The sequence below is a fragment of the Enterococcus pallens ATCC BAA-351 genome, from assembly GCF_000407485.1.
In the GTDB taxonomy this organism is placed as follows: domain Bacteria; phylum Bacillota; class Bacilli; order Lactobacillales; family Enterococcaceae; genus Enterococcus_A; species Enterococcus_A pallens.
Window position 1 is genome coordinate 519,043 of record NZ_ASWD01000002.1, and the last position, 115,343, is coordinate 634,385.

Genomic DNA, 115,343 nt, shown 5'->3' on the forward strand with positions numbered 1-115,343 from the left:
ACAGCGCGTTTGTCTATTCGTCTAATACTTCTTGAATCATAGTCCTATGCTTGAAAAGCATGGGTAAAGCGGTGAACCAGCTCTTCGACTACTGGTGTATGAATCCGTCGCTTCCAAACCAACACGCCATGAGTCTTCAGTTCCGGCTCCAAGGGCACAAAGCGAAACTGCTGAATATCCCGGTGAGCCGTTGCCCCTTCGATTGCTAAAGCAGAACCCACCCGATTTTCTACTAAAGAAAAAATATTAAAAATTAAATTGTAGGTGCCTACCACATTCAGTTCTTCAAAGGGTGCGCCTAACCATTGAGCAATCAAATCCTGAACCTCTTTACGAGAAGAAGTTAAAAGTGGAATTCCTTTTAAATCCACCGGGGTAATCGTCTCCTTTTGAGCCAAAAAGGTTTCCTTCGAGACTAGAAGTCCCCATTTTTCTTCTCGCGGAAGAATGAGCGATTCATAATTGTTCATATCAATTGGTTCTAACAGCAGGGCCAAGTCTAAAAGACCTTTATCCAACCGATCAGAAATATCTTCACTGGTACCAGTTACCAAATTGAAGCGAACCTGAGGATAATCGTTAATGAATTCTTCAAGCATCATGGACAAGGTATCAGAATTATCTGCTTCAACACAGCCGATTGAAAAGCTTCCGCTTAGCTGTTTGTTCTTTTGATCGAGAAAGGCCTGATCCAGCTTGTCATTCAACAGCAGGATTTCCTCCGCTCGTTCCTTTAAAAAAATCCCCTCTTCAGTTAAGGAGAGTTGGTTGTTCGTTCGGTGGAGCAAAGCCACACCAAGTGATTCCTCCAGCTCTTTTATCTGACGACTCAAGGTAGGCTGAGTAATATTCAACAACTTAGCCGCCTTTGAAATGTTTTTTTCCTCGGCGACGGTCCAAAAATAGCGCAACAAACGGATTTCCATCCTCAGCCTCCTTCCATTTTCTTCTATTATAACAGTCTTTTACAGTGAACCAAATTGCGGCAGCTGCCATAGGGGAATGGACTCTTTCTAAATCTGTTCCTGCGCTGCGATTTGGGAATAACTGAAAATATGCCGCTGCTTCACTCGCATATGCTCTGTAGTTGGTACCTACTAAGAGAATAGAAAAAGCAGCGAAATTTCCGCTGCTTTCATCTTAATTATTCTTATTGCTACTCTTTGACAATTTGAATCTTCAAATCAATGGAATCGTTCATTTTGTAGCCTTTCCCATGAACACTATAAAAGAAATCCTTGATCTTCAAGCTCTCTTCAATCTTCTTTCTCATGCGAAATAGATAATATCGAATTTTTTGAGAATCGCGTTTCCCACGAAACTGATCTTCTTTCCAGATCTCTTCATTTAACGTAACAGGTGATACAAAAGCCTTCGTGTCCTTAGTAGTGAACAGCTTAATTAAGATCATTAATTCCTTGGCACACAACTCAACAGAATACTGATCGGCAGCCAAGGTACAGTCTTCAATAGTCAACAGCAGCTTCTCTTGTTCCATTCTCTTCTCTCCCTTTAAAATAACTCTTGTTATATAATAATTATATTCAATAGAAAGAAAGGAACTGTATATTGAAAAGTACTGTAAAAAAAAAGCTGTATTTTTAGTTTTTTGCCCATTCGTTTTCAAGTGTTAGAAAATTCAAAAATATTTGTTGCGTATATTAGGCTAAACTACGCGGTCCAAAATAAGTGGTAGATATTTCAGTGGCTGTTTTGCCCCATTTCGCAGCCATTTTGTATTGATTTTTATCCTCAAAATGCTGAATCATCAGCTTGCAAACATCCATCGCTTGAAAGGGATTCGCAGCAACACAACCTTCTTCTTGAAAATACTTTTCTCCCAAGGACTCCACAACTTCACCCTTTTTTTCCTTCGTATTTAATAAAATCAAATAGAATTGCCGATTCAACAAGTCCTCATTCGTTAACGGATAATTCTCAGCTAAAGCTGCAACCTGTTTAGCCTCCTCTATTTTGTCAAAATTGAGAAAAGCCGAGGCCATTGTATAGATATAGGGGACTACTGCCAGCATGAAGCAATGGTTCTCAGAATGTCTTTTAATCGTTGCGATAATGGAATTTTTTTCTGGAATAATTCGATCCGTGTAAGTAAAAAGCAGGATCTTACTTACTAGGTTAATTATTGTTTTTCCCAATTTCTCAGGCTTTGGCTGCTGAATATTTTTTTCTAAAAAATAAGCGCCTTCATCAATAAAGCCATAATAAATTAGACACTTGGCATATAAATAGTTCCAGTGAGCGATCAGATCGTCTGGATTTGCTGATGTCTCTATTTCTTCTTTTATCTCTGGAAGCAGCCGTAATAAATCAGCTCTGGCCCCCTGATTCCATTGAATCATGCTGCGCTTTAGCAGCATACAGGCCTTCTCCTGCTGCTCATCAGATGGGATCAAGTTTATGTAGTCATTCACAAATCTGTAGGCTTCGTCATACCTTTTTTGATTTAACGAATCCATCAGTAAGTAATACAAGGATGCTTTCCTTAATTCATCATCTAGACTTTCATTCAAGTAAATCGTACTAAGAAATTCAGTGATTTCTTTTCGCTTTTTTTTATGTGTAAAGGTTGTTAGTGAATGAGCAAAAATGTCACTAATTAAATATTGCTGCACGGTCAGTTTCTGTTCCTTTTGGATCCTTTGTATTACAGCGATATTTTCAAATCTTTCAGCTGACACGAGCTGTGTTAGGTAGCTGTAAAATTTTTTATTGTCTATTGCTTCATGAGTTAAGAAATGGACTGGTGTTCCAAAAATTTCTGAAGTCCAAATTTCAACTTCAATCGAGGGCTTTCTACGTCCCTTTTCAATATTGGATAAATGAGAAATCGTTATATGCATTCGTTTCGCCAAATCATTCATCGACCAATCTGCCATCAGACGCTTCCATCGAATCAATCTTCCAATCATACGCCTCCTCCTTTCTATCTTATCTATCAATTGTAATAAAATAAAAACTATTTTACGAAGGATAAGACTTGCTTATTCTTAATCAAATTGTCATTTCCTTCCTGCAACAATGATACATAATAAGGAATATCTAATTATAAATAAAGTGGTGAACCAGACTGGTTAACTGCCCTTACTGAGCGAAAGAATTCTGTTGACCTTCCTCCAAGATTAAATTATCCTTATGTAAGGATGAAGGAGTTCTAATCAAAAAAATTCAGTTAAGCATCCAGCCACCTTTCATCGGCTCTGTCTTTACTGAATTGGCCTTGACTAGGACACATTGAACTTAGAATTTACATATAAGAAAGCAGGGAAGAGTATGAAAGTCATTTTAAACGGTCAGCTGGTTGAGCGTTCGGAAGCTAAAGTGGATATCGAAGACCGAGGATACCAGTTTGGCGATGGGATTTATGAAGGATTTCGCATCTATCAAGGCTGTATATTCACCTTTGATCAGCATATCGACCGCCTGTTTGATAGTGCTGAATTGATCGACTTGGCAATTCCTTATACTAAGGAAGAGCTAAAGGACCAGTTAACTGAATTGATCACTGCCAATCAATTGGGGGATGGGATGATCTATTTACAGATTTCTCGTGGGACACAAATGCCTAGAAATCATGTGTACTCACCGGACAATCACCCTGTTTTAATGGCTACTTCCATAGCAGCCCCTCGTGATCTAGCTGCTTTTGAAAAGGGCCTTACTGCAATTACAGCAGTAGATGATCGCTGGCTGCATTGCAATATTAAAAGTTTGAATTTATTAGGCAATGTCCTAGCTAAAAACCAAGCGGCTAAGGCTGGTGCTGACGAAGCGATTTTGTATCGGGATGAAGATCACGTAACAGAATGCTCGCATTCCAATGTCTTCATCGTTAAAAACAATACATTGATTACTCACCCGGCAAATAATTTGATTCTCAATGGCATTACTCGGCAAACGATTTTGAAGCTGGCAAAGGAAAACAAGGTTGCCATCGAAGAACGAGTATTCAGCCTAACAGAATTAAAACAGGCAGATGAAGTCTTTATCTCCAGTATCATGGCAGAGGTAACACCTGTTACTACCATAGATGGCGAAATGATCGGCACTGGCGTTCGTGGTCCGCTATCCACAGAATTAGAACAATACTTTATTGCCGAAATCGAGAAAACCTGCGGCATACAACTATAAAAAACTTCCCTCTTCCGTTTTCTAGCGGCGGAGGGAAGTTCTTTTATTTTAGAAACTCAGCAATTGCCTGTTGATTTTTTTCCAGCTGTACTTCCAGCACACTACCAGCTGGCGTATCGTCATTGTATCTCCAGCTATCCTCAACTGGAACAGACAATGTTTCCACTGACTTTTCAGCCCCCTTAATAAAATCCAACCCGCAAGCCAGCAATACTTTGCTTGGAATATTGGTGTCAATACTGCCCATCAGCTTACCGATGGTCTTTGGCAGCTTCATCAAGGTAGTCAGGTCTTGGGACTGCTCGCATAAAGCCTTAACTACCTGCTGCTGGCGCTCAATTCGGCCAAAATCTCCGTTACCATCTCCACGGTAACGAGCGTATTGCAACAAGGTATTGCCATCCATTTGCTGCTTGCCTTTTTCAATGTTCACCCCGTCCAATTCAAAGGAGTTTTGCGCATCAATCGTTACGCCCTTTGGAAATAAATCATTGATACAATCGACAAATTTATCAAAGGTCATACTAATATAGTAAGGTGTTTCTACCTGGAAGTTATCTTTCAGCGTCTCCTCGAGTAAAGGCATACCACCGTAAAAGTAGGCGGCATTGATTTTATCCTTCCCGTATTCAGGAATGTCCACATAGGAATCTCGCATAATTGAAATCAATTTAGGCTGCTTAGTCCGACGGTTGTACTGACCAAGCATTAAACTATCCGAACGCCCGCTCTCTTCATCGGGCCGCGCATCCGATCCAACTAATGTGAAGTTAATAATCTCCGGCACCCCTGCAGGTACCGGAAGCTCTGCCTCCTCCTGCTTGACTGTCTGCGTTTTTTTCTCGGCGGTAAAGCCCACGAGAAACTCAAAGGAGACAAAGCCGACTGCTGCAATCAGGAGCAGCAAAATTACAATCGTTGCTTTTTGTCGCTTATTCATCGTTGATTTCCTCTCTTATTGAAGGGAAACTCTCACTTGCCAAATCACAAGTCCTCTATTATGATAAGTCACAAGCTGAGAATTTCTCAGTTTATCTTTTTAGGGTCGATAGAGCTGCCACTCTTCGGCCTTTTTTGGGCTTCTCCATGCCCAGCACGATTCCTAGACCCACACATACGGTGATCATGGAGGTGCCGCCTTGACTCAAAAAAGGCAATGGAATCCCCGTTAACGGCAAGATTCCGATCGCTGCACCGATATTTTCGACAGTTTGGAACAATAAGGCAAAAACCAAACCGACCGAAAAATATAAGCAGCCGCGATTATTGGTTTGAATTCCAGCCGTCAGCATCTGATAAAACAAATAGAAATACAAAAACAGGACACCGCTGCTGCCAATAAACCCGCTTTTTTCTGCAATGACGGTAAAAATCATGTCTGACTCACGTACCGGAACATAAATTGAGGCCAACTCACTAGATTTCCCAGCAAAACCACCTACTGCCACAGACAGCATGCTGCGAACCTGTTGAAAGGAAATTGAATCCTGGTATTTAAAAGGATCGATCCAGGCCTCCACTCGATTCAGCTGGTACTCTTTGAAATGCAGCGCCTGCAAGATTCCTCGTCCCCATTCGGTGAAGACAAACAACAGCAAACAGCCGCCTAACAGTGTCAATGCTCCTGCTCCAGCTAGTAAAATTCGTTTATCCACACCTGCTACAATAAACAAAGCCGCCAAAACACTGATAAATACCAAGCTGGTTCCAAAATCTCGCTGCATGAACATCAGCAAAAATGTTGGTAAAGCAATGGCCAAACTTTTTATTATATACCCCCCATCCGCTTTCAACGAATGCGGTCGCGCTTGTTTTTCATACTTCAGCGTAAAATGGACAAGCATTAAAATAAAACTGATTTTCACCATTTCTGAGGGCTGCAGCGACAAGGGTCCAATGCGCAGCCAGCGTTTTGTCCCAGTTAACAAATACATGGTCGGATCGTAGTACCAATGCAGCAGCAACATCACTCCTAAAGAAAAGCTGTACCAAATCGGTGCAAACTTCACTAAAAATAGAAACGGAATTCGCCGCATAACCAATAACGCGCCTAAAGCTAAGCCACTAAAAATCAGCTGTTTAAAAATGACTGGCTGAACGGCTCGACCATCCAACAATGCCGCCTGATACTGAACCCAAACACTTAAAATTAATAGTAACAGGATCGGCAGCAATAAGGCATCGTTCCACTCTTTACGCTTCACTTTTTCATCTCCTTTCCCTAGCTGAAACATTCAGCGCAACTCCTAAGCTGACTGAAAGAATCAGATAGCTGGTTCCACCATAGCTGAGAAACGGTAATGGAATTCCCGTCATAGGAATTAGGCCTAAGGTGCTGGCTACGTTAATACTTGTTTGCACCAGCAGCAACGTACCAATCCCCATTACAAGCAGTGCCGCCTGGTGATTTTTACAATGAGTACTTAGCCAAAACAACCGCAAACAAATCACAAACAAGAGCAGCAGCAAAAACAAGGCCACAATCATTCCCAGCTCTTCGACAATAATTGAAAAAATAAAGTCGGTTTCTGCTTCTGGCAAATAGCCATTTTTGGTAATACTGTTGCCGATTCCCCGACCAAAGAAGCCACCATTGTACATGGCATAATAGGAATTGCTCATTTGATAGCCTGTTCCATTAACATCTGCAAAGGGATTGCCGGCAATTGCGATTCGTTCATACACATGTTGAAAAAGGTGCGGCAATAAATCGTGACTCCCCAGCAGCAGAACAATTCCCGCAACAATCAAGGCCCCAATTACCGCAGCAAAGCCTAATATCAGTCCGACATCGACTGGAATCGCAGCTGCCCAGAAAAGCACCCCTGCCACCAGCAGCAGGATCAAGGCCCCAGTTACTTTAGGCTGAATAAAAACTAGTGTAGCCAAAAACAAGGTAACGATAATCGGTGCTCGCAGCTCCTTTTTGGATTGCAATGGATTGCGAAAGTAATAGCTCAAGTAGAAAATCAAAGCCATATTCGCTAGCTCCGAAGGCTGAAATTGAATCCCAAAAATTGAAATCCAGCGCTGAGCCCCATTGACAGTCACGCCAAAAAGATGCACCTTTACCAGCAGCAAAAGCACGGTCGAACAGCCTAAAAGAATTTGCGCGATTCTCAATTTCAGAAGATGCTGCAGCTTAACAGAATAGGTTAAGCCCAATGCCCCCCAGCTCAGCAGCACAAAAATCAGCTGACGATAAAATAGGCTTCGCGGATTCGCTCCGGCGATTATGAGTCGGTACGAACTTGCGCTGAAAACCTCTAAAAGACCGATGATAGACAGGACAGCATAGGGTCCAATAATCCACCAATCGATCTTTTTCATCGTTTGCATTGCTTCACCTCCCTTCAACAAAGTTAGGCGAAAGCGAGCGGTTATTTCTACTAGTTTAGAATCCATACAAAAAGGTCAGAAACCTTTTCGAACAAGAATTCTGACCTAGCATCATCTCATCGTCCGAGTTTTAGCACTATACAACGTAAAGATGTTCATCTTAGCTATCTTGGAAAAAGCCTTAATCCGACAATTCCTGTTTTACCCATTGGCATCTTTCGATGTTTCTGAGCAATAGCTTATGTTTGTATAGGAGCCTCACCTAACAAGGTTGTTACTATTTTATTTTTACGACCCAATCTTACTCTTTCCCCTAAGCAGCTTGCAACCAAAAACCAGAATTTTTCGCTTAATTTACTCTTTCTTAATAACATTAAAGAAAAATAAAATCAGGAAAAAGCTGTTCTATCTCCTCCCTTGCGCATGATTCAGGCTATTTTTCCAAAGTGTTTCTATTCCTGCTTTTTTGGACTACTCCATCGTTTAACCTGGATAGAAATACCGATATTACAACAAAAACAAGTGATAACAATATAAATATCACTTTATAACAACTGCTTGAACAAAAAATTAGCTAGTTGTATTTATCCATTGAAACTCCTTAGTTCCGTGATTCATCAATCAAAATAAATAACGCACTATATTTTTTTAAATCAAACCATCCTCATTCAATTCATGTTACACTAAACGCAAGAGAGGTGAGCAGAAATTGAACGAATTAAAACTAGTCCTACCTGAAACCCAGTCAGAAAACGCCGTGCACGCCTTTAAACAAGAATTTTTTGAATACGGCGAGCCGATAATTTCGGGCAGCGGGCTGTTGGATCAGCTAAGCTACGAGGAGTGGCTAGCCCACACTCAGGCTTATCGCCAAGCAGAAAATGCGCAAGCAGCTTGGGTTCCCTCAACGACCTTTTTTGCCCTAAGAAAAACCGATCAACAAATTGTTGGAATTATCGATATTCGTCATCATATTGACCACCCCCTTTTGCGCAGCTATGCTGGGCATATCGGTTATGCCGTACGGCCAGCAGAACGACGAAAAGGCTATGCTTCTGAAATGCTGCAGCTGGGGTTGGAATACGCACAATCCCTTGGCTTAAAGGAAGTCATGCTGGGGTGTCATGCAGCTAATGTAGGCTCCTATCGAACGATTGAAAAGCAAGGCGGCGTTTTGACAGAGGAAAATGTCGACAAAGAGGGAAAAAGAATTCGGATTTACTGGATACAACTAGAGAAAGCTTAGCAACTGATTTCAATTGCTAAGCTTTTTATTACAATATATCGTGTTTTTCAGCAGTCCGCTGGTCCAAAATTTGTTTGACTGTTTTTTCATCCATGGCTTCCCAGCCATCCAAATAAACATGAGCTAAACGTCCCTGCTCATCGAAGCTTAGGATCATTCCTGGCTGATCTTGGTTATCATTAATGACTAGATAGAGCTGATCCTGCCAGCTGCTGATTTGCCAGGTTCCATTACGATACTTCTCCGTAGGCCCTTCCCCTTGCTTTTGGATGAGGCGCTCCAGCATTTCTTCAGTACAGTACTCCGGGTATTCTTTCAGCAGTTCTTCCCGCTCCTCACTAACCAAGTAGTTGGATATAAAGAAGTTGATGGTTAAAGAAGGTCGAATTTGAATATCTGCCACTAGCTCATCAAAGGCTGCCGGATCGATTTCATGCCAGCCTTGGCCAAGAATATCCACGATCTTCTCATCTTCATTCAGCTTCACAATTAAAATCGTATTTCCCTTATACTTAACTGCCTGACAGTGCCCTTGCGCTGTGGCATAATCCGTCTCAAAGGTAAAATCAAGGTTAGTGGCATCTGGGTAACGAATCTCATCATTCATATGCTGACTTAATAATTCCCGTACCTCCCAGGAAGCCATCTCGTTATTGAAGTTCTGTCGTTCCTGCACATCACTGGTACATAAATAATAGTAGACAAACTGCTGAACGGCATCTGTATCCTCGCCAATCAGACGCTCAATGGAAAAAGGCGACGGGATTTCCTTGAGCTTTTCCTGCTGCAGCTGCAATCGTTCAATCTGATCTTGTTTCGACTCGCTTGTCTTTACCGTTTGAAAAACGCGTACGTAAAAAGTCAGCACCGCCACACAGAGAATCAAAATTACTTTAAGGTGCTTATAGGTGTCACGAGGTTTTTTTTGCGCAACAGGAACGGCGGGCTCCCTTTCCAAATCATAAAATCGCCGCATTTGTCGAAAGGTATCCTGTTCTTCATTCGACAGCTTCCCTTCTACCCTTCGTAAATAAGGCTGTAAAGCGACAAACTGATAATAAGAGACCCGTTGCCAGCAAGCAAAGGCTCTGGAATAATCCGCCACTTGATAGTACAGCATTCCTGACAGATAAGGCTGCCAAAAAGGGATGGATAAATAGGCTCCTTCCTCTATTTGCACTCGATTAAATTCGCTTAACTCTCCTGTTTGCCAAGCCCTGCGATAGATGAGTAAAAAGCTGGCTAACTGCTTGTTGCCATACGCTGTACGCATCGCCTGATCCAGCAGCTGGGAAAATTCCTTCATCATTAGCGGCTGCTTCAAATTGCCTTTTACATCAATCAGCTTCCTCCAAGCCTGCAACAGCATAAAATCGCCATCATTGGTAAATAAATTCTCAATCTTTTTCGCCATTTCCTTTAGTCTAACCAGCTCAAGCGTTTCGCTATTTAAATAGTAATAATAGATGTAGCGATAGAAAAAATAATCCTTCCGATCAGCTGCCGATAGCTCAGGCCACAAAGCAAAGGAGAAATCCGGGTACTGCATAATTTCTTCCCTCTTATATAAAAATCCGGGCAAAGCCAACGATTGTCCAGTGGCCTCATTCTTCAGCTCATTCAATTGGAAGGTTTGAAACAATAAAGCGAGAATCGGCCGAGCCAAATACATGAAGTTCTCAACTAAAAAATGCTGGATCACACGAGAATTCTCGATAAACTCTTGAATCGCCCAGGTTTGATTGTCGGCTAATAGCTGTTCCCAGGCTGCTAAATCATCGAAGAAGGTATCGGTTGCCACCAGCTGATCCAGCTTTTCTTTAAAGGTCGACTCAATCATACTTTCTTCTAGGTTTACTGACACTGGTGCTGGCTGCTCAAAATGAAGCGGCGGTGGAACAGCTGTCGTCTCTTCTTTGGCATACCTAACTGCCCAGTCAAAGGCTTCTTTTAATTGCTGAAATTCTTCTGGCTGTTCATCTGGAATCAGCTGCTTTAATTTGACCGCGTAGGCTTTTTTAATTTGCTTAAGCTCTTTCGTCGGTTCAATGCCTAAAATTTCCCAACAGCTCATAGCCACATTCCCTTTTCAAATTCATTTAAGGTTTCCGTCAGTTCCTTGACCAGCTTTTTAATTATCTGGTCATCCTGCTTGGCTAACTCTGCCTCAAAACGCAGCAATAAGGTTTGAATATATTCCCGCTTTTCACCGGTTGTTTCCGCATATAAACGTTCCAGTCGGGCGGTTAGCAGACGGTTTTCCGCTCGATCTCGTGGATGGATTTTCAGCTTTTCCAGTTTATTGAGGCTGTGCTGAATTTCCTCGGGACTCAGCTTGCCTGGTGATTCTTCGATAATCAGCTGATGAGTTTCTCCGGTTTGCTTCACTGTTACCAGCACCTCCAAAATACCGCTCGTATCATAAGTAAAGCGGCAATCTACCGGATAGTCCTTAGGTGCTGGATCTAGCGGAATAATGATCTCGCCAATTTTCAGGTTTTCACTGACACGGGGGCTTTCCCCTTGATACACGGCAAAACGGATTTTGGGCTGCTGATCTCTTACCGTATAAAAAGTCTCTACCTTACTCACCGGGATTGTCGTATTCCGCTCAATAATGGGCGTAAAAACCCCATTGATCCATTCATTGCCCAGCTCTCTAACCGATTCGACCCCCAGTGTGTGGGAACAGACATCCGTCAGCATCAATTCAGATACCATGCTGTGATCCTTTTTCAACGCAGTTTGAATCCCTGCACCGATACCTACTGCTTCATCTGGATTGATGGAAGTATAAGGAATCGTTCGCAGCAGCTTAGCCAAAAAGCTGCGTACAACAGGATCTTTGGTGGCTCCGCCAATCAAGATTACGCGGTCAATTTCTTCGACTGTCATCTTTTTATCATTCAGCACTCGACCAACCGGCAGACGCATTTTAGCCAGCAAGGGCTCACACAATTTTTCATACTGCGGCTTAGTCAGCTCATAGGAATAAATGGTACCGTCCTTTTCAAACTCGAAACCACTCCTTGCTTGAAAGGACAATTCCCTTTTCAGCATTTCAGCTTTTTGATAAATAACCGAAAGAACCGCAGCTGGCAAAGCTTCCTGCTCCAATTTGCTTTTGACTAAGCAATCTCGAATGATCAACTGGGTGAAGTCTTCTCCTCCCAGCTGGTTATCTCCGGCAATTGCCTCCACCTGCATAATCCCTTCAAACATTTCCAATAGAGAAACATCGAAGGTTCCCCCACCTAGGTCAATCACTAAAATGGATAAATCTTCCTCCTGGTGCAGCCCATAAGCCATGGCAGCCGCAGTCGGCTCACTAATTAGATTCAACACGTTTAAGCCGGCTAATTTAGCCGCCTCCATCGTCGCTTCCCGTTGAATATTGTTAAAATAGGCCGGTACGCTGATTACAACCTCGTCACAAGGCTCCTGTAAAAACAGCTCAGCATCTTCCTTTAAGCTTGATAAAACCAATGAAGAAAATTCGATCGGTGAAAAGGAATAACTGCCTAACTGATACATTTTCTCTGTTCCCATAAAACGCTTGAAAGCTGCCGCTGTCTTTTGTGGATGACTAACCAGACGTTGCTTGGCAATTTCTCCCACTAATATGTCGTTATTTTCGTCTACTCCGATTACTGACGGAGTCAAATAGCTGCCAAATCGATTGGCAATCAGCACCACCTGCTCCCCATCCCAGAAGGATGCCAAACTATTAGACGTTCCTAAATCAATCCCGATTACCGCCATTTTTCCACTCCCTTTTTTTATATAAAGTGTAGCATAAACCGCCGCGTAAAAAAGACCCTGCCGGAAATTTCCGACAAGGTCTTAGGAATCTTATTTTGAATTGGTTGCTGAAACAATCAGCATCATTGGGCGACGGAACTCATCCTTCATCCCGGGAACCTATAGCATTGATTCTGGCGGAGTGGGCTCCACTAAACGATTGATGGCAAAACCATTGGTTAACAAACCATCTAAATAGGTCGTTAACGTTTTATGGTATTTAGTCACTTCGCTGCCTAAAAAGTGGGCCGTCCGCTCCCCTTCATAGAAATAATTATCTACCGGGAAGTGTAAAATCTCGCCGTTTTCATCATAATACCAGTCCTGGGTTCCGTAAGCAGTAAATACTGGATGCTCTACGGAAAAGACAAATTTTCCACCGTCTTTTAAATAGCTATGAACATTTTTAGCCACTGCTTCAAAAGATGGAATGTAATGAAACGCTAAAGAACTGATTACTATATCAAATTGATCCGCATCAAAAGAAGCCTCTTCGATCCCTTCTCTTAAATAGGTCACGTTGGAATAGGGTGTTTGCTGTCTAGCAACCTCCAGCATCTTCTCAGAGATGTCTACGCCGATAACCGATTTGGCGCCATGCTCAGCAGCATAGATACAATGCCAGCCATAGCCGCAGCCTAAATCAAGCACCGTTTTGCCTTCAAAATCCGGCAGCAGGCCTTCTAGTGTCTGCCACTCGCCTGCTCCCTGCAGCCCCTTTTTACTCCGGTCCATTTGACTGTAGCTTTCAAAAAATTCTTCGTTGTCATAAATATTGTTTGTCATTCTATTTTCCTCCATGTAATTAGATTATCTTTTGGCCATTACATGGAGTTCATCTCTTTTGTGGGCAATCATGTTCATCGCTCCCTTCGCTTTAAATATGCTGTTAGTTTAACATATTTTACGCTAAATTTCCTTACGCTAGCTGTTGGATGATTTCGCTAGCGATTTCTTGCGGACAGCGATGAGAGGTTTCTACCGTAATTTTGGCTAATTGTTCATACAAGCGTTCACGAGAATGGAATAGGTCCTTAATTTCTCCATCATTCTTGTTAGCTGCATTCGGGCGAATATTTTCTTCATCATTGCGAATGCGGTCAATCAGCACCTCCGGATCAGCTTTTAGGTAAATGACTTTTTTATCTGCCAATACCTGCTGATTTTCTTCCTGCAAAATGACTCCGCCGCCTGTTGCGATTACGGACTCTTGAGTGATGGCTTCTTTCAGCAAATTGGTTTCGTGCTGACGGAAAGAAGCTTCTCCATGCTGCTCAAAGTATTGACTGATTGAGCCGATACGTTCAACTAGCACATCATCCATATCTACCCGTTGGCAATTCAAGATATTGGCTACCTCGCGACTGATTGTTGTTTTTCCTGCTCCCATAAACCCGATTAAAATAATAGATTCCATCATAAACTTCTCCTTTTTTTCATTTTTTAGGCAGTAATGTATTCTTTAAGCTCTGTCAGAGGAACGGTGTGGATTTGACCTTTCCCGATGTCCTCCACCACTACGATTCGAATCTTGTCTCCTCTGACTTTTTTGTCATGCATAATTGCTTGATAAATTTTCTCCGTGTTCCATGGTGTATAGGCAGAAGGCAATTGAAATTTTTCTACCATTTGAATAATTTCCTCAGTTAATTGCCTTCTGCTCAGCCCTTTTTTACCGCACCTCGCGTCATTTGAACCATGCCTAACGCAACGGCTTCTCCATGACTGATCATTTCGTAATTTTCACTGGCCTCTAGTCCATGACCAATCGTATGTCCGAAGTTTAACAGCAAGCGATCTCCTTGATCGAATTCATCACGTTCAACCAGATGTTTCTTCACATTCAAGGCTTTTTTGATGATGCTTTCGCTGTTGGTTAAAATGTCTTCCATCTTAGTCATTTTCCGCAGCTGTCTCCACAGATTAATATCCTGGATCAAGGCACATTTGATCACTTCCGCCATGCCCTCTGACAAACGTCTTTGCGGTAAAGTCTGCAGCGTATTGGGATCAATTAAAACGCCGTCTGGTTGGGCGAAGGTCCCGATTAAATTTTTAGCTTTTTCACAATTCACGCCCGTTTTGCCGCCGATACTGGAATCTACTTGAGCCAATAACGAAGTCGGCACTTGGATGAAGCTTAAGCCACGCATGTAAGTTGAAGCCACGAAACCGGTTAGATCCCCAATTACTCCGCCACCTAAACCGATTAATGAATCGCTGCGGCTGAAGTCGTTGTCTGTGAGAAAATCGTAAAGCTCATTGGCTGTCACCAGTGACTTTGTCTTTTCGCCAGCATCAACAACGTAAGGGTAAACGTCGAAGCCTTGAATTTCCAAGTATTGTACGACCGTTTGTCCGTAATGAGGAAAGACGTTCGTATCACTGATTAGGGCAATTTTACGTGAAGACCAAATGTCAGCTGTCCAGCTGCCAATTCGCTTCAGTGCATCTTTTTCGACTAGAATCTCATAGGTTTTACTAGGTAATTCAACTTTTAGCATACGATTTCCTCCTTCGATAACTCGTTAATCTGCTTCATCGCTTCGGTTAAAATAGTGACTTCCTTCATCATTTGCAAGTAATTCTTTTCGTTTAGCGATTGTTCGCCATCTGACCAAGCATTGACTGGATCAGGGTGAATTTCCACAATCATGCCGTCAGCGCCGCTGGCAACACCTGCTCGAGCCATTGGTGAAACCAGATCCCAAATTCCAGTCCCGTGACTAGGGTCAACAATAACTGGGAAGTGGCTCAGCTTCTTCATTAACGGTACGGCACTTAAATCTAAGGTGTTGCGGGTGGCGCGTTCGTAAGTCCGAATGCCGCGTTCAATGAACAAGATGTTGAAATTATTTTGAACAGCGATGTATTCTGCCGCGTTCAACCATTCTTCAATCGTACCGGAGATTCCGCGTTTTAGACCAATTGGTTTTCCTGTTTTGCCCACAGCTTCCAATAGACGGAAGTTTTGCATGTTGCGGGCACCAATTTGAATAATATCTGCGTACTGACAAACCACATCAATATGGGCTTCGTCCATCACTTCGGTAATTACCTTCAAGCCATGAGCATCGGCAGCTTTCCGCATAATTCTCAAGCCCTCTTCCCCCATTCCTTGGAAAGCATAAGGAGAAGTACGCGGCTTGTATGCCCCGCCTCTAAGAATCTGAGCTCCGCCGGCTTTTGCCATGCGTGCAGCCTCCATGATTTGTTCTTCTCCTTCAACTGAACAAGGACCAGCCATTGTAACGAAGCTGCCATCACCGATCTTCACACCGTCCACATCAACGACAGTATTTTGGGGATGGAATTCTCGTGAAGTCAATTTGTAGCTGTTCGTAATTGGTACTACCCGCTCCACTGAGGAGTAGCGCTGGAAGGAGATGGTTTGTAAAATTTCCGGATCTCCTAGTAAGCCTAATACGATTCGATCTTTTCCGTGATTAACCTGCACCTCCAGGCCATTTTCTTTAATTTTATTAATAATCGGCTGTAATTCGCCCTCGGTTACTTCCTGCTTCATAATTAAAATCATGTATGTCACACTCCTATTTTTTAATTTCCGTTGTTACTAATGATCGGGGAACTTCCCGCTGTATTTCTTCGCTTAAAGGCAGCTGCTGGAAGCTAACTATTATCAAACACCCGTATATCCGCTTTTAATACGTCGGCCCAACGTCTCAGGCTTCCCATCAAAGCTTAAATAGACTGCGTTAATCTCTACTTCACGAAACGATGTAGTAGGCATCGTTGGCGGTCTTGCTGGCAAGGCATATAAGCCTGCTAGTCTTGTCTGTCCCGAAATTGCTTTTTTCATTCCTTACCTCCTCAAGTTTTACAGTTAGTAGCCAAAAAAAGACTCATTGTAGATGAAAAATCTACAATGAGTCTTCTGCCCGAAAAATAAAAGGTATAGAAAAAGCCACTATAGATATTTTCATCTACGTGGCGAAAGTCATCTCAAACTTCTCTAGCCATCATAGATACAAACACGTTGTCTGTTTGCATCCATGATTTCATGAATACAAACCTATCTAAAATAGCTAAAGTAATACGTATTCAGTTGTGTATTAATATTCTTGATCATATTAATCGCCCCAAACTGTTTTTTAAGATTGGCTTAATTCTAGAGATGTTTCTGCCGCTTGTCAACACTTTTGCTAAAAAAAATTTTACTTTTTAAAAAAAAACGTCTTGCATTGTGAAGTTATTCTCAATGTTTTCCTTGGTTTAACAGGCTTTTCTACGAATTTTCATTTGCCAAAATTTTTTCAAAAAATAAAAGCTGGAAACCCCATGAAATTACTACTCGAACTTGCTATAATAACCGAAAAAGGAGACCTGCCTAGATGGATATTCAAGTAAAAACCATCAGCGAATTAACTGCTGAAGAGTTATTAACTATTTTTATTGAACGGGTAGCTGTGTTTGTAGTCGAACAAAATTGCCCCTATCAAGAAGCCGATGAAGAGGACAAAACAGCCTTGCATCTTTGCTTCACCGAAGGCCCTAATTTACAAGCCTATTCCCGAATTATTGATAAAGGCGATTATGTCACCTTTGGACGTGTCCTAGTCGTACAGCATGCCCGCAAACAGCATTTAGGCCGACAGCTGGTCCAGCGAACCATCGAAGAAATTCAACAGCGCTTTCCAGGTAAAACCATTACTATTTCCGGCCAAGCCTACTTGCAAAAATTTTATGAGTCCTTCGGTTTCAGGACTGTTTCCGAAGAATATTTGGAAGATGGGATTCCTCATATTGACATGACTTTATCCTCTCAAGAAAGCCTCGGCAGTATCTAAAATGGATACTGCCTTGCGCTTCTCATTATAATTGTCGGTAATTTTAATCGACACACGCCTGTCTGCTCATTATTTCCTCCTACCGTATTATTTTCAAATCAACCTTTATTTCTCATCCTTTGTATTTTTCCACCCAATTGCTTTATCTTTTACTGTTTATTTTATTTACCTTTCTAAGAATATAACTAGTTTCTCCAGCGAGAACGCTTCAGCAACCTCAAAATTTCATAGCTAGGTATATAATAAAAGAGGAAAAAGGGAGGATTTTTATGTTGGAGCATTTTATAGAAAAGAATGTCTTCCGCCAAGTTTATCTTTGTGAACAATTGTACGATAAGAAAACCATTCAAATTCATGAGGTTGCTGAGCAGCTGGAAGTCTGTCCGGTAACGGTTCGCAATGATTTAGATACAATTGTTGAGCTGTTAGAGCCTCAGATTCAAACAGTCGAAAAAGCACGCAACAGCTGCAGGATCATCTTTGATCCCGCCTGTTCGCACCTGGAACTGACACAAACAATTTATCAACGCTCTAATTTTTTAGCTATTTTAGCTCAGTATTTGACTGGTGAACGCAATTGGTCAACTATGGCGGATAACACGTTTATTTCCTTAAGCAAGGTTTATACCATTCGCAATGACTTAATGCAGTTTTTAGCCGAAATGGATTATTTAACAGAGGCTGGAGAAGTCGTCATCCCCGAAAAAGACTATCGCTATTTGCTGTTGGCACTTAGTCGTTATACCAATCAAAACCAGCTGACTTCGTTGAATCATCCATTAGAGTCAGCTTGTCAGCAATTAATTGATTACGTTGAACGTCACTTTTTTTCCCGCAGTTATCCACCAGAAGAAAGACAGCTAATTCAATTGGGCGTCTCGATTGGCTTGCAGCGCGCAAAAACCAACCCTGTTTTCTTCACGACCGAAGAAAAAGAGTTGGCTCAGCATACGCCGTTGTTTCAATTGATTCACACGGGTCTGCAGCAAACTGACTTTGCACTTTGCCGGACGGAGGATGAACAATTTTACGTGTATTCCTTATTCAATTCGCGGAATTATTTAAGCAACAGCTTGGAGCTGATGCAAAAGGATTTTAAAGTAGTTTATCAAAATCACATTCAGTACAATCCTTTAGTTGCCAATTTAGCGCAGCGTTTAAACACTTCATTAAATCTATCTAAAGAGGATCAACTCCTGTTTGAAAAAGCTTTTTTACCTTTTATTCGATCCACTTGGGCAGATACTCAACTATTTTTACCAGAAAAAATCTATCTGCTTGACCCGCAGCAGCGGGAGCTTTATCGCCTCATTGATCAGATTCTTCGACAATGGACGAAGGAGCACGGGCTTGCCCTGCGCTGGAACGATAACTTGATTCGAAAATTCACTACCAGTGTCAGTCTTTTGCTGACGGATCAATCGATGGGGACGATCGAAGTGTTTATTGCTGCGCCGACGGACTTCAAATTTCTTTATTATCATCAGCTGCTGACGGAATTGCTTAGTGAACATTTCACAGTCAGCAGCATGATTTGCAGCGACTTGGCTGAGCTGGTAGACGATACCTTCTTTTGTACCGAACGGATTATTTTATGCGATACATCCTTGTACCAGGATGATCTGAAAACCGAAAACACGCAGGTTTATCCCATCACCTTCCACACGGTGCACAACGTTATTACCCAGTTGAATCAACAGGTTTGCCGGTTATCTGCCAATGACTGTTAAGTCAGCTCCCCTCAAAAGATCGCTTTTTGAGGGAGTTTTTTTAATGAGTAAAGCCGTAAGTTTTTACTTCTTTCTTTTGGTGATAAACCAAATGAGCTTTATTCAGATCATCGATTGCTTGCTGCATGTCTTGAACATAATCATAAGCCATATTCATGCCAAAATCAGCTCGGACAACCAAACGTTGAATCACTAATTGATCCAAATCCTTTGGCAATGGATAAGCCGGTACTTGCCAGCCCTTCATCAACAAGCGGTCAGACAAATCATACAGCGTCCATTCACGGTCAGCATCTTCTTTAAGCTTGTAGCAGACCAATGGTAATTGTGAGCCATCGTTAATAATTTCAAACAGTCCAGTTTCTTCAATCGCTTTGGCTAAATATACCGCCACATCATGTGTTCTTTGGTGAATTGCTTGATAGCCGTCAAAGCCATAACGAACAAAGTTGTAGTATTGACCAATCAATTGAGCAGCACTGTGAGAGAAATTAATTGCCATCGTTGGCATTTCTCCTCCTAAGTAGCTGACGTTGAAAATCAATTCTTCTGGCAAATAGTGTTGGTCGCGCCATAATACCCAGCCAACACCAGGATAAACCAAGCCATACTTGTGACCAGAGGCATTAATCGAAATGACATTGTTCAATTGGAAATCCCACACCAACTCAGGTTCGATAAATGGTGCATAAAAGCCGCCAGACGCTGCATCCACATGAATATAAACCTTGTAGTCAGTCTTTTTATTGTACGCTTCCACCAAATCATTCAAGCCTTTGATGTTGTCGTAACGACCCGTATAAGTAATTCCTAGAATCCCTACAATTCCAATCGTGTATTCATCTACATAATCCATTACAGTATCAAGATTAATGGACATATGATCTTTATCCATTGGTACTTCCCGCATTTCAACATCCCAGTAAACACAGAATTTTTCCCAACACACTTGATAGCCTGATGAAATAACCAAATTAGGCTTTTTAGCTTGCACATCTAATCCCAGCTTTTTCGCCCGTTTGCGCCAAGAGAATTTCATGGCCATTCCGCCTAACATGCAGGCTTCAGAAGAACCAATAGTCGAGGTGCCCATGAATTTTTCTTGACTGCTGGCATGCCATAAGTCGGCAATCATATTGACACAACGGTTTTCAATTTCTGTGGTCCGAGGATATTCTGATTTATCGATCGCATTTTTTTCCAAGGTTTGGCTCATTAGCTTAACTGCTTCTGGTTCCATATAGGTTTGACAGAAGGTTGCCAAATTTAAGCGAGCATTGCCTTCGTCTAACATTTCATCTTGAACCAATTGATAGGCAATCCGTGGTTCCATTGATTCCTTGTTCAATTTATATTTGGGTAAATCGACATCTTCACATTCTGAACCAAAGATAGGTTCCAAATATTCTGCTTCTTCACGATCTTCTTTTCCGTATAACATTGTATCTTCCTCCTTAGTGTTTTAAAACATGTTCATCTTTTTGAATAATATGATGCTCGCCGCGAGCAGCTGGGTAGACGGAGCGATTGACCTCTTCTGCCTTCATGTGAACAGGCTCTTCCAAATTTGTGTGCTGTTTCTTATCATGCAGCTCATAAATAATAAACGGCAGCAGCACAGTGACAATAAAGCTGATTAACAAAATAATCTGATAGGTTCGATGTTCATTTGCAGCTATAGAAGCTGGGGGAACAAATGAAATCAGTAAGGCAAAAATTGATAAAATGAACCCCAATCCGCCAATAATGGTTTTACCCACTGTTTTACCAGGAACATTATACGTGCGCTTAAGATCCTTCTTCTTAAAAATTAACACAAAGTAACCAATAAAAAACAGTAAATAGCCTACTAAATAAATCACCACCGTTAACGAAATCGCTACAAGAAATGACAGGTTATTTCCGCCGCCTCCAAAAGTTAGAACAGCGCCCCAAATAGTGACAATTATTCCTTGCACCATAATTAACGGAACTGGAACACCATGCTGATTGGTTTTCCGAAAGAATGGAGGCAACAACCCTCTTTGAGCTGCTGTAAACATCCCTCTGGAAGGACCTACCACCCATGAGCTCACTTCTCCCATGACACCAAAGGCAATCATCAAAGCAATGATTTTTACCCCCCAGCCTAAATGGGCATTAAAATGTAAAATCAAGGTTTCAAAGGTTTGAATCACCCCTGCACTCAAGGATAATTCCTTTTGGGGAATCACTGCAGCTACCGAAAATCCACCAATGGCATCCAGCGCAATTGCTAAGATAACCAACAAAAACATGGCCAGTGGATAATTTCTTTGGGGATTTTCCAACTCATTAATATGCGAAGCCGAAGCTTCCACACCCATATAGGCTAAAATAAAGGAAACAAACACGACTAAGGTCGATAATTTTGAAAAGTCTGGAATAAAGGCTTCTGGACTAATCGTCATTTGAATCGGATTACCACCAATAAAATAAGCAATCGCTAAACCAAACAAAATAATGGAAGGAATGACAATGCCCACTACAAAGCCTGCCTTAGCAATTTTCGCCGTGCGTTTCGTCCCTCCTAGCTGAGAAAAAGTCAGTCCCCAAAAAATCACCAGCACACCAATGTACTTAATTAAAGGATCTGTGTTCAATTCCGGGAAATTCAGCACATAGGATAATGCACCGAGAATAAAATAGATCATCGTAATAAAACCGACTGTAATCTGAAACCATTGGAAAAAAATGGCCGCAAAGCCAAAACGTTCACCTAAGGTTTGACTAACCCAGCTGAATATCCCGCCATCCTTCCAACCTTCAACCGTCGCCATTTCCGCTGCACACAAGGCCACCGGCAGAAACCACAAAATACCGCCTAGTAACAAGAAAAAAACTAAATGCAGCTGAGAAGTAGCGAAGGTCGGATACTCATAAACGGTTAAAACCATTGAAGCCGTTAAGGCAAAAAAACCGAATAGAGATAATTGTTTTTTGTCCATATCAATACTTCCTCGTCTTAATTTTCTGCTTTTTTTGTTTAAAGGAAAAGCAAATCCTTTTTCCTAATTGTGCACCTCTTTTCTTACAAGACGAAGTATAGCAGGGATTCAGAATGTAATTTTCCAAACTTTTTCATTTTCTATTTTCACAAAATAAAAAAATCAGGAAAAAACGCAGACACAAAAAAAGCCGTACCCTAATCAGATACGACTTCATCCTATTATCTTAGATTTGAAAAAGCACCGAACTTCGTCATCAGCTCATCAAAACCATCTGTTGTTTCTTCACGATTCCAGTCACGCTGCAGCTCACAGGCTAGCTGCGCAATCGAAGTCAATTGAGCACCCGCTTGTTCTACACGACGTAAAGCTGTTTCGTGGGCAAGCAACGAGGTTCCTCCGACTGCATCGACAACCGGATAAACTTCAAAGCCTTCCTTCAAGGCATCTAAAGTTGGGAAGGTTAAGCAGGCTTCTGTCCATAAGGCTAAGATCAAAATTTTCTTACGACCAGTTGCTTTGATCGCTTCATTGTATTCCTTGTCCTCCCAAGCGTTGATGGAACTACGGTCATAGGAAATGGCCTCTTCGCCAACTGCTCGTTTTAGAACCGGGATTGTGTCAGTATTCCAGCCTTTTTCAACGTTTACGGTTGATAAGACGATTGGAATATTGTATAGCTTCGCCAATTCAATTACGATCTCAGCGTTGCGGATTAATTCTGAACGATTCATCGAATTAATCGAATTAATTTGGGTTGGTTGATAGTCGATTACTGTCAATACAGTATTATCTGGAGATAACAAATGGTCGTCGGTTCGTTTTGCATAACTTGTCATTTTTTATCCACCTTTCTTTGTAAGGCCAGTATACTCTGAAACGATAATTTAGGCGAACAATCTGCTGACCAAGCAAAAAAAGCGAAAGGACTCCTACTATAGGTATGCCATTTCGCTATCATTTTAGATTCATTATTTTTCTTAATCCTCGGCTGCAAAAAACACAATCAGTGTCCCAGTAGCTGAGATAATTGTGCCTACCAGCAGCATCGCTTGAACGGAAAAGAAATTCAACAGCACTCCTCCTAAAAAGGACCCCGCAATTCCGCCAATCGTATTGGCAGTTGCCATTAAGGTTTGTCCCTTAATCAAATCCTTTTGAGGAATGATCTGATTGGTATAGTACACGGAGGCCGTTGTATGCAAAGCAAAGCCAAACATCTGTAGACTTTGCGCCACATTGACCATGGCAATATTTCCGGCAAGCAGCATTAATACGGCCTTCACTGTGAAAAAGAAAGCCGCCACCCGAATCAAGCTTTTACAGCGAAACCGCGTCAGCAGCCAAGTAAACAGGAACATTGTCGGCAATTCACTAACCGCCGCAATCGAAAGCGACGATCCAACATTTGCTTCCGTTCCCCCTAAAGGAGCCAAAATCTGATACATATAGCTGTTCCCAATCGTATGAAAAACAAACAGCATCGATACTCCAACTAATAGGACCATAAACCGTTTGTATTTTTTTATAAAGACTGGCAAACTACTAGGCTCCTCCAGCATCACTGGATCAGCAGTTATTTCGATATCCGTTAACGAAGCTGAGTACTTCCCCGCAGTCTTTCGGGTATCAATCCAAAAGGTGGCCGCAATAAAGAAGAGGAAGATCCCCGTCATCAAAAACAAAATAACATTCGCAGAATAGCGTTCGATTAACAATCCGGTAACTGCTGAAGCCCCGGCAAAAGCCAAGGATCCTAATCCCCGTGCAACGCCGAAATTCAAGGCATACCCGCGACTGATAAAAAAAGTGCCGACTGAAATCGTAATTGGCTGCAGCAAAATCAAGCTAGTATAAAGCAGAATGTAAATGAGGGCTACCGGTAAAAACTGACTCGGCAGAACAATCAGGATCAACGAAAAGCCAACAATGAAGACAGCCATAACCGCGGCCAGATGAGACAGGGTCAGCTTTTGCATACGATCAGCAAAGGAAGCAATAAACGGCTGTAAAATCGTCGCAACCAGGTTGGCAATCGCCAGCACCAAGCCAATTTGTCCATTATTAAAGTGGCGGGAAAGCAGAAAAACAGACGTAAAGGTTCCTAATACGGAATACCCCATCCAGTAAGGCATCTGCATACTGATATATTGTAAATTTAATTTAGCATTTTCATGTCGGTTCATCTTGCCCTCCAAAATTCTTCTCCAGTAAATCACCCTAAGTGTGTATGACTTGATTGTACCTTGACCTTCAGTCGAATACAATCGCCTTCATCAGAGGATCAAAAAATTTTGGCTGGCAGCAGATTCTGCCAACTGGACAACCAACGAACCGGAAAGCCGCTTTTTACTAACTTTCGCCTCTAGCTGTTTATTTGCTGTCTATTCATCCCTTCGGCTATTTTCGCTTATTCCGTTTTCGATTCTTGCCTTTTTTCTTCTTATTCTTCCTCAACGCCTTCTCAATCGCCGAATTTTTTTCGGGCTTTGGTTTATTAAGCAACGAATCAGGTGTCTGATATTTCTTGTGGTGATCCGACAGTCGCCCGCCCATTATTTCACGAGCGAGCTCAGCTTGCGTTTTGCCAGTCGTCGTTCCATCCTTTTGCGGTGACGCTTTTTCGGCTGATAATTCAGCGGTTTTATCGGTTTCCTTCGAATTAGGTCGTGATGCGGTTGAAGTTGTGCTTGCTTGAGATGATGCAGTTTCATTGCTTGAAGCCTGCTTCGTTGCTTGTTCTTGATTATCCCGCGGTTCAAAAAATGGGTCTTCTTGATCGCGGGTATTAAAATCATGCTCCCGTTCATCCAGTGCAAAATACATCTTTACTACACGAACAAATTTGCGGGTACCATCCTCTTTTTGCAGGATCGTTACCTCACCTAAAATATCTAAAGCAGCTTTACGGTCTTGAGTCGTTAGCGGACGGACAACATTTCCTAGACTCCAGTTATGCAGCTTGCCAGTCACATCTTCAAAGGAGGCCTTTAAAATCCGTTTTTTGTCAGCCGTTTGTTCCTTAGAATGTAGGACTGGACCTAAAGTATCTATCTGTGATCGAGTATGCTGGGTAATGGTTAAAAATTCTTGCTGATTTTTAAATAAGCGGGAAACAATTAATTCCCACTCTTGCGGACTGAAGTAAGTTTGAAAATAGACACACAAATGGCGGACAGACGAAAGGTCATCCTTGCTGGTCAAAAACAGCGAACGAATCAAGTCTTTAGCTACCTCGGAGAAATCCTGTTCACTGAAAAAATTACGAACCAGAACAATCACCGCAGACTGAATGATGTATGCTGCATCAGTATATTCCTTATAATGAGCCTTAAACCGATCAGAAATTCTTTCTTTCGTTTTAAGCGTAAACAACTGACGACTCGTTAACTTTACTTTTCCCCCAACATTTTTACCCATTCTGACAACCCCTTACCCTCTTTTTTTAATATTAATTATGACCTATGCTATTGTTCATTATTAGCAATAGTAGTAATAGTAACTTACATTTACTATTTTAATTTTACTTACAAGATTTTTCAATAGGTATTTTAAGAAAATATTCTATTTATTTTAGCAACTGGTGTTTTTTTAATGGTACTTTGTTTTTTTATCTGTTGATAAAGACATTATGTTTCAAAAAAAAGGCGACCAGGTCGTTACGAAATATAGAGTCAAAAAAGAGTCAAAGAATTCTCCTTTGTTATAAAGAATTCTTCAACTCTGCTCTTATCGTTTGTATTTATCCGATCAAAATTTCGTACAGAATATACAATTCCCATTCGGAAATTTGAATGCGATAAAATTGTTCTAAAGTATAAAAGATATTTTTCACATTTTGGTAGAAGGGGCGATTATTTACCTTGAGTTCGTAAATGTCCTCTGGTACCGGATAGTCTTCGGCACCAAGAATCGTCCGCTCAATCATCAAAGCTAAATGCATGGTTAAATTGAACTTCATTTTGGCACTCAACTGCAAACTGAAGCGTTTTTCACATTTTTCCGTGATGTCCTCCACCTGGCGAATGATAATATCTGGATTCAAAAATTCCAGCTTCTCAGACAATCCTTCTTTTGAAAAGAAGTGAATAAATTCATTCAGCAAGACCGGAACGTTATTGGGATGAACTAAATTTTTTAAACCACGGCTAAATTGATTCTCAGCATCCTCATCCAAGACATTCAGCAAATTAATACTGGGAACCTCGGTTTTATTATCTAAATAAGAGGTAGTCAAGATTAAAGCGGTCTCCTTTAAATAGCCTTGTTCCGAATAGGCACGATCCAACGCTCCCATCAATTCATTGAAATTCAAAACAATCAGTTTAATATCCGGATTAAAGTAATTTTGACAGATCGCTTTAATCTTTTTGGCTACATCTTTTCCTGAAATACTAGAAATAATGATGTTCTTCTCTACAGCAAATCCCTCAAAATACTGAACGTTAGTGACAAAGCTCTTCTCAGCTGCTTTGGCTATTTCGTAAAACATCTTACCATTCACCAGCTGTTGTCCAATTTCTAGCGCATAAGAAGTCGTCAAATTGTTAATTACCAGCAATTCACCTAAAATCTGCGGCTTCAAGCTCTTGTATAGTTGCGTTAATGAACCCATATCTACCAGCATGATGACGCCTTCAGAAGTATCTCTTTCTGAAAGCCAGATTTTTACCTGAGCGATCACATCTCGGATAGAAGAAGTCAGCGGCATATTGATGGCATCAAATATATAATCTCCACACAGCTTATTGGCCACTGCTTGGATGCTGGAAGCCGTCGTATTGCCATGGGCCACCAGTAAAGCTTGATAGCGAATTTCCTCTGAAATGTTTTCCGTCATTAAAACAGCTAACAGTATCCGCAGAAAGCTGCGAATCTCAGGCGGTGTGTGGCAGGTTAAATTGTCGGCTAACAAAACAGTGCGCGGGTAGCTTTTGGACAGTTGGTGCTCCATATCTTCCAATAATGCTGACGGCAAGGTATTCTGATTAATAAGTAAAAAGCGTAAGACACATTTTACCAATTCACTAGTCATTTTTTCATTGTCAATCACTAAGCGATTTTGTCTCTGAATACTTTCATATACCTGGCTGAACAAACTATCGTTATGGTCGAAAATACCTTCAAGAAAATGCTGATCAAATTGTAGCAGCTGCTGTTTTAATTCCAAAAAATCCTTTGGTTCCTCCATCAACTGAATAAAAGCAGCGTTCATGTTTTTCTTCGTATCTTCTTCAGTTTTTTCTTCTGCTTCATCATACCTTAACAATATCGTGGAATCGCTAGGATCACCAATCTTCAAGGTAGCAGCTTTGCGGTCCTTACGCAAGGCATCAGCACAAAGCATCCGAACCTGATTCGCCAAGCTGCCGACATTTCCCGGCAGCTCCTTTTCTGTCAGCTGACTGAATGTAGCATTGTCAATGCGAATATTCTTCTTTATTCGTTTCGCTTCCTTCAAAAAAAGATGCTTTACTAGTTCCAAGCGTTCAAAAATAGGCCGCTTATGAAACGAGGGCAGCTCAATAATCACTGAAATTCGGCGATAAAAAGTTGGCAGCAAAACTTTTTCAGGGTCCTCAGTGGTTGCGAACAATAAACGGACCTCTGAAGCAACTACTTTTTCTTCTTCGCCAATCGGTCTAAAATGTCCAGTGTCCATAAACTGGAAAAGCTTCTCTTGGTTTTCATGAGACAAGCGATGGACCTCATCCAAAAACAAAACAGAGTGATCGGCCTGAGCTAACAACCCCTTTTTCTCCTTTTCAGCTCCAGTGAAGGCACCCTTTGTATGCCCAAACAAAATCGAAGAAAGCAGCTCTGGATTGTTGGCATAGTCCGCACAATTAAATATGTAGAAGTTTTCTGTCCCCGTCATCTTTTGTTCCTTCAGAAACTGATAGATCAATTGGGCCAAGAAGCTTTTGCCCACCCCACTGCTGCCATGAATCAATAAAGGCAAGCCCAATGGAGGATATAGAACTGCAGCCTTGCATTGATCAATAGCCTCTTTGGAACTGCCATTGCTGCCGATGTATTGTTGAAAGACGTCCTGTCCACTATTGACTGCTGCACTTTGTTCGGCCAACTGCCAGTAAACCGGCTTAGTGCCATGTTGATGGACATCTTCATTTTGCAGTAATTCATTTAAGTAAAGGCTAGTCACTGATCGGCTCAATTGTACTTTCTCGGCAACCTCTGTAGTGGTAAGCCCTTCTGGATTTTTTCGTAATGTTTCTAATAATAACGTCCGTGTTTCTGAACGCATAACTATTCCTCCTAGCTAAAAAATGGGAATGAGCGCAAGCATTTCTTTAAAAAAAGATTGCTTGCGCTGACATTTTATTCTATAACAACTGTTGAAGCTGCCTCACGGCCTCCGGTATACTAGTTGCTTCAATTACACCTTTTTGCGTGCGTGTTTCCTCAAATCGATTGATCCAAATCGGCTGCCATCCAGCTGCCAGTGAGGGAACAATATCATTGCGATAACTGTCGCCTAGATAAATAAATTGCTCGATGGTAGACGGTAAACAAATCTTCAGTTTTTCAAAGCAGCTTACGTTGGGCTTTGCATCCCCGAAAGCTTCTGAAATCAACAGCCATTCTGGCACCAAATAGTTTGCTAGTTTTAGTTGCGCGATTTTTTTCTGCTGCACCTTTTTGAAGCCGTTGGTAAATACGCCCACCTGCACACTGGTCTGATTTTGCAGCTGTTTAAACAATTGAACCCATTCTGGTGATAAATTTTCTTGCTGCTGATACTTGTGATAAAGCTGGTCTGCTTGCTGTGGTGATTGTTCACCGGACGCACCAATCTCCTTTATCAAATGGGCCCATCGTTCATGACTGGACAGAAATACGTGAGCTTTTTCTGTTTGAGCCTGAGCATAAATCGTTTCACTGTCTGCACGAAATTTCTGATAGAGTCTCATCAGTTCTCCTTGACTGACCTGCCAATTTGGCCACAGCTGACATAACGTCTGTCTAAAGGCATTATGATTATCCAGCAGTGTATCATCCACATCAAAAAATATAGCTGTCTTTTTCATTAACTGATCCCCAACAGACCTAAGATGATCCCTAAAAACATAATACCAAACATTACTACATTAACGTTCACTTTCTTACGCAATAACCAAAAGGCCAGTAAAGTAACAGTCAACGGTACAATTCCCACAAACAGCTGATCCAAATAATCTTGAATCTTCATAGCTTCTTCACTGCCCTTAACGCTGACTTCCAAAATCGTTTTGAACTTTACGTTGGAAGCCGTCATACTGCCCATCATCATCAAGCCCAGCATGCTGGAGGCTTTGGTCAAAATTTGCATCCCACCAGATTCGTACATACGCTGAATAAAGCTGGAGCCCACCGAATAACCACTATACAACGCGTAATAATGAATCAAAAAGGCAGGGATATTGTAGATCAGTAAGAAAAGAACGGCTCCTAAAGGTGAACCACTGCTTGCTAATGAAATCCCGATTCCTGCAGCGATTACCCGCAGAATACCCCAGAAAAAGGAGTCGCCGATTCCTGAAATAGGACCCATTAAGGAAGCTTTAACAGCAGTAATGGAGCTGTCATCAAAACTAGGATCTTCGCTGTTTTGCTTTTCCATCGAAGCCACTAAACCCATGATAAAATTATTGATGTGCATAGTAGCATTAAACCAGGTTGTATGGCGGACTAATGCATCCGCCCGATCTTCTTTGGTTTTATAAAAACGATTGATGACTGGCAGCAGCGTGTACATTACGCCCACCGCATGGTATTGCGTTGCCCCTGTTCGACTAGCGTTCATGGTCCATGAGCGCCAAAATACTGACCGCATCATTTTTTTATCTTCTTTGCTTAAATTTTCTTGGAATTTCATGCGAAAAAGTCCTCCTCTTCCTCTTGCTTCGAATTTGCTGCAGTTGGAGCTGCTTGCGTTCTGATATTCCGAAGGTCAATATCACGTTGAGCACTAACGACACAGATAACAACGCCAATTACCGCCACTGCTACTGCTGGTAGCTGTATATAGGCAGTCAAAACAAAGCCTAGCAAATAGAAAACAGCCAGTTTATTATCCCATAATAATTTCATCAACATAGCAAAACCGACTGCTGGCAGTAACCCGCCTGCGGTACTTAATCCGTTCATCAAAGTCTCTGGAATGTTCTCCACAAAAGTGTTAACAGGTCCACTTCCTGCCAAAATTCCAATAAACGAAATCGAAGCGATAATCAGATAATAAATGATCCATGTTCCATAATGGAGCAAAACAACCATTTTTTGATTGTCTTCTCGGGCGGCTTTATCCAATGCTGGAGCAAAGATGTTCATAAAAACATTTTTCAAAAACATTACGACAAACGCCGCTAACATCCCAATCGGCACTGCTAAGGTCATAGCCGCTTGTTGTTCCACATTCGCAATAATGGCAAAAGTTGTGGCTAAGGTGGTCGCTGTTACCGGCTCAGCTGCGATCACCCCGCCAATATTTACATTTCCTAAAAATACTGCTTCTAAAGAGGCGCCCATTAAAATCCCGGTGCGCATATCTCCCATTAATATACCTGTGACTAGTCCTACAACCAGTGGACGTTCCATCATACTTTGTCCAGTTAAATAGTTACCTGCAAAACAGATAAACACGGCTAGGGCAGCCATGGTTGCTTGTACCAACATGTTATTTCCTCCTCTATTATTAGTTCAACGCTGCTTTTAAGCCTGACTTAGGATTGCTGGGCAGCACTTGATTGTAGCTGTCTACCCGCTCTAAGGCAGCCAGCTCTTTAGCAGCAGCTAATTCATCAGGGTTTAACTGAACACTAGGAAAAACCATCACTTTGGATTTAGGGTCAGATTTGTCGAAGCGGCCAGCATTGGCAACATTCACTGTCTCAACATCGGCTACCTGCTGTGCAATCTTATTAGCATCCGAAACGCTATTGACAATTACGAATATCCGCTTATCTTTTCCTCGTGGATCGTTGAATAGCTCAATGGAGTCTTCTACCGAACGAATCAGCAGCTTCATCCCATTAGGAACGGCCATTTTTAAGGTCATTTGCATCACTTCATTTTTGGCAGCTTCATCGTTAGCAACTACTAACAAGGGAGCATTCAATTCTTTGGTCCATACTACGGCTACTTGTCCATGAATCAGACGGTCATCTACTCTAATTTGGGTAATCATTCTCTTTTCCTCCTAAAAAAATGCTTCTTCTTCTGAATTAGTTGCTTGAACAAGCTGTACTTGGCACTCAGAAATCACCTGTTCGATTTTTTCATTACTCAATGGTTCTTCTAAAAAAATAATGGAAAGGACGATGGCTAAATTTGCATTTGACACCACAAAAACATTTGATTTCTTAGCCGTCATTACTTCCGTGACTACCTTTTGATTGACACTGCCGCCAAACAAATCAGTAAAAATCACTGCCTGCTTCTCATCAGGCACCTCGTCAATAAATGCAACGATTTTGGGTGTATAATCCTCATCGGTTATATACGCATTGATAATTTCAATTTCGTTTCCTTTTTCCGCCAACACATTTAACGAACTCTGGAAGCCTGCGGCCAGTTCACCATGGGTGGCGATCATATACTGTCTCTCCATTTTCTTCACCTCACTTTATTATTAAGCAAGTGCCATGCCAAAAAAACAAAAGGTCAAAAAGGCTATAACAGCAGTCTTTTTTCGACCTTTCGATGTGTTTAAACAGATAGAGCGATTCTTCAACAGGTTAAACAGTTCAGCTGCTGACTAGAATCTACTCGTCAATTTTTAGTTCACTAATCATAAATGGGGTATTGTTTAGCAGTCCGTCGGTTCGTTTTTTTTATTTCTATCGAAGGAATAATTCTCACTCTTCTTCACTATTTTTCATTTAATCGTAAGAAATTAGAAAAAGAGCGGCTTCCCCCTCACTTTTAAGGGAAGCCGCTCTTTTATTTTATATCTTCGCCAAATACTCAGAAAATTTAGCTAATCCGGCGATTAATTCTTCCGTTTTGCAAGCATAGCCGATTCGGACACAATGCTCAAATTCAAAGCAATCCCCTGGGGTGAACAACAAGCCATGATTATCAATCAGGTCGATACACAACTCCCGGCTAGGACGATCAAAATCGTAATACAGCAAGGTAACCGTTCCTGCCTGAGGCTTCACGTAACGAATGTGAGGCTCTTTTTGCACCCACTCGTCTAAAATTGCTAAATTATCGCGTACGATTTTTTTGTTGCGGGCCAAAATTTTGTCTTTGTTAGCCAGTGCAATCCCCGCCAGCTCCTCATCCAGCATGCCACAGCTGATCGTGTTGTGATCACGATGCAAGCTGCACTGCTCAACCACCTCAGGATCCGTTGCAGCAATCCAACCTAGACGCAAACCAGCTAAAGAAAAGACCTTCGACATACTGCTGACGCTGATTCCTTTAGCATATAGATCAACAATCGACGGGTTTGCTTCCTCTGCTTGAGTCAAGCCGCGATACGTTTCATCGGATAAAACATAGGCATCCACTGATTGAGCGATGGCTGCAATTTCCTGCAGCATTTCTTGATCCATCAAAGAACCAGCCGGATTATTCGGATTGTTAATGATAATCATCTTAGTCTTGTCAGACACCAGCTTGCGAACCTCCGCTAAATCAGGCAGAAAATTGTTTTCTGGTGTTAACGTATGCCGTTTAACGGTTGCTCTAAAGGATTCAGGAATTGAATACAATTGCTGATAAGTCGGCAGTACTGCTACCACTTCATCCTCTGGTTCAATCATTGAATAAAGAACCAAGTGATTTGCTCCAATTGCGCCGTGAGTGGTTAAAACTTGTTCCGATTCAATTCCTTGATATAAAGAAGCGATCCCTTTTTTAAAAACAGGATTGCCGAAAATATGGCCATAGGTCAGTCTTTTTTCCATCAATTCAGTCAATTTTTCTTCTTTGTTTATACCAGCTAGCTCAAACAATTCATCAACGCTTAAAGAGTCCACACAGGTTTCTCCCGTATTATAAACGGCTTTTTCCTCGTGCTCATTCATCCATAATTCGACCTTAAAAGGTTCAATTCTCATTCGTTTCTTCCTTTCCCATCATCTTTTCTTAAAATATACCACAAACCCGACATTTATAGTCAGAGAGTTTTTGCAATCTTATCACCTTAGCAAGTCTTTGTTAGGTTACAATGAGAGTATCAGAAAAAGCGGAGGGATTTATTTGGTACAAACACTTTATTTAATGCGACATGGACAAACCCTATTTAATCAGCAGGGAAAAATGCAGGGCTGGTGCGATTCGCCATTAACCGAATTGGGCAAGCAACAAGCACGAGCAGCCGCTGAATATTTTACAGATATTCCGTTAGGAAGTGCCTACTCATCCACCTCAGAGCGAACAAGCGACACCCTGGAGCTGATTACCGACTTGCCTTATCAACGAATCAAAGGCTTGAAAGAATGGAATTTTGGGGCGATGGAGGGGGAGCATGATTACTTAATTCCACCGCTTCCTTACGACGATTTCTTTGTCGATTTTGGCGGAGAAGGCGAAGAACCTTTTAGAAAACGCGTTGCCGCGACGATTCTTGACCTAATGAAAAAAGAAAAACACGAGCATGTCCTGATGGTTTCTCACGGAGCTTGCTGCCGCCAATTTATCAGCACTTGGGCCCATACTAGTGACCTTGCTCACTCGGGACGTTTGGGTAACTGCTGCATATTAAAATTTGAATTTTCTGATGACACCTTTCGGTTGCTGGAAATTAACGACCCTAATAAAAACTAAAACAAGGGAAGGATAGCCTTTTTGCGCTCCTTCCCTTGCTTTGTATGTAGAAAACTACTGCCAAATTTTTTCATCAGCAGCCAGTAAATAAACATTTCCATCAGTAATTCCGTTGGTTTCTACTTTTATTGGACCACTTAACTCACATTTGTTGGTAAAAGCAAGTTGTCCATCGTTAATAAACAATTCGGTTAGTCCTCGGTCAAGAAATAGACGAACCTCTTCAATCATAGCCAGTGAGACCGTTTTGCTTCTATTTCTAAACACATCTTTAATTTCAAGCATTAGCTGCTGATGAGCATAGCTAATTTTATAGCTGGCTTGCTCCGTACTTAATTTAAGGGTAAAAGCAGATAGATTTTTGGATTGAAAAATAAGTTCTGTTGTTCCCCCAATTACCATCCCATTGACTAGCTTCTGGTGCTGCTCCCGCAACTCACACAGCTCCGCAATCGGCTGCATCCGGAGATGTCCATCCTTAACTCGCAACTCTCGCGGCAGGGTTAAAGCTCCTACCTGGTGCTGAGTTTCCTTTTCCTGCTCACCAGGCAAACCAAACCAAGCCCACACTAAACGACGCTCATTGATTGGATCAAAAAAAGTAGCCGCAGCATAAAAATCCGTACCTGCATCCAAGACTTGCATTTCTTCAAAGCATGTTGATTCATCACTAATAAAGTATGTTGTATCGAAGCCGCCTTTGTAGGAAGTATCCAACCCTTTAGGCGAAACCAACAGCACCCTTTTCCCATCGAGAGTGAAATAATCTGGACATTCCCACATGGTTCCTTGACCCGCCTGCGCTTGAGCAACTTGCCTTACATATTCCCAAGGTCCGGTGATGCTGTCGCTTTGGTAAAGACTGACCTGACCCAAGTTTTCCTGACTCTCACCACCAATTACCGCATAAAATTTCTCCTGCTCCTGCCAAACTTTAGGGTCGCGAAAGCGATGGGTATTGCCTGCAGGTGGTGTCGTAATGATCGGATTATTGTCGAGTTTTTCAAAAACGACTCCATCCTGACTAACAGCTAAGCACTGCGTTTCTGCATAGTTCTGTGCAAGATTTTTGTGCCCAGTATACAGCAAGTACAGTGCTTCTCCCACTTGAATTGCACTCCCTGAAAAGCACCCATCCCGATCGTAATCCTGGTCTGGCAGTAAGGCCATTGGTTCCCTCGTCCAATGAATCAAATCCACAGAAGAAACATGCGCCCAGCCAATCGTTTTCGTATTCGTTGCTAGCGGATTGTTTTGAAAAAACACATGATAACGTTCTTGAAAATAGCATAAACCATTGGGATCGTTGCTCCAGCCCTGCAGCGGGGCAATATGATAACCATAGCGTGTCAATCTGTTCACCTTCTATTCATCGTCTTCATTCGTTCGCAGCTTTACCTGTTGAGTGAAGGTTGATAGAGCGCCAGCGGTTAATAGCTGAGGGACAGCCTGCTTTAACGATTGCTGCTGCTTTCTCAAATTAACTGCCTCAACTAAACAAGGTAAATTAACCCCCGCGATAATTTCAAATTCCTTAGCATATTCGCCAGCACATTTGGCTGCAACGTTAAAGGGCGTTCCATAGAGCAAATCCGTAAAAATTAATAGCGGCTGCTCCTGAAGCTGTTCCATTGTTTCCTGCATCTTAACATGAAATTGCTCAATTCCAGATTGGTCGATTTCAACTGTGTAAAGATCGTTTTCTGGGAAAAAGAAGCTTAATGATTCCTTCATAGCTGAGGCCAGCGGTCCATGGCTGGCAATGATTATTTCGTACATGCTACCCTCTCCTACACAATGACATCCTTCAAGTAAATTTTGTTGTCTCCTGGAACCATGATCGTGGTGATTTCAACGCCGCGATTTAGCAGCTCTTTAAAAGCCGCTTCTTCAGTTTCAGTAATACTGACCGTTGGGCGAACATGACGAGTTCCCTCACGTACTGACATATTGCCGACATTGACCGTTTGAATGGGCAAGCCCATTTCCATCAAATCCAGTAAATCAACTGGACTCTTCACTACAATTAGGACCTTTTGTCCTTTGTATTTTCCAGCCAAAATATTGGTGGCTGCCGTTTGTTTAGTAATGATAGAGGTGGCTACATTTGGTGGTGCAGCCATCCTCAAAACTGTTTTTTGCACATCGTTCACTGCTACATCATCGTTGATTACCATAATGCGGCTTGCTCCCAGCTCGTTAGTCCATTGAGTTGCAACTTGTCCATGAATCAAGCGATCATCTACGCGAATATGAATAATTCCTTCCATTTTTTCCACTCCTTATTTTAAGATATTTAGTGCATATAGTCCGACAGATAAAACCATAATGATCAAAATAATATAGATCGGTTTTACTTTTTTTCCTAATAAATAGTATACTGCGAAGACTAGCAAGGCCGGAATAACACCTGGCATAATCTGATTAAGAATTTCGTCTCCCGTCATTTCCAGTGACCCTTGTTTAAAGGTAAAGGCCAAATTTGCTTTAATTACAGTTGGGATTAGTGCCCCCACCACCATCAATCCTAGAATCGCTACACTTTCAGTGATAGCCTTTAGCTTCGTTTCAATCGAAGCCAATAAACTCGTTCCTGATTTCAAGCCTGCTTTAAACAACGGAATTCCTAACGCCTTCAATAACCACGTAACAGCAATCCAGATTACGATCCCGACAACACTGCCTTCCAGAGCCATATTTGCCGCAATTGCACCAAAAATTGTCCAAGGAATGACTACAAAAACACTGTCACCTAAACCTGCCAGTGGTCCCATTAAGCCAGTTTTTAGCGCCATAATCGTATCTAAGTTTTTCGCCTTTTCCACTTCTTCGACACCCATATTTACGCCCATTACATAAGGAGCAACATACGGACTAGTATTGAAAAATTGTAAATGCATCTTCACAGCCTGCTTCAAACCTGCTGGATCGTCTTGATAATTTTCTTTTAAAAACGGCATCATAGAATACGCGTAGGCTAACCCCATCATTTTTTCGTAGTTTAGTGAGGCACCACCGTTTAACATCCAACGCAGCAATGTACGATTTTTCGCTTTTTGACTCACTTGATTACTCATCTTCATCCATCCCTCCTACAGTTTGAACAGGTTGTGCCGTACTATTTTTCTTGAATAAAATCAAGGCAATGGCCGTACCTAGCAAAGCAACACCTAGAATTGGAATATTTAAATAAACTGCTACTACAAACCCGATAATTAAGTAGCCAAAATAGCTTTTGACTGGTAAATATCTTAACAGCAAGCCAATCCCCAAAGCTGGTAATAACCCTCCAGCAACCGTTAAGCCACCTGTTAACCATTCAGGGATATACTCGATAACTTTTCCTACAACAGTTGGTCCGACAATCACCGTAAGTAAAACCGGAATACCAGATGTTAACATGGTATTGGCTACACCACATAAATGCATCAGTTCAACTGCTTTATAATTTTCCTCATCCGCATATTTCTCCGCTTTGTTTTGGAAAAAAATATTGGTCGTCCATTTTAGAACATCCAATTGAACCATCAACATGGCTACTGGTATCGCTAAGGTAATTCCAATTGATGCTTCTTGTCCCGTGGTAATAGCAATATAAGTACCTACCAAAGCTGCCGTTTGATAATCAGGTACTGAAGCACCACCAAAGCTTGAAATTCCCAACGTCATCAGCTGCAATGTTCCACCAATATAAAGTCCAGTTGTAATGTCCCCTAAAATCAGACCTATCAGCATCCCCGCAGTAACCGGCTGAGAGGTCCCCAGCATTGTTCCGTTTTTGTCATAATTGATGAAAAATCCATACAACACAATAAGTGCTACTTGCCAAAATTGAATATCCATTTTTTCTCCTCCTTCTTTACTTATCTATAAGCAAGTGGTGTGCCAACTTCTAAAACGACTACAAACCCCTTTACAGCAGCTTTACTACAGAAAAAGCTAGTGTTTGCCGGTCACAAACACTAGCTAAATTGAATCAACACTAGCTTTTCAATTGCGAATGAATGATTTGATAGATGTATTCAAACTCCTTATCCGGAATTTGAATATTGTATTTCTGACAAATTGGAGCAAAGATTATCGTGGCAGCTGTAATAAACTCTTTAAATTGTGTACTTTGATCACTCGATGTTCCATCACTAACATCTCCTACCAGCAGACGCTCGATCATCGAAGACAAATGCAAAAACAGATTTACTCGAATGAAGTTTTTAAACACGACTTGATATTTGTTCTCCAACGCTGCAATCACTGTCTCGATTTCATTAATGACCATATCAGGGTTTAAGAAACGGAGACGAGCACTGGCTCCCTCAATCGTAAATAGTTTAACAATCTCATTGGTGATAAGCTTCAGCTGCTCCTCAGAATAAATTGTGTGTAAAAAGTCCAGCGTTTGGCTGCCGTTAACCAGATTTTCAATATTTAAACTTTTGACTCCCGCCACTGAAACCTTTGACGTACTGATAATCAACAAAGTATTTTTAAAAGAAGTCAAACTTCTTTCCTTTTCCAACTGTTTCAATTCATCAAACGCCATTAAGACAATTTCGATATTCGTCTTCGGTTCCTGCTGCAGAAAAATCTCCTTAACCTTGTCAGCAATACCATCACCAGACATACAGGAAATGACAATGTTGGGCGATTGAGAAATCCCCTCAAAATATTGCGGTTTTACATTGAAATCACTGTAATCCATGGTAGTAAAATACTCTATCGGCCGATTTTGCTTCAAAGCAAAGCCAAAATGTAGGGCTAACGCAGTAGAAACATTGTTCACAATTAGTAAATCTCCACTGACGTTGTCCTTAATTTCTTCATACATTTTTTCCAGAGACCCCATATCCACTAGTAAAATCAGTCCATCCTGAGTATCCACCTGGGAAACATAACGATTGACTTTAGCAACAATTTCTTTCGTCTCAACCTGAATCGGCATATCAAAAGCCTCAAAAATATAGTCATCAACTAAACAATTAACCTCCCTCACTAAGTTGGAGGCCGACTGCTTGCCGTGCATGAGAATTAAGGCATTCTTCTGACTGACAATCGGCAGCTGATTGACGAAATAGCCTGCCAGCAAATACAACAACACCTCTGATGCTTCTGTTTCGGTAATTTCCAACAACCTTTTTGCCATATTGAAGTATTTAGACATACGTTTGTGTTCAATCGACGGAAGGGTAATTGACACTTTTTCTCTAAAAAGATCAATTAATAAAGCTAACTGGTAAATCTGCTGCTCCGTCAGTTCCGTACCAAAATGAGCGAACTGTTCTTTGCCTTCCTGCAGTTGGGTCCTCACCATTACAGTGCTGGCGGACAACTCTTTATCCGGAAACAAGACTTCCAGCTCTTTAATAAGCAGCGGCACCTGTTTAATTAGTTCATCAAATTCTTTTCCCTCTATGTACTGATGAATCAGGTCTTCCAGTTCATTTGTACGAAGAGTCTCCTTCATTTCAAAATGCTCCGGATTGATTTCAATATAATGCTCTAGTCCAGCACTTGGAATGAATAAATTCGTCAGAGAAGTCTGTTGATTATATGTAGCTGCGCACATAAGCTTTATTTTGTTTTGAATTGCTCCAACGTTGCCCTCTTCTTCATTGGACAAAAGCTGGTGGATTAACGATGGGTGCAGACAAATTTTCTTGTTCATCTGTCTAGCCTCCAAAAAAAAGAAGGTTAAAATTAGCTGGATTCGTTCATTTCGAGTCCGATCTTTGAAGTCCAGCAAAGTTACCTCTAAGGGAATTCTTCGTCTAAAGGTTGCCAGTAAGCTGCTGCTGGTTTCTTCAGTTGTTGCTAAAATCAAGCGAATATCGGCTGCCTGCCACTGCTCCTCTTCTCCTAAACGACGAAATTGCTTTTGATCAATGAGTAAAAAGAGCTTTTCCTGATTTTCCTGCGACAAATTATGAACCTCATCCAAAAAGAGATAACCGCCATCAGCCGCATCCAGCAAGCCTTTTTTCTCTCCCTCAGCTCCTGTAAAAGCCCCCTTCACATAACCAAAAAGAACAGAAGACAACAGCTCAGGATTGTTCGCATAATCTGCACAATTCAAGACGATAAAAGGAGCATCCGCTGGAATAACCTTCTGGGATACTGCGTATTCATAAACTTTTCGAGCGAGCATACTCTTGCCAACCCCGCTGCTGCCGCGCAAAATTACTGGCAAACCGTTTGGTGGGTAATTCACTGCCGCCTTACATTGTTCAATAATTGGCCGCAAACTAAACTCACTACCAATCACCTCAGCAAAAACATCCGTCACCTCGGGCAGCCAAAATTGAGTTGGTCGGGTATTTTCCTTCGCCAGCTCTCCCGCCTTCACTAATTGATTTAAGTAATTTGATACCATACTGCGAGATAAATTAGTCTGCTGAACAATATCAGCAGCTGTGAATTTTTCTCCCTGCGCAAGCGTTGCTTTTATTTTTGCTAACAAAATTTCTCCACTATACATCTTCCCCACCTCCATTCCTTTATACGTGACCAAGGCAAAAAAATCAATAGCGTGACAGAAACCGACTTTTTAAATCATTGGCTCGTTCATTCTCATGCCGCTTATTAATGTAGAAAAAAGGCACTAAAACGCTGATAAACAGCTGTTTTAGTGCCTGAAAACTATTAATTATTTACAGGAAGACTTTGTTCTTTCTCTTGTACAGTCTCAACCTTTCGCTGAACAAATTTTACAATTTCAACAATTGGGATGATTGAGAAGGAAGCCCCTGCTACTACAGCCCACTGACCAGCGTTAAGTGAAGCTACCCGGAAGATATCATTCAGTCCTGGTACCAATATAATTACGCCCATCAATGCAAAGGACAACAGAATTGCCCAGTTGAAGGCTTTATTGCGGAACGGTCCCACCTTGAAAATCGACTGCTTAACGGATTTCACATTGAAGGCATGGAAAAGCTGCATAAACCCAAGTGTCGCAAAGCACATAGTCAAAGCATCGGCATGCTGCAATGTATATAATGCCTGCTCAGAAAGTCCTGGCATGTTCAAGGCTGTGTGAGCTGGATACCGCAGAGAGAACCAGTATACAAACAGCGTAATGCCTCCTTCTAAAATTCCTTGATAAATAATACTGCTAAAGACGCCACCAGAGAAAAGATTGGAATTACGTCCTCTTGGTTTGTGACTCATTAAGTCTTTTTCCGCCGGCTCCATTCCTAAAGCAATCGCTGGGAAAGTGTCGGTGACTAAATTGATCCACAATAAGTGAATCGGCAGCAGGGTATCCCAAGCAAATAAAGTCGCAAGGAATAAAGTCAACACTTCCCCTAAATTAGCCGCCAGCAAATACTGGACCGTTTTCTGGATATTTGAAAACACCTTGCGTCCTTCTTCGACGGCTACGACAATTGTGGCAAAGTTGTCATCGGCCAGAACCATATCAGAAGCTCCCTTGGAAACCTCTGTTCCGGTGATTCCCATACCGATACCGATGTCTGCTTGCTTTAATGAAGGTGCATCATTCACGCCATCACCAGTCATGGCAACAACCTTGCCCTCTTTTTGCCAGGCTTTAACGATACGAACCTTATGCTCTGGGGATACCCGAGCATACACAGAGTAGTCATAAACTCGCTTTGCAAATTCTTCATCGGTCATTTCATTTAATTCTGCGCCAGTCAGCACAGCCTTGTCGTTTCCAGCACGGATAATACCTAAGCGGACGGCAATCGCCTCAGCCGTATCCTTATGGTCACCGGTAATCATAATTGGTCGAATTCCTGCTGATTTAGCTAAACGAACGGCTTCAGCAGCTTCTTTTCTTTCTGGATCGATCATTCCCACCAAGCCGGCAAAAACTAACTCATTTTCCAGCTCCTCTGAAGTCAATTTTTCCGGTAGTTCATCAAGATATTTATAACCCATCGCTAAGACCCGCAGAGCCTGCTTCGCCATATCTGTATTGTTAAATAGGATTTCTTGTCTTTGCTCTTGAGTCATTGGCAATTCTTGATCCTGTGACAACACACGGGTGGTTCGCTCGATCAATACATCCGGTGCTCCCTTAACTGCTACTAAGTATTTTCCATTAGCCGTTTGGTGAATGGTACTCATTAATTTTCGCTCTGAATCAAAGGGCAATTCAGCCACACGTGGTTCCTGCTTCAAGCAATCAGCTAAATCTAGTTGATGATCCAAGCCAAACTGAACTAGGGCTGTTTCTGTAGGATCACCGATTAGAGAACCATCTTGAGCTACCTTTGTATCATTAACATAATTCATAATCCGCAGAGCTTTATTCGTTAACTCAATCGGTTCCGTTGAAGCCACCTGATGGAAATCATAGTACAGCTTTTCTACTGTCATTTGATTCAAGGTTAAGGTCCCGGTTTTATCGGAAGCGATAATATCTGTACTACCCAATGTTTCGACTGCCGGCAGCTTGCGAATGACCGAATTACGTTTCGCCATAACCTGTGTACCCAACGCTAAAATAATGGTTACAATTGCTGGTAGCCCCTCTGGAATAGCTGCCACTGCTAAAGAAATCGAGGTTAACAGCATATCCACAAACGACGTTCCATTAAATACAGTTCCCACAACAAACATGATGATCGCAATCACAATAATCGCAATGGTCAAGAATTTTCCTAATTCATTTAAGTTGTTTTTCAACGGTGTTTCCGTTTCATCTGCCTGCGCCAGCATGTCTGCGATCTTACCAACTTCGGTACTCATTCCAGTATTAACTACCACGCCTTTTCCTCGACCATAGGTAACGTTACTGTTAGAAAAAGCCATGTTTATTCGGTCACCGATACCGATGTCTTCTGCTGGCAGAACAACCAATTCTTTTTCCACCGGAACCGATTCTCCAGTCAAAGCGGCCTCTTCAATCTTCAAAGAGGCTGCCTCTAAAAGACGCAGGTCAGCCGGAACTACATCCCCAGCTTCCAGCAAAACAATATCTCCTGGAACCAATTCGTCACTTTTAATTGACAGCGTATGACCATCTCGCAGCACATTGGCATTGGGCGTCGACATTTGCTTCAAGGCTTCAATTGCCTGCTCAGCCTTAGATTCTTGAAAGACACCCATTATTGCATTAATAATTACCACCAAAAGAATAATCATGGAATCGACAATCTCATGAGAAACAATCGCCGAAATAATGGCAGCTGCTAATAAAACCAAGATCATAAAATCCTTGAACTGCTCGGCAAACTTCATGATTAAACTTTTTTTCTTGCCTTCTGCTAGTTCATTTTTTCCATAAATTTCTAATCGCTTTTGCGCTTCCTTCTTACTTAAACCTGTCGGTGAGGCCTTCACCTCAGCTAAAGTACTTGCTGTATCTAACGCATAAAAGCTTACATTCTTCTGTTGTTCCGTCATAGTTGCCTCCTTTTATTTGCTAAAAAAAGAGACCTGTATATGCCTTAAACATACACAAGTCTCACTGTTTAAGACAGCACCAGAAATTTCTTTCAGGATTGGTGATGCTGCCACAGCCTGCGCTGCCAGTTACTCCCTCATGCTATTTTCTTTAACCGATGATAACTAATGTTATAAAATTAGCAGATTTAATCTAGGTTACTTCTTCAAAATGTGAATGGCAAACCCGCCAAATTCTCCTGCTAAATAAATATTTTTTAGCTTTTCCTCTTCATCATAGGCAGCTGTGTCCATATTGAAGCTCAAGCCTTTGTCCTTCAGCTCAGCTACCGCACCTTCCAAATCAGCGGTTCGCATCGCAATGTGGCCGTTCTTTCCTAAGAACGGGCTGCGCATGCACTCAAAATAGTCACCAGCGAATTCCGACTTCTGTCCATGCCGAGGTGTTAAATTGAACATGCTGCTTAACAGCTGTGCCAACTCTTCAGCCTCCTGTGCATTTTCCGTATTAATACCAATATGCTCTAATTCAAATTTGTTTGTCATTATTCATACCTCTTCCTTAAAAAATTTACATAGGGAACATAATTAACGCGCCAACGGTCAAAGCAATCAACCGAATGAAATACTGAGGAATGGTAAATACCCAAAATTCTTTTGCTGAATATTTTCCATAACCTAAAATCATTGCCGGCATTCCGTCAATTGGCAAGAAGTGTCCACACCAGCCGGAAATAACAATTGCACAGGCAGCTGCGGTAGGATCTAATCCAAGATTGGAACAAACTGCAATGGCTAGCGGTGTAAATACATACACCGTTCCTATCGTTGACCCTGTCAATGTCGCTAGCAGACTAGTCAAAATACAGAAAGCAAAGATCATCATAAAAGGATTAATATTGTTACCTAACATTCCGGCAACCGTTTCGCCTACTAAATTAGTAAGCCCGGTACTTCCCAAAGCATCTGCCACACCAATAACACCGGCTGACATTAAAATGATAGGTGCACTAATCGCATCCCTAATTTCCGTAAAATCCAGCACGCCAACAACTAAAATGACTGCAACCGACAACCCCGCCATCGCATAGCCAGCATCGCCGATTCTGCTTTGCAGCAGCATACCAACCACGGCAAAGATAAAGGCTGCATAAGTAACATTTTGTTTCCATTGAGGTAATAACGAAACGGTTTCATTTCCTTCAGTACCAACCTCTTCGGTATCTTCATCCTTGATGGGATGATCCGGCAAGAATTTATATTGAATGACACAGTTTAACAAGAATCCCAGAGATAAGAATAAATTGACAATAGCAAATTTGAAAACCGAAACATTGACTGCTTGTCCCGCCGCTCCCAGTACAGCGATGACAATTCCGTACTGCAAGGCTGTATTAAAAGGAATCAATGGATGGTTCGCAGCAAAACCTGCCGTCATGATTACTTTAGAAGGAGGAAGTTTTTTACTATAAGGTAACGTTGAAAGCAAACCAATGGTTAATACATAGTAGGCGGTTGAACCTGTTCCAAACATGCTGCAGCCCAACATAACAACCAAAATAATCAGCATGTAGGATTTGAAGCCGCCCTTATTTGCCATGGCAAACATGGCCCTTTTAAACACCACAATGAAATTCGTTTTCTGCAGGGCCGCAATAATAGCCATAAACTCAGCTAACATAATAATCGTGGAATTGGAGAATCCAGCAAAGGCGCCTTTAATATCGGCGATGCCAAAAATTACCAGCAAGATACAGGCAAACAATGGTGGTGCACCAAACGGCAATTTGTCAATCATAATTAACAAAATCATGAAGGCAGTGATTGCCAAAGCAATAATCATTTCAATAGTCATAATACCCTCCTAAGCTTTATTCATCGATCCATTGGCGGGATAGAATACAAGGAGCATACTCTATCCGCAATGGCACCGATCATCATCGCTGCTTCAACTATTTCATCCCTTTAGCTTTATTTTCTTCCAACACTTTCTTGATAGCTTCAATCCCCTCTTCCGGCACTTGATTAAATGGTGCCCGGCAAGGTCCTACATTATGTCCCAATAAACGCGTAGCTGTTTTTACAATGGTATTGGGATTGCCGTACTTGAAGCAGGCTCTAAAGCTTTGAATACTTTCATTGGCTTTTTTAGCTTCCTCGATCTTGCCTTCCATAAACAGGTCATAGATCGACGCCATAGTCTGCGGATAAACATTGGCACAACCAGCTATGCCTCCAGTTCCTCCTGCTAACAAGGTCCAAATAATCAACTGATCATTGCCAGACAGGGTATAGAATTTACCGTTGGTTTTCTTCTTCCCAGCGTCAATATAGCCCAGAATGTTGGCGAAATTCCCGCTAGAATCTTTGGCACCAATAATGTTATCAATTTCTGCTAAACGACCTACAGTTGCCGGTGTTAACGCATTTCCAGTCCGAGCCGGAATATTGTATAAAACAATCGGCATATCAACTGCTTCCGCCACTGTTTTGTAGTGCGTGTATAACTCATCCTGACTCGCTGCAGCAAAGCTTGGTGTGATGATTGATAACACATCAGCTCCGGCAGCCTGCGCCATTTTACTTTGTTCAATTGTTTCTTTGGTAGAAAGGGTGCCCGTTCCAGCATACACGGGTACACGTCCATTGGTTTGGTCTACCACTGTTTCAACCACTAATTTCTTTTCTTCTGCGGTTAAAATGTAGCCTTCACCGTTGGTTCCAAAAGGGAAAATCCCGTGAATGCCGTTATCGATCATGCGGTCAACCTGAGCCCGCAGTTCTTCTAAATTCAGTGTTTCGTCCTCATTCATAGGGGTTAAGATCGGGGTAATAATTCCTTTTAATTCTGTTGGTTTCATTTAATTCTCTCCTTTTTGTGTTGTTTATCATTAAGAATGCGGTATCATTTACTCAATTGGTGCTTCTCTCAAAAGACTTATTCCAGTACCCCTTCACCTGAGGTTGGGTTATATAAGCCTTCAGTCTCCCGTTTTTCTCCAAATAAATCTTCCACTGTAAAACGGACATATTTTACGCAAAGACGATTTTTGTAGGCATAAACTAAATGCAATATGCCTTGGCTATCTTGATAAAGCGTTGGATACTCATGCTGCGAATTGTTGGTTTTGTTTTCAATCCCAATATAGCCTTCTGCTGGTTCAAATACGCGACCGATCGGCCAAGTTTTGCCAAAATCTTCTGTTACGGAAACGGCAACTGGATTTCGTAATCCTGGCCAAGCTACTTTTCCGAAGGCTGCATGATTGGCTGCATTTAAGTTATACGCCAAGGCTACTTCGCCAGACTGCAAGCGGATAGCGCTGACACTTGCATTGTTATTCGGCAATACTGTCGGTTCCGGCACACTCCAGCTGTCGCCAAAGTCAAAGGATTCACTGCTGTAAACATGATCCGCGAAACGACTGCGCATGAAGGCTACTAAATGTCCATCTTCTACTTCCACAATGTTAGCGTGAACACGTCCGCTGCTGTCAGGCATCCGAACTGCTGTCCAGGTTTGTCCTTCATCATCAGATACTTGAAATTCTGTTGGATCATTGGTTAATCCGTCTGGCGAATCTTCACACAACCAGGTACTGAAAATCCAGCGGCCGTTGCTTAAGATTTGTATCGCTTGGCGTGAGAAGGTCCCTTCATTGGCAAACAATACTTCTGGTTCTCCCCAGGTTTGTCCTTCATCGCTGGATTTTTGAACCATGATAACCGACGTAAACTGCATGTTGTCCTTACCTTCCTGGCGACTAACTTGCGACGTATAAATTAACCAAATTTCGCCATCCGGTGATCTAAAGAAGGCCGGATTTTGCTCACTGCGGTCTTCTCCTTTCGAGACAGTTACAGGTACTGACCAAACCTGTTTTTCTGGATCAAGCTTGGAAACCACGATAGAAATATCCCCGCTGCCTTCAAAGCTTCCAGCAAACCAGGCACACAGCAAACCGCCGTCTTTTGTCTCAATCAGCGTTGGTGCGTGGGCAGTATTGTTACCGCCAGTTGGAATAAGGCCAAAATCGACAGCTAAAAATTCATCTCGATAGACCACACCATTTGGTTCTGATTGTCGGACACTTGGTAATTTTGTAGCCATTTTTTAATCCCCCTACGTCATTTTTTATCTGTTTATTTCTATTAAGCCTGAGCTTAATCGTCACTTTGGTTATATAAAATATTTCCGGCAACCGCTAGCTCTTCTTGCCTAATACTATTTAATTCACAGCAAGAAGAATCAGCGATCACCGTTTTTTAAGAATTTTCAGCTAAGCGAATCGCATAATCAATCGCATTTTCCAGACTTAACTCACTTGCTGTCCACTTGCCAGCCTGGTCGAAGGCCGTTCCATGATCCACTGAAGTCCGAATGATCGGCAGATTCAAGGTAATATTGACTCCCTTTACAGCTTCCCAGCTAGCTGTCTTTTGATCGTAAACAAATCCCAACAGCTTCAAGGGAATATGCCCTTGATCATGATACATAGCCACAACAATATCGTACATGCCGCCGTTGGCTTTTGAGAAAACCGTATCGGCTGGCAATGAGCCGTAAGCATTGATGCCCTCTGCTTTAGCCGCTTCAACTGCTGGATTGATCTCGTTAATTTCTTCTTGTCCAAATAAACCATTTTCCCCGCAATGAGGATTTAATCCAGCTACGGCAATGCGTGGATTTTTAATGCCGAGATTTTTACAAGCAGTATCGGCAATCCGAATGACATCCAAGACCCGGTCTTTAGTCGCCCGGTCACAGGCTTCCCGCAAGGATACGTGAGTAGAAACATGCACTACCCGCAAATTGCCGTCAGCCAGCATCATGGTATATTTGTCGGTCCCAGTTAAGTCAGCGTAAATTTCCGTATGACCAGCATAATGATGGCCCGCGGCATTCATGGCTTCTTTGTTCAATGGATTGGTTACCGTGGCATCAACTTCTTTAGCTAAAGCTAGTTCAATGACTTTTTTCACGTATTGAAAGGCTGCATTACCGCCAACTTCGGATACTTCACCGATCGGCAGTTCATCCATGTTAACCACCTGCAGATCAATTAAATCAATGGTGCCAAAGGTGTATTTCCCATCACTTGGTTTGTCAATAGGATTAACCGTCACATTCAATTCCGGGTGCTGAGCTAAATAATAATCTAGGACACTTTTGTCACCGACTAACAGTGGACGACAACGATCATATAATTCTGCTTTCAGAAAAGCCTTCAAGGCGATTTCTGGTCCAATACCAGCTGGATCTCCCATGGTAATACCGACGATTTTTTTCATTGCTGCAAAACTCCTTCTATAATAAGTAAGAAACGAATGCTGCTTAATTTCTTTTGCATTTATTCAACAATGTTTATTGCTACATGATTTCCAAATAAATCTTTCGTGCATCCTCAGGAGTTACTTCCCGTTTGTTGTTAACCAATAAGCGAGTAACCTCCATCCCAGCAGCCACTAAGCCGTCAAGATCTTCTTCTGGTACATTGAAGGTTTTCAGGCTGGTTGGTATCTCCAACACCTTCACCATTTCTTCCAGCTGATTGATCATATAACCCGATTTCTCATCAACAGACAAATCCTTGTTGCCGTTCTTCACTACTCGGTCATAGGCAATAGCCAGCAGATCCTTAATAGCTGGTTCATTAAATTTCATCACTGGAGTCAAAAGCATAGCATTGGATACCCCATGAGCAATGTGATATTTCCCGCCCAATGGGTAAGACAAGGCATGAACCGCTGTCGTACCAGAGGACGTAATCGCCACGCCAGCATAAAAGGAGCCTAACAGCATATCACTTTTCGCTTTCAAAGCTTCTGGGTTGGTACAGGCTTCAACCAAATTGTTCATGATCAAATCCAAGGCCTCCAAAGCAAAAGTATTGCTGATGGGGTTGGCTTTGGCTGAAGTGAAGCATTCAATCGCATGACACAAGGCATCTACTCCAGTTGCCGCAGCAATCGGCTTCGGCAGATTCTTTATCATGCGGCTGTCAAGAATCACATAATCAGCGATCATCTCTGGATTAACAATCCCGATTTTCAAATCCTTCTCTGGAACACCAACAATACTATTAGGAGTCGCCTCAGCACCAGTTCCGGCAGTTGTTGGAATCATCAAGCTGGTAATTTGCTTCTTCGCCAGCAATGGCTCGTCCAGCAAATCCTTCACAGTATACTCATCTGTCGCCAAAATCGAGGACAGCTTGGCAACATCCATGACACTTCCTCCGCCGATGGCTATAATAAAATCAGCTTTCTGTTTTTTAAATTCATCGATCATAGCCTGCGCTTCATGATAGTTTGGTTCAGCTGGGATGTCGGAAATAATGGTATAGTCAATTCCAGCTTCTTCAATGATTGCCTTAGGGATATCCACTAAGCCGGCTCCTAAAATTCCTTTATCAGTAAAGATGACAATTTTCTGAACTCCATTGGCAATGATGCCGGCCAATTGCTCCAGGGCGTGCTCTCCGGCGTTGATATTTTTGGGCATTTTTAATTGATAATCTACTAACATGTTCTTCCTCCTATGTTTTCATTTAAACGACTAATTTCTTCAAACAACTCTTCGTTGCCAAATCCACCTGACTTAGTAATCACCTGGCGCTGCTTTTGGTTCCATTCAATCGTTGATAAAACGGTTCCGGCACTGAGCTCTGTCAGTGGTCGGATCGTCTGAATGCCCAATACCTTCATGGACTGGAAAAGGGTATCCCCGCCAGTGAAAAGAAAGGTATTTTCGCTGTGGCTGGACCACAAGGCCTGAGTCAACTCGCCCAACGACTTGCCGATTCGAAAGCGATATTCAGAAACAGGCAGCGCTTTTTCCCGGCTGTAAGTCTTAATCCCTGCGGAAGTCTCTTCGCTTAAGGTTTCAAAAACCAGCAAAGGATGGGCCTCCATCAGCTCCAGATAGTTTTGAAGTTCCTGTTTCCCTTCTGAACCAGACCAGTAATTCGGCTCCAGCAGCTGTTGGGGAGTTAAGGAAATTCTAGGATAAGCCTTTTTGTCAGCGTGTTCAATTTGCTTTTTAGTAATAGGATTAACGCTGCCGCAGATCACCACTAACGGATTTTTTAACGAGTAGCGGCTGACAGACACGGCCGGAAATAACTGCTGAGCTAAAATCTTGGCAAATCCAGCACAGCCGATGGTGATTGCCAATAGTTCGCTTTCTTTTAACAATTGCATTTGCCGCTTTAAATCATTCTCTGTTTGCGCATCAAATACCAAAACACCTTGTCTATTATGGGGAAGTTCATTGGCTTTGACCAGCAGAGCTTCGATGCCAGCCTCTTGCTTTAATCGATGAATCAGGTTGCTTTCTGTTACTGGCTCATAGGGATCATCAGCAAACACACTTTGAGAAACCAAAACCTGATCGATATACAAATTACCGTCAATTAGTACGCGATTCATTTCAGGATAGGCTGGTAAAAATGGAATGCTTTCTGCTTGGCTGGTATCCAGAATGGCTTTGACCTCGGCACTGATATTTCCCCGCAACGCAGAATCTACTTTCTTATATATATAAGGAATCCCTTTCCGTTGAGCGCTTACAATTATTTCACTCATCTGCTGGTAGGCTTCTTCAAAAGGTAAATAGCGGCTCTCAGTATTTAGTACCAGTACAGCGACACTTTCCTCCAACTCAATCTTGTTCAAATCTATTTCCGTTGAAACCAAGGTATGGACTCCCTGGTTGGAAAATTGAACACCTGTATCAAGAGCTCCAGTAAAGTCATCTGCAATGACTAATAATTTTAACATTCGTTCACCACCTTGGATTTCATGGTTTCATTTTATGCTCTCAACCCCACTTTTGATATCAAAAAAAGCGAAAAGTCGTTTAATTATGAAACAATATAGAAATTTATATATCATTATCAGCTAATTGCCTTTATTATTGTTACTATATGAAACACCCAGGAGGTTTAAAAGATGAAAACGAAATTTTTAGGAATTGCTCCTTATGAAGAATTGAATCATTCTATGAATGTGGTCAGTGAACAATTTGAAGAGCTGCAGGCAGATATTTACACAGCTGATTTAGAGGAAGGTCAAAAGCTGGCTGTTGAACTGTTTAGCGATGGATACGATGCCATTATTTCCCGAGGTGGAACCGCTGATTTGATTCGTAAAGCTGTATCGATTCCAGTCATTGATGTCTCCATTTCCATTTACGATATTTTAGGTGCCATTCGACTGGCAGAAAATTATACAGCCAATTTTGCGATTGTGGGGTATGCCAGTATTACTGAAAAAGCTCATCTGCTTTGTGATATTTTAGGGTATAAAATTAAAATCATTACCCTGACTAACACAACGGATACCAATAAAATTTTGGATAATTTAGTGGAGGAACAGTATGAAATGATTCTTTGCGATGCCATTACTAATCGGCTGGCCCTAACAAAATCATTAAACACCATCTTGATTACTTCAGGTTTTGATAGTATTAAGCACGCCTTTACCGAAGCTCTAACGATCGCAACCTATTTAAAAAAGGCTCAGCAGGAGTATCAGATGTTAGCTGAAAGCCTGAAAAGCCAACGGTCCGACTGCTTGATTATTGATCAGGAATTCCACGTTCACTTTTCAACCCTTAATCCTGCATTGGAAAAGGCCTTCTTGCTCTTTCTGCAAGCTAAAAAATCATTAGCGGAGGAAAATCAGTACTATACAACGATTCGGGGAAAATCCTATAGTATTGAACTGAAACCGTTGTTGATTGACGAACAGTTTTATTACAGCTGTGCCATCAATACTTCTACTCCACCAATTGTGGGGAATCGCTTAGGAATTCTTTATCAAAAAAGAAGCGAAGTAGAGGAAACCTTAACCACCAAACTACTCTTTACTAAATTTATTCAGGAATCAACCAAGCAAGAGCTGCAAAAGCTGGCTGATCATTATCAAGGTATGATCATTTTTGGTGAATCTGGCACAGCCAAATCTAGTATGGCCTATCAAGCTTACTTAAATAAAAAGACTCATAATAATTTTTTGATCTCCATCGACTCCAAGCTAATCAATGACAAAATGTGGAAATTTCTGGTTAATCCGTCCAACGGGCCATTTGTCGATGTGAACAACACTATTTTAATCGAGCATGTTGAACAGCTTTCCAAACAGGATATTGATCATCTGATCACAATTATTCAAAACACTCGTCTGCTTCAGCGTAACCATGTAATTTTTACTTACGATACCAATCGGGCTCACGAAGCAAGTACTTACGAACAACTGATAACAGAATTAAATTGTGCCAGTATTTATGCGCCTGCTGTCCGCGAGCGTAAAAACGAACTTAGTGTGATTACGACCTTGCTGCTGAATAAAATGAATATTGAGTGCAATAAAGAAATTATGGGCTTTGATCCCAAAGCCATCAAGGAATTCCTAGCCTTTGACTGGCCTGGAAACTTGAATCAGCTGCAAGCAGCCATCAAGGAGTTAGTGATTCATGCTGCAACTCACTACATCACGGAACACCAAGTTAGCGAATTGTTGAAAAAAGAGCGGCTGATTCAATCCTTTTCCACCAGTAATCAAACACCTTTAACCTTGCAGCTTACTGCTGAACAGCCTACTCTGTTTGATTACATTAAGCAGATTGTCTTAAACGTGCTGGAACAAAACAACGGCAACCAAACAAAAACGGCTGAACAACTAGGCATCAGCCGAACCACTCTGTGGCGCTATTTAAAAGAAGAATAAGCATGAGAAGGGCCTGTGGCTTTCTACCACAAGCCCTTCTAAAAGATAAATCCCATAAAAAAACCGCCTGTTTTAGACGGTTAGTTAAAGAAAAGTTAGATTAGAAAACGTCAGCCTTTACCCCGAAAGCAGCTAATTTTTCAGGGTTATAGCCAACACACAAATTGTTCTCATCAAATAAAATCGGGCGATCAATCAAATTGGGATAGGTTCTTAATACTTTCAATAATTCTTCTGGGGACAGATGGCCATAATCCAATGCCAGCTCATTATAAATTGGTGAACCTACCGTAAGGATCTCATCAATATCATCCACCAGCTTTAAAATAGTGGATAACGTCTCTCTTTGCATCGCCTCAGTTTGCAGATTGTAGGATTCAAAATTTACGTTATTCATTTGCAGCAATTTCTTCGTTTTCTGACAGTTGGGGCACCCTGGATCAGACAGTACTTGAATCATTTTTCACTCCTCCACTTCATCTATTTAATTATTAGTACATTTTTTATTCATGCACCATTTACCATATTAGAATGATCATTAATTCTCTTAAAATGTATTATATTTCAAAGTATACACTAGGATAATTAATTGGAGAAGCAAAACCTGTGAAACAATGAGCAATAGTGAGCAAATCGCCTCTTTTTCAGAAATATTCAGCATCAGACGACAAAAATGCCATAATCAAACTGAGCTTTCTAGATCTAGACAAATACTTTTAGCTTTTCTTTTTATTATAAGTAACTCCTTCCTTCTTTAAAATCAAAACCACCCGTGGTAACGGGTGGTTTGCTCTTCGGCTGAAAGCCTCTTTTACCGGCCTTGGCCTAAAAGGCCTTCTGAAGGGGCTTCCTCCCGCACCACTATTACCCACTGATTCTAAAAGAATCTCGGATTATTTCTTTTTGTTTTTTTCTCCTGTAAACGGATCATATTCTTCAAATAATGTTAACTGATCTGCTGCATAATCATCTTGTAATTGATTACGAATATATTCTGCTATCTTCTCCTTGTTTCGTCCGACTGTATCCACGTAATAGCCACGACACCAAAATTTTCGATTCCCATAACGATATTTTAGATTGGAATGACGATCGAATATCATCAAACTACTTTTTCCTTTCAAGTAACCCATGAATTGAGAAATACTTATTTTGGGCGGGACGCTAACAAGTAGGTGAATGTGGTCTTTACAGGCATTTGCTTCGAGAATTTCTACTCCTTTTCGTTCGCATAATTCTCGAATAATCTCGCCGATGCTTTGTTTGTATTTTCCATAGATAATCTGCCTTCTATACTTTGGGGCAAATACAACGTGGTACTTACATCTCCAACTGGTATGTGATAAACTTTCTTTGTCCTTTTTCATAAGGGTACCTCCTAATTTGTTTGCGATGCGGTCGGGAAACCAGCATCAGTTTAACATTCTAGGAGGTTTTTTCACTACCACGCTGGAAGCTCTCCGGAACCACCTGCATAGCAGGTGGTTTTCAAAGCATACAACCAAGAATAAAAACCGTTTCTGTAAAAGAAACGGTTTTACTGTTTTATTCGTCATCGTCCTCATCGTCTGAAGCAATCACTTCATTAACATAGGCAATATTGCTGGCTCCGGCCTGTACTAGAGACATTTCGGTGCCGACTAATTCACTATTTATAAAATCAATGACCATCGGCATATTCATGCCTGCATATAGCTCAATCTCTCTTCCTTCCATAATTAGGCGGGAAACGACATTGCAGGGGGTGCCCCCCATTAAGTCGGCTAATACTACAAAATCCTCCAACCCTTCAATGGCCGCTTCAAATTTTTCGCGGAAATCCTCTGGTGCCTCTGATTCCAGCAAGGCGACCGTATGAATGTTCGCTTGAGGCCCCATGATCATTTCTGTACTTTTTTTCAGCTCTTGGCAAAATAACCCATGGCTGACTAACACTAATTGTTTTCCCACTTGTTGTTCTCTCCCGTCTGAATTATTTAGAAATTACGCCAAAAGCAGATAGAGCAACACAGACGACTAATACGATGAAGATCGCTTTAGTAGAGGTCATATTTTTCTTACCTAGCATCCAATAAACTGCCCCAACGATACCTGCTGGCAATAGACGCGGCAAGATCATATCAAGGTTATTTTGCATATTCAGCGTTACATCACCAATGCTTGGTGCCCATGAGAATTTCACGTTAACCATCGTTGCAACTAAGGCACCTACCATGAATACCCCTAATAAAGTTGCTGCATCTGTCAGTGCTGTTAAACGATGCTGCATAGTCGTAACTAAAGAAATCCCTTCCTTATAAGCAAATTCCAGCTGCTTCCAGCGGAAAATCATTACTGCAATTTGGGCAATAATCCAAATAAAAATACCGGTTGGATTGCCGTTGATTGCCATGTTTGCTGCCAAGGCCCCAAAGATTGTTGGAATCAACGCGGCGAAAATAGAATCCCCAATCGCAGCGAAAGGTCCCATTAAACCAGCTTTTAACCCTGAAACGGTTTCTTTGGCACTGATGCCTTCTTTTTCTTCAATCGCCAAGTCAATCCCAGTGATAATGGTATTGAAAAAGTTGGAGGTATTAAAGAATTGGGTATGGGTCCGCATAACTTCCTTTAATTCTGGTGTATCATCGCCATAAATTTTACGTAATTGCGGCAGAATCGTGTACAAATAACCGGAGCCTTGCATCCGTTCATAGTTCCAGCCTAGCTGGAAAGTGAACAAGCTTCTACGATTGATCTGCTTAAAATCTTCTTTGGTCAATTTGTAATTAGATTTCGTCATCTTCAATTTCCCCCTCGTCTGAATCGTTGCTGCTATGAGAAACCGGACCGCTTGGTATCATTTGCCCATTCTTGTAGCTGATGGCAGCTAAGGCAAATCCGATTAATGCGATTGCTAACATTGGCAATGAGTTGAATACTCCTTCAAAGTCCTTCACTACACTAGCAACTCCGCCACCTAATAATTGCATATTAGTAAATACTGTTCCTAACAAAGCAGTCAATGTGAAGCCTAGAATCAAGTAAGGGAAGTGTTTCTTCACTGGCAAGTAGCGAAGCAGAATCGCAAACCCGACGGCTGGCAATACAGCACCGGCTACGGACAAGCCGTCTCCCAACCATTTCAAATCGCCATTCAAAACGGCTACTACACGTTCAACTAAGCCTCCGCCAAAGGCCAGAGCCAAGAACACTGGAATCATCCGTGATAATGACCAAGGAAGTGCACCCATTAAGAAATTGCGTTCGATGCCTTTGTAATTCATATCTTCAACTAGCTTATCAATTCGATGAGCAAAGTACGTGTTTGCAAACCGGGCCAAAATATCCAGTTGGATCATCAAGCTGGCTACTGGTACCGCAATCGCGGCAATCGCCTGCTCTGGATTCATGCCTAAAGCAACTGAGAAGGCTGTTGCTAAAACCGTACCTGAGTTGGCATCAATTTTGGAGGCTCCTCCGAAGGTTCCAACACCTAATACTGTCAGTTGCATACTACCACCGATAATCAAACCAGCCTTAATATCTCCCATAACCAAACCAGCAAATAAGCCGGCGAAAACTGGTGCACTTAGTGATGAGTAAATTTGCAGCTCATCTAAAATTTGATACCCTGCATATAATGATAATAATAAGATCTGCCACCATAAGATATCCATTTTACTTCCCCCTTATTTCTTCAACAAACTCATGAAGTCTTCTGCTTTATCACTTGGAACCATTTGTGCCACTAAACGAACACCTTTAGCATCTAACTGATTGAATACTTCCACATCCTGATCCACTACATTGATCGACTTCGTAATCGAACGAGTTTCATCAGTTTGCGACATGTTTCCTACATTAATTTCGGTAATTGGCACACCAAGCTCCACTAGCTTCAATAAGCGATCCGGCTTGCGGGCAATAATCAATAAGCGTTGCGAATCATATTTACCAGCTAAAATATTGTTGGCAGCTTTTTCGATTGGCAATACACTCAGCTTTACCCCAGCAGGAGTAGCTAGCTTTAAGCCGCTCTTTTCAATATCATTTGTGGCAACCTCATCGTCTACTACCATAATGCGGCTAATATTCAATTTCGTTGTCCATAAATTTGCTACCTGTCCGTGAATCAAGCGTCCATCAATTCTTACTCCGATAATACTCATTTTTCTCCCTCTTTCATTTCTTTATAAATTGGTTTTGCGGTTAATTGAATTTCTGACTGATACTTGCCTTCAGTTTCAAAGACAATAATTTCATTGCTTCCTGCTTTTAAATAGCCCTTAGGAATATACAAGGACAATGTCGGTCCAACTTCCCAAAAACGACCAATGTTTACCTGATTGACAAACACAACGCCTTTACCAAATCCTGACAGATCAATAAAACAATCTTCTCTATCTGACAGCTCTACATTGTAACGATAAAAGCTTGGCTGCTGCGGCTGCCAGTCTTTGGAAAAATCAATTTGTGCAGGATTGTCTAACGGCAGGCAGTACTGCTGCCACTGGGTAATAAAATGCAAATCTGCCATCACACCATTGCGAATACCTTTACGCTGCGTATCTGCAAACAATTTATGTCCATAATTTACACGACCCATATTTTCCATCAAAATATCCAACTGATTTTCCGGCTGCTCCAGCTCTACAAAAATGTCTTCACCAATTTCCGTTTGATATTGCGTTGCTTGCCACGTTTCGTTTAAATACAGCTGCGCTCGATCACGACCATCAATAATACGAATTCTTTCTTTTTCAGCGTCCTTTTGAATCGTTGTTCGGTATAGCAGATAACCAGTATTTTGTCCCAGCTCCTCCATTCCCTGTGTATATTGGGAGCAGATCGGCTGACTTACTGTGTGCAAGGTTGCGAATAAGCTGACTTTGCCAGTTAACGGGATCGCTTTGGCTTCTGTCGCTTTCTTAATTAGCGGTTCCAGCTGCTGCAGTTCAGGATAGGTCTCGTGAATCATTCGCTGAATTGCGTAATACTTCTCTGTTGGATTCCCTTGTTCATCTAGCGGTGCGCCATAATCGTAAGAAGTAATTTGCGGCAAATCAATCGTCCCTCTTGCTGAACAGCCATTCATAAAGCCGAAGTTCGTGCCGCCGTGGAACATATACAAGTTGATGCTGCCGATGGCTAAGGCTTCCTTGATTGCTTCGGCTAATTCTTCGGCATCTCTTTGCACAATCGGTTCCTTCCAGCGGTTAAACCAGCCATCCCAAAATTCCATGCACATCAGCGGCCATTTCTTGTCGTGCTCAGCGAAAAAATTTTCCATATCAGCAAAGTTTTCTTTCGCCTTCGAGCCAAAATTCCCTGTGACTAAGATATCTTCATCGATCATGCTGCCGGCTCGCAAGGTTGCCCGCCAAGGCCCATCTGAAGTAAAGAAGGGAACATCAATGCCTCTTTCTTTCATCAAATCACGAACGGCCCTCAAATATTTTTTGTCTTCACCAAAGGAACCGTATTCATTTTCAATCTGAATCATCAGGATGTTGCCACCCTGAGTTATCTGATGGGGAACAATTTTTTCCATCAAGACATCATAATAATCAGCCACATGCTGCAAGTAAGCTGGATCAGACGAACGAATTCTAATTCGTTCATTTAACAGCCACGCTGGAAATCCGCCAAACTCCCATTCCGCACAAATGTATGGCGAGGGTCGAACGATTGCATATAAGCCTAATTCCTCTGCGGTCTTTAGAAATTTCTCTAAATCCAGCAGGCCTTCAAAGTGATACGCTCCTTTTTTCGGCTCATGCAGATTCCAAGGGACATAGGTTTCGACAGTATTAAAGCCTAATGCCTTTAAGTTATACAAGGAATGATACCAATCACTTGGATGAACCCGAAAATAATGAATGGCGCCTGACATAATCTTAAAGGGCTGACCATTTAGTAAAAAATCCTCTTTTATTTCAAAAGTATTCAACAATAGCTCCTCCTAGGAAACGTTTTCAGTATATTAATATACTAAATTCTATCAAATAAAAAGTCAACAGTTTTATTTACTCAAACTTGTGGTAAAATCATGGTTGAAAGGGTATACGAAAAAATACTAAGCAAATTTTTAGGATTTATTCATAATTGGAGGCAAAGCAAATGACAATCCCAAAATACCAGATCATTAAAGATGAGCTGAAACAACAAATCATAGCCGGTCGATTCGAGAATGGCGATAAATTTTACACCGAAGCTGAATTAGTCAAAATGTTTAATGTCAGCTCCATCACAGTCATTCGGGCGTTAAACGAACTAGTAAAAGATGGTTTTATTGTTCGCCACCAAGGCCGCGGCTCCTTTGTTTCCCGAGCTCGCAAAGGCAAGCTGGTGGAGTTTTCCGACATTGAGTTGTTTCCGATCAATCATGATCAGGTAAAGGTTCTTAGTATTACCCGAGGCAATGATCCAGAATACCTTAATCGGCTGGGGCTGACAGAAACAGCCTTTTACTACTGTATTGAACGGGTTCGCACCACTGGAGACGTTCCTTATATTTATCACCAAACCTATTTACCAGAGCAATATGTGAATCCTAACTATCCTGATTTAAGCTACTATAATTCGATTTACCAACGCTTTAAGCTGGATTACAATATTCACATGAACGATGAATCCTTCGTCGAAACCAATGAAATTAAGTTCCCTGCACCAGCTAAGGCCTGTGAAAAGCTGCAGATCATTAAGGAAGAACCTGTGGTCTTGCAAGTCAGGATAACTAAACGAAAAGATACTGAGCAAATTCTTGAATACGTTGAAACCTTCAAAAAATGGAATTTCTACAAAATTGAATTGGTTTCTAACTCTAACTAGTTTGATTAAGCTGACTGCTTAATCAAGCTTTTTTACGTTGATTTTTTTCACTAGCTGATGGAAATCGGCTGGATCCACGTGTCCCGTTTTCACCTGCAGGGCATTAGCCATTCCAGCTGCCATGCATTCTTTCATAATCAACTTAGGATCGTGATCCTGAGAAAGACCATACGCCAAACCAGCAATCGTTGCATCTCCAGAGCCCACCGGATTCACCACCTGAATCCTGGGAATCTCTACTTGGTAACATTCATTTTGGTATTTAATCAATGCGCCAGCTTTGCCTAAAGAAACTACGATCCACTCAATCCCTTGAAAGATCGGCTGCTGCAAAGCTGTCGTAATTTCTGCCAAACGATCAATCGCCAGCTTTTTTTCTAACAGATCGCTTAATTCATCTAAATTCGGTTTAATCAAATAGGGTTTAACCTCACCAGCTAGAACCTGCTTCAGACTTTCACCAGAGGTATCTACTAAAACTCTTACTTGCTGTTCAGCTGCCAGTTTTACCAATGTTTGATAGAAATTACTAGGCAGTCCTTTCGCTAAACTGCCGGAAATAGTGACTAGCTGAGCTTCCTTTATAAGCTGTTGGTATTTTTCCAAAAAGGTTTGCTGCTCCGCTTGGCTGACAGTCGGCCCAGCTTCTAAGATTTCCGTTTGATTGCCTTCATGCAAGATGGCAATCGAATCACGAGTTTCACCTTCGATTGAGGTAAAATCATGAGTAATCGCCTCTTGATCTAACTGTTGCGCCAAAAACTTGCCATGAAATCCGCCTAATACTCCTGTTGCCGTGACCTCACCACCTAAATCGTGAATTACGCGGGTAACATTCAGGCCTTTTCCTCCAGGTGTCTTGGTTACCTGCTTCACCCGATTCACCTTATCTAGGACAAACCGATCTAGCGGATAAGAAATATCAATGGAAGGGTTCATGGTTACGGTTAAGATCATATGCTCTCCCCCCTAATCAAGAACTTCTGCTTTATCATGCCATGAGCTGGCGGTTTGACTAACAATCCGATTCAAGCTTTCGATGTTTTCACGACCAGTGGTTTGCAGCCATTGGCGACCAGCTGCTTCGCCGGATTCAATAAATGGTTTCACCCCATTTTTCCAGGTTGCTCGACCACATAACACACCATTAAAGGTAGAACCAGCCTCTTTAGCAAATACTAAGGTCTGTTGGAACAGCTCCGTTGAAACACCTGCACTTAAGAAGATAAATGGCAGCTCCGTTGCCTGACTTTGCTCTGCGAAATAAGCAGCAGCTTCTTCTTTGGTATACGCTGTTTCTCCTGAGGCAAAGCCTTCAACAAAGTTCATATTCACTGGTACTTCTACTTTAAGAACATCGACCTTGTATTGCGGCTTCGAAAATTCTTCCATCATAGCATTAACTTTATGAGGTTTTACTTTGGCATATTCCAATGAATTGGCATCACTATTTTGGGCATCGTAAGACACTAATTCCAGGTAGAAAGGTAAGTTTTCTGCTGCACATTCACTGCCAAGACGTTCAATAAATACGTGCTTTTGATGATTAATGGCTGCAGCTTCATCCACATCATAGTAAAGTAAGAATTTGATCGCATCAGCGCCCTGCTCTTTAAGCCGCAGGACGGACCAGTCAGCCAATAAATCAGGCAAACGTCCTGGGGTGGTAGCATCATAACCGGTTTTTTCATACGCTAGCAGCAAGCCTGCTTCTTTGTGACGCGCCTTAGCTGCCGGCAATCCATATTCAGGATCCAACAAGATAGCTGAGGCATAGGGAGTTAGCTCACTAGATACCAGCTCTTTAAATTCCTCAATATGCTGATCTGTTGGTTCTACCTCCAATGCTTTAATCATTTTTCTTAACGCGCCTCGTTGATCAATGGCTAAGGCACTAATAATTCCGTCTTTGGTTGATAAACGGTCCATCGCAGCCTTTTTTTCTTTTGTTAATTTCAGCATCTTCTACCGTCCTCCTAGTTGTTGAATTCATGAATCGTAACGCCTTTAACTACCCGATTAACTGTGCCAGTAGGAGAAGGAGTATCTGGTTTATTGGCTACTTTAATTGAAGTCAGCAAAGCCACAGTTTGGGCAACCATTACATAAGCTAAAGCTAAATACCCATCTGGCAGCAAGGTTGAATCCGCTGCAAATTCAAAAGTATCACCAGTAAAGTTCCGGTCGCCTGGTTGAGTAATCGCAAATGTTCCCACAGCGATGCCGTCTTCCTTAACTTCCTCCAGCACATCCAGGTCATAATCCCGCGTGTATGGCTGATTGTTCACAAAACCGAACATCAAGGTTTGTTCGTTAATAAATGATTTTGGTCCATGACGGAAGCCCATGGAGGAATCAAAAACAGTCGCTACCTTACCAGCAGTTAATTCCAAAATTTTCAACTGTGCTTCCCGGGTTAAACCAGACAAGCTGCCTGAGCCCACATAAACAATTCGATTAAAATCACGGTCAACGATGGCTTGAATTTCTGCTTCGCGACTAATCACTTCCCGGCCTAATTTAGCCATTACTTCAATGTAGCCTTGCTTTTCAACAAGCTCGGTTTCATCAAAGGTCAGTAAAGCCCCCAAGGTCATGCAAGTAAAGCTGCCAGTCATAGCAAAGCCGTCGTCATTAGAACGTTCTGGCATTAGGAATAACAAGCTGCGTTCGTCGTTGCGGCTGATTTCAGCCAAACGACCTGATTCAGCACAAGTAATCGTTAAATGATGCAACGTATCAACTGCTTTATTCGCTACTTCAATCGCTGCAATACTTTCTGGACTGTTGCCGCTGCGGCCAAAGGAAACCAGTAAGGTTGGCACATCTTGCAGCAAATATTCCTGCGGTGCCGCTACGATGTCGGTAGTTCCGATGCTTTCAAAAATAAAATCCTGATGATTCCCATGAGCCCTTAAGTAAGGAACCAACGTATCCCCTACATATTGTGAAGTTCCAGCACCTGTAAAAATTACGCGCGTTTTTGCTCCTTTGGCTTGTTGCTTTACTTCAGCTAAAAAGGCTTGTAGGTTGGCTTGCTCTTTTTGGTACAGCGTTAAGGTTTCTTCCCATAAATCGGGTTGTTGACGAATTTCCCGCGTGGTAATTTCCGCCCCCATTTTTTCTAATTCTTCAGTAGACAATGAATACATGCTTAACTCTCCTCGTATTAAATAAGTTAGTTTACTATCAACAGACAGCTTAATTGGTTCGAATGTGGCGAATGTGGTAATGAAATTGATCCGCCCGTGCCACACTCAGCGTAAATTCAATAATTTCATTTTTCATATTGTAGGTCGATCGAGCTAAATGCAGAACCGGTGATCCTTCATGAATCCCTAGCAGCTTGGCATCATCCTTTTGTGCGATGCTGGCATACAGCTCTTCATCCGCTAGACGAACCGTTTGATTGAAATCTTCTGAGAACAAATCATAAAGCGGCTTACGTCGCAGCATGGTTTCGTCCAAGGATAAAAATAGTTTTACTGGCAAGTATGAATCCTCCACCATCAATGGCTCACGATCCGCTAAGCGCAGACGGCTAAGCTTGAAAACTGCTTCTCCCAACGGCAAATTCATGTGCTGGGCAATGTACTTGTCCGCTTCGATCTTTTCAAAGGATAAAATGCGTGTCTCAGGATTACGTCCTAAGCTGCGCATTTGTTCAGTAAAGCTGTACGCTCCTGCCAAATCTGCTGCATTCTTCGTTAAGTCCGAGACAAAGGTTCCCTTTCCATGCCGCCGATAAATATAGCCGGTTGCTTCTAATTCCTGCAGAGCCAAACGAACCGTCGTCCGACTAACTCCGTATTGTGCCGTCAATTCCCTTTCAGACGGCAGTTTGTCATGGGGAACCATGCTGCTTTCGATCCGTTCCTTCAGCAGGTCCACCAATTGATAGTACAAAGCTTTGTTTTTAAAGGAATTTTCCATTGTTGTTCTCCCACCTTCGTAACTGGTTATAACCACAAGACAAGTGTAAGGTGGTCTTTTAAAAGCTGTCAAGAAATAATTATTAAGCGGTTACAAAAAATCAATTCACATAAGCTGAGCTATTGATATACAAGGGTTTTATAAAACCGATTTATTATTAATGTTTTCTCATTTTTATTTTCTCTTTGTTTTACTCCCTTAAAAAAAGACCAAAATCTAATACCAGTTAGGGAATTTAGGTGAAAAATACCACTGATCTCAAAACTAAATTTAAGACCAGTGGTATGCTTTTTGTCCATTAAAAATGCAAGGTGAAGCTGGAAATTTCTGGCGGCACACCGAGACGAGCATGAATCGCTGTCGTTCCCAGGCCAGTGTTTACATACAGTTGCGTGTAGTCGCTTAATTCATATAAGCCGCGAACGTATTTCTCCGCTAAGACATTTTTCACCTGATAAAAAGGCAAGCGAACCTGACCGCCGTGACTATGACCAGCTAATACCAGTTGCGTGTTGGTTCCGATAAAGCCATCTGCCACATCCGGTTCATGAGTAAGTAAAATCGAATAATCGTACCCTTGACGATAAGCCAAGGTTCCAGAAATGGAGGGATTCCCTAACAAGGAATCATCCAAGCCCCCAATAAAAACCTGTTTGCCATTAGCGAGAGTGATCGTTTCACCTGTATTTTGCAGGACTTCAAAATTGGCCGCATTCATCACCTGCTGATACACTCGTGAAGCTCCGCCGCCATAATCATGATTGCCCCAGACTGCGTATTTTCCCATGGTTGCCTTCATTTGACTCAGCTTATCGATGATTTCCTGTTCATGATTGTACTGAGCATAATTATCGAATAAATCGCCGGTAAATACGATGATATCGGGATTTTCTTGATTTACCTTTTTGATTACTTTATCCAAGCGATTGGTCGCGTAGCTTTCCGACACTTGAATATCTGAAAGCTGCACGACTTTTAACTCAGCTGGCTTGCTTTGATCCCCCAGCTCTAGACGGTGAACGACTGCTAAATTCGGTTCAATTTTGAAAGCATAAAAGGGAATAAATACCAGCAGCAGTAGCAGGCCGATCATTATTTTTCGTCTCATTCGTTCCCTGCTTTCTGATTCTCAATCACTGTTTGTTTTCCGTGATTGGTAATTAATGCGGTGTGAGGCTGCAGGCTGGTGTCTTTCACCTGCTGCACCTGATCTGAGAAATTCGCAATTACTGATAGATCGTCGCCGTATTTGGTTTCCTGTACCAATTTGTCTTCGGTTAAATAAGTAAAGTCTGTCATTTCTTGATTGATTGCTGCTGTTTGGAATGCTTGCCAATGCTTGGTGTTCGCAACGATATCCTGCTTCCGTTTCTGCCAAGTTGCTGCATCTAAATGCAGCAATGGTGGTACGTTGTACAAGTATTCCTTCAATCGGCGATTTTGCACTTCGTCCTGAATTTTATAGCTGTCCCACTCCCAGTGATGCGTCGTAATTACTGATTCGTTGTACACTAACTTATACAAAGGCACACTATACTCTGGATCAATCGTAGTGGCTTTATATTCTTCTTTGATCGGTACTTGCTTGCTGTACCGTTCGGGAATACCATCTGATAGTGATGCATATCCGCCAACATAATAGGGGCTTTCTTTGTTTTCCCGCATATCAGGATCACTCCAGGCAATAACCGGTGTTTCCAGCCCATGAGCAAAAACCATGCCTTGGTTAAAGTAATCATTTCCGGTTTCTGAACCGACTACCATCCCGTTATCCGCAAGGCCGTCAGCGCGTTTTAGTCGCGCCTTCACATCTTCATTAATTGAAGTTGGATGCTTCGGATTGAAATCATTGTAAATTTCTCCAGCTGCATCGGTATCTAAAAACCACGTGTTAAAAGGAACTTCCTTTGAGGCCACTTGCTTCAGACGATAGTGCCATTCATCGGGAATCAAGGTTTGATTCACCTTGCGTCCTTTGCCAAGAAAACCAGAAACATATTCACCAGAAGGCTTCATGATAGTTTTATTATTGTAAACATCAGGATTGTCTTTGAAGCCAGCTGTGTTCCAATCAAGTGATGGTGTTTCGTGAATCGACTGATAGGAATCATAAGGCCCGATTAGGTAATCGTCCTTCTTCGCTGTTTGAACAAACGCAGGATTGATTAAGCCTTCATTCCAATTGGCCAGGCCAACCCAAGCATGCTCAATCCCGCTTTTTTTCATTTCCTGAATTACATTTGTACTAGTTTGCTGTCCCCACTGCTCTAACGGTTTAGTACTATCTGCCAGTTCTTCTTTAAGCAGCTGCTTGTTAATCGAAAAGCTGCGTTCAGTTGGCATCTCGGTTTTAACACTTTTTAGATAGTTTTGATCCTTTTGGTCTAAGGTCGGAAATACTTCCGGATTATAAAAATCTGGATAGGCCAAGACTGTATTCAACCCAGTCAAAATCGTATTCTTCTCATATTTGTAAGCTTCTCCTTGCTGCAAAGCGGCTATGGCCTGATCAAACTCTTCCCGACCATCCTCTGAATGCTCCGCTAATAAATCTCCCACCTGCTGAAACAGCTTTTGATGGTCTTCCTTTTGCAGTTTTTGCCAGTTTACATCCTCGGTAGTCAAAATGCGGCTTTGCCAGAAATAAATATGAGGTGCTCCGATTAATTTGTTCACGTCTGGAGTCGTTTTGGCTTTTTCCGCCAGCGAAGTGAATTGATTTTTTTCAATCCGATTCTTTTGGTAAAGCTTCGCTACCGCCACTGGGTTGTTTTCTGATAAATAAATATCATAGGTTTGCGCCTGCTTACGATTGAAACGGTTGAGGTTGGTTTTTAATTGAAAATCCAGCTTAGGTGTTTCAGAATCTTCGTCCAGCTCTTGGTTAAAATTGTTCTCCATGATGACAGTTGCCGCCGTATCCTTTTGAGCGGCTGCCAGAAAGGACATGGAGAAACTCTCATTTAGATCCAGTTCATTGTTTTCCTGGAAATAGCTTTGCCAGCTGGCATTGTCAGCCGGAATGCTTTTGCCTTCGCCAATTGGCAGGTAATAGTGGTCTCCTTGAATTTTTGGAAATTCGATCACTTCAGCCTTCTCCGATTGAGGCGTTACCTTTACCTGCAGGTGATCGTCTTGTTTGGTGACAGCTACGTGCAAGCCTTTTTCCGGATATTCCCACGAAATACGGTTTTTGTTTTTTTTGACATTAGCCACTGCTTCCGGCTGGTTGCCGCCAAAGGTAAATTGATGATCCTTAGCAGTCAGCTTCAGCTGAAAGGTAGCAGGATCGATAGCAAAATCAACGTCCTTAATGCTGTATTTAGCGTCTTCTTTAGCAATCTTCTTGGCATCAAAGCTTAAAGAAAGCTGCTCTGACTGATCCTTTTTTGAATGAGTAACTACAGCTGCCAAACTGCCGGCTGATAAAAGCAATGCCGCTGTCAAGCCGCCAATAATTAGTTTCTTTTTCGTTTTGTTTTCCAATGGTTGTTCCTCCTAGGTTCGTTCTTGTACAAACAGAAGGATACAAAAGGATTATGCAAAACTTGTGCAAATTTACGGGAATCGACTATTTTTGCTTTTACCCGCTGGCGTTGTTTGGTAGACTATTTTACATACTATAAAAGCGAGGTCGCTATGAATAAAAAAATATCGCTGAATGTCTGGATTGAAGGTACGCTGATTGCTGCTTTGGCAATGAGTCTATCCTTTCTGCCCGTTCAATCATTAAATGCCAGTTTAGATTTGTCGTTAGGACTTGTCCCCTTAGTATTGTATTCCTTTCGTCGCGGGTTAGCGCCTGCTTTGATGGCAGGCTTTACTTGGGGCTTGCTTACCATCGTGGTGGGTTCGGCTATGCGCAACTTTATCAGTGTGCCGCAAATTATTTTTGAATACCCCTTTGCCTTTACCTTTGGCGGAATGGGCGGTGTGCTGTCCCAAAAGCTGCATACGGCCATAAAGGCTCAGCAAAAACGCAAATCAATTTTCTTGATTATTGCAGGCGGCTTCATCGCTGCCTTCAGTCGCTGGTTTTGGCATTATTGGGCCGGTGTGTTTGTCTGGGGCGCCTATGCTCCTGAGAATATGAATCCCTTTTTGTATTCCTTTATTTTTAACGGGACATCAGCATTAGCCAATGGCATTTTTGTGTCAGTCGTTCTAGTGTTTATTTTCAACGTCTCCCGTTCGTTGTTTGTTCCTAGAGAATCACCAAAATCCCTCTAACACAATTGTCAGAGGGATTTTTTGACTTAAAACTTACCTAACCGTTTTTTGGTTTCGATATAAATCAGCGGAGCAATCGATAAACCTAGCACTAGCAGCCAATGGCTCATGGTCAAATTGGTAAAGCCAAAGACTCTGGCAGTTGACTGTAAGTTTACTAGCAGCAGAATAATAACCGTACCGGCAATTGTCGTAGTTAGCAACAGCTTATTAGTCAAAAAGCCGATGGTGAAAATTGAGCGGCTGCTGCGGCAATTGTACATATGAATAATTGTCGTTAAGCCCAATACAATAAAGGTCATCGTATTAGAAATCAGCAATGAGGGTGCTGTATTCTGCAAAGCTACCGAGTGACCCACATAAATTGCCGCTAAGGTCAGCACCGTAAATACGACCGAAATCTCGATAATCTTCTTCAATAAACCATTAGCGAAAATACTAGTGCCTTTTTTGATTGGTTTTTCCAGCATGATGTCTTTAGCTGCCGGTTCCACACACAGACTTAAGCCGGGAATACCATCAGCAACTACTTTAATAATCAGCAGCTGAATTGCAGTCACTGGGGCTCCCCAGCCAACAATCATCGAAATCAATACAATCGTCAAAGCTGAGATGTTGCAGCCTAACATGGCATACAAGGATTTCCGAATGTTGCTGTAGACTCGCCGTCCTTCTTTGACTGCATCGACAATCGTAGCAAAGTTGTCATCTAACAGCACCATATCTGAGGCTTCCTTCGCAACCTCGGTCCCGCTGCCCATCGAAATGCCCACATCCGCCGCTTTCAAGGCTGGTGCATCGTTTACTCCATCCCCGGTCATGGCCACTGTTTCGCCGTTCTGCTGGAGGGCTTTGACGATTCGAATTTTGTCTTCTGGCGTTGTTCGAGCAAATACTCGATACTCATGAATTTCTTGTGATAACTGTTCATCGGATAATTTGCTTAAATCAGCCCCGGTCATAGCCTTGGTACCTGGCTCCAGAATGCCCACATCCGCTGCAATTTTTTGGGCTGTCAGCAGGTGGTCACCCGTGATCATAATTGGACGAATCCCGGCCTTTTTAGCTACCTCCACCGCATGATAGCTTTCCTTGCGGGCCGGATCAATAATTCCGATGAAGCCGCCGAAGCTTAGCTGTTCTTCAATAGCAGCGGCGTTTAAATCCTCCGGCAGCTGTTCATATTTTTTGTAAGCAACTCCCAGTACTCGGTACGCTTGGCTGGCTAGATCATCGTGAATGTTCATCAGCTCGGTCTTATCCTCCACAATTGCCAGACGATCAAACGCACCTTTAGTTACTGAGAGGTAGCCGTCTTCCGTTTGATAAATCACCGTCATCCGTTTGCGTTTGGAGTCAAAGGGAATTTCATGTACTCGCTGAAACTTAGTTAAATGCTGCTGCAATTTTTGTTGATCAAACAGCTGTTCAGCCGCTTTTTTGATTGCTAGTTCCGTGGGATTGCCAATATTTCCTTCATCACCAGTAATGTTGCTGGCTAAGTAAAAATACAGCAGCAGCTCTTTTTCGCTTAAATTTTTGTCAGCAGGATAAATTTTTTCAATCGACATTTTATTTTCAGTGATTGTACCGGTTTTATCCGAGCAAATTATTGATACGTTTCCGATCGTTTCAACTGCTGTAGGGGTTCGCACAATCGTATTGCGCTTAGCCATGTTACGAATACCAAAGGACAACGAAATAGTAACCACCACTGGCAGCACCTCTGGAATAGCAGCCACCGCCATGGAAATAGCCGTCATCAACGTTGTTTCAATCGCATAACCGCGAACAAAACCAATCAGAATGGCTAAGACGCCTGCCAAAATCGCCAACAGCCCTAAGCTTTTTCCTAGCTTTTGCATCCGAATCTGTAGCGGTGCCAGGGTTGGAGCCGCCTCGGTCAGCATACCGGAGATTTTACCAATTTCCGTAGCCATTCCGGTGGTTTCTACCACCGCTGTTGCCCGTCCGCTAACCACCATGGAACCTGAGAAAATACGATTTTTCATATCACCAATCGAATCGCTCTCGCTTGGAACATACGCCACATCCTTTTCACTAGGTTCACTTTCTCCAGTTAAGAAGGATTCATCCACTAAAAAGTTAGTGGCACTAAGCAGTAGTGCATCAGCAGGCACCCGATCCCCTAATTCCAGCTGCAGCAAATCATCCGGCACAATGTCAGTACTTTTGATGCTGACCAAACGTCCCTCGCGATAAACCTTGGATTCGGGGACATTAAAACTCTTCAGCTCATCCATCGATTTTTCTGCCTTTTTCTGCTGACGAATGGATAGATAAATATTTAAGATAACAATCCCCACAATAACTAGCGGCTCCGTCAAATCATCGGGATGGTTTTGATACGCAACATAACCAGACAGACCTGCTGCCACGATCAGGATCAAAATCGTGATGTCCTTCAGCGCATCCCACAGGTAACGCAGAAAACTTTTCTTCGCTTCCTGCTGAATCGTATTCTCTCCATACTTTGCTAACCGTTCCTTCACTTCGCTGGCTGTAAGCCCTTTGTTGTTCCAATTTTTATTCATGCCTGTTACCTCCTAACAAAAAAAGCCAGTCAAACTAACCACAAAAGCCTACAGTTAGTTTGGCTGACTTTTTGAAGTACCCATCCGGCGATCGGTACTAAGTCTATTTTTCAATTGGCTCTATTCTTTCACATTAGACTTAGAAAATCAACAAATATCTTCCAAAAAATTCCGATAAAAAAACAGAGAATGGCTATAACCCTTGATAATTCTAGCTTTCAGCTGTTTAAAAAATTCCTAATTATTTTTTATCCCTGCAAGCGTTCGGCCAAAATCAGCCGTTTTCCAATCGCCTGCTACAGCTTCATGCTGTAAGGTCAATTTTTTTCAGACTAGCATGAAAAAAGCCAACCACCCGAAAGTGATTGGACAACAATACTATAATATAAACTCACTGTTTTCCCGCGTTAATTGGCTGCCAACACTTTCCACTTGGAGCTGTTCCTTGAAAAGCTTGCTTAATTCAGCAGCCGCTTCATTTGCCCGCTCGGCTTGTTCCGAATTGATGGCTTCAATAAAAAAGACGGCATTCGTTGTTTTCTCTGTCAGCATCGTCCGTTTTGCTTCTCGCCAGTTCAAGCAGCGGCAAACGGCTCCAGCTTCATCATAGTAAATGATTTCTCCTTCAAGAGCCGGGGCATCCTTCTCTGCTCCCAATGGGAAAAAAGCTTCGCCGCCTTGGGCTTTTCCTAAATGCAAATCACCTTGAAGCTGTTCAATATCTTCACCACCGCAGGGAACACCGTATTTAAGTGAAACGCTGTTGTAAACATCCACTAAAGGATTGATGGGTAAAAAATCACGCCCTTGCTTCGCCCTCTTCAATAAAGCTTCGATTGAGGAACGAGCCCCTTTTTTAGTTTTGAATTGGCTAAAGGCTTCTCGCCACTGGGCCACGACGGGATTCTCACTAATAGACTCCGCCTGGACAAATTGTTGGGCTGTTTGACTTGCTTCTGATAAAAGCTGCTTTAAGCTATCTTCCTGGCCTGCTTGGAAATGGTTATCCACCCCTTTAACAACTAATACATTTATTTGTCCTTGTGGGAATAATTCCCAAAAGGCTGGATCAATGATGACTTTTTTCATAACGACTCTCCATTCACTTAATAGTTTCGCTTATTTCCTTTTTTGACAAACTCCCAATCAGAGCTGACATTTCCTCGTACGATACTCAAAGCTTCCTGCAGCTGCTGAATATCTGCTGCTGTTAAGCCAGCCAAAGCGGTTTGGGTAGAATACTCATTTTCTCGCATAATGTACGGGTAAAGCTCTTGGCCTTTCTCAGTGACATACAGCCGTTTGATCTTTTTATTGATGGGGTCCTCCTGTCGATAAATGAACCCTTTTTCCTGCAGGCGGTTAATTGCTCGAGAAATGGTCGTGCGATCAACCATAATCAATTCTGCTAACTGCTCCTGAATAATTCCAGGATTTTCATAAATCCGGACTAAGTACAGGTACTGCCCCCGATTCAAATCAAGCTCTTTAAATTCGATGTTGCTGATGGAATCCAAGGCTCGAGCAATCATTCCAATCTCTCTTAATACTTCGTTCATTGCTTCAGCCCCTTTGTGTGTTTTACTTTACTCTATTTTTGTTGCAAATGCAACAATATTTAATGATAGCTTGTTGATACTTTTAAGCGAATTTTTATTGAAAGCCAAAAATTGGCCTTTGACATCTGGAAATAGCCTTCTCATCCCTTTTTTTATTGAAATAAATCAGAAAAAATTAGGTACACCATATTTTTCGCTTTCGTTATACCTTATTTAGGTGTATGATAGATTCGAAATGATCGATTGAAAGGTGGTTTTTTAATGAGCGAGAAGAAACATAAGCTGGTTGACCATGCCAATGGCCCATCACTGCAGGAGATAAATGGAACCGTGATTGTTCCGAAGGGGAAGGGCTTTTGGCGAACCTTGTTGGCTTATTCCGGGCCAGGTGCATTAGTAGCAGTTGGCTACATGGACCCCGGAAACTGGTCAACATCGATTACTGGCGGCCAAAACTTTCAATATTTGTTAATGTCGGTAATTTTAATGTCTAGCTTGATTGCTATGCTGCTGCAATATATGGCCTCAAAATTAGGGATTGTTACCCAGATGGATTTGGCTCAAGCGATTCGGGCCCGTACTAGTAAAAAGCTGGGAATTGTTTTGTGGATCTTAACGGAGCTGGCGATTATGGCTACGGATATTGCAGAGGTTATCGGGGCAGCGATTGCCTTGTATCTGCTGTTTAATATTCCGTTAGTCATCGCCGTCTTTATTACTGTTTTTGATGTTTTATTGCTGCTTTTGTTGACTAAGATCGGCTTTCGAAAAATCGAAGCCATTGTGGTCTGTTTGATTTTTGTCATTTTGTTTGTGTTTATTTATCAAGTGGCCTTATCCAATCCTGATTGGGGAGCAATGTTCAAGGGCTTTATCCCAAACAGTCACACCTTTTCTAACGAACCGTCAATTGGAGGACAAACACCCTTGACTGGAGCACTGGGAATTATCGGGGCTACGGTTATGCCTCACAATCTATACTTGCATTCAGCTGTTTCGCAAACTCGAAAAATTGATCACAGCGATGAAGCAAGTGTCGCCGAAGCGGTTCGCTTTTCTACTTGGGATTCCAATATTCAGCTGACCATGGCTTTCTTCGTCAATGCATTGCTTTTGATTATGGGAGTGGCTGTGTTTAAGACGGGTGCAGTGAAGGACCCTTCCTTCTTTGGTTTATATCAGGCCCTTTCTGATCCGTCTACTCTAAGCAATGGGATTTTGATCACCGTGGCTAAATCTGGTTTGCTGTCCACCTTGTTTGCGGTGGCTTTGCTGGCCTCTGGTCAAAATTCAACGATTACTGGAACCTTGACCGGGCAAGTAATTATGGAGGGCTTCATTCATATGCGGATGCCAATTTGGCTGCGAAGATTAGTTACTCGTTTGATTTCTGTTGTTCCTGTTTTAGTTTGTGTCCTGTTAACCAGCGGCAAAGGAACGATTGAGGAGCATGAAGCGTTAAATAACCTAATGAACAACTCGCAAGTCTTTCTGGCTTTTGCTTTGCCGTTTTCCATGATTCCGCTATTGATGATGACTGACAGCCGAGCAGAAATGGGAGAAAGATTCAAGAATACCTTAATGGTAAAAGTTTTAGGCTGGATTTCAGTGATTGGGTTGACTTATTTGAACCTGATTGGTTTACCAGGTCAAATTGAAGGCTTTTTCGGCGATCAAGCCTCCACCGATCAATTACTATTGGCTGATTCCATCGCTTATGTCATTATTGTTTTAGTCTTGCTGCTCTTGGCCTGGACTATTTATGATTTGTATAAAGGCAATAAACGCGTTGAAGAAGCCTTACTGAAAGAAGGAAGTCATTGATGGTAAATCATGAGGTTTTAGAAAAGTTCCAATGTATGCTGGTCGGTGTAGATGATTCGGAAAATGCCCAAAAGGCTTTTAAATATGCGGTGGATCGTGCGTATCAAGAAGGTGCTAAATTGATTATTTGTACGATTTTGGAAATCAATGAGATGAATGTCTACGAGGTAATGGATGATACTCACATGACTCAACAGCGAAAAAACTTAATTCACCAGCTGGAAGAATATCGGAAATACGCCGTCGCTCATGGGGTAAAGGAGATTGAACTAATGTCAGAGGAAGGTGACCCGGCGGAAAAAATAATCAATGCCATTTTGCCGAATACTCAAGCTGACTTATTGGTTATCGGATCGCGAGCTCACCATGGGATTCAGGGGTATTTTGGTACGAGTGCCTCCTATATAGCAAAGCATTCACCAATTTCAGTAATGATTATCAAATAAACAAAGTCTGGAATGCTTGGTTCATTCCAGACTTTGTTTTATTTGATCGGTAAACTTACCCTTGCGATAAATTGTCCGGCTTCCTGCTGCAGGAGCAGCTCGCCTCCAAGGGATTTCAACGACTGCTCCACAATGGAAAGGCCTAAGCCGGTTCCTGACAAATGGGTATTGCGGGATTGCTCTCCTACAACAAACGGATCAGTTAGCTGAGAAAATTGCTGCGGTGACAGAGGAGCGGCTTTATTTTCAAACGTTAAGCTATATTTGGTTGCCTGCCGCTGACCTTTAATCGTCATTTTTTTATCTAAGCTGTACTTCAAGCCGTTAGTCAATAGATTCAATACTACAATTTCCAGTAAGGCCTCATTCGTAGCAAGCACACTGGACTCCAGCTGGGCGTCCACCTGAAAAGCAGGATCAATTACCTGCTGCTGGTGCAGCTTTTTATCCAATAGAGCTTGAATATCCACAGAGGTTATCGCGATTTCTTCCTTCAGCTGCTGACTGTAAGCCAATATTTGTGTCACCAGCTCATTCATATTGGCTAGCTGCTGATCAATATCACTTAAAAAAGTTGGACTGTTCAGCCCCATCTCTTCACTATCCACCAGCAGCTGCATCACTGAAAGCGGCGTCTTCAGCTCATGGGCCAAATTAGCCGAAAAAGTTTTCAGCTGATCGTTGCGCTCCAGCATTTCCATCTCATGCTGCTGCAGCGAACGCTTCATGTGATTAATCGACTGACTCAAGCTGCCTAACTCGTTTTCCTCCTGAATATCCGAATCAGCAAAATTCAAATTGGAAATACTGCGGGTCGCCTGCTCCAGCCGGCCAATTGGTTTAATAATTTGTTTACGCACTAATAATACAATCAAACCAAACAGCAGCAGCAAAAACACCACGGTTGTCGCTATCAAAATCGGCAGCAGCGTCTGAATCGCCGCTTTAAAATCAGGAATACTCGTACCAATCATATACAGCTGCTGGTCCTGCACTAAAAAGATTGTGTAAAAATCATTCTTTTGCTTCGTTTGATTGTACAAACGCTGAACTGAACGGCCAGCCTGCAGCGCCTCCAAGGTAGTGGTGTCCACCCAAAAACGATTTAAGGAAATCCCATTTTGATTCAGGCGAAAGGCTAGCTCATTCGTCAGCTCCTCTTCGGTAGCAAAGCTCTCTCTCTCCACTTTAACCAGTACCAGATCATCTGAAAGTAGCGGCTGCTTTCCCTGCTGCAGCATTTCCTGCGCCTGCTTGACCGGCTGCTCCATTTTCCAATAATAGTACGTAGGAAAAACCCAGCGGTAAAATAAGCCAAAGAGAACCGCCACAACCACAAAAATCAAGGCAATCCGCTGAATAAATCTCCGGGTTAAGCTACTCTTCGGGTAATTCAAAGCGATACCCCGTTCCGTAGACCGTATGGATAAATCCCTTGCCCAGCTTGCCACGCATGATTCGCACAAAGCTGTCCACAGTTCTTTCATCATTCTCATTATCTGAACCCCAAACTGCCAGTAAAAGCTGTTCGCGGGTCAGGACCTGCTGCTGGTTTTGGTAAAAATAATAGAGCAGATCATATTCTTTTTTAGTTAAATCCAACTCCTGATGATGCAGCAGTACCCGTTTTTCTTGAGGAATAAACACCAATGGCTGCTTCAAATTTTGTTGGATAACGCCTAAAAGCTTCGCCACTCGTACCAGCAGAACACTCGCATGAAACGGCTTCGCCAAATAATCATCCACACCGGCAATCAGCGCCTCCACTTCATCCTCCGGCATATTTTTGGCCGTTAGCATCAAAATTTTTATATTGTATTCCTGCTTCATCTGCTGAGCAACTTCCAACCCGTTAATTTTAGGCATCATCCAGTCCAAAATCACCAGATCAAATTTCTCCTGGTAAAAAGCCTCTAGCGCCTCTTCGCCATCGGTGGCCTCCACTACCGTATAGCCTTCATGCACCAAGAAGCGCTTCAGCAATTCCCGCATCTTATCTTCATCTTCACATAGTAAGAGCTTCATCTTAAAAAGTCCTTTCTCTTAGCTATCCAAATTATACTCATTATGCTTCATTTTACTATTCAATCACGCCATCTTAATAAATTCTAACAAAAAACGATCCATCCTATCACAAAGGATGAATCGTTTTGACTTAATTAGCTGGCGGGTCCCAAATAATTAAGGTCCAAGCAGTTTCATATAATGGTTCTGTATCTGTAGTTTTCTCGTAAGCTTCAAAGACAATTCGATATTCGCCGTTAAAGCTTTCGTTTAATTGGTTTTTAAACCTGATGGTAAATGGATTAGTTACTGCTGGATCAAGCCCACTTGGCAGAGGGGTGGCTATTATATCTGACCAAGCAGTTTCTGGGTAATAATTAGTACCGACCTTCTTTTGAAGAACTGGTACCACTTTTTCTATATTTGTTGCGTTGAACCTCATAGCTGCCTGCTGATTACTTGTTTGGTTATACACCAGTGAAGAATCCGTCGTACTTACCTTTAATCCGGACTGAACAGACGGCACAATCTGGAAATTTAGTTCCTTACTGTTTAAGACTTCTTCACCATTCAATGAATGGCTTGCAGAATAGCTTTTACGGGCGGAAACCTTTATTTCGTAATTTTTTCCAGCTGTCAGTGCTTGAACATCTGTATAGATAGTCAGCTGGTAAGGCAAATTCCGTAACGTATTCGTAATGGTTCCTGCTGGATAGACAAACTGCAGGTCGCCATTTACGTTTTTGGGTCTGATTAAACTGCCAGGATTATTTGCATCCTGCCTATTTTGAAGCAATACTCCCTGTGGCCAATTCACCTTAGTTGCTGTTGAGCCGTTTACCTCATACAATTCCAGATTCAGAGCCAGCGATTTGTCCTGATTATAGCTGTCTATCGCCCCTGTGATATCACTGAGGGTGAATACTCCATTCACTTGAATTGGCTCATGAGGCTGATAAGTCCCAGCATTCAATAGAGAAGTCGTATTGGTAATTGAACGTTTTTGTTCAATAATGAACCCTTCATTGCCTACTGGTGCATTTTCATCAAAATCAAGCTGCAAACCAATCGTATCTGTATCTGATGGCACTGCATCTTGATTGGCAAAATCAAAGATAAATAGATAGGACAAGTTTTTGGCCTCTTTCACATGCTGACTGATGGTTTCCATCGTTAAGAACTCTGGTGAAGCTGTTTCCGTCCCCATTTTAGCAAATTTAGTTAACTTGATTTCCTTCTGCTGCACAGACGAAGTATTTTTATAGTAATAATACTCTGGTTTTACCCTTTGACCATCTGTCCCCATAGACTGAACCTTCATCAAGATCGTATCTTCAGGAGGCAGTCCGTTTACGGAGGAACCAGCAGAATCAATTGTTCCAAATTTTAAATAAATATCCTCTTCGCTTGCATTCACAGGCAAACTGTCGATTGATGAAACTTCATAAGCCACTTGAAGGGTAAACGCACCATCCTCTAAAGTAGTAATGCTGTTTCCTGTATCGGTAAACTCACGATAAACCTTCCCAGCTGTTAAAGCTGGATGAGCCTCAATGGTAGAAGCCTTGCGTTTAATGTTCAAGATAATCGTAAACAAAAGATCATCGCTGCCTGCAGAAGAATAGGTTAATACTACTTGGCGATCACCAAACGTATCATTGATGTTATTCGTATTATAAATCTTGTAATTCAGGTTATTGGAATTGTCCGTTGTGCCTACTGCGAGATTATTTGTTAATGCCGTACTCAAATCTTTAAAGGCCGTTTCCTCACCTAGGTTAGTAATATTGAGCCCAGTGCCAAAGCCAAAGGTAGTATTTCCATAGCTGACTGGCTCATTTATATTGGCACCAATTTCAGCAATTGAGGCCAAGTTCATATTCTCTAAGCTTGAAGAGGTCAATTGATTGATTTGCAAATCAAAGTGATTAACGAAGCTAGGCAATGCCACATTTGCTGTTTTATTCCAGCCCTCACTTTCACCGTTGGGATAATCGGTTGATTTATAAGCCCAAATATCGATCGTTTTAGGTGCTGGTCGGTACCGTATTCGTAACGTATTTTCTGGTGCAAGATCATTAAATTCATTTCTTGAGCCATTCATACTGTAAATAAAAGAAACGTACGGCGTCCAATACGCCTTTTTCCCCGCAAGAGTCGCAAAGTCGGCAGAATTATCCGAGCTGTAAGCTAGCGGCATATCTGCCGTCATTTCCTCTCCAAAGGGAATGATATAGCCTGTTTCTTCGTTCGGCTCGGCAACAACCTTAATCATTGTCACACTGTCTAAACTATCATCCACCTGACGATATTCTTTATAGTCTGCATGCGTAGCATCCCCTGCAAAGCTGGCATTTCCATTATGGAATTTTTTGCCTCGATCGGTCGAATAGCGAATCGTATAGGTTACCCCTTTAGTCGATTGAATGGTCACCCGCCCTTTTAAAGACAAGGAATAATCGGGCTTCGATTGCTGAGCATTTCTCCACTCCGGAACCAGCCCTTCTTTAGCAATCGGTAAATAAAAGACAAAGCGACCGTTGTTGTCCACTTCTCCTGCCTGTCTGACATTTTTGAAGAAGAATTTAGAATTAAAAATGGTGGCATTCTGATCTAACAGGCCATTGCCTTTACTGGCAGTAGGATCGTTGGTAACGTTGGAGGACAGCTCCAGGTCGTAGCCAAAATCCAATTTGGCAGGATTCGTGTTGAATACGTATCCCAGTTTGGTGGCAGCCAGATAAGTAGTGCCCTTATCAGTGTAAAAACCAGCTTTTCCTGCTCCTAGTTTTGCAGCAATGCCCCAGCTATCTGCAACAAGACTGCTCGAATAGCTGCCTGAAAGATGCGCAGCCAACTTTTGATCTGTCACAAACAACAGCTCGCGATAGGAAATGGCTTCCGATCGTGCCCGAATATTGACAGCCATTTGATAATTGATCGTAATTGCTTCCCCAATCAACTCTCGATCTTCATTATAATAGCCCAGCCCATCACTGTTGGTCGGCTTGACATAATACAGCTTGCTCTCATCGTCCAATAAAATAGGATCATCTACTGTATAACTAAGCTGTCGATTATTTTGCGTTAGCTTAATGGATCCGACATCCAGATCCATATCCAGCGGTGTTCGAATTAGAAAAACAGGATTTGGCGCGTAGTTAGTGGCACCATATGGGTAAAAGCTGGCTATAGCATTTGCATTAACGGTTACTTTCTTGCCAACATCCACTGCATGATTAATCGTACTAAGGGTCTGCCCATTCTCATTTTTTATCGTCATTCTTGTTCCAGAATCATCCAATAATAACCCGACATCTTTGTTAGTGGGCTCTTTTTCAATGATGGTCGTTGTAGAGGAACCGTTTAATGTGTCGCCTGAATAACCCGGCGCTGGCTTTATTTCAAAATTTGCCACTCCTTTAGAATTAGTGTTGCCGAAGGTATGGCCCAAAAATTGTCCGCCGCCTTCTTTCGGTCGACCACTGTCACCACTAATATAGTTAGGTGAAGTGATCTCCAAATCATAGGCTAATTCTTTGATATAGTAATCGTTAATGTCAAAGTCCGCCGGCAAGGATTCTGTGAAGGTTCCTCCAGACAACATCTGACGATTCACATAATAATAGTAGCGTTCTTTCGGCTTGTCATACCCTAGAAGATTTGATTTCTTTCCATCTGATCGGCTGATTTTAACATCTTGATATTGCTGACTGGGTGTTAGTGCATAGGTTCCTTTTACTAGATTTTCACCAGCAGGAGCTCCTTTTTTTTGCAAAATAAAGTCAAAATTGTAAGTATACTCACGAGATTCGGCCAGCGTTGCCGTAGTAGCATAAACGGTCCAAAACTGCACAGTAGTAACTCCGTAATTCCAAGTTGTTCCGGTGTCAAACTTGTAGGTAGCTCGTGCCGTTCCTAAGGCAGTCGAATCATTTCTGATTAAGGCGTTACCTAACAGCGTTATTGCCTCAGTATCTTTAACCGAGATAGTTGAATGCTTCGACGGATCATTAATGAAAGCAAATTTAAAAGCAGAATTACTAGTAATTGTTGCTTGATTTGTCGGATCAGTGAGAGGAATCTGGGTATTCTCTTCCATTACTGGTGTTCCATCTTCTGCGTATCGATAATTATGAAAGATCCAGCCTAAACTATTCTGCGTATAAAACAGCGAATTGCCTTCAGCAAAGGATTCCCCTTCTTCATTCTCTTCACTGAACAAACGATAATACAAGGAGAGATCAACAACGTTTATCAGATATTCTTGATTGGGATTGGCTAGAGAATAGGTGACGATCTTTCTTCCATCCGCTAAGTCATCTACCGAATAAGTAACAATTTGCTCACCATTGTTTGCTTGAGTAATACTGTTTACCCAAGCATCCATTTTATCTGTTAACAACTCTGCCGATAAATAATTGTTACCAGATAATTTTTTATATGGAACATACACCTGATAAGAAACATTGCCCACGTAATAAGCGTTGTTGCTGTTGTTTTCTGTTTTATTACGTAACCGTGGTTGAATAATCATTTGCAGCTCATCATCCAACGTTTGCGGTCCTAGATTAACAGAGCCGCTGTCAGGACTTCTAACCGTTGCTGTACGCTCAACCTCACTTGGAATAATAAAATCATCCATGACTAAGCTTTTAACCGGTGTATCATTTTCGATCAATTTGACTTTCAACGGCTGATGACGAACTAAGCTATCTCCGCTGATACCCGTCCAGAAATTGGGACTGTTGGTTGTTCCGTCTTCATAGTTAGGCAGCAAATTGATTCGAAAACCCAAGGTACCTACATAAGGAGACACATCAAAAACAATGGTCGCACCCGTTACATAATCCTTCGAAAAAGGGTCGGTTCCTGCTAAAGGGTCGACAAATGATGCCTTTTTAAAATTCAGACCCAGCTGATAGGTCACTGTATTTTCTATATCCTTTACCGAATAGCTGTTGATATTGGCATTGTCTTCTACAATCTGTTGCAAATGATCTTTTTTAACCAGAATACCTCGCGGAACAACGACCTCTATTTGTCTAGAGGTTGCCCCTGAAGCAGCATCGTTTAATTGAAATCCCAGCAAGTAGCCATCATTTTTTAGAACCTTCCAATTAACAGCCACCTGTTCAGCTTCCTGCTCGTCTCTTAAATAAACTGGGGTTAATTCTCCATTCACATCACTTTGGATACCTGAAATGAAGGTTTCATTTGCATCTCTTAAGGAATGGAGAAGATCCTGTTCCTCTTTTTCGTCTTCTTGACTTGTGGCAGTCTGTTCTTGTTCTCCTTCATCCACCAGTTCTTCATCTGAAGCATGGCTTTCAGCTATTGCTGGCGGAACTTCTTTAGACTCTGTAGACTCTTCTGTTGGCGTTTCGCTTTTTTCTATCGGAAGACTAGTTTTGTCGGCAAGCGTTTCTGCTGCACTGCTCTCTAGGCTATTTGACGTTTCACTTTCTGCTGCATAGGCCGGTTCCGTTAGTGCGACCACACTATTTGTTAAAGGAAGGGCGATTAATCCTGCTGCTAAAACAAGAAAAACGGCTTTTTTTAATTGTTTCATCCTATCCTCCCCCTTGTTTTTCAATTACATCAAAAATCCCTGCGTGATTCGTTGTATAATCTTTTGACTCATCATATTTCATCATGTAAAACGTAAAAGAACCAGTATCTTCCAATGTGCCCAAATCAATGACTTTATTGTTGTTATCACTTGTAATCGTTTTGTTGTCAATTATCGGATTGGTTTGATCAGGAACAACTGCATCACTGTTCCAGACTAACTGAAGCTGCTTCTCTTCTTCTGTTGTTACGATTACTTTTGCATAAGGACTGTCCACTGCATCTTCAACAACTACCTTAAATCCGCTAGCAGCTTTTTCAATCATAAAACGAGCAGTGAGTTCCTTAGTATAAGGATAAGAAGCCTTTGCCTTAACAGTCGCAACTTTTCCTGCCCCGCTAGCTACACCATCTAAAAAGTCGTCTCCCAACTTAATCTCAATCGTTGCAGCTTCTTGACTATCCTTAGCCAATGTCAGTGCCTCTGTGACGCCTGCAGTAGAAGAAATCCCCCCATTTGCATCCTTGAAAGTTGCTGTAGGATCGTTTACTTCAACTGTATAAGTGATGTTTCGATTGGTTAAACGCTCACTGTCAGGAAAATTTCTCAGCTCAATGCTAATTGTATCGCCTGCTTCCCATTCAGCAATTAGATAATCATACTCTTTGGCATCACTGACAGATTCCTTTAATAAATCACTTGTAAAAAACATCTCAACGGCCTTAGCTGTTGAATCTTGGGTCTGTTGAGAAAAATACTTCGCCAGAGCATAAGAACCCCAGCATAAAAAACCGATGACGAAAAGAATAATCATCTGGGTTCTGTTTTCTTTACATTTAGATAGTAAAGCTTTCTTCATATGTACCACCTAATCTATTTGTTCTGCTCGCAAATTTAAACGAATAGCGATTAAATTATTTTCATGCACAGCATTTTTCTCATTCTCCGGCCAAATTATCTTCAAGTGATAATTATGTATTTGCGGTTGTTGAGCTCCTACTTGCATAGTTCCTTCTACCCGATTATTTGTAAAATTCAGCTTATCCTGGTCTTTATACAACTCATAAGTTAGAGGTAACGAGCCATAGCTTTCCAATTCAATGATATAACGCATCGAGGTCTCAATCCGCTTGGCTCCATCCCTGTCAGAAACTTCTATTGCTATTTCACGTGATTCACCAGGAGCTATTTCTGCATTTATTGGAATGGATTCAAAACGATCCCCTAGAAAAAAAGCCGTTCTGGTTGCAGTATCTGTTTCAAAGGAAGCATGGAACTTCGAATAGGTTAAGCTCACAACTAGAGAGAAGAAAACAATTGACACACTCAATACAATTGCTAATTTATAACGATTTCTTTTCATTAAATCTATCATTAAAATCCCTCCCTCCAAGCTGAATGTTTCCCCTGCTGAACCTTTTTTTGTTGCACAAAAATTTTTATTATTTAGATTATTTAAATATCCTATTTCTTCACACAATATTCCTATTATAGCATTGAAATACCTTTTATATCTATCATTTATCTAAAACTATTTTATCATAGAATTATAATCAAAATGGAATTATTAGAGCATAATTAGCACTTTTTAAAAATTCCTAAACAAAAGTCATTTGACTACAACAATTAAGGAAAAATACCTCTGATTTAAGCGGAAATGAGATTTATTAAATCCGGAAGAAAGCCTATTTCTGACCACTTTTTATTTAACAGGAATAATCCCTTCAGCAACGAGTTGACGAATACAACAAAAAAAGAGAATGCCGACCGCACATTCTCTTTTCCTATATTCTATGCTGTTAATTTTTTGACACCTTCTTAGCTTTTCTTTTTACAATTTTTAATGCAACATGTGCAGCAACCAACGCAATAAATGGAATCGACCCGATAATTAGCAAACCAGGAGGCACATACCCAACTGGAGGCGCCATACCCGCTTTACCCAAAACAACAAACAACGAAATTCCACACAGATTGTATAAGATCAAAATTGCTTTATTCAATTTATGTTCCATGAGTGTCATCCTCCTTTACTGTTGGAATACCATAATAGTTTTTTAGGTTTTGGGAATTGGCTAAATAGTCTAAGATGCTAGGTTTGGCACGACCGATCAGCTTGTCAACACTAACCTTGTAAACTTCACTGAGGCTCACCAGCTGATCCACATCCGGATAGCTCTTATTACGTTCCCATTTAGAAATGGTCTGAGGCGTTACATGAAGAACAACAGCGACATCCTTTTGAGTGAGTTGATTTTTTTCACGGTAATATTTGAGCTGTGAACCAATCTTAATCATGAGTTATCCTCCTCTATTTCAGTATAACGCATCTGTTGAACTACTCACCAGCTTTTTCAGGTAACGAATTTGTTGACTGGATAATTTACTGCTCAACGCTACGTTGTTTCCTTGATATGACGGGGTTTAAACTTATTTTGTTATACAAAAAAAGACGCAAGAGCTGCTCTTTACGTCCTTCAAAATTACATCGCTCGAAAATTACAAATGTTTTCCTTGTCTGCCGTTTCTAACCATTCAACATTTCCGTTGGTAATGGCAATATATTCAAACCATCCATCTGCAGCAGCACCATGCCAGTGCTCAATGTCTTGATAAGTGACTACTATATCTCCAGACTCCAGTTTTTGGAAGCTTTTCCTTTTTAATGAAGAATTTTTCCTTTTGCCAAACCATCATTGGTAATTATTTAAACTACCTGTTGTTCATCTCTAAACATTTTCGGCTCCAACAGATAAGCTAGCGCACAAAGGTTATGTATTGAACTATTTACAAAGCCGAATTGGTCGTCTGATTGATTGTAAAAACTTAAGGGCAATTGGGCAATAAAAAACAGACAAACTTAGTCATTAAGCTTGTCTGTGTCCATATTTATTCTATTCACTTACTACTGCAAACGAACTCGAATCAGCTGGTCATCATTATCAGCCGGACTGCCTCGGCCATCGCGGTTATTGGTGATGAAATACAGATTATCGCCATCAATATAGACATCACGGATACGTCCGTAATCTGTCATCATTTCTCGTTGCTGATTATTAGCTAGATCGAATTCCAGCACGGCATTTCCACGCAATGCAGCAACATACAATTTCTGATCATGATACCCCATCCCAGAAGGTGCCCAGGTCTGGTTGCTGCCAGAGGTAAACAACGGTGCTTCCATACCATCGCGGGTTTCGTTTCCTTCAATTTCTGGCCAGCCATAATTCCGACCGGCTTCAATTACATTGATTTCATCGTTGGCACTGGCGCCATGCTCGCTGGCATACATGGTACTGTCATCAGACCAGGCAAGCCCTTGAGCATTACGGTGTCCGTAGCTGTAAACATAAGAATCAGCTGATGGATTATCATTAGGAATAGAGCCGTCCAAATTCATGCGCAGAATTTTTCCTGCTAGAGAATCCATATCCTGAGCATTTTCTGGAACAGAAGCATCCCCTGTCGTAACATAAAGCTTGTCATCTGGACCAATCTTCATCCGGCCGCCATGATGATTGGCTCCACTAGGGATTTCATCCAGCAGTACCTCGGTTTCTTCCCACTGGTTTCCATCTAAATGCAGCTTCACAATTCGGTTCATGCGATCACTGTCTTTTTCATAGGTGTAATAGCCATATGCTTCATTAGAAGAAGTAAAGTCTGGTCTTAAAACAAAGCCGAGAAATCCCGCCTCTGAGGCAGACGAGACCGTTTCGTCAAAATTTACCGGCTGCTCCTGGGTTTCACCGTTTTCAATTCGGATAATTGACCCGCCTCGTTGGGTTAAGTAAATCGTGTCATTGTTTTTTTCGATTGCCCAAGGAACATCTAAATTGTCTGCGATTACTTCGGTTTCCGCGTTGGCTGGATTACTGGTGGAGCTGGAGATTTCATTCGTACTTGCATCAGTACTCGTGTTCGTCGTTTCGTTTGCCGCACAGCCAGTCAGAAAAATACTGGCAATGGCACCAAAGATCAGTATTCTTTTCATTCGTATCACTCCTGGTCTTTTTTTAACGCTTTCCTAGTTTCCAAGGTACCATCTAAGAAAAGATACTGTAAAAAATTATGCTTAAAAGGCTGTAGAAAGCTAAGCCTCTCTACAGCCTTATCTATTCTATTACGCTTCAAAATTTGCTTGAATCAAAGAAAGATGGAAATCTGAGACGGAGGGAAAGGTCGAACAGTTAAACGCCACATTCTCCTTCGAATCTTCTGTAATCAGAACCGGGATGAATCCCTTGTCTGCGGCCTTTTCCAAGCGCTCTGGTGAATTATCTAAAAAGTATTTCGTATGGTGGGGAAAGGTTTGTTTATCGAAGATTTCTTCAACGGTTATGTGAAGGTTTATTGCTTCCTCCACCGAATCATCAATCTTCTTCGAATCGTCCAGTAAAACTAAACCTGTCTCAAAGTTCCTGCGTCGCAAATACTCTACCAGCTTCGCACATTCAGCAGCCATACATGGTTCCGAATTGGTAGTGTCTAAAAAAATATCTTCTGTTGCCAGCATCAATTTCTCCATATCTTCCACTCCTAATTTTCTCTATTTTAAAAAGTGAGTGCCTCACTTATTAAACCAAAGCTTCAGAAATCCATTAGTGAATTTTTTCACAATTTTATATAACTGAATTATACGGCCCTTTTGGTGGGGTGTCAAATGAAAACTTAAAGAGAAAAAAACGGTTGATCTTTCTCGATCAACCGTTTTTACGAATCTTCTTATTAAAAATCAAAAGCTTAATAGGAAATCCAAACCTCGTTTACTCCAGCTCCTTTATTTACACCATCAGTTAGGGCTAAACGAGAAGAGTAAGATAGATAGCCATAAAAAGTTTGTGAACCGCCTGTGTCCCATTTAACATGGATCTGTACATCAGGACGAATAGATTTTGTATTTGGCATTGAACTAGGGTACAGTTCATTTGTTTCATAGCTTAACACACTTCCACTAGCGCTAGAAATCGACGCTTTACCAAAGTATTGTGTGCCATCATAATTATTTTGGGTTACTCCTCCATTAGCAGCAATCGTCAACGAACTATGCTTTTGTCCGCTTTGAGAATAGTAAAAGGTATACGTATTCGCCCATTTTGCAAAATCATCAACAAAACCGCCAGTTGAAACACTGCCTGGATTAGCATTGTTTGATTGCTTCATTTCTTCAGATTTTTCCTCTTGAATTCCAATATTGTTCTGCTGAGTCAGATCTTGAACAGCATCACGAATCACACGAAATTCAGATTTGGAAAGATCACTTACAGGAATTGATGCCAACTTTAATGAAGACTCTTTAAATTCCCCATTGATAGTTAATTCCTTTGCTTCTTGAATAATCTCATCATATTTTGATAAATCGTCGTCTACGGTTTCAGAGGTCTCACTTGACTGCTCACTTGAACTTTCTCTGGAAGCCAATGAGGTTGTTCGAGAAGCTGCCGGTTCAGGATTATTTCGATAAGAAGCAAAAAATATTCCTGCTCCAACCACTATACCTAAAAGTACCACTATGCCGATAATTAAAGGTGTTTTACTGTTTTGATGCGTTCGTGTAGCATTTCGAACAGTTTGTAAATGGTCTGTTTCTTCTGTTTGATTATCATTATTTGTTGTAATATTTTCTTCTGTTTCTGAAGCGAATTTGTGTCCACATTGTTCACAAAATGCCGCATCTTTTTGGTTTGCTGCTCCGCAGTTCGGACAATATTTCATTTTTTACACTCCTTTTCAATTAGACTAACCCAACACCCTCATACCTCTTTATCTCAACGCAAGTAGAGTGAAATTCCCAATTGCATCGCGCATTCCTTCACTATTTACTACACCATTAGAAAGAACAACAATTGCAAATGGCTCCTCTTCATCTAAAACTAATCCAATATCATTTTCTACCCCTGAAAGTTCGCCTGTTTTATTAGCTACAGTCACATTCGCAGGTAATTTATTGGGAATTTTGGTTCTGATTTGTTGTCCTAACATTAGATTAAGCATTGATGAATAAGGATAAGTCTCACTATTTTGGTAGACTTTCTTTAGAAAAGACATCGTATCATTTAATGATGTATAGTTTTCTTTTCCTTGACTCATTGCTTGTTCATCTAACATTTTACGCTGTAACTGGGTATCAGAATAGCCTGCACTTATAAAGTAACTATTCAATTGTTCCATCCCAACATAGTCAATAATCGTATTCGTTGCTTGGTTATCACTGGTTTGAATCATCCTACGAGTAAGCTCACTTAATGGCTCACCATTAATGTTCGTCTGCATCTCCAGATTATTATCAAATAAATAAGACATAATAAAAACTTTTATAACACTGGCTGATGGTGTAGGCATTGAATTTTGATTCGAAATATATCTATCATCCTTAAAATAATATACCCCATAGCTTACTTGACTAGCATTAGCTAATAAGCCCGAATCATCCAAAATTTCTGGCTTCAGTTCCTCCACTGTATCAGTGGTCTCGGTACTAGATTCTTGCTGAGTAGTTTCTGTTGTCAAAACAGTAGACGTAGCTGTTGTCCCGAGTGTTGAACTGCTTTCTTCTCTGGTTGCTTTTTTTAACGATTGAGCTGTAGAAGCTTCTTCTAGCTGCTTCCCTTTTACCAATTTCATTGAAAAAAAGGTGACCAGGCAAGTTGCTAGAAATAAAATAGCAACTGACAAGACCAGTTTTTGTTTAAGCTGCTGTTGCTTTTTTCGGTTTGCTTTTCTCAATTTAAATTTACCCTCTTAAAGTTATTGACTAATAAAAGTATATCAATAATACTTACCATATACAAATCATCCCCTATTTATCTTTTTTACTTTTTTTGTTATTGTTAAGAGCAGAAGTGAAATTGATTTTGTGTCTTATTCAAGATGCTAACTGGGTAATTAATACACTTCAAGAGACTTTTTAGCACTATCATTATTGTTGGAAAAAAATGAAATAATAAATAATTTAGTTAGGGTGAAGAAAATGAAATACTGTCCAAATTGCGGCACAGAGCTAAACTCCGAGGCAAAATTTTGTCCCAAATGTGGATTTAGCTTGGAACAGGGAGTACCAAAAGATAATGAACCTCTAGATAAACGGTTGGCTAACCGGATTAATCAAATGAAAACAGATGATGAGTTAGAATTGAAGCTTGAAAAAGCTGAAGGAATGAATATTACCAGAGCCGAAATAAAAAAACGTGCTCAAGAAAAACTATCTGGAAGATATGGTGAATGGTGTAAGACCATCGTACTTTTAATTATTGTAGAATTTTTAGCTAATTTTATTTTCCGATTGGCCTCAATGCGATTTTTAGCAAATGGCTACTACAGCCTATTGAATTTATTCAATAGTTTTTCTTATAATTATGGTTATTACAACTCTGGCTATATTTATCCTTATGCAGGAGTTTCACGCTTTTTCTGGTTTTTGTTAATGATTTTGGCCATTGTACTTATGTTTTTAATTGCTGCTTTATCCACAGCTGTTCTGCAGTGGTGTGCCATCCATACATTACGGGGTGAGCGTGCCGATGGGCTAAAAATCTTCACTTATTTTGTTAAGGCTCAGAAAAATAGAATATTAAAAGCAAATGTCTTAATTGCTATTTACACTTTCCTTTGGTCGCTGCTTTTTGTTATTCCAGGTATTATCAAAAGTGCTGCGTATGCTATGACCAACTTTTTATTGGAGAAGAATCCCCAATTAAGTGCTTCAGAAGCGATTAGCTTAAGCCAACAAATCATGTACGGTTATAAGGTTGAGTTTTTAATCTTGCGTGTTTCATTCTTCTTCTGGAACATCGTAAGTATCTTCCAATTTACTAATTTTTATGTATTACCCTATCGAAATGTGACTGAAATTCAGTTTTTAGAAATGCTTTATGACCACTATATTAGTGAAAATACTGCACAACAAGCTTAAAACAAGAATACACATCCTCTTTAAGTTAAGAAGGGATGTGTATTTTTTATAAACAGTAATTCTCTTCCTATTCCTCCAACAAATAATGCAGCATCCGCTTCGGATCATCGTAAAACAGCTTCGTCTCCTTAAAGGCGATGGTTTCTTCTAAAGGAAGCTTTTCAATTCCGACCTGTGAAAACTGATAAATAACCGCATCGGGATAAGACATAATGACTGGCGAGTGGGTGGCAATAATTAATTGCGAGCCGCCTTTTACTAGGCGATGGATTTCCTGCAGCAAGGCAAATTGGCGACTGGTTGCCAGCCCCGCTTCCGGCTCGTCTAATAAATAAAAGCCTTTGTCGCCAAAACGATTTTCGATGATGGATAATAGACCTTCTCCATGTGAACGCGTATGCAACGGTTGGCCACCGTAAGAGGCATGAGCTAAGGATGACTCTTTTCCTAGTTCCTCTAATTCTGAGGCAACATTGTAGTAGGTTTCGGAACGCAAAAAGAATTTAGTTCGCGGGATATCCCCTTTTTTGACTAAAATCACCTGTTCATGTAAGGAAGAATGACTTTCCACTGTGGCAAAGTTAAAGTTCTGACTTCCCCCTTCAGGATTAATACTGTAGGCCACTGCGATAGCTTCCAAAATAGTTGATTTCCCCGTCCCGTTGTCACCAGATAAAAAAGTAACGGGTGCCGTAAAAGACAGAGAGCCTGCTTGTTTTAGGATTTCTTGAACCGCAAAAACGTCGTAAGGATATCCTTTGGGAAGTTTTGTTTTTGGCAATCGCATCTCGTAAACAAACATAGCTTCTCCTTTGCATCGCTTGTATTTCTTTTAATCATACAAGCTGGCAGCTGCTAAAACAAGTCATCCTTAACAGTTGCCAGCTTAATCGGCTATTTTTTTATAATAACTTGCTGTTTCGAACTGCTCCTACTGATAAACAATCTTCAGTAATTTTTTCAAAGAAGCGCGATAGACGATATAAATGTAAAGACTCACAACAACAACTAGCCCAGCATCGATTACATACGATTTCCACTCTTCTGGGGTCAGCACCTGATCATTGCCCCAGAAAATCAGCAGTGTATAAAGCATTACCACGATTCCTCCGATTACCATTGGGAAGACAAAGATCTTGGTTAGTTGCGAATTGATTGTCTTGCGAATGTACCGCTTGTTGGCTCCTAGCTTCGTTAAATCATCGAACAATTGTTTATTATTGATGCCAATCGTGATACTGCGGGTATAACCAATAATCCCGACAGCTGCTAGACAGATAATCGCTACATAAACAAAGAGCAAGAAGTACACTGCCATATCTCGCAGAAAGTTTTGCTTCATGATGATTTTAATGTTGGGATAATATTTCCAATTGTCTCTTAAGTCAGGATTGTCCACGTTTAATTCAATCGGAATATCATTGCCATAGGGGTCATTGGCGGCCTTGGCCTGTTCAAACTGATACTCATCAAAGGGATTGATTCGCGCCATTTCCGCTGGTGAGCAATCAACAAATAGTTGAAATACATCTTGGGCGAATGCTTGAGCAGCCTCGTTTTCCTCTACATTAAACATTAACTGCTTCAACCGATGTTCTGCCGGCATTCCTTCACCGACTATTTGGGCAAAATCGGCATCATTTAATACATAACGATCTATCCCAAACCGATGAAGAGCTGAACCTTGTTTATCGCCAGCAAAAGCTAGATCAAAGGATTCATCCGTCACTGGGTTGGTTACCTTATCCAAATCATCAAACTTATCCCAGAATCCTTCAGGCCCACCTGATAAAATGTAGTACTTTCCTTGTGGTACCTTCAGCTCTTCCCCTGTCGCTTGTTGATAATCAGAAGCGCTGATAAACTCACTGTAGCGGCTCTTTTCTTGATAGTCTTCAATAAACTCCCCGTCATCGGTCCAATCCCGTTCCACTCCGCTGGCAAGCAATTTAGCAAAAACGACCTCTTGGTAATCTGTTACCGCTACTCCATGCTCAGCAGCCAAGCTTTCAATATCGGCCTGATTCATAAGATCAATAGAATCAGGAAAAGGCAGGGTGAAATCAACCGGATTATCGTCAATTGACCAGAAGGAAACAGAATTCATTGGGACATAGAACAAAGCCATCAGACTCGCTAATACTAACAGAGCCATCACGCACATATTGCGGACGGTTTGCTTTCCTTGAAATTTCATCATACTGAAGGGGATGATTTTTTTGTAATAGCTTTGGGGCCGTCTGCCTCGTTCATGATGGGAAATCAAATATGTGAGTATCCGATAAATCCCTACAACGGACAGGAGATAGGTCACGCCCCAGATCGCTGGCAGGTTAAATTTAAGCAAATTTGCTGAGATCATCGGCACGATATAGCCTAATAACACCCCTGCGACAACCATTACCAGACCAAGCAAGCCATAGATTTTCGTCACTTCCTGAATCGGTTCGTTTTTACGTTGTTCGTTTAAAATGTCCATTAAATTGCTGCGCTTCATAAATAGATACGCTAGACCTAGCACAAACAAGCCAACAACTAAACTAAACACTAAACCGATAACAGAGCCTATCGGAGAAAACCGATACACCATCTGACTAGTGTCAATCACTAGTAAACGAAAGGCCTGCCAAATCAGAAAGGAAGTAATATTTCCTACAATAATGCCGACAAGACTGCAGGCCAGCAAAATCTTTCCTAATTCCTTATAGAAGGCCTTCGCTAGCATCCTTTTCGAAGCACCAAGTGCCAAAAATACGCCGGTCTCTCTGCTTTTGTATTTGAAAAAAAGACTTGCTGCATAAACGGCAAACATTAAACAGCCGATTAAAGCCACCGCAAAGATCAGGTTAACCTGCTTACGGGAATCTCCTCCCAGCGGCAGCACGGTTTGCACAGTTTGACTGTACATGGTCGCTGCAAAGGAGGTGACTAAAAGAACGGCAAAGGCTAAGCAAAAGACCAGCTGAACATAATTGCCGCGATTGTAGCGGCGCAGCTTGCTGAAAACTTTATCCATGTTCATGACTAGCGCCTCCACTCAGTTCCTTAAGCACCTGAAGCAATTCATCATGAAAGACAGCCGGACTGCCCTTACGTGTCAGCTCAGTAAATACATGGCCATCCTTCATCACAATCACCCGATCACAATAGCTGGCTGAAAAGCTGTCATGAGTAACCATACAGATCGTTGCATCCAGCTCGCGTTGCGCTTCAGCGAAGGCCCCGATTACCGCAGCACTTGAGCGACTATCTAAGTTTCCAGTCGGTTCATCGGCTAAAATCAGCAAGGGATTATTCATTAATGCCCGAGCTACGGCTGTTCGTTGTTTTTGTCCGCCAGAAACCTCGACAGGATATTTCTGGCCGATTTCTTCAATATCAAACATGCGAAGCAATTTTTGTGCTTTGGCTTCCATTTTGCGGTAAGGGGCATTTTTGATAATTTTAGGAATACAGACATTTTCAAAAATAGTTAAGCCATCCAGCAGCATGAAATCCTGAAAGACAAACCCCAGCTTTTCATTGCGAACCTCTGCCATTTGTTCTTCCTCCAAGGCAGCCAGCTTGGAGCCGTTTAACAAGATTTCTCCTTTTTCATAAGGGATAAAGCAGGAAATACAATTCAGCAGCGTAGTTTTCCCGCTTCCTGAAGGACCCATCACCCCAACGAACTCCCCCTTTTCAATTGTAAAAGAAACATCCTTTAAGACATCGTAGGTCATCTTCCCACTTTGATAGCTTTTCCATAAATGATTCACCTGCAGCATGATATAACTCCTCCTCTTTCCTTTATCACGTTTTCTATACTCTAATAGTAAGCAAAACAGCAGCGGTAAAATAGATAAGGCAATGTCAACTTTGTCCCAATTTTTGTAAAGTTTTGCAGGGGAATTATGATAAAATAATGAACAGGGAGTGTGAGAATGATGCGAATTGCGATTTGTGATGATGAACCAAAACAGCGCAATACTTTGCGAAAAACCGTAGAACGATCTCTGCAATTAAAGGGGCTGTCCTATCAAATCGATGAATTTGAAAGTGGCGAGGCTTTATTGGCTCAGTTAACGACGGTTACTCCCGACATTTTATTTCTCGATATTGAAATGGGTCAGCTGAACGGGATGGACACTGCACGACTCTTACGCAAGCAGGTTACAGAAACCATTCTCATTTTTGTTACTTCACATCCAGACTATGTGTTCCAAGGATACGAGGTAAAAGCCCTGCACTATATTTTGAAGCCTTATAAGGAACAAAAAATTCTCGAGGTGCTGGATTATGCACTTTCTGAGCTTAGTATAAACAATAAGCAAGCCTTTCTGTTCAGCCATAAGGGCAGTCAGCGAAAGCTGCTGCTGCAGGATATTTCCTACTTTTGTAGTGAAGGTAGAAAGGTTCATGTTCAAACAAGAACGGGGACCTTTACCTTTTATGGCAAGCTCAATGAAATTGAACTGGAGCTGCCAGATTCTTTCATTCGGATCCACAACCGCTATCTCGTAAACCTGCAGTTTGTTGAAGAAATCAGCAGTACGAGCGTCTGCTGTGCTGGTCAGTCGTTGCCGCTTAGTCGGGCGAACAGGCAAGAACTGCAGCTTGCCTTCGCTAGAACTTTACTGGAGTAGACCAATGAATCTAGTTTTCCGTTTATTAATCCTGCTTAATGATCTGTTTCATATTATTGCAGCCTATTATTTTTACCGAACAGTGAATTGTTTTATCCCGGTCAAAAACAATCGAATCATGAAAGCACTGGTTGGTTTCATGCTGTTTATCATTGTGCTGACCGTTATCCAACCACAGGATGTGGCAAATGTCCTTGGCGTATCCCTTTTGTTTGTGCTAACGATTTTCATTGGCTTCAATGGGACAGTCATCAGAAAGATTAGTACGATCGCGATTTTACTACCTTTAGTGATTGCATCTAATTTTTTACTGGAAGAAATTGGGGCTTACATCTTTTTCATGACTATTCAAGGGAAGTTGATAGACGCGCTGCTGCATGTGGTTTTTTCCAGTGTGAAAAGTTTGTTATGGTATGGAGTCTATCGGGGCTTTAAACAGAAGATTACCAATGCAAAAAAAGTGCTAAACGCTTCTGCATGGGGCATGATCAGTTTAATTTGCTTAGGACCGCTGGTAGGGATTATTTTTATCGTGATCTTTTCACCTGATACGATTTGGCTAACCTTTCCAGTGATGGGTGCTACTGCCCTAACCAGCTTTAGTATGCAGTATTTGACGGGCTATCTTTCAGACGCTTTTAAAAAGGAAATGGAAAATAAAAATTTGAAAATGCAGGAAGCTTATTATCTGGAGCTGGAGAAAAACCAGCAGGAAATCCGGAAGCTTAAGCATGACTTAAATAACCATTTAAGTGTGGTAGGTACTTATTTAGAAGATGATCAGGTGGCGGAAGCAAAAGCTTATTTTGCTGAACTTTCAACTGTCTATACTAATCAACAACGTGAATTCTGTAAAAATCCCTTAGTCAATAACGTTTTAAATATAAAATATCAGTTAGCCCAAGAGCATGAGATCGACTGCTTTATCAATATTGATATCAGTAATGTCATTGGCATTGACGATGTCAGTCTATGTACCATTTTAGCCAATACCTTGGACAATGCCATTGAAGCCTGTCAAAAAATTGAAGAGCCTAGTCAGAGAAAGCTGACCGTTAAAGCGCGCTATCATCGTAACTGCTTCAGCTATGAGATTACCAATACTACTTCAGCTGCTACCAGCAACGCAGCAGAGAATCTGCTTACTACTAAAGCAGACAAGAAAAACCATGGCTTTGGTCTGGCAAATATTCGTGAAATCGTGGATAATTATGAAGGAACGATCCAGATCCACTCATCTGAGCATGAATTTTCACTGCTGCTGGTGATTATGGACGTATAAGCTTGACTCTATCATGTCAAGAAAATAAACATATTTTACTCTATTAGAGAGGAGATTCTGCTATGGTAAAACTTGTTGCTAACTATACAAACAGCCAAGGAAAAGTCCAACGCTGGAGCTTTTCTTCTCCAGACTCAGATTCCTTCGAGGAGGAATTTCGTGAGCTGATGGAACGGGTAAACGTGTTAAGACGGAAGAAAAAAGAAGACCTTAACCAAGCTCCTTCAGTCATTCCGGTAACGTCAAAGCAGTTCTATGATTCTCATCATTCTGGTTCGGAAAGTTGGTCAGAAACTGTAAAGGATTCCAGTTTGTCGTCAACTGACCACTGTCTCGGATTCTCACCTCCGCCAAAGCAGTTAGTGATGGAAGAACCAAGTAATCCTCAGAAGGCTGAACAACCCTCGAAAATTATCAACTTCCCACACAAAAAAAGCGAATAAGCTAACTGAAAAAGCTCGATCATAGACAGTCTCATCTGTCTGCGATCGAGCTTTTTTGATCGGTTGCTTATGCACTAAGCCTTGGGAAACCTTGCCAAGCTGGCTGCATCCCCTAGCTCCTCTTCAATCCGTAGAAATTGATTGTATTTTTCGACTCGTTCACTGCGAGCCATTGAACCCGTTTTGATTTGTCCAGCATTCATGGCTACGGCGAAATCGGCAATAAAGGTATCACCCGTTTCACCGGAACGATGAGAAATCATGGTGTTGTAGCCGTTCTTGCGTGCCAACTTGATGGTTTCAATCGATTCCGACACCGTTCCGATTTGATTTAACTTAATCAAAATTGCATTAGCGATGTGTTTTTCGATTCCTTCCTTAAAGATAGCTGGATTGGTAACAAAAATGTCATCACCGACTAATTGAATGTTGTCCCCCATGACCTCAGTTTGTGCCTTGAAGCCGTCCCAATCATGTTCGGAGAATCCATCTTCAATTGAAATAATGGCTGGATATTTTCCAACCAATTCTTGGTAATACTGCAACAGTTCTTTAGATGTTAGTTCACGACCTTCAAAGTGATAGGTTTTGGTTTTGTCTGAATAAAATTCACTGGAGGCGGGATCTAAGGCTATTGCAATTTCGCTGCCTGGTTGGTAGCCTGCCGTTTGAATCGCCTGATACAGCATTTCTACTGCCGCTTCGGTACTGCCAAGTTTTGGTGCAAAGCCGCCTTCGTCTCCAACCGCAGTTTCGTAGCCCTCTTTAGCTAAAACTGATTTTAATGTATGGTAAATGTTGGCAATTTTTTCCACACCATCGCGGAAGCTTTTCCGTTCCACCGGGGTAATCAAAAATTCTTGTACATCAATGCCTGAGTCCGCATGAACGCCACCGTTGATTACGTTGAAGAAGGGTTGAGGCAATTCTAAATCCACACCGCCTAAATAGCGATACAATGGAATCTTTAGACTTGCTGCCGCAGCTCGAGCAACTGCCATCGAAACACCTAAAATTGCGTTGGCACCGAGACGTTCCTTGTTGGCTGTGCCATCTAACTCAATCATGCGTTGATCAATTCCAGCTTGATCAAAGGGTGTTTTTCCAACTAGTGCTTCACGAATTTCCGTGTTTACGTTGTTGACGGCCTTTAAAACGCCCTTTCCTTGCAGCCGCTCGCCGCCATCTCTCAGTTCGACTGCTTCACGATCACCAGTTGAAGCCCCAGATGGAACTTCAGCTCGGCCTAATGAGCCATCCGTTAATAAGACACCCACCTCAACAGTTGGATTGCCTCGTGAATCAAAAATTTCTCTGGCTTTGATGTTTTCAATACTTGTTTCCATGTTCGTTTTCCTCCTTTAAAATACGCGAAAAAACACCTGCCTAGCTAGTGTTCTTTCACGGATTGCCCTTTTCAGGCAACGCAAATAAACAATAGTTAAACAGGTGTCATCAGCTAATTTTAGCAGTTATCGGGAACACCATCCCTTATTCACGAGTAAGCATACACCTTCAAAATCATTTTTGCAAGAGAATTACATTTCGCTATATCGCAGATAGAATTCTTCGATTTTGTCTTCAAATTCTTTTGTGGGGATGGTTCCTCTTAAGTCAAAGTCATAAACATCTCCATCAGTAAATTTGATTTGATACTTATATAATAATTTTTCAGATTCTTGTTTATAGCAGCCCACATCTTCAAAATCAGCCCACGTTTTTGTTTTAAATTCTTTTGTATCAAAATTATAAAACTGCATCCCTTGAGAATCCATATAGAAAACAATGCCTTGATATTTCACTAAAAAAATAATGTCTCTGAGGCCCTGAAGGAAAAAAATACTAGAAATCCAGAATATCACCGCTAAAAATACTAAAGCCGGTATAAGATTCCAAAAGGTTATGGATTCAAAAAGCAAGAAAATACTTGCTAACCGATCAGCCTTGAGTGCTTCATAAAGTAAGCAACCTCCATAACTGATACTAGCAATAACGCCAATCATTCCTAATAACCCCACTAGCAGCATTTTCGACATATCTTGAGTAGTTATTTGAAGCTTCAAAAAATTATCGTTCATTTCCATAGCCAGCGTCCTAACTGATTTTTTATTACTTATGAATTCATGTTTTAAACAATGCGAATAGGAATCGGTAGAGTTGTCTTATTCTTCGTTCTCGTCATCTTAGATGCGGAACATTTTATTTCTTCATCCTCCTAATTATCCCGAATAACCTTTGATAATGTGAAAGACGAAGATATTAATCCCACCGAACCCATCAAATAATGTCCCTTGACCATTAAGGGTTCTTTTAACGTGTATAGCACAATCAGAATAAGTACTACGAAGAAAACGAATGCAGGGGCATTTCGATAAGCCTTCTTTTCAATATTGTTGTTCACTCTATCATTTCTAATTCTTTGGTAAGACTAATTATACATGAAATTAAGATTAAAATCATTTTGATCTTTCGTGAAATTTGACTAAATAAACGCAGCTAGCTTATGTTGTTGGAGATTATCCAAAGATGTTCTTCTATGTTTTTGTACGAGAACTCACTAGTGTTGCACAAATATTATCTGAATAATCTGATAACTTATACATTCTAAAAAATTTAGGACGTCTCAAAAAAACAGTGCAACGGTTTGCGGGTTAAACCATCACACTGCTTCTTGTTTTCATATTTATGACCGTTTTTCGATCCGTACATCATTGACGATATTCGCTAAATTCGCCCAATCGGAGGGTCTTGGCGGATCAAGCCAGATGACGCTTTTTACATCATATGAGGCATACAGCTCATTTAAATTAGTGATGACTACATCCACCTGATCGGAATAGTGATTGGTGATGGTCAGATTGAGTGAGACGAAAAACGCTAGGTTCTTCTCAATGAACAGGTTGTATTGCTGGCCGAAGGAAAAGTCGATACAGACAACGATCTCTGGCGAAATGGCTTCTAAAGAAACCTGACTGACCAAGATCATCAAATAGTGATAGAACAAATACGATCGTATTCCTTCGAAGCCCTCTTTGCGAATGAAGGCTTCGTCCATCAAATATTCTCGACAAAAGTCAAAAAACTCTAAGTAGGACTCCTCGAAAAAGGTGACGTCGAAGCGTTCGTAGGAATAAAACAGGTTGATTGGAAAATAGATCACCTCAAAATGAATCCGTGTCAACTCGTTTTTTACCGCCTGAAGTGTTTCCGGGTTCAGCTTGCCAAGGCGGTCTTCAAACTCAGCTAAAAATCGACCATTAAGGCGTTCAATTCGTTTGCCAACAGCTAGATCAGACCGCTTGGCTTCATTAAAGAGAGAGTGGGTATATAAAAAGCAGAAGACTTCCTTGGTCACTAGCGATGGTAGCCCAAGATCCGACAAAAAGTCATATTCTGCCTGAAAGGTTTGGCTTAAGGATTGAAAGACCTTTTCTTTGTTGTCGCTGTAGTCTGCTAAATGATACCCCAACTTTTCCCGATATAAAGAGACCGCTAAAAAATGAGTCAGCTTGTATTCCAAATGCTTGCCCATATTGCCGAACTGCTCAACGATCGCATCACCCGTCTGCACGAGGGTTTGTTTAAGTGCCTCATCATAAAAAGCGTACTCTTTCGGAAAGGCAAAGCTGAACAAACGTGTGTAAACAAAGCGAATCGTTTCTTCATTTCCTGTGACCTGATATTTTTTATTGACCGTGACCTCTAGCGGCTTAAACATTTTTTTTAATTCCAACGTGCGGGAATAGACCTTTGAATAGCTTGTAAAATGGTTCAAAGCAAATTCATGGGTCGAGATATAAGTCTCCGTAAAAAGATCGGCTAGAATTTGAAAGCTCATTGACTCTTTTAGGTAATGCTCCAGCAGGATATCCGAAGTGGCTTGGCCATTTTCAATCAATCGAGTGAGCTGAGTATCAGTTTCCAGTGAAAAATATTCGGTCAGCTGAAACGCATCAAAATCAGTGTTTAACTCATCGATCGTTTTATTAAATAGAAAATTTGACAAATCAAGACGGTCTTGGATCGTTGAATTTAACGCGCTTAAATCGGTCGCTTCCTCCAAAAAACGCATAAACTGATATTTTCGTTTTCCGTCTTTATTCAGTAAATTTTCTAATTCCATCACTTCATTTCACTTCTTTCTTCCGTAAAGAGCCACTCCCGAGAGCAGTTGGACTGTTTCCGCTAGATAGTGCCCACCGCCTGAAGCGCCAGCCCCACCTGAAGGCGCGTTAAGTACCGCTGCTTGATTGCTGGTGTTCGAAAAGAAGGAATCATCGATATAGTGTTTCCTTCTCTTTTTAGATATTTCCTTCTTTTTATCTGTTTTTCTAGGTTCTGGTTCGGGTTTCGCAGGTGCTTCTTGTGAACTGCTTGAACTCGTGGCTTGGTTGCCGCTTGATTTACTAGCAGCTTTTGTGCTTTCGCTTGGATCGGCAGGCAGGATCTCCTGATTGGGATTCGTAGGGTCATAGATGGCTGTCTTTCCAAAGACGATGCTCCCTTCAAAAAAGAGCGCGCTTGAAAAAAGCATTATGGAGCCAGCAATCACGATTTTCTTTTTAGGGTCTTTCATTTTTCGTCACTCAAACTTTCTTTAGAATGCCAATCGTCACTAAAATAAACAGCACCGCCAGACAGACGATCGGCCACACGATTTTTTTGATCCGCAAGCTTGTCTGCACCTGTTTGTATTGCTTTGTTTCCTTGTTCATTTTGGTTTTAACGGATGCTGCCCCCGCTGCTTTTATCGGCTGGGCTATCACCGCGATCCTCTTTTTCGTCAACGTCGGCTTATCACAGGTGATCAAGGTCAGCTTGGGCGAGCTGCTCTCGGCTAAATAAGCGAGATCGGTTTCGTCGATCGTTTTTTGCTCCGTGATGACATACTCCAAATAATCGGATAAATAGCGCAAATAAATTTTTTGACCAACCTTCGCCTGCTGCAATTTCCCGAAAAGCAGATCCGAGACGCCCACATGATGTCCCAGAAGAACAAGATTATTACGGCGGGGATCACGTTTGGGATACATCGATCCGGCGCCGTAAATCATCTGCTGCTGGCTCAAGCCTGAGAAGATCGGTGTCACCAAGTCGATCGAAGGCAGTTGGATTTCCCCGATACTTTCCAGATTTTGCGGACTGCTCTCAGCAATCTCACGCAATGTAGGCGCATCGATCCGATCAAAGGGTATGTTCTCGATTTCCTTCGCCTGATTGATCTTGGTGATGGTAGTATGAGTCGTTTTTTCAACAAATACCAGATCCTTGATAATTGGAAAAAATACCAGCAGCAAGCCGATATAAGTCAGCAGCAATAAAATGATCTTGAGTAGACTATTCTGCTTTGTTTTCCTTGTCTTCTTCATCTTTTTTCTTTTTTCTCCAAATCAGCCAAATAATAAACAATACCAAAAGCAGTAATAGAATACCGATCAAAATGTACAACCAAGTGTAATCCTTCTTGATGGTAACGTCCTTATCATTCAATTTGCGGGCAACCTGTCCATCGATAGTAAAGTCTTTGTCGAAGACCCACTGATTCGTGTAATGTTCTGCCTGATTGTCCTTATCTTTTCCGCGAATATATTGTCCTTCCGCGTTTTTATCCCCGTTTACTACAAGCTTGATGTGGTATTTTCCAGCCTCTAATGGCTTGCCGTTTAGGTGTACTGGAAAATCAAACTGAGAGTTTGGCGCGATTTGCAATCCATCATGATGTTCGCTGTAAAGAACAGTTGAATCGCCTTTTTTGGTGATTTCCGCATCGATCGCTACTTGATTGATGTAAGTCGCCTTGGAATTTTGCAGGTTAGAGACGATGACATTACGGGCATTCAGCTGACTTGGTTTAACAGTATTCAAGGCCATTTGCGGAGTTACCTTCGTTGTATTTTGGCGCATCAATAAAGCAACAACGTAAGAATACTCATTTTCGATTGCCAAGCCCTTTTGCTCAGAGGTGTTTTCAGTGGTTTTTTCATCCTTCGCTTCTTTAAAGGTGATCCCGCCGGCCATCAAGCCGTCAAACTGCTCCTTAGGCATGGTCAAATCAAAGGGTACCTGTAAGGTGGAATGGGCGTTGATCGTTACTTGATTCGGTGCCTTTACATAGTCCTTCAAGTTGTATTTCAAGCTTTTATCGGGAGCGATTTTATTTTTCCCGTATTCCACGATGACATTTGAATTGGTAGTGGCGCTATTGACTGTCACATCGACCTTTACATTGCGGTCGGTATCATTACGCAGCTCCACATTGACCTGTTCCTTTTGATCCGGTGCCATCTTCAAATCAAAATAGGTTTTGGTTTTATCGATTTGGTTTTCTGGAATGACTGGTGTTACGGCAAAGCTGAATTCACTCGCAAAGGTCGGAATCGTTCCAGCAAAAACTGAAACAAGCAGAATCCCCAACGCGATCATAGATTTTTTGAACTTCATTACGCTTTTCTCCTTCTATATGTAAACAAAGCAAGATTCGTCAAAGACGAATCTTACTTGATGTATGATCTGACACAGCTTAAGGTGCTGGTGTACCTGAGTTTCCTGGAACATCCGTTAATGTCCAAGTTAATTTCGTTGAATATTTTTCCGCGTATTTCGTTGTTGAGCCTGGAACAGCTAATTGGATACTATCCGCACCAGATGCTTCATCGGTACCCCAGTCATTTAGGAAAGTACCCGCACCTTGACCCGCTGCTGCTGACATTACTGTTACCGCAGCGCCTGGGTTTGTGTCATCGCCAGGAACTAATGTGATCGTAGCTGTTGTAGTTGGCTTTGGCGAATCAGAAGCGGTTTGGATATTCGCGTTTTTCATAGTGATTTCCGCGCCTTTTAGCTCATGGTTCTTATCGCTTTTGAATTGTGCATCCTGAGCCAAAGTCAACGTCCAACCTGTTTCAGTTCCGCGATCGTCTGTTACTTGGACGTAGTTCGGACCTTTTTTATCTGTACCAGTTGGTTTGCCATCCTCACCTAACAAATGATAAAGCTGAGGTGCCGCTTTATAGACTTGGTCAGTTGAGGTGATTTTTTGTTGACCGAAATCTAGGCTTGAAGCAAAGTCGATAGATAATGGACCTTTTGTTCCTGGATCTGGCTTGCCATCTGGATCAGTTGGGTCAACTGGATCGACTGGGTTTACTGGATCAACGGGATCAACCGGGTTTGTTTGGTCATCATTTGGTACGAATTCGATCACGCCATTTGAATGATACACGCCGCCATCTGCCGCAAAAGTTGTTACCGGCGCCGCTGCTAATGATCCTAAGATCACGGTTGATAAGAATAATTTAGAAATGTTTTTCATGCTATATGCCTTCTTTCATTTGTTTAGTTATTGTTTGGAACATCTTCCAATGTCCAGGACAAGGTTCCTTTATAGTTGCCGACTTTTTGCTTGTTGGCAGGGACGGTCAGCTTGATTCCTTTTTTACTGTCTTTGCCCCAGTCTTGGTTGACAACCTCTTCCCCATCATTGGTGAATTTCTTCTCCTCTACCTTAACCTGCTCTGTGCCGATCGTGGTGTCGCTGGTGCCATCCTTTGAAAAGGTTAGCCCATCTGCTAGAGAATCATTTCCATCTGTCAATGGTGAAGTTTGGGCAACCATTAAACGCCATGTCTTCTTGCCTGCTCCACGAGTATCGCTGACAACGAGATTCCCTTTTAGAGTGGGCCAATAGGTTGCTGTTTTGTTTGAAACCTTTTGCGTTCCAAAATCCATCGCACTTGGTACTTCTTCCAGCTTCAATTCCCCTGAAATCTGAACATTCACTTGTTTTTCTACATGCTTTCCGTTTAAATCATAGGAATAAGTAGTCGGAATATTCTTGATGATTTCAGCGGCGGTGGTGTTTTTGATACTGTCAAACGTCGTCTGCGGCAAGCTTGGCGCAGCATTCGGCGTGTCATCCGCAAAAATCACCTGAGCTTTTGTATGGGTATTAAGTTCATCGATAGATTGTAATGCATTGGCATCCGCGAGACTGAAACGTGCATCCTGCGCATAAACGGCAAATGAACGATCGTCTGAAACCGCGCTGTCATTAGGAACAATAACAAGGTTCGCTGTTACTTCCTTTTTGTTTGTGTCAGATGAGCCAACACTGTAATGGATCGGTTGTTTTCGATAGGTTTCATTTTCCGCTAACGGCTTTTGGATAGTCGCCAAGACATCAGGAGTAATGTCTTCCTTCAATAATGGCCGCCCTGAAGCCTCCATGATCTTCATCACGTCCTCTTTGGTCGCTAATTTGCTAGCTTCCTGCTCTGTAACGATGACATTTTTAGCCGTCAGTTGCGCTTCATTTGAATATTTCACTTTCACCTGATAGCTGTATTCTCCATCAGGCACTTGCCAATCGACTGGATCCGTCGTAGTGCTTTCCTTTAACGTATCAGGCTGACTATTTAGTTTCGAGGAAACAATATTTCCGCTGTATAGCCAAGAACCGGTTGCCTTATCGGGAGCAAAGCTCAATTTAGGCTGTTGGCCCGTTTTGAAAGGAACAACTAACCGTCCTTTTTGAACTTCTTTTCCAGCAACCACTGTTCCCCAAGCAGAGATAGTCAATGGCGCGTTGTTTTCCTTGACTCCTTGAACGTCGTGAGTGATCGCGCCTTTTCCTTCAGCGATTCCAGGATTTTCAACCTCATAATCAATCACTGAACCGGGAATCATCACACCATAGCCATTTGCATCTGATTGAACATCGTTATCCCCGATATATGTTTTACCTGTAGCTTTCTCAAAACCGGTAAAATTCTGCGGTGTGATTTTTTCCGCATTCGCCTTTGTTGGGTTAATGGTCAATACTTGGTACCCTTTTGTATCACCAAACCAGGTTCCCTTGTTATTCACCAGTTTGCTTGTATCATCCGTATTTTTGATCCAAGTAAGACGGTCTTTCGACGCATCCGGTGTTTCAAAGTCCGAGAGATTGACCACGCCGGTTCCTTGAGGGGACTCCAGTGTGCCTTCATCTTCGACAGTCAGCTTTCCGCCAGAAATCAATTGCCCTGCCTTCGCAACGGCCAATCCGGCATTTTTAGTTAAATGGATGTCTCCAAACTCATTGTAGTTAGAGCCATGATTCGCAGCATTCGCTCCCTTACCATTCGAAATATTCCCTTGATCCGCTTCAAGCTTTAGACCATTGGTTACATTCAATTGTGTAAAGTTCACGACACCTCCGCCATTTACCTTGATCGGAGTTTTCTGAATCACGCCAGTCCCATCAACATCCGTCCCAAAATTAAAGACAGATTTGTTGGTGCTGTTCTTGACGATCGTGTTGGTGAAATTATCCCCCTCTGATCCGCCAGAAAAGCCATCAATGCTGGCTGCTCCTTGGATATTCGCCGTAACATCGCGGAGAATCTTGCCGCCACTAATATTTGAATATTGTGTCGCATAGATATGCCCGATATTGGAACCTACCCCTTGAATATTCATGGTGATTTTTCCATTTTTCGTATTCGTAGCCCTTGTTCCGCCATCACCATACACATTCGCTCCGGCTAATGAATCCACACCATCCTTGAGATAGATATTCAAGGTGATCGTATTCTGTTCTGAGGTACCTAAAGAGGTTGTACCATTATAAGGTCTTCCGCCAGAGATACTTGTCCCGCTAGGAAGTTTAAAATCGCCCTGATAATTCCTCAAATCGATCGTTAAATTAGCATTTCCTAATAATTTCCCCGTATTCGTAATTCCCCCTGAAAAAGCGCTTGGTCCTTTCAATGGAGTACCAGAAAAGTCTCCGCCATAAATGAAATTATGTGAATCTCCATCAACTGTATGATCGGCGCCGGAACCATAGGATGCACCCATGGATGCGTTGATGATTCCGTCATGTACTTCAACACCGACATCCCCGACGATTTTCTGATCATTCCAGCCGCCGCCAGATAAGAACCAGTCAACTTCACCATAAATTACGATAGATTTAGTATTCCCATACACACGTTTGCCGGAATACCCCGCACCTTCAAGGGTGGAAACCATACCCGCGTTCATCTCGTTCGTCGTGGTTCCCTCGATGATGCCCGAAAAGCCTCCGCCGTATGTCCAACGAGCTAAATCATTGTTATGGATCGTCTTGGTATTTCCCCAAATGTACATGTTGGTCGCCCGAGCCGCGTTGCTTCCGCCGCCGCCGACAATATCAAAAGTACCGATTGCTTCTGTTACATAAGGCCTTTTATTTCGATAATCGATACCGTCCTTGTATTGTCTGCCGCCAGAATTATAGACAAAGCCAGGACCGCCGACTTTTTTATCCGCACGGAGCGTTCCTACTTCAATCGTCGTATCGCCTTCGACATATCCGCCATAACCAGCACCTCTGGCATACGCGGTATTGTCGCCACCTTCACTAATCATTCCTTCTAAAATATCTGTGGTGATATTTCCATAGACTTTAAACCTGGCTGTTTTTTCTGCAAAAGCCTTACGATCTTGGGGGCTCATTGCATCATAAGCCGCGTCACTTCCGGTTTGGAGGTTGGCGACCTCTACATCCAGTCCAGCTCCGCCATTGACACTGCGAAGAGAGCCTTCATGATAAACGCCAGCTTTGATCGTATTGCTGATGGAACCCATAATCGTTCCTTCATTCGAATTCGCACCGACAAAAGCCGCGGTACCATCTGAAAATTTACTGCTGTCAAGGTTCGTCGTGATTGCCGCCTGTCCTCGATCCGTTCCAATATTTCCTGAACGAGAGCCGCCATTAAAATCTTGTGTTAGGCTTGACCACTTGCCATAACCGCTTACCTTGTTTTGAATACCGCCATTGATATCTCCATATTCGACCCCGCCATAGAAGGTACCTAATGAGAATTTCGTCGCGGGATCTTGGATATCGATAGTGGTAGACACATTCCCAGTCACATTCGCGTGATTCGCAGTCGTACCTTCGCCTCCGCCATAATAATTCGTCAATGCTCCGTTAATGTTTTTTACGTTCACAGAAATGTTTCCATCCACCGTGCCTTGTTCTGCACCGCCAACCAAATCAGTAATACCAGCAGTGGTGTTATTGATGTTGATCGTAGGATTGCCTTTTAAGGTTCCACCAGCCTCATTCCCGCCATAAAAATGCCATAGTCCAGTTCCTGTACTATTCACCGTAATGGTAGGATTGCCGCTGACATCCCCTTTGTCCGTTCCGCCATAGACTGAAGAAGTCGCCGGACCAGAGGCGCTGGCAGCTAACGTCAGATCATGACCGTTGGTATAAATCGCCGATCCCGTATATTTAATATTTCTCAATTGGATATTGGTCCCAAAATGAACCGGATTCTCGAAGGTTAAGGTATTTGCACCATTTGAATCCGTCGCGTCCACAGGATCATTGCTATTTCCAGTGATTGCCAGTGTATTGACTTTTCCCTGAAGCGCGGTAAAGGTAATATTTTTATCCGATACGGTCGCTGGAACAGCCTTCGCGGTTGTCGCCTCACTTACTGAGAAGGATTTTCCGACATACAGTACGAAATCATTTCCACCGCCATTTGTATATAAATCGAATAATGCTGTTTTCAACCCTGTATCCGAGCTTTCATATTCTTTATACGCAGCGCCGTCACCAGCTGGGCTGGGTACAACGATGACTTTTGTCTTATCCGCGGCATTGATGACATCCTTGATCGAATCAGAGACAGCCTTTAAGTTAACTGCGGGTTTGTTTTCCTTGAAGACCGCGGAATAGACTTGATCTTGATCAACAGGATTTTCTTCCAAATCTTCAATCGTGTAGGTTCGTGCGTCGGCTTTCCAGCCGACAAAGGCAGCTTCGTCCTGCTCAGAAAAATCCGGAACCTGATCTTTCGTGATGGAATCCTTTTCGTCAACCGAAACATTTTTCGCAATTGTTCCATCGGTAAATGGATGCTCTGCATCTGTTTCAAAAGAGACAGTAGCCAGCGCTGGCTCGGATGATTCCGATGCTGTCATAGACTCGGTAGAACTGGTAGAAGAAGATACATCTGAAGCAGACGTTGCCGCCTCAGATGATTGATTAGGCTGAGAGTTAGAATCTATTGTGCCTGTTCCACTCAGTTCATGCTCTTCAACAAGTCCATTTTTTGATTGTTCTTGCGAAGTTGACGTAGGAGAAGCTAGGCTTACAATTGGCATATAGCTCATAAATATACTTGCCGTAACCACTGTAGTTAACACTTTCTTGTACACGTTCTCTCGCCTCTTTCTGTCTTACTTAGTTACCTGGAACGTCAGTCAGCATCCAGGTCAAAGTCGTTTGATACTTCACCGCGTCTTTAGGTGTCGCACCTGGCACGCTTAGGCTGACATCTTTTGTTACATTGACATCTTGTTCTTTACCGTCTTTATCCTTTTCCTTCACTGACTCGACTTTACCCCAATAATCCTCCCAAGTTCCGGCACCGGAATCCGCCTTCGCAGACATTACCAATGATTCAGAACCATCAGGGTTTAAGGTGATTTCCTTTGCTTCAGGAGGTGTTACTCCTTTTGCATTTGAAGTAACGGTCGGTTTTTTGACAGTGATTTGCGAACCATCTAAAACTTTGTTCAACGTAGTAGTTGTCGCAGTTAATTGTCCATCTTGTTTGACCGTCAAAGTCCAGCCCGCATTAGTTCCGCGATTATCAGAAACTTGTACATAGTTTTCCGTATCGGCATGACCATTTCCGTAGTGCTGCGCACGTGCATAGTAGGTTTGGTCTTTATTAGAGATTTTATTCAAACCAAAATCAAAGCTGGATGCATAGTCGATTGATAATGGACCGTTTGTTCCTGGCTCTGGTTTTTGATCCGGATTGGTTGGATCAACGGGATTAACGGGATTTTCTGGATCAGGGTTTTCTGGGTCCACCGGATCAGTTTGACCATCGTTAGGGACAAATTCAACGACTCCGTGTGAATGATATTCTGAGCTGTCAGCAGCAAATGCCGTGGTGCTGACAGTGGTTAATGCAATTGCGCTCAAAGCGACAATGCTTAATAATTTAATATTTTTCATTGAGCATACTCCTTTAGTACATCAGAATTTAAGTGATTATTCACTCGTTTTAATTGTTATTGCCTGGTGTGCTGGCTAATGTCCAGTTCAAGGTTGTTTTATATTCCTTCGCTAATTTCACTGTTTTACCAGGTACATCTAATTCAATCGCTTTTTTACCAGTATCTGCGTCGTTACCAAATCGGTAGACCCAAGTACCTGCACCTTTTGTTTTTTCAGCCGTGATACCAGCCGCTTCTTGACCAGGTGTCAAATCAATTGAAGCTGCGACAGTTCCCGATGCGTAAGTATCGCTGCCAGAAAGCCCCGCGATAGCCGCCGTCTTGATTTTTAGCGCCGCTCCAGTCAGTTCATCGCCATCAGCTGTTTTGAATTGCTCTGGTTGAGTAACAGATAGTGACCAACCTTCCAATGTCCCGCGCTTATCCGTCACCTGAACATAATTAGGTTTTTCAATCGTAGGTTTTCCTTCGCTATCTTTGAATTGATCCAATTGTGCGAAATACGTTTGATCAGTTGTTGATATTTTTTGGGTCCCAAATTTCCACTGAGAAGCATAGTCGATTGATAATGAACCGCCTACTGGAGTTGGTGGGTCAACTGGGTCAATCGGAATATCTGGATCTTCTGGATCGACCGGCGGTGTAACATCATCCCCCGCTTCAAAATTAATCGTTCCCTGAGTTGGGTAAGTCCCGCCTTCAGCAGCGAAAACCTGCGAAGTGTTTGCCGCCAGGCTTAGTAATAAAGCCGCTGATGCTAAAAATACAGTCTTTTTCATGCTTGTTTCTCTCCTTTTTTATTTCGTTTTTGTATCCATAGGAATGAAGCAATCGATAGCAATAAGATCATTCCCGCGGATTGAACTGCAACTAGATTTTGATCGCCGGTTCGAGGGATAATTTCTTTCCCAGAAGCAGAATAGTTGGGGGAAGTTTGATAATGCAATGATCCGCCACTCGCTCCGCCCACAGTACCGTTGCTTGCTCCGTGATCCTCGCCTTTATCTACAGAAGAATCAGGTTTTTCGTACGTCCCATAAAACGAGGTAGTTCCATGTGAAGGATACGCCTTCGATTCCTCCGCAAAGACCGAGATAGGATTGAACGATCCTAAAAATATTAACCCGACAATTAGAAGTACTCTTATTTTTTTCGTTGTCATCTCCCCCTTCGATACTATTTTTAAACAGATGTCGTTGAGACAATTCATATCTTACATCGCTAGTTAAAATGATTCTATTTAAAAAATTTCGAAAACAAAAAATAAAAAAAATCCCTTAACCTGTCATTAGCCACCCTCTTGATAAATTAATAGAACAACGAAACAAAAACTTATCGATTTTTGCCAGAATCGCCTCTTTAAATATTCTTTAGTTTTAAACACAAAAAATTCGTTTTAATTTTACTTATACATCGTTTTTTTTTCAATTATTCGTATTCGTATTACTGTTCTTTTTTTAACCAACTTTTGAGTGTTCTTTTTTTCTTTTCCGACAATTAATTGTCTGATCCAGTTAAAACAGAACCTTCTCTTGTCGTTTATTTTCATAAATAGAAATAAAGGTCAAAATACCAAAAAATAAACTGTTAATTTGACATTCCGAAAAAATATTTCTATCTTATTTCGATATCATCCGTTATTTTATATGTTGAAATACGCATTCTGCAAAATAGAATGATTTTTTTCTTCTGTATAAACAGCAAAAAACAGACCAACCTTAAGCTGATCTGTTTTACCATTCTTATTATTCATCTATTCTAGCTAAACCTTTGATTGATTATCTCTAAAGCGATCAGCTGCTCCGACCTTTTTTTCGACTTGACTCGCGGAACTTCACAGGGGTGAACCGATGAATCTCATCCTCATTGAAGCTTCTTCTAGCCTCAATGGACGCCGCAGCAGCCCGGGATATTGCTCAATTATTTCCACCAGCGTATTTCTCAAAAACACCTGCCTAGCTAGTGTTCCTTCACGGATTGCCCTTTTCACAAACAAGCACTTCGCCAAAAACTTTTTGCAAAAAACAGACTATTTCAACAGCATCTCATAGGTAAAGCTTTGCATCGAACCTTGCAGCAACGCAATCGCCACACCAAACAATACCACGCCGGCTATCAAAAGAGCCCACGAACTAATCAGGAACAATCCTGTAAACTGACCTACCATGAAAAGCACTAGCGGCATAATCAAAAAGCCGGAACGTTGCTGAGCTTCCTCCATGGTTTGCGACTTGGCAGAGCCTTTAACGATCAAGGTAATCGATACTAAAGTAATTGCCGGTACCAGCAGCAGTAAAATGTAAGCCCACGAGATGCTTAAAGAAAGCAGCGTGCTTCGCAGTAAGAAGACCTCCAACTGAACCACTACTAACATAATGACAAAGGACGCCAAGGTAATCCCAAAGCTGACTACAAAAGAAGAATAGACCTTCGCCTGAAAAATCTGTTTGACTGACAATGGCGAATAAAAGAGCGTCTCCAAGGTGTTCTTCTCCTTTTCCCCTACAAAGGAGCTGGCAGCCATAACGGTCGCCGTCATAATGGGAATCATTAAGAAAAACATTGGCAGAACCGAATTGAAGATTGTTTGAACAATTACAACACCTAAATCGCCCTGCGATTGATTCGGCAGTATGGTTAACAGCTTTTGAAAATCATTGGAGCTGGTAGGCGTCAGCAATGCAATTAACACGAACACACTAGGCAAGATTACCGAAAATAGTAAGGGCAGCAACAACAGCATATAAAAATAGCGCTTGTTGGCAATGATGCCCTGAACATCCTTTTTGACGATGGCTTTTTGTTTGGAATTAATCATGGGCTGGCCCTCCTTCTTCTAACAAGGCAAAATAAATTTCCTCTAGCGTCATTTCCTTCGCCGAAACACCATAAACGTCCGTACCTGACTGAACAATTTTTCTTACCAGCTTAGGAATTTCCTGTTCACTGGCTAAGGTGAATTCAAACTCGCCAGGGCTCAAAGCCTCATAAGGTTCGTCTATAGTCAGCTGATTGGCTTCGATTTGCACCTTTAGCCCCTTGAAGGTTTGTTTGCGCAAGCTTTCCAATGTGCCGGCAGCTAATAGCTTGCCTTCATCCAGCAGCCCATAGCTAGTACAAATCTCCTGGGCATATCGTAATTGGTGGGTACAGAGAAAGACCGTAACTCCTTGATTTTTAGCCAGCTCTTGAATCAGCCGATTCACATTCAAGACACTCTCCGGGTCTAATCCGCTTGTTGGCTCATCCAAAAAAAGGACTTTAGGCTGATGAATCAATGCTCGTCCCAAGGAAAGCCGCTGGCGCATCCCCGTAGAATAAGAGGTCAGCTTGCGATCAGCCACATAAGTCAGCTCTAATTGCTCCAATAGGGCCAAGCCTTTTTCTCGACTTTCCTGGTTACTTAGACCGAATACTTCTCCATAAAACATCAGATTCTCCAAGCCGGTCATTTGATCATACATGGCAGCCCGTTCGGTTAATACACCAGAAACTTGATGAATGATCTCCGGCTCCTTGGTAGGATCATGGCCCAATACAGACATCTGTCCGCTGGTAGGCTGCAGCATGCCGTTTAGTAGTTTGACTGTCGTAGTTTTCCCGGCACCATTTGGCCCAAGAAAACCAAAGACCTCACCCTGGTTAATCGAAAGATTCAGATCCTCCACGGCAATCTGTTGATTACCGAAATGCTTTGATAGCTGTGCTATTTCAATGGCTTTCATTATTATCCTCGTTTTGTTCTATAAATTTTTAATTATTCTAAGTGTAGCACGCTCAAGACTAGTTAGTAAGAGAGCTGTAGTTAACTTTGTCACCCGCTGAGAAACCTTGACTAGCTGAAAACAACCTTTTTTAAGAAATCAGCGAATTCAAGCTGCTTCCACTTATCCGCAATCGCATCATCCTGCTTCAGCATAAAGCCTAAGAAAAACAAATAGAAATAGTCCTTGCGATACTGCGGCTGAAAGTCCAATTGAAAAAGCTGGAAGCTCTCAGCAAAAGCTTCGTCATACTTCCCTGCTAAGTAATCCTGATAATAATGCTGATTACCATGTACATCCAGCTCATTCCAGATGAACTTGAAAAAATCGTGGAAAAAAAGATAGTCGCCAGCCGTGTCCCAATCAATATACCAAAGCTTTTCACTTTCTCGCTCCAATAAAATATTCTCCGTCCACAAATCACCATGCAGCATTAGAAAAGGAAACTTGGTTGCCAGCAGGTCAGGATGAATTTCCTTCGTTAGCACAGCGAGTTCCTCCCTTGTCTGATCTGCTAAACGATGCGCTGCAGCGGTTGTTCGCTGCTGCTGAAAATAATGCCTGTAATCCTGATAAATCGTCTTTAGGATCAGTGAATCATCCTGAGGCGTGATTTTTCTAAAATCAATCCGCTCTTCCATCAATTGCAGTTTTTCAGCATCCTGCTGCTGCAATGCTGGTACGGAAAAGAACGACGAAAAATAATCGTAATGCTGGATTTTCTGCTGATAACTGGTTTTGCTGCTGCATAGAATCAGCACTTTCTCTGGGGAAAAGATTTTAATTTCGCCACCGCTGGTAAACCAAAGTATCCTGCCGGAAAATGCTTTAGGCTGGTCAGAAATCAGCACCTTTTGAGTATTGGCAGAATCGTATTTCCCGTCAATCATCGGATGGTTCCTTTCGGTCGTTAAGAAAAAGATACGCCCATCCTCGGCACTGGCATATTCCCCAGCAGTTAAGTAGCGGCTGAATTCTTGAACTTGTTCCGCTCTAGTTAGATTCATTTTTCATCACCTTACGTCCAAATATTTTTTTGAACAATTACTTCATCGCGAGTCTGGAAGACCTGTGCCATCCGGTAAGCCACCAGCTTTTGACGGCCGACAGGATTTCTAGTATACACCAGCTGACATTTAAGCAGCGGCGACTGATTTATTTCCTTAAGAAAAAGATTTGCGGTTTGCTTATTTCGGCCGAAGCGCTCCGGCACTGACAGAACCAGCTTTTTCCCTTCAATTAAATACCGCGGGTTCTCCAACGGTGCCAAAAGCTCCCTCATAACCTCTGTAAAAAGCTGTCCTTCTCGATAGCCGGCATTCTCAAGGTAGCAGCTGAATTCCTGCTGATCAGCCGCTGCGATTACTTTGCGCTCACTAATTTCACCAAGCCGCTGCAACGTCTTTTGAACGCAGATAGCCAAGCTTTCTTTGCGGGCACATTCCTTTTGCCAGTGCTTCTGCTGGACCCGAGTTCGGAAATATTCCGGCAAGCTGCCTTTAAGTAGAGCTGACCAGAAGCTTGGCGGCTCTGTATTTTTAACTACCATTGGCAATAAAGCTGCTTGTTCTGGCTTTGCCTGATCGATTTTCCGAACGATGACCGGCATAGAAAGATGCCAGCCGTCAGCTAAAGCCGTGCGCCACTGTTCCTTCAACCGACTCCGTTCACTGGAAAAGTAGAACATCGACTGGGTATAAGTTTCCATCGTAGTAGTCGTATAGTCCAGCGGCAACGCAAAACGATCCCCACCACTTTCAATTTTGGGAGAAGCTTCAAAGGTCAAACCAGAAATATAGCCCAAACGCCGCAATATTCTTATCAAATCCGGTTGCTCAGGCAGCGGAACTCCTGGCAGGCCAATCGCCAAATGCCAAATATTCGTTACTTTATTTTGCGCGCCTAGACGTAAGCCGCGACCTCGCAGCTGTTGTGTTTGTACAAAAGACGAAGCTTGATTAGCCAAAATCAGCAGATTAATCACCGGACAATCCCAGCCCTCTCCTAACAAACTAACGGTTCCTACTAAGATATTCAGCTTTTTCTCGGTTAATAGTCGCGTAACTGCTTGCATCAAGGCGTGACGATTTTTGTCATCCAGCGCCAAATAGAAATAACCCGACAAATAGGGATGTTCCTTCATGCCCACTGCAAGTTCCGCCAGCTCAACAGTTACCAGCTGTTGCGGCAGTAGTAAGAACTCTCCGCAGATTGCACCGATTTGCTGGGTGGTACCTAATAGTCGAACAATCTCGTCAAACAAAGGAACCACACCATAAGCTAAGGTGCCATCACTGCCTGCCAATACCTCCTTGCAAATACGATCCGTCAAAACGACTGCTGTCAGCTCCTGCTTCAGCTGAACTTCTTCCTTTAGCAGAATTTGACACACGGCTTGCTTTTTCTCGGGAATTGCTTGATTGCCAACTGTGTCTGGATATTC

At 41.9% G+C, this 115,343-nt stretch carries 97 protein-coding genes, 2 pseudogenes and 2 riboswitches (1 of these 101 running past the window's edge); of the genes and pseudogenes, 14 read left to right on the plus strand and 85 right to left on the minus strand.

All coding sequences use genetic code 11. The features are described from left to right. Positions 1 to 44: 44 nt before the first annotated feature. From I588_RS09060 to I588_RS09070, 3 genes are all read right to left on the minus strand, one after another. The gene (locus I588_RS09060) at positions 45 to 926 is read right to left on the minus strand and encodes a LysR family transcriptional regulator (protein WP_010755337.1); all 882 of its coding nucleotides are present in this window, start codon (positions 924 to 926) and stop codon (positions 45 to 47) included. Between the two features lie 230 nt (positions 927 to 1,156). Continuing rightward, positions 1,157 to 1,498 (minus strand): winged helix-turn-helix domain-containing protein, encoded by a 342-nt coding sequence (locus I588_RS09065; protein ID WP_010755336.1) that lies wholly within the window; start codon positions 1,496 to 1,498, stop codon positions 1,157 to 1,159. Positions 1,499 to 1,661: 163 nt separating this feature from the next. Next, the gene (locus tag I588_RS09070) at positions 1,662 to 2,930 is read right to left on the minus strand and encodes a helix-turn-helix domain-containing protein (protein WP_010755335.1); all 1,269 of its coding nucleotides are present in this window, start codon (positions 2,928 to 2,930) and stop codon (positions 1,662 to 1,664) included. 361 nt (positions 2,931 to 3,291) lie between these two features. On the opposite strand from I588_RS09070, the gene dat reads away from it, so the two are divergent. Next, entirely contained in the window at positions 3,292 to 4,149 is an 858-nt protein-coding gene (dat, locus tag I588_RS09075) for a D-amino-acid transaminase (protein WP_010755334.1), read from the plus strand. 43 nt (positions 4,150 to 4,192) lie between these two features. On the opposite strand, the gene I588_RS09080 is transcribed toward dat, so the two are convergent. From I588_RS09080 to I588_RS09090, 3 genes are all read right to left on the minus strand, one after another. Beyond that, positions 4,193 to 5,089: an LCP family protein gene (locus I588_RS09080; protein WP_010755333.1), complete on the minus strand. Its 897-nt coding sequence runs from the start codon at positions 5,087 to 5,089 to the stop codon at positions 4,193 to 4,195. A 91-nt stretch (positions 5,090 to 5,180) separates the two neighbouring features. Next, the gene (locus tag I588_RS09085) at positions 5,181 to 6,383 is read right to left on the minus strand and encodes an FtsW/RodA/SpoVE family cell cycle protein (protein WP_010755332.1); all 1,203 of its coding nucleotides are present in this window, start codon (positions 6,381 to 6,383) and stop codon (positions 5,181 to 5,183) included. Next, on the minus strand, positions 6,358 to 7,488 hold the full coding sequence (locus I588_RS09090) for an FtsW/RodA/SpoVE family cell cycle protein (protein WP_010755331.1): 1,131 nt from the start codon (positions 7,486 to 7,488) through the stop codon (positions 6,358 to 6,360). Before I588_RS09090 ends, I588_RS09085 begins: the two co-directional genes overlap by 26 nt. Before the next feature lie 108 nt (positions 7,489 to 7,596). Continuing rightward, a riboswitch (M-box (ykoK) riboswitch) is annotated at positions 7,597 to 7,765 on the minus strand. Positions 7,766 to 8,197: 432 nt separating this feature from the next. Between I588_RS09090 and I588_RS09095 the strand changes: the two genes are divergently transcribed. Beyond that, the gene (locus I588_RS09095; protein WP_010755330.1) at positions 8,198 to 8,734 is read left to right on the plus strand and encodes a GNAT family N-acetyltransferase; all 537 of its coding nucleotides are present in this window, start codon (positions 8,198 to 8,200) and stop codon (positions 8,732 to 8,734) included. Between the two features lie 28 nt (positions 8,735 to 8,762). Here I588_RS09095 and I588_RS09100 read toward each other — a convergent pair whose 3' ends face one another. From I588_RS09100 to I588_RS09130, 7 genes and pseudogenes are all read right to left on the minus strand, one after another. Further along, positions 8,763 to 10,808: a J domain-containing protein gene (locus I588_RS09100; protein WP_010755329.1), complete on the minus strand. Its 2,046-nt coding sequence runs from the start codon at positions 10,806 to 10,808 to the stop codon at positions 8,763 to 8,765. Next, the gene (locus tag I588_RS09105) at positions 10,805 to 12,496 is read right to left on the minus strand and encodes a molecular chaperone HscC (RefSeq protein ID WP_010755328.1); all 1,692 of its coding nucleotides are present in this window, start codon (positions 12,494 to 12,496) and stop codon (positions 10,805 to 10,807) included. The genes I588_RS09100 and I588_RS09105 overlap by 4 nt, the downstream gene beginning before the upstream one ends. A 90-nt stretch (positions 12,497 to 12,586) precedes the next feature. Next, a pseudogene (locus I588_RS09110) lies at positions 12,587 to 13,321 on the minus strand (class I SAM-dependent methyltransferase). Between the two features lie 133 nt (positions 13,322 to 13,454). After that, positions 13,455 to 13,952 carry a shikimate kinase gene (locus I588_RS09115; protein ID WP_034692316.1) on the minus strand — a complete coding sequence of 166 codons (498 nt, stop codon included), beginning with the start codon at positions 13,950 to 13,952 and terminating at the stop codon, positions 13,455 to 13,457. Positions 13,953 to 13,978: 26 nt separating this feature from the next. Then, a pseudogene (gene aroB / locus I588_RS09120) lies at positions 13,979 to 15,039 on the minus strand (3-dehydroquinate synthase). Then, entirely contained in the window at positions 15,033 to 16,073 is a 1,041-nt protein-coding gene (gene aroF / locus I588_RS09125; protein ID WP_010755323.1) for a 3-deoxy-7-phosphoheptulonate synthase, read from the minus strand. The pseudogene aroB and the gene aroF overlap by 7 nt, the downstream one beginning before the upstream one ends. 102 nt (positions 16,074 to 16,175) lie before the next feature. Next, positions 16,176 to 16,355: a hypothetical protein gene (locus I588_RS09130; protein WP_010755322.1), complete on the minus strand. Its 180-nt coding sequence runs from the start codon at positions 16,353 to 16,355 to the stop codon at positions 16,176 to 16,178. Between the two features lie 532 nt (positions 16,356 to 16,887). Here I588_RS09130 and I588_RS09135 point away from each other — a divergent pair. Together I588_RS09135 and I588_RS09140 are read left to right on the plus strand one after the other, a co-directional pair. Further along, positions 16,888 to 17,343 (plus strand): GNAT family N-acetyltransferase, encoded by a 456-nt coding sequence (locus I588_RS09135; protein ID WP_010755321.1) that lies wholly within the window; start codon positions 16,888 to 16,890, stop codon positions 17,341 to 17,343. Positions 17,344 to 17,612: 269 nt separating this feature from the next. Further along, complete coding sequence (locus tag I588_RS09140) at positions 17,613 to 19,073, plus strand: helix-turn-helix domain-containing protein (RefSeq protein WP_010755320.1); 1,461 nt, start codon at positions 17,613 to 17,615, stop codon at positions 19,071 to 19,073. Between the two features lie 40 nt (positions 19,074 to 19,113). Here the strand turns inward: I588_RS09140 and gad are convergent, their stop codons facing one another. The 12 genes from gad to I588_RS09200 all read right to left on the minus strand — a co-directional run bounded on the left by gad (position 19,114) and on the right by I588_RS09200 (position 33,111). Further along, entirely contained in the window at positions 19,114 to 20,514 is a 1,401-nt protein-coding gene (gad, locus tag I588_RS09145; protein WP_010755319.1) for a glutamate decarboxylase, read from the minus strand. Between the two features lie 13 nt (positions 20,515 to 20,527). Then, the gene (gadC, locus tag I588_RS09150; protein ID WP_010755318.1) at positions 20,528 to 22,039 is read right to left on the minus strand and encodes a glutamate/gamma-aminobutyrate antiporter; all 1,512 of its coding nucleotides are present in this window, start codon (positions 22,037 to 22,039) and stop codon (positions 20,528 to 20,530) included. A gap of 221 nt (positions 22,040 to 22,260) precedes the next feature. Continuing rightward, on the minus strand, positions 22,261 to 22,878 hold the full coding sequence (locus I588_RS09155) for an isochorismatase family protein (RefSeq protein WP_010755317.1): 618 nt from the start codon (positions 22,876 to 22,878) through the stop codon (positions 22,261 to 22,263). Positions 22,879 to 23,019: 141 nt separating this feature from the next. Further along, positions 23,020 to 24,225 (minus strand): MFS transporter, encoded by a 1,206-nt coding sequence (locus tag I588_RS09160; RefSeq protein ID WP_010755316.1) that lies wholly within the window; start codon positions 24,223 to 24,225, stop codon positions 23,020 to 23,022. A 214-nt stretch (positions 24,226 to 24,439) separates the two neighbouring features. Next, on the minus strand, positions 24,440 to 25,459 hold the full coding sequence (locus I588_RS09165) for a hypothetical protein (protein ID WP_010755315.1): 1,020 nt from the start codon (positions 25,457 to 25,459) through the stop codon (positions 24,440 to 24,442). A 322-nt stretch (positions 25,460 to 25,781) separates the two neighbouring features. Continuing rightward, on the minus strand, positions 25,782 to 28,307 hold the full coding sequence (locus I588_RS09170; RefSeq protein ID WP_010755314.1) for a sigma 54-interacting transcriptional regulator: 2,526 nt from the start codon (positions 28,305 to 28,307) through the stop codon (positions 25,782 to 25,784). Between the two features lie 79 nt (positions 28,308 to 28,386). Continuing rightward, the gene (locus I588_RS09175) at positions 28,387 to 29,091 is read right to left on the minus strand and encodes an HAD family hydrolase (protein ID WP_010755313.1); all 705 of its coding nucleotides are present in this window, start codon (positions 29,089 to 29,091) and stop codon (positions 28,387 to 28,389) included. After that, the gene (locus I588_RS09180; RefSeq protein ID WP_010755312.1) at positions 29,091 to 29,918 is read right to left on the minus strand and encodes a PTS system mannose/fructose/sorbose family transporter subunit IID; all 828 of its coding nucleotides are present in this window, start codon (positions 29,916 to 29,918) and stop codon (positions 29,091 to 29,093) included. The genes I588_RS09175 and I588_RS09180 overlap by 1 nt, the downstream gene beginning before the upstream one ends. Further along, complete coding sequence (locus tag I588_RS09185; protein ID WP_010755311.1) at positions 29,915 to 30,718, minus strand: PTS mannose/fructose/sorbose/N-acetylgalactosamine transporter subunit IIC; 804 nt, start codon at positions 30,716 to 30,718, stop codon at positions 29,915 to 29,917. Before I588_RS09185 ends, I588_RS09180 begins: the two co-directional genes overlap by 4 nt. A gap of 19 nt (positions 30,719 to 30,737) precedes the next feature. Further along, entirely contained in the window at positions 30,738 to 31,229 is a 492-nt protein-coding gene (locus tag I588_RS09190; protein ID WP_010755310.1) for a PTS sugar transporter subunit IIB, read from the minus strand. A 12-nt stretch (positions 31,230 to 31,241) separates the two neighbouring features. Beyond that, positions 31,242 to 31,652 carry a PTS sugar transporter subunit IIA domain-containing protein gene (locus tag I588_RS09195; RefSeq protein ID WP_010755309.1) on the minus strand — a complete coding sequence of 137 codons (411 nt, stop codon included), beginning with the start codon at positions 31,650 to 31,652 and terminating at the stop codon, positions 31,242 to 31,244. 337 nt (positions 31,653 to 31,989) lie between these two features. After that, the gene (locus I588_RS09200) at positions 31,990 to 33,111 is read right to left on the minus strand and encodes an aminotransferase (protein WP_010755308.1); all 1,122 of its coding nucleotides are present in this window, start codon (positions 33,109 to 33,111) and stop codon (positions 31,990 to 31,992) included. A gap of 142 nt (positions 33,112 to 33,253) precedes the next feature. On the opposite strand from I588_RS09200, the gene I588_RS09205 reads away from it, so the two are divergent. Continuing rightward, entirely contained in the window at positions 33,254 to 33,820 is a 567-nt protein-coding gene (locus tag I588_RS09205; protein ID WP_010755307.1) for a histidine phosphatase family protein, read from the plus strand. Between the two features lie 54 nt (positions 33,821 to 33,874). On the opposite strand, the gene I588_RS09210 is transcribed toward I588_RS09205, so the two are convergent. The 14 genes from I588_RS09210 to I588_RS09275 form a co-directional block, all read right to left on the minus strand. Next, positions 33,875 to 35,182, minus strand: a complete 1,308-nt coding sequence (locus tag I588_RS09210; protein WP_081632965.1) for a glycoside hydrolase family 32 protein — start codon at positions 35,180 to 35,182, stop codon at positions 33,875 to 33,877. A gap of 3 nt (positions 35,183 to 35,185) precedes the next feature. Next, positions 35,186 to 35,599, minus strand: coding sequence for a PTS sugar transporter subunit IIA (locus I588_RS26410; RefSeq protein ID WP_010755305.1), 414 nt, complete (start codon positions 35,597 to 35,599; stop codon positions 35,186 to 35,188). An 11-nt stretch (positions 35,600 to 35,610) separates the two neighbouring features. Then, entirely contained in the window at positions 35,611 to 36,090 is a 480-nt protein-coding gene (locus I588_RS09220; protein WP_010755304.1) for a PTS sugar transporter subunit IIB, read from the minus strand. 12 nt (positions 36,091 to 36,102) lie between these two features. Beyond that, positions 36,103 to 36,903, minus strand: a complete 801-nt coding sequence (locus I588_RS09225; RefSeq protein ID WP_010755303.1) for a PTS system mannose/fructose/sorbose family transporter subunit IID — start codon at positions 36,901 to 36,903, stop codon at positions 36,103 to 36,105. Beyond that, the gene (locus I588_RS09230) at positions 36,890 to 37,657 is read right to left on the minus strand and encodes a PTS mannose/fructose/sorbose/N-acetylgalactosamine transporter subunit IIC (protein WP_211219405.1); all 768 of its coding nucleotides are present in this window, start codon (positions 37,655 to 37,657) and stop codon (positions 36,890 to 36,892) included. Before I588_RS09230 ends, I588_RS09225 begins: the two co-directional genes overlap by 14 nt. Before the next feature lie 145 nt (positions 37,658 to 37,802). Next, complete coding sequence (locus tag I588_RS09235; protein WP_010755301.1) at positions 37,803 to 40,292, minus strand: sigma 54-interacting transcriptional regulator; 2,490 nt, start codon at positions 40,290 to 40,292, stop codon at positions 37,803 to 37,805. Positions 40,293 to 40,456: 164 nt separating this feature from the next. Next, positions 40,457 to 43,189, minus strand: a complete 2,733-nt coding sequence (locus I588_RS09240) for a cation-translocating P-type ATPase (RefSeq protein WP_010755300.1) — start codon at positions 43,187 to 43,189, stop codon at positions 40,457 to 40,459. A 198-nt stretch (positions 43,190 to 43,387) separates the two neighbouring features. Further along, the gene (locus I588_RS09245) at positions 43,388 to 43,735 is read right to left on the minus strand and encodes a VOC family protein (RefSeq protein WP_010755299.1); all 348 of its coding nucleotides are present in this window, start codon (positions 43,733 to 43,735) and stop codon (positions 43,388 to 43,390) included. A 25-nt stretch (positions 43,736 to 43,760) separates the two neighbouring features. Next, positions 43,761 to 45,044 (minus strand): SLC13 family permease, encoded by a 1,284-nt coding sequence (locus I588_RS09250; protein ID WP_010755298.1) that lies wholly within the window; start codon positions 45,042 to 45,044, stop codon positions 43,761 to 43,763. 97 nt (positions 45,045 to 45,141) lie between these two features. Further along, positions 45,142 to 46,050, minus strand: a complete 909-nt coding sequence (dapA, locus tag I588_RS09255; protein WP_010755297.1) for a 4-hydroxy-tetrahydrodipicolinate synthase — start codon at positions 46,048 to 46,050, stop codon at positions 45,142 to 45,144. Between the two features lie 77 nt (positions 46,051 to 46,127). Then, complete coding sequence (locus I588_RS09260; protein WP_010755296.1) at positions 46,128 to 47,300, minus strand: sialidase family protein; 1,173 nt, start codon at positions 47,298 to 47,300, stop codon at positions 46,128 to 46,130. Positions 47,301 to 47,455: 155 nt separating this feature from the next. Continuing rightward, positions 47,456 to 48,481: a 4-hydroxythreonine-4-phosphate dehydrogenase PdxA gene (gene pdxA / locus I588_RS09265; RefSeq protein WP_010755295.1), complete on the minus strand. Its 1,026-nt coding sequence runs from the start codon at positions 48,479 to 48,481 to the stop codon at positions 47,456 to 47,458. Positions 48,482 to 48,560: 79 nt separating this feature from the next. Further along, positions 48,561 to 49,718 carry an iron-containing alcohol dehydrogenase gene (locus I588_RS09270; RefSeq protein ID WP_010755294.1) on the minus strand — a complete coding sequence of 386 codons (1,158 nt, stop codon included), beginning with the start codon at positions 49,716 to 49,718 and terminating at the stop codon, positions 48,561 to 48,563. Further along, the gene (locus I588_RS09275) at positions 49,712 to 50,971 is read right to left on the minus strand and encodes a four-carbon acid sugar kinase family protein (protein WP_010755293.1); all 1,260 of its coding nucleotides are present in this window, start codon (positions 50,969 to 50,971) and stop codon (positions 49,712 to 49,714) included. Before I588_RS09275 ends, I588_RS09270 begins: the two co-directional genes overlap by 7 nt. Before the next feature lie 171 nt (positions 50,972 to 51,142). Between I588_RS09275 and I588_RS09280 the strand changes: the two genes are divergently transcribed. Next, positions 51,143 to 52,921: a PrpR N-terminal domain-containing protein gene (locus I588_RS09280; protein WP_010755292.1), complete on the plus strand. Its 1,779-nt coding sequence runs from the start codon at positions 51,143 to 51,145 to the stop codon at positions 52,919 to 52,921. A 100-nt stretch (positions 52,922 to 53,021) separates the two neighbouring features. On the opposite strand, the gene I588_RS09285 is transcribed toward I588_RS09280, so the two are convergent. The 7 genes from I588_RS09285 to I588_RS09315 form a co-directional block, all read right to left on the minus strand. After that, on the minus strand, positions 53,022 to 53,381 hold the full coding sequence (locus I588_RS09285; protein WP_010755291.1) for an ArsC/Spx/MgsR family protein: 360 nt from the start codon (positions 53,379 to 53,381) through the stop codon (positions 53,022 to 53,024). 433 nt (positions 53,382 to 53,814) lie between these two features. Then, positions 53,815 to 54,288, minus strand: a complete 474-nt coding sequence (tnpA, locus tag I588_RS09290) for an IS200/IS605 family transposase (RefSeq protein ID WP_010755290.1) — start codon at positions 54,286 to 54,288, stop codon at positions 53,815 to 53,817. 178 nt (positions 54,289 to 54,466) lie between these two features. Then, positions 54,467 to 54,871, minus strand: a complete 405-nt coding sequence (locus I588_RS09295) for a PTS sugar transporter subunit IIA (protein ID WP_010755289.1) — start codon at positions 54,869 to 54,871, stop codon at positions 54,467 to 54,469. A 22-nt stretch (positions 54,872 to 54,893) separates the two neighbouring features. Further along, positions 54,894 to 55,703, minus strand: coding sequence for a PTS system mannose/fructose/sorbose family transporter subunit IID (locus tag I588_RS09300; RefSeq protein WP_010755288.1), 810 nt, complete (start codon positions 55,701 to 55,703; stop codon positions 54,894 to 54,896). After that, positions 55,690 to 56,580, minus strand: a complete 891-nt coding sequence (locus I588_RS09305; RefSeq protein ID WP_010755287.1) for a PTS mannose/fructose/sorbose/N-acetylgalactosamine transporter subunit IIC — start codon at positions 56,578 to 56,580, stop codon at positions 55,690 to 55,692. Before I588_RS09305 ends, I588_RS09300 begins: the two co-directional genes overlap by 14 nt. A gap of 12 nt (positions 56,581 to 56,592) precedes the next feature. Next, entirely contained in the window at positions 56,593 to 57,072 is a 480-nt protein-coding gene (locus I588_RS09310) for a PTS sugar transporter subunit IIB (RefSeq protein WP_010755286.1), read from the minus strand. Further along, positions 57,069 to 58,853 carry a glycoside hydrolase family 35 protein gene (locus tag I588_RS09315; protein WP_034692309.1) on the minus strand — a complete coding sequence of 595 codons (1,785 nt, stop codon included), beginning with the start codon at positions 58,851 to 58,853 and terminating at the stop codon, positions 57,069 to 57,071. Before I588_RS09315 ends, I588_RS09310 begins: the two co-directional genes overlap by 4 nt. A gap of 170 nt (positions 58,854 to 59,023) precedes the next feature. Between I588_RS09315 and I588_RS09320 the strand changes: the two genes are divergently transcribed. Continuing rightward, on the plus strand, positions 59,024 to 59,734 hold the full coding sequence (locus tag I588_RS09320) for a GntR family transcriptional regulator (RefSeq protein ID WP_010755284.1): 711 nt from the start codon (positions 59,024 to 59,026) through the stop codon (positions 59,732 to 59,734). Positions 59,735 to 59,752: 18 nt separating this feature from the next. Here I588_RS09320 and I588_RS09325 read toward each other — a convergent pair whose 3' ends face one another. From I588_RS09325 to I588_RS09350, 6 genes are all read right to left on the minus strand, one after another. Beyond that, on the minus strand, positions 59,753 to 60,691 hold the full coding sequence (locus I588_RS09325; protein ID WP_010755283.1) for a hexose kinase: 939 nt from the start codon (positions 60,689 to 60,691) through the stop codon (positions 59,753 to 59,755). A gap of 12 nt (positions 60,692 to 60,703) precedes the next feature. Next, complete coding sequence (gene lacD, locus I588_RS09330) at positions 60,704 to 61,696, minus strand: tagatose-bisphosphate aldolase (protein WP_010755282.1); 993 nt, start codon at positions 61,694 to 61,696, stop codon at positions 60,704 to 60,706. Between the two features lie 14 nt (positions 61,697 to 61,710). Then, positions 61,711 to 62,886 carry an SIS domain-containing protein gene (locus I588_RS09335; protein ID WP_010755281.1) on the minus strand — a complete coding sequence of 392 codons (1,176 nt, stop codon included), beginning with the start codon at positions 62,884 to 62,886 and terminating at the stop codon, positions 61,711 to 61,713. A 49-nt stretch (positions 62,887 to 62,935) separates the two neighbouring features. Further along, positions 62,936 to 63,667, minus strand: a complete 732-nt coding sequence (locus I588_RS09340) for a GntR family transcriptional regulator (protein ID WP_010755280.1) — start codon at positions 63,665 to 63,667, stop codon at positions 62,936 to 62,938. Between the two features lie 298 nt (positions 63,668 to 63,965). Continuing rightward, positions 63,966 to 64,775, minus strand: a complete 810-nt coding sequence (locus I588_RS09345; RefSeq protein ID WP_010755279.1) for a metallophosphoesterase — start codon at positions 64,773 to 64,775, stop codon at positions 63,966 to 63,968. Then, positions 64,772 to 67,153 (minus strand): glycoside hydrolase, encoded by a 2,382-nt coding sequence (locus tag I588_RS09350; RefSeq protein WP_010755278.1) that lies wholly within the window; start codon positions 67,151 to 67,153, stop codon positions 64,772 to 64,774. Before I588_RS09350 ends, I588_RS09345 begins: the two co-directional genes overlap by 4 nt. Before the next feature lie 153 nt (positions 67,154 to 67,306). On the opposite strand from I588_RS09350, the gene thiT reads away from it, so the two are divergent. Beyond that, on the plus strand, positions 67,307 to 67,897 hold the full coding sequence (gene thiT, locus I588_RS09355; RefSeq protein ID WP_010755277.1) for an energy-coupled thiamine transporter ThiT: 591 nt from the start codon (positions 67,307 to 67,309) through the stop codon (positions 67,895 to 67,897). A 26-nt stretch (positions 67,898 to 67,923) separates the two neighbouring features. Here thiT and I588_RS09360 read toward each other — a convergent pair whose 3' ends face one another. The 3 genes from I588_RS09360 to I588_RS09370 form a co-directional block, all read right to left on the minus strand. Beyond that, positions 67,924 to 70,452, minus strand: a complete 2,529-nt coding sequence (locus I588_RS09360; RefSeq protein WP_010755276.1) for a cation-translocating P-type ATPase — start codon at positions 70,450 to 70,452, stop codon at positions 67,924 to 67,926. Positions 70,453 to 70,830: 378 nt separating this feature from the next. Continuing rightward, positions 70,831 to 71,541 carry a B3/B4 domain-containing protein gene (locus I588_RS09365; protein ID WP_010755275.1) on the minus strand — a complete coding sequence of 237 codons (711 nt, stop codon included), beginning with the start codon at positions 71,539 to 71,541 and terminating at the stop codon, positions 70,831 to 70,833. A 17-nt stretch (positions 71,542 to 71,558) separates the two neighbouring features. Continuing rightward, positions 71,559 to 72,011 (minus strand): MarR family winged helix-turn-helix transcriptional regulator, encoded by a 453-nt coding sequence (locus tag I588_RS09370; protein ID WP_010755274.1) that lies wholly within the window; start codon positions 72,009 to 72,011, stop codon positions 71,559 to 71,561. A gap of 261 nt (positions 72,012 to 72,272) precedes the next feature. On the opposite strand from I588_RS09370, the gene I588_RS09375 reads away from it, so the two are divergent. Then, the gene (locus tag I588_RS09375; protein WP_010755273.1) at positions 72,273 to 73,835 is read left to right on the plus strand and encodes an Nramp family divalent metal transporter; all 1,563 of its coding nucleotides are present in this window, start codon (positions 72,273 to 72,275) and stop codon (positions 73,833 to 73,835) included. After that, the gene (locus I588_RS09380; RefSeq protein WP_010755272.1) at positions 73,835 to 74,281 is read left to right on the plus strand and encodes a universal stress protein; all 447 of its coding nucleotides are present in this window, start codon (positions 73,835 to 73,837) and stop codon (positions 74,279 to 74,281) included. Before I588_RS09375 ends, I588_RS09380 begins: the two co-directional genes overlap by 1 nt. Before the next feature lie 38 nt (positions 74,282 to 74,319). Here I588_RS09380 and I588_RS09385 read toward each other — a convergent pair whose 3' ends face one another. From I588_RS09385 to I588_RS09435, 11 genes are all read right to left on the minus strand, one after another. Further along, positions 74,320 to 75,678 (minus strand): sensor histidine kinase, encoded by a 1,359-nt coding sequence (locus I588_RS09385; RefSeq protein ID WP_034692306.1) that lies wholly within the window; start codon positions 75,676 to 75,678, stop codon positions 74,320 to 74,322. Further along, positions 75,659 to 76,306 carry a response regulator transcription factor gene (locus I588_RS09390; RefSeq protein WP_010755270.1) on the minus strand — a complete coding sequence of 216 codons (648 nt, stop codon included), beginning with the start codon at positions 76,304 to 76,306 and terminating at the stop codon, positions 75,659 to 75,661. The genes I588_RS09385 and I588_RS09390 overlap by 20 nt, the downstream gene beginning before the upstream one ends. A gap of 130 nt (positions 76,307 to 76,436) precedes the next feature. After that, positions 76,437 to 81,857 carry a hypothetical protein gene (locus I588_RS09395; RefSeq protein WP_010755269.1) on the minus strand — a complete coding sequence of 1,807 codons (5,421 nt, stop codon included), beginning with the start codon at positions 81,855 to 81,857 and terminating at the stop codon, positions 76,437 to 76,439. A 1-nt stretch (position 81,858) separates the two neighbouring features. Continuing rightward, entirely contained in the window at positions 81,859 to 82,716 is an 858-nt protein-coding gene (locus tag I588_RS09400; RefSeq protein ID WP_010755268.1) for a hypothetical protein, read from the minus strand. A gap of 9 nt (positions 82,717 to 82,725) precedes the next feature. Beyond that, a complete protein-coding gene (locus I588_RS09405; protein ID WP_010755267.1) occupies positions 82,726 to 83,232 on the minus strand; it encodes a hypothetical protein in 507 nt (168 codons plus the stop codon). 424 nt (positions 83,233 to 83,656) lie between these two features. Continuing rightward, a complete protein-coding gene (locus I588_RS09410) occupies positions 83,657 to 83,872 on the minus strand; it encodes a hypothetical protein (RefSeq protein ID WP_010755266.1) in 216 nt (71 codons plus the stop codon). Continuing rightward, positions 83,862 to 84,155, minus strand: coding sequence for a helix-turn-helix domain-containing protein (locus I588_RS09415; RefSeq protein WP_010755265.1), 294 nt, complete (start codon positions 84,153 to 84,155; stop codon positions 83,862 to 83,864). The genes I588_RS09410 and I588_RS09415 overlap by 11 nt, the downstream gene beginning before the upstream one ends. Positions 84,156 to 84,762: 607 nt before the next feature. Next, complete coding sequence (locus tag I588_RS09420; protein WP_010755264.1) at positions 84,763 to 85,851, minus strand: PQQ-dependent sugar dehydrogenase; 1,089 nt, start codon at positions 85,849 to 85,851, stop codon at positions 84,763 to 84,765. Positions 85,852 to 85,980: 129 nt separating this feature from the next. Then, on the minus strand, positions 85,981 to 86,385 hold the full coding sequence (locus tag I588_RS09425) for a hypothetical protein (protein WP_010755263.1): 405 nt from the start codon (positions 86,383 to 86,385) through the stop codon (positions 85,981 to 85,983). Between the two features lie 215 nt (positions 86,386 to 86,600). Then, entirely contained in the window at positions 86,601 to 87,572 is a 972-nt protein-coding gene (locus I588_RS09430) for a zinc-ribbon domain-containing protein (protein WP_010755262.1), read from the minus strand. 48 nt (positions 87,573 to 87,620) lie between these two features. Further along, the gene (locus tag I588_RS09435; RefSeq protein ID WP_010755261.1) at positions 87,621 to 88,583 is read right to left on the minus strand and encodes a serine hydrolase; all 963 of its coding nucleotides are present in this window, start codon (positions 88,581 to 88,583) and stop codon (positions 87,621 to 87,623) included. A 199-nt stretch (positions 88,584 to 88,782) separates the two neighbouring features. Here I588_RS09435 and I588_RS09440 point away from each other — a divergent pair, with 199 nt between their 5' ends. Continuing rightward, complete coding sequence (locus tag I588_RS09440; protein ID WP_245569548.1) at positions 88,783 to 89,769, plus strand: DUF975 family protein; 987 nt, start codon at positions 88,783 to 88,785, stop codon at positions 89,767 to 89,769. 67 nt (positions 89,770 to 89,836) lie between these two features. Here the strand turns inward: I588_RS09440 and I588_RS09445 are convergent, their stop codons facing one another. The 3 genes from I588_RS09445 to I588_RS09455 form a co-directional block, all read right to left on the minus strand. Beyond that, positions 89,837 to 90,571 carry an AAA family ATPase gene (locus I588_RS09445; RefSeq protein ID WP_010755259.1) on the minus strand — a complete coding sequence of 245 codons (735 nt, stop codon included), beginning with the start codon at positions 90,569 to 90,571 and terminating at the stop codon, positions 89,837 to 89,839. 129 nt (positions 90,572 to 90,700) lie between these two features. Then, positions 90,701 to 92,791 (minus strand): FtsX-like permease family protein, encoded by a 2,091-nt coding sequence (locus tag I588_RS09450; RefSeq protein WP_010755258.1) that lies wholly within the window; start codon positions 92,789 to 92,791, stop codon positions 90,701 to 90,703. Beyond that, entirely contained in the window at positions 92,778 to 93,536 is a 759-nt protein-coding gene (locus tag I588_RS09455) for an ABC transporter ATP-binding protein (RefSeq protein ID WP_010755257.1), read from the minus strand. The genes I588_RS09450 and I588_RS09455 overlap by 14 nt, the downstream gene beginning before the upstream one ends. Before the next feature lie 156 nt (positions 93,537 to 93,692). Between I588_RS09455 and I588_RS09460 the strand changes: the two genes are divergently transcribed. The 3 genes from I588_RS09460 (at position 93,693) to I588_RS09470 (ending at position 96,119) form a co-directional block, all read left to right on the plus strand. Further along, positions 93,693 to 94,394, plus strand: coding sequence for a LytR/AlgR family response regulator transcription factor (locus tag I588_RS09460; RefSeq protein ID WP_010755256.1), 702 nt, complete (start codon positions 93,693 to 93,695; stop codon positions 94,392 to 94,394). Between the two features lie 4 nt (positions 94,395 to 94,398). Continuing rightward, entirely contained in the window at positions 94,399 to 95,676 is a 1,278-nt protein-coding gene (locus I588_RS09465; RefSeq protein WP_010755255.1) for a sensor histidine kinase, read from the plus strand. Positions 95,677 to 95,738: 62 nt separating this feature from the next. Beyond that, on the plus strand, positions 95,739 to 96,119 hold the full coding sequence (locus tag I588_RS09470) for a hypothetical protein (RefSeq protein WP_010755254.1): 381 nt from the start codon (positions 95,739 to 95,741) through the stop codon (positions 96,117 to 96,119). Between the two features lie 74 nt (positions 96,120 to 96,193). Here I588_RS09470 and eno read toward each other — a convergent pair whose 3' ends face one another. The 16 genes from eno to I588_RS26815 form a co-directional block, all read right to left on the minus strand. Beyond that, complete coding sequence (gene eno, locus I588_RS09475; RefSeq protein ID WP_010755253.1) at positions 96,194 to 97,465, minus strand: phosphopyruvate hydratase; 1,272 nt, start codon at positions 97,463 to 97,465, stop codon at positions 96,194 to 96,196. Between the two features lie 93 nt (positions 97,466 to 97,558). Then, positions 97,559 to 97,620: riboswitch (Fluoride riboswitch) on the minus strand. A 37-nt stretch (positions 97,621 to 97,657) separates the two neighbouring features. Next, entirely contained in the window at positions 97,658 to 98,203 is a 546-nt protein-coding gene (locus I588_RS09480; RefSeq protein WP_010755252.1) for a hypothetical protein, read from the minus strand. A gap of 131 nt (positions 98,204 to 98,334) precedes the next feature. Further along, the gene (locus tag I588_RS26810; RefSeq protein WP_071879644.1) at positions 98,335 to 98,508 is read right to left on the minus strand and encodes a YiaA/YiaB family inner membrane protein; all 174 of its coding nucleotides are present in this window, start codon (positions 98,506 to 98,508) and stop codon (positions 98,335 to 98,337) included. Positions 98,509 to 98,802: 294 nt separating this feature from the next. After that, entirely contained in the window at positions 98,803 to 100,242 is a 1,440-nt protein-coding gene (locus I588_RS09485; protein WP_010755251.1) for a helix-turn-helix domain-containing protein, read from the minus strand. Positions 100,243 to 100,251: 9 nt separating this feature from the next. After that, entirely contained in the window at positions 100,252 to 100,695 is a 444-nt protein-coding gene (locus tag I588_RS09490) for a hypothetical protein (protein WP_010755250.1), read from the minus strand. A 10-nt stretch (positions 100,696 to 100,705) separates the two neighbouring features. Further along, positions 100,706 to 101,488, minus strand: a complete 783-nt coding sequence (locus tag I588_RS26415) for a class A sortase (protein ID WP_010755249.1) — start codon at positions 101,486 to 101,488, stop codon at positions 100,706 to 100,708. Further along, positions 101,457 to 102,560: a WxLIP family cell surface protein gene (locus I588_RS09500; protein WP_010755248.1), complete on the minus strand. Its 1,104-nt coding sequence runs from the start codon at positions 102,558 to 102,560 to the stop codon at positions 101,457 to 101,459. The genes I588_RS26415 and I588_RS09500 overlap by 32 nt, the downstream gene beginning before the upstream one ends. A gap of 79 nt (positions 102,561 to 102,639) precedes the next feature. Further along, a complete protein-coding gene (locus tag I588_RS09505) occupies positions 102,640 to 103,431 on the minus strand; it encodes a WxL domain-containing protein (RefSeq protein ID WP_010755247.1) in 792 nt (263 codons plus the stop codon). Between the two features lie 23 nt (positions 103,432 to 103,454). Further along, the gene (locus I588_RS09510) at positions 103,455 to 108,278 is read right to left on the minus strand and encodes a hypothetical protein (RefSeq protein WP_162141129.1); all 4,824 of its coding nucleotides are present in this window, start codon (positions 108,276 to 108,278) and stop codon (positions 103,455 to 103,457) included. Between the two features lie 70 nt (positions 108,279 to 108,348). Then, positions 108,349 to 109,134, minus strand: a complete 786-nt coding sequence (locus I588_RS09515) for a WxL domain-containing protein (RefSeq protein ID WP_010755245.1) — start codon at positions 109,132 to 109,134, stop codon at positions 108,349 to 108,351. Positions 109,135 to 109,183: 49 nt separating this feature from the next. Further along, entirely contained in the window at positions 109,184 to 109,915 is a 732-nt protein-coding gene (locus tag I588_RS09520) for a WxL domain-containing protein (protein WP_010755244.1), read from the minus strand. Next, positions 109,912 to 110,298 carry an EF2685/EF0750 family sortase-dependent surface protein gene (locus I588_RS09525; RefSeq protein WP_010755243.1) on the minus strand — a complete coding sequence of 129 codons (387 nt, stop codon included), beginning with the start codon at positions 110,296 to 110,298 and terminating at the stop codon, positions 109,912 to 109,914. Before I588_RS09525 ends, I588_RS09520 begins: the two co-directional genes overlap by 4 nt. 867 nt (positions 110,299 to 111,165) lie before the next feature. Continuing rightward, entirely contained in the window at positions 111,166 to 111,954 is a 789-nt protein-coding gene (locus I588_RS09530) for an ABC transporter permease (RefSeq protein WP_010755242.1), read from the minus strand. Beyond that, the gene (locus I588_RS09535) at positions 111,947 to 112,861 is read right to left on the minus strand and encodes an ABC transporter ATP-binding protein (RefSeq protein ID WP_010755241.1); all 915 of its coding nucleotides are present in this window, start codon (positions 112,859 to 112,861) and stop codon (positions 111,947 to 111,949) included. The genes I588_RS09530 and I588_RS09535 overlap by 8 nt, the downstream gene beginning before the upstream one ends. A 110-nt stretch (positions 112,862 to 112,971) precedes the next feature. Further along, positions 112,972 to 113,907 carry a phosphotransferase gene (locus tag I588_RS09540; protein WP_010755240.1) on the minus strand — a complete coding sequence of 312 codons (936 nt, stop codon included), beginning with the start codon at positions 113,905 to 113,907 and terminating at the stop codon, positions 112,972 to 112,974. An 11-nt stretch (positions 113,908 to 113,918) separates the two neighbouring features. Next, positions 113,919 to 115,343, minus strand: the 3' portion of a protein-coding gene (locus I588_RS26815; protein ID WP_010755239.1) for a DEAD/DEAH box helicase family protein. 1,002 nt of this gene lie beyond the right edge of the window; the window shows 1,425 of its 2,427 coding nt (coding positions 1,003-2,427); its start codon lies beyond the right edge, outside the window; it ends in the stop codon at positions 113,919 to 113,921.

Coding starts and splice junctions, on each gene's coding strand:
- I588_RS09305 (WP_010755287.1), bottom strand. CDS start 56,580: ATGGATATCTTATGGTGGCAGATCTTATTATTATCATTATATGCAGGG.
- I588_RS09490 (WP_010755250.1), bottom strand. CDS start 100,695: ATGAAAGACCCTAAAAAGAAAATCGTGATTGCTGGCTCCATAATGCTT.
- I588_RS09420 (WP_010755264.1), bottom strand. CDS start 85,851: ATGAAAAGAATACTGATCTTTGGTGCCATTGCCAGTATTTTTCTGACT.
- I588_RS09335 (WP_010755281.1), bottom strand. CDS start 62,886: ATGTATTCATTGTCTACTGAAGAATTAGAAAAAATGGGGGCGGAAATT.
- I588_RS09465 (WP_010755255.1), top strand. CDS start 94,399: ATGAATCTAGTTTTCCGTTTATTAATCCTGCTTAATGATCTGTTTCAT.
- I588_RS09280 (WP_010755292.1), top strand. CDS start 51,143: ATGAAAACGAAATTTTTAGGAATTGCTCCTTATGAAGAATTGAATCAT.
- I588_RS09340 (WP_010755280.1), bottom strand. CDS start 63,667: ATGGAAAATTCCTTTAAAAACAAAGCTTTGTACTATCAATTGGTGGAC.
- I588_RS09085 (WP_010755332.1), bottom strand. CDS start 6,383: ATGTTTCAGCTAGGGAAAGGAGATGAAAAAGTGAAGCGTAAAGAGTGG.
- I588_RS09325 (WP_010755283.1), bottom strand. CDS start 60,691: ATGATCTTAACCGTAACCATGAACCCTTCCATTGATATTTCTTATCCG.
- I588_RS09170 (WP_010755314.1), bottom strand. CDS start 28,307: ATGCGTTCAGAAACACGGACGTTATTATTAGAAACATTACGAAAAAAT.
- I588_RS09510 (WP_162141129.1), bottom strand. CDS start 108,278: ATGAGCTATATGCCAATTGTAAGCCTAGCTTCTCCTACGTCAACTTCG.
- I588_RS09365 (WP_010755275.1), bottom strand. CDS start 71,541: ATGAAAAAAGTCATCATTGATCCAGCCTTTTGGGAATTATTCCCACAA.
- I588_RS09065 (WP_010755336.1), bottom strand. CDS start 1,498: ATGGAACAAGAGAAGCTGCTGTTGACTATTGAAGACTGTACCTTGGCT.
- I588_RS09455 (WP_010755257.1), bottom strand. CDS start 93,536: ATGCTGCAGGTGAATCATTTATGGAAAAGCTATCAAAGTGGGAAGATG.
- I588_RS09480 (WP_010755252.1), bottom strand. CDS start 98,203: ATGGAAATGAACGATAATTTTTTGAAGCTTCAAATAACTACTCAAGAT.
- I588_RS09180 (WP_010755312.1), bottom strand. CDS start 29,918: ATGAAATTCCAAGAAAATTTAAGCAAAGAAGATAAAAAAATGATGCGG.
- I588_RS09200 (WP_010755308.1), bottom strand. CDS start 33,111: ATGAGAATTGAACCTTTTAAGGTCGAATTATGGATGAATGAGCACGAG.
- I588_RS09530 (WP_010755242.1), bottom strand. CDS start 111,954: ATGATTAATTCCAAACAAAAAGCCATCGTCAAAAAGGATGTTCAGGGC.
- I588_RS09270 (WP_010755294.1), bottom strand. CDS start 49,718: ATGTTAGTAGATTATCAATTAAAAATGCCCAAAAATATCAACGCCGGA.
- I588_RS09515 (WP_010755245.1), bottom strand. CDS start 109,134: ATGAAAAATATTAAATTATTAAGCATTGTCGCTTTGAGCGCAATTGCA.
- I588_RS09260 (WP_010755296.1), bottom strand. CDS start 47,300: ATGGCTACAAAATTACCAAGTGTCCGACAATCAGAACCAAATGGTGTG.
- I588_RS09165 (WP_010755315.1), bottom strand. CDS start 25,459: ATGGGTAAAAATGTTGGGGGAAAAGTAAAGTTAACGAGTCGTCAGTTG.
- I588_RS09140 (WP_010755320.1), top strand. CDS start 17,613: ATGTTGGAGCATTTTATAGAAAAGAATGTCTTCCGCCAAGTTTATCTT.
- aroF (WP_010755323.1), bottom strand. CDS start 16,073: ATGATTTTAATTATGAAGCAGGAAGTAACCGAGGGCGAATTACAGCCG.
- gad (WP_010755319.1), bottom strand. CDS start 20,514: ATGTTATACGGAAAAGAAGATCGTGAAGAAGCAGAATATTTGGAACCT.
- I588_RS09300 (WP_010755288.1), bottom strand. CDS start 55,703: ATGACGAAATCTAATTACAAATTGACCAAAGAAGATTTTAAGCAGATC.
- I588_RS09070 (WP_010755335.1), bottom strand. CDS start 2,930: ATGATTGGAAGATTGATTCGATGGAAGCGTCTGATGGCAGATTGGTCG.
- I588_RS09345 (WP_010755279.1), bottom strand. CDS start 64,775: ATGAGACGAAAAATAATGATCGGCCTGCTACTGCTGCTGGTATTTATT.
- I588_RS09370 (WP_010755274.1), bottom strand. CDS start 72,011: ATGAACGAAGTATTAAGAGAGATTGGAATGATTGCTCGAGCCTTGGAT.
- I588_RS09400 (WP_010755268.1), bottom strand. CDS start 82,716: ATGAAGAAAGCTTTACTATCTAAATGTAAAGAAAACAGAACCCAGATG.
- I588_RS09375 (WP_010755273.1), top strand. CDS start 72,273: ATGAGCGAGAAGAAACATAAGCTGGTTGACCATGCCAATGGCCCATCA.
- I588_RS09090 (WP_010755331.1), bottom strand. CDS start 7,488: ATGCAAACGATGAAAAAGATCGATTGGTGGATTATTGGACCCTATGCT.
- I588_RS09135 (WP_010755321.1), top strand. CDS start 16,888: ATGGATATTCAAGTAAAAACCATCAGCGAATTAACTGCTGAAGAGTTA.
- I588_RS09235 (WP_010755301.1), bottom strand. CDS start 40,292: ATGTATAGTGGAGAAATTTTGTTAGCAAAAATAAAAGCAACGCTTGCG.
- I588_RS09360 (WP_010755276.1), bottom strand. CDS start 70,452: ATGAATAAAAATTGGAACAACAAAGGGCTTACAGCCAGCGAAGTGAAG.
- I588_RS09105 (WP_010755328.1), bottom strand. CDS start 12,496: ATGGCGGTAATCGGGATTGATTTAGGAACGTCTAATAGTTTGGCATCC.
- I588_RS09130 (WP_010755322.1), bottom strand. CDS start 16,355: ATGAAAAAAGCAATTTCGGGACAGACAAGACTAGCAGGCTTATATGCC.
- I588_RS09155 (WP_010755317.1), bottom strand. CDS start 22,878: ATGACAAGTTATGCAAAACGAACCGACGACCATTTGTTATCTCCAGAT.
- tnpA (WP_010755290.1), bottom strand. CDS start 54,288: ATGAAAAAGGACAAAGAAAGTTTATCACATACCAGTTGGAGATGTAAG.
- I588_RS09405 (WP_010755267.1), bottom strand. CDS start 83,232: ATGATAGATTTAATGAAAAGAAATCGTTATAAATTAGCAATTGTATTG.
- I588_RS09395 (WP_010755269.1), bottom strand. CDS start 81,857: ATGAAACAATTAAAAAAAGCCGTTTTTCTTGTTTTAGCAGCAGGATTA.
- I588_RS09310 (WP_010755286.1), bottom strand. CDS start 57,072: ATGAGTATTATCGGAGTAAGAATTGATGGACGCTTGATTCACGGACAG.
- I588_RS09390 (WP_010755270.1), bottom strand. CDS start 76,306: ATGAAGCTCTTACTATGTGAAGATGAAGATAAGATGCGGGAATTGCTG.
- I588_RS09505 (WP_010755247.1), bottom strand. CDS start 103,431: ATGAAAAACATTTCTAAATTATTCTTATCAACCGTGATCTTAGGATCA.
- I588_RS09245 (WP_010755299.1), bottom strand. CDS start 43,735: ATGACAAACAAATTTGAATTAGAGCATATTGGTATTAATACGGAAAAT.
- I588_RS09285 (WP_010755291.1), bottom strand. CDS start 53,381: ATGATTCAAGTACTGTCTGATCCAGGGTGCCCCAACTGTCAGAAAACG.
- I588_RS09500 (WP_010755248.1), bottom strand. CDS start 102,560: ATGAAGTTCAAAAAATCTATGATCGCGTTGGGGATTCTGCTTGTTTCA.
- I588_RS09175 (WP_010755313.1), bottom strand. CDS start 29,091: ATGAAAAAGACAGCTATATTTTTTGATGTGGATGATACACTGCTGGAT.
- I588_RS09520 (WP_010755244.1), bottom strand. CDS start 109,915: ATGAAAAAGACTGTATTTTTAGCATCAGCGGCTTTATTACTAAGCCTG.
- I588_RS09425 (WP_010755263.1), bottom strand. CDS start 86,385: ATGGAGAAATTGATGCTGGCAACAGAAGATATTTTTTTAGACACTACC.
- thiT (WP_010755277.1), top strand. CDS start 67,307: ATGAATAAAAAAATATCGCTGAATGTCTGGATTGAAGGTACGCTGATT.
- I588_RS09380 (WP_010755272.1), top strand. CDS start 73,835: ATGGTAAATCATGAGGTTTTAGAAAAGTTCCAATGTATGCTGGTCGGT.
- I588_RS09250 (WP_010755298.1), bottom strand. CDS start 45,044: ATGACTATTGAAATGATTATTGCTTTGGCAATCACTGCCTTCATGATT.
- I588_RS09060 (WP_010755337.1), bottom strand. CDS start 926: ATGGAAATCCGTTTGTTGCGCTATTTTTGGACCGTCGCCGAGGAAAAA.
- I588_RS09080 (WP_010755333.1), bottom strand. CDS start 5,089: ATGAATAAGCGACAAAAAGCAACGATTGTAATTTTGCTGCTCCTGATT.
- I588_RS09470 (WP_010755254.1), top strand. CDS start 95,739: ATGGTAAAACTTGTTGCTAACTATACAAACAGCCAAGGAAAAGTCCAA.
- I588_RS09185 (WP_010755311.1), bottom strand. CDS start 30,718: ATGTTGGTACAAGCAACCATGGCTGCCCTAGCCGTGTTTATCTGTTTT.
- I588_RS09115 (WP_034692316.1), bottom strand. CDS start 13,952: ATGGAATCTATTATTTTAATCGGGTTTATGGGAGCAGGAAAAACAACA.
- dat (WP_010755334.1), top strand. CDS start 3,292: ATGAAAGTCATTTTAAACGGTCAGCTGGTTGAGCGTTCGGAAGCTAAA.
- dapA (WP_010755297.1), bottom strand. CDS start 46,050: ATGAAACCAACAGAATTAAAAGGAATTATTACCCCGATCTTAACCCCT.
- I588_RS09320 (WP_010755284.1), top strand. CDS start 59,024: ATGACAATCCCAAAATACCAGATCATTAAAGATGAGCTGAAACAACAA.
- I588_RS09415 (WP_010755265.1), bottom strand. CDS start 84,155: ATGATTAAGATTGGTTCACAGCTCAAATATTACCGTGAAAAAAATCAA.
- eno (WP_010755253.1), bottom strand. CDS start 97,465: ATGGAAACAAGTATTGAAAACATCAAAGCCAGAGAAATTTTTGATTCA.
- I588_RS09445 (WP_010755259.1), bottom strand. CDS start 90,571: ATGTTTGTTTACGAGATGCGATTGCCAAAAACAAAACTTCCCAAAGGA.
- gadC (WP_010755318.1), bottom strand. CDS start 22,039: ATGGACAAAAAACAATTATCTCTATTCGGTTTTTTTGCCTTAACGGCT.
- pdxA (WP_010755295.1), bottom strand. CDS start 48,481: ATGAAAAAAATCGTCGGTATTACCATGGGAGATCCAGCTGGTATTGGA.
- I588_RS09225 (WP_010755303.1), bottom strand. CDS start 36,903: ATGAAGATGAGTAATCAAGTGAGTCAAAAAGCGAAAAATCGTACATTG.
- I588_RS09240 (WP_010755300.1), bottom strand. CDS start 43,189: ATGACGGAACAACAGAAGAATGTAAGCTTTTATGCGTTAGATACAGCA.
- I588_RS09540 (WP_010755240.1), bottom strand. CDS start 113,907: ATGAATCTAACTAGAGCGGAACAAGTTCAAGAATTCAGCCGCTACTTA.
- I588_RS09525 (WP_010755243.1), bottom strand. CDS start 110,298: ATGACAACGAAAAAAATAAGAGTACTTCTAATTGTCGGGTTAATATTT.
- I588_RS09485 (WP_010755251.1), bottom strand. CDS start 100,242: ATGGAATTAGAAAATTTACTGAATAAAGACGGAAAACGAAAATATCAG.
- I588_RS09535 (WP_010755241.1), bottom strand. CDS start 112,861: ATGAAAGCCATTGAAATAGCACAGCTATCAAAGCATTTCGGTAATCAA.
- lacD (WP_010755282.1), bottom strand. CDS start 61,696: ATGCTGAAATTAACAAAAGAAAAAAAGGCTGCGATGGACCGTTTATCA.
- I588_RS26415 (WP_010755249.1), bottom strand. CDS start 101,488: ATGAAGAAGACAAGGAAAACAAAGCAGAATAGTCTACTCAAGATCATT.
- I588_RS26410 (WP_010755305.1), bottom strand. CDS start 35,599: ATGTACGAAATAATCATTGCCAGCCATGGACCGCTGGCCTCAGCTATG.
- I588_RS09450 (WP_010755258.1), bottom strand. CDS start 92,791: ATGAACATGGATAAAGTTTTCAGCAAGCTGCGCCGCTACAATCGCGGC.
- I588_RS09100 (WP_010755329.1), bottom strand. CDS start 10,808: ATGAGCTGTTGGGAAATTTTAGGCATTGAACCGACGAAAGAGCTTAAG.
- I588_RS09195 (WP_010755309.1), bottom strand. CDS start 31,652: ATGGAGAGACAGTATATGATCGCCACCCATGGTGAACTGGCCGCAGGC.
- I588_RS09190 (WP_010755310.1), bottom strand. CDS start 31,229: ATGATTACCCAAATTAGAGTAGATGACCGTCTGATTCATGGACAAGTA.
- I588_RS09160 (WP_010755316.1), bottom strand. CDS start 24,225: ATGAACCGACATGAAAATGCTAAATTAAATTTACAATATATCAGTATG.
- I588_RS09430 (WP_010755262.1), bottom strand. CDS start 87,572: ATGAAATATTGTCCGAACTGCGGAGCAGCAAACCAAAAAGATGCGGCA.
- I588_RS09220 (WP_010755304.1), bottom strand. CDS start 36,090: ATGGAAGGAATTATTCATATTCGCGTAGATGATCGCTTGATTCATGGA.
- I588_RS09275 (WP_010755293.1), bottom strand. CDS start 50,971: ATGTTAAAATTATTAGTCATTGCAGATGACTTTACTGGAGCTCTTGAT.
- I588_RS09410 (WP_010755266.1), bottom strand. CDS start 83,872: ATGGAACATAAATTGAATAAAGCAATTTTGATCTTATACAATCTGTGT.
- I588_RS09460 (WP_010755256.1), top strand. CDS start 93,693: ATGATGCGAATTGCGATTTGTGATGATGAACCAAAACAGCGCAATACT.